This is a genomic window from Leptothrix cholodnii SP-6 (genome assembly GCF_000019785.1).
Classification (GTDB): domain Bacteria; phylum Pseudomonadota; class Gammaproteobacteria; order Burkholderiales; family Burkholderiaceae_C; genus Sphaerotilus; species Sphaerotilus cholodnii.
On record NC_010524.1, the window covers coordinates 836,982 to 948,558 of the forward strand.

A 111,577-nucleotide genomic window follows, 5' to 3' on the forward strand; every position below is an offset into this window, starting at 1 on the left:
TGATCTGTGCCTCCGGCACGCCTTGATCCAGACTGGCCAAGACATGGGCTCGATTCACTTCGCGCGTTTGATGCAGTCCCTTCGTTCGGATGCTGCTGATCACCGCGCGATCCTCTTCGGACAAATGCAGTTCCGTCTGGCGCATGACTACACCTCCAGGCCCCTTCATGGGCGACAGAAGAAGTGTATTCATGTTCCGTTACTTGCGCGTCGATGTACTAGTTTCGAATGCGGTCATCTAGAACACAAGGGTGCGCGTCCTGACCGACCCGGTCACACTTTATGTCTTGACAACACGGGTCACCGAACTGATGCATAGATATGCATAGAACCGTGTGCGGCGCAGAATAGCTACGTGTTGATTCTTGCCGGATGACCGAAACCGACTTTTGAGTCTTGGAAGATGGCGCAAGCGTCTCGCATGGCCCGACCTCAAGGCTGCCGGTCGGGGGTGTCCGCCACTGGCCGGGACCGAGCTTCCCTGAGGGTCACCGCAAGCTGACTTTCGCCGCGCTGGCTCGGTCGGCCAAAGTCAGCTTCGTGGCGCGATTGCGAATTGGAAGTCTCGGCCAAGAGCGGTCTCCTATTGACTGGCGCCAATGTCCGGTGAAGGCTGAAACCGGCCGCCGGCCCGGCGCCGTCGCTGGTGTCTCAACGACCGCAATGCGTCCGAGACCGTAAGTTCACGGTCCGGCGGCGACCGACCGGAGACGCTGCTTATGGAAAGCTCTCCATAAGCAGTGTTATGCACAGTCCTTGGTTATGCACAGTTGGCCCGGCAGCGCGGCGTCGCCGCCCTCGCAAGAGGACGGCTGTCGCGTCTTTGAACTGCACGTAATTACAAGGTCTTGAGGAACTTCAACAGATCGTCGTCTGCCCGGAACCGATGTGGGATGACGTTGGGATCCTGAAGCCTGGCCAGCGCCTTTTCCTTCATGGCGAGATCGGCCTCGACGTATTGGTGCGTCGTCGCCGGACTCTCGTGCCCGAGCCACAGGGCGATCACGCTGATGTCCACGCCCGACTGCAGAAGGTGCATAGCCGTCGAGTGCCGCAGGCAGTGCGGAGAGATCGTTCTCCCGGCCAAGCTCGGCGTCGTGAGCGCCGCGGCCTTGACGGCCAACGCCAGGCGCTGCGTCACGTTGGATCGCGTCATCGCTTGTCCGCTGCGGTTGGGCAGCAGGGCCGACGTCGGAGTCAGTTCCGGGTTGAACCTCAGCCAGGCGCGGATCACCTTGACCGTCGATCGCCAGAGCGGCACCGACCGCTGCTTGCGACCCTTGCCATGCAGATGCACGCAGGCCGCCGGGGCTAGCACGACGTCGCCCACCTTCACGCCGATCACCTCCGACACGCGGGCACCAGTGTTGTACAGCAGGGCCAGCAACAGCTTGTCTCGCTGGCTCACCCAATCCGCTCCCGGCGCGCCGATCACGGCCAGCATCTCCTCGCGTGTTAGGAACTCGAACATCGGCCGCTCGAAGCGCTTCATTGGCACGCCCAGCGCATGCTCGACGACCTGAAGTGCCGTCACGTCTCGGCGAGCCGCGAACTTCAGGAACGAGCGCAGCGCGGCCAGTCGCGCATTGCGGCTGCGGACGGTGTTGTGCCGATCGCGTTCCAGATGATCGAGGAAGTCCAGGATCAGCGCGGGCGTCAGGTCGGCGAGCGACAGCGTCGTGGGCGTCTTGTGCAGTCGCGCCTGGGCGAAGTCCAGGAACAGGACGAACGCGTCCCGGTAGGCCGCAACGGTCTGCGGGCTCAACGCGCGCTGCTGCGTCAGGTGTTCGGCGAAGAAGGACTGGACCAGCGTCGCGAAGCTCGGCGGGGCCGGCTTGCGGTGGTCAGCGCTACTCATCGTCGCTCTCCGCGATATCGGCGAAGCGTTCGAATCGAGCCCCGGCCAGCGCCATCAACTCCGGCACGCCGCTCAGGTACCAGTAGGTGCTGGAGATGTTGATGTGGCCCATGTACGTGGACAGGGCCAGCATGCGTTGGTCGAGGTTCGCTCCCTGCTGGTGCCACAGGATCATCCGCCTCACGGCGAAGCTGTGGCGCAGGTCATGCACCCGGGGTCGGCCATGGCCGCCGCGGTCGATCCAGCCCAACTGCTCGCGAAGCTGGCAGAACATCCGATGCACCTGCCGGTCTCCCAACGGCTTGCCGCGGCGCACGCCGCGCGAGCCGACGAAGAAAGTCATCTGTGGCCTCGGTTGCACGTGCTGGCGGCGCAGGGCTCGGTAGGCGGCCAGCGGGCCAATCACGCTGGGGTGCAGTGGCACCATGCGCGACTTGCCAAACTTGGTCTGCTGGATGGTCAGGACACGGCCCTCCAGATCCGCATCCGAGTCGGCCAGGTTGATCGCTTCGGAGACTCGAAGTCCGGCCGATGCGATCAGGCCGAACAGCGTCGCGTAGGTGGCGGCACGAAGGCCATCCGAAGGACCGAGTCGGCGAGCCGCGACGATTAGCGCAGCGATCTCGGCTTCGCTGTAGATATGCGGCGCCACGCGGCGCGGGATCGGGCCGAAGCTGGAGTCGTCCGGCACTTCGACGGTCGGATCGAACTGCTGCAGCCAACGCATGAAGGGGCGCAGCGTTGCCAGTCGGCGCGCTGCGGTGTCGACATTGGCCTGGCCGTCCACGAGATACCGGGGCTGCACTTGGCGCGCCCACCGGACCATCACGTCCACCGTCAACGCGCCGCGCTGATCCTCGCTGGCCATGAAGCGGGTGAAATGGCGCACGGCGAGATCGGAAGAGCACGGCTTGAACCCGAGGCGCCGGCGTTCAGCCAGGTATTGCTCGACCTTGGCGGTGAGGTCGATGCTCGCCGACGACGCGGCGCTCATGATGCGCTCCCAGGCCAAGGCAGAGCGACCTCGGCAAGCAGTTGCAGGTCGAGCTTGGCATAGATCAGCGAGGTGTCCAGCGATCGATGCCGAAGCACATCGGCAACCTCCTTGATCGAACTGCCGCTGTTGACCAGGCGACAGGCCAGCGTGTGGCGCAACGAGTGGCAACTGCGTGAGATGCCGGCACCTCGCAGGGCGCGCCCGATTGCTTGGCTCACTGTGTCGACGCCGATGGGTCTGTCATGTGGTGCCACCCGACGGACGAACAGCGACGGCAGCGTGGTTGCAGGCCGCTCGTGCCTCATGTACTCCGACAGCGCTTGCCCGGTGACCGCCGGCAGCGGCAGCACATCCTGGCGCTGGGACTTCGTTCTCTTCAGGGTCACCGTGCCGGCGCGCCAGTCGAAGTCGGTGATCTCAAGCTTGGCGATCTCGCCCACGCGCAGTCCGAGATCCAAGGCCAGGCGCACCATGGCCAGCAGCCGCAGCGGGGCCCGCTTGGCTTGTGCGCAATGCGCTTCGAGCCGCTGGACTTCCTCGGCCGTCAGCGCACGCGGCAACGACGCCTGGCTCCATCGCACCGGCGAAGAGATGGCGCCGAGCAGGCCATTCACTGCGTCACCGCAGGTCCCTCGGTATCGGAAGTAGGCGCGCAGCGCCGCCGTGACCGCGCTGGCATGCGACGCGCTGCTGACCCGCGTGAGCTCGGTTGCCATGAAGCCGCGAACGTCTTCCGGCTGCAACGCGCCGATGGCGATGGCCTTGCCCGCGACTTTGCATTGCAACAGCAGACTGATGCACGCGAGCCGATCCCCTCGGGTGCCAATCGCCAGCCCCCGGGCGTCGCGCATATGGACGTTGTAGCGGGTCAGTTCCTCCGCCACGGGACCGCTCGGCCCAGGCAACTCCACGATGACATGCTGCTCCCGCAGCAAGGCCAGCAAATGCCCGAGACTGGCGCTCACGTCGCCGCGTGTGCGCAGCGCTGCGGGATGGCAGTCGCAGCGCGGCAGATGCGAATCCAGGAACTGCCCGACGAGGGCCTCGTCGATCTGCTCGGCCGACAGCTGGCACTTCGTCATCCAGTGGGCAAAGTGCGACCAGCCACGCAAGGCCGCCACTGAGCTGCCTTCGGCATACCGACCTCGCTCCAGCAACGCCTGGAATGCATCAACGAACGAGGACAGCGGGCCGTCGAGCAGCCAAGCCCTGGCCAACGGGTGCATTGAGTGGATCAAGTCCATGGCGATCTCCAGTTGTGAGATCGCCATCCATGCGCCGGCCGCGAACTTATGTCCAGTTCAACGGCACCTCTCCTGGCAGCCCGCCCAGGAAGATCGCGGCCTGCGGCCGAATCAAGCCCCGGAACTGTGTCATGGTCTAATTTTCCCGGACACCTCGATAGGTGGAATCCACCTGGACGAGGAACATGAGCAAGAGAGAACGAAGGACATTCAACGCGGAATTCAAGCTGCAAGTGGTGCAGATGATTCGCGAGCAGGGCTTGAGCGTGGGCGACGTCTGCCGCGACATGAAGCTCGGCGAGACGGCCGTGCGGCGATGGCTGGCGCAAGCCGATGAAGAGGCTGCAGGCCGCCCCGGCATTGGCAAACCGCTCACCGCCGAGCAGCAACGCATCCGCCAGCTTGAGGCCGAGAACAAGCAACTGCGCGGCGACGTCGACATCTTAAAAAAAGCATCGGCCTTCTTTGCCCGCGAGCTTCGATGAGCTACCAGTTCGTCGAGCAACTGCACAAGAAGGCCGTCACCGTCGAGCGTCTATGCCGCGTGCTGGGCGTCAGCCGTTCGGGCTACTACGGTGCCCGTCAGCGCGCCAAGCTCGCGCCCAAGGCCTGCTTGGTCAGCACGCAATTGAAGGCCGAGTTCGCCGCCAGCGGCCGCGTCTATGGCAGCCGTCGCCTGTGCGCAGTGCTGCGCGCTCGGGGGCTGGGCATCGGGCGCCACCGGGTGCGACGTTTGATGCGCGAGAACAGGTTGCGGGCCCTGTGGCGACGCAAGTTCATGCACACCACCGACAGCGGTCATGCGCTGCCCGTCTCTGACAACCTGCTGGCACGGCGCTTCAATCCGAGCCGCCCCAACCAGGCCTGGGTGAGCGACATCACCTACATCCGCACGCGCAGCGGCTGGCTGTACCTGGCCGTGGTGCTGGACCTGTACGCCCGCAAGGTCGTGGGCTGGGCGATGGCGCCGACGATGCATGCCGAGTTGGTGTGCGCAGCGCTGCAACTGGCCATTGCGCAGCGCCAACCCGCGCCAGGGCTGATTGTTCATTCCGACCGAGGCAGCCAGTACGCCAGCGCGTTGCATCAGGCGCTGCTGGCGCGCCACGGCCTGGTCGGCAGCATGAGCCGCAAGGGCAACTGCTGGGACAACGCGGTGATGGAACGCTTCTTCCTGAGCCTCAAGACCGAGCGGGTCTGGCAGCGCGACTACGCCAACCATGCCGAGGCCATGACCGACATCGCCGACTACATCGTGGGCTTCTACAACAGCGTGCGGCTGCACTCCAAACTGGGCAACCTGCCACCCAATGCCTTCGAGCAGCAATCGGCAATCAAACAACCTATCGTGGTGTCCGAAAAAACTTGACCAGCACACTGTTCATAACTGCGTGCTGTGCATAACGCTGCACAGCAGCCCGTTCCCCTTCCTCCCTCCGGCTCCCCCTCGCTCCGCTCGGTCGGGCTGTTGCGCTGCGCGTCGAGCCTCCGGTCCATGACCAGAGTCTCGCCCCTGTCGGGCTTCCATCCCTGACGCGATCCGTCCAGGCCGGCGGTGCCGGCGGCATGTCGAACGCGGCCCGTTCCCGTGCCCGGGGACACGCGGGCCCGAACGCAAAGAGAGCCTGAGCGTCTGCGCCGCCCAGGCCGGCCCGCTGGCCGAACAGCCGGTCGGTGCGCTTCGCTTGCCTCGCGGCTGATCGACCTCCCCAGTCACCCGCCACGCCCGATGCCGGGCCGCGCGAACTCCAGCCCCAACAGCCGATCCGGCTCACGCCGGCTCGACCGCCGCGCCAGTCGCGCCCGTGCGGTCGCTTGGTGGCACGTCGGCCGCAGGGACGCCGTCGTTCGGGTCCTGGCGGGCGGCTCCGCCGTGTCCCAGGCCACGCTGCGCCGCCCGCTGATGGTGGCAGCCCTGCGCCAGACCGGCCCACCGCGCTCCCCCCACAAGCCCCCGTCCTGTGGGCGAGGGGGACTTGTGGGGGGATCTTTCAGCGGTGGGCCAGGAGACTGGCGCACCGCGTCGGCTGCTGGGGCCCTGCCCACCCCCCGCCCGCCCGTGGGCGGGAGCGAGGAAGGTCCAAGCGAGAGGATCGGTTTCCAGGGCAGCCCGGATCGGGCCCCGGCCGACGTCTCGTGCAAGGAGAAGGGTCATGGCCCACGTCCACGTCACCCAGCGTCACGCCCACCTGGCCGGCGCCGTCAAGCTCGACACCGTCAACGGCCGCGAAGGCCCGATCGCCCGCGCGGTGCTCACCGCCATCAGCAACAACCGCCGCGGCACTGGCGACAGCCGCAACGAAGAAGCCACCGCGATCCAGTGGACGCTGTGGGGCGCCCAGGCCGAGAACGCCGCGCGCTACCTCGGCAAGGGCTCGCACGTCAACATCATCGGTCGGGTGCGCAACCACCGCTACGAGAAGGACGGTGAGACCATGCACACGATGGCCTTCACGGCCGACGAGATCGACTACCTCGACAGCCGCGCCGAGGCCGAGGCCCGCCGCGAGCGCGAAGGCAGCCCGGACGAGACCGAAGCGCGCACGCCAGCCACCGCCGCCAGCGCCCACCCGAGCCGCGCCCCGCGCGCCGCGCACAAGCCCCGCAGCGACCGCCAGCCTGCCCAGGCCGCCGCCTGACCCCCTGACACCAGCCCGACCGGGTCGGATCCACACCGGCCCGGTCCCTGCACCGCACACCGAAGGAATCACCATGTTCACGACCACCGCCGTCCACACCCACGCCCACACCCCGCAGCTCGCGACCCGCTTTGCCCGCAATACCCGTGTTCATCGCAGTGACACGCCGCTCGACGACGAGCAGATGCGCCACGCCGCGCCGTCGATCTTTGCCGAAGGCAAGCACGCCAGCCGCTCCGAGCGCTACACCTACATCCCGACCATCGACGTGCTGCGCGGCCTCAGGCGCGAAGGCTTCGAGCCCTTCATGGTCGCGCAGAGCCAGAGCCGCATCGAAGGCAAGACCGCGTACACCAAGCACCTGATCCGCATGCGCCACGCCGGCCAGGTCCAGGCCCGGGGTCGAGACACGGAGGCCCACGAGATCATCCTGATCAACAGCCACGACGGCGCCAGCGCCTACCAGATGCTCGCGGGTGTCTTCCGCTTCGTCTGCTGCAACGGCCTGGTGGTCGGCCAGACTGCGCACGACATCCGCATCCCGCACAAGGGCAACGTCCAGCACGACGTGATCGAGGGCGCCTACCGCGTGCTCGACGAGTTCGGTGCCGTCAGCGAGTCCACCACCGCCATGAAGGCGCTCACGCTCGACGGTGACGAGGAACAGGCCTTCGCCACCGCCGCCTTGGCGCTGCGTTTCGGCGAGCGCGTCGATGGGCAGAGCCCGGCGCCCGTCACCGCCGAACAGCTCACGCGGCCGCGCCGCATCGAGGACATCGGGTCCAGCTTGTGGAGCACCTTCCAGCGCGTGCAGGAGAACGCGCTGAGAGGCGGCCTGCCCGGCCGCAGTGCCCAGGGCCGCCGCATCGAGACCCGGCCGGTCGGCAGCATCGACCGCAGTGTCAGCATCAACCGCGCGTTGTGGATCCTGGCCGAGGAGATGCGCAAGCTGAAGGCCTGATCGATACCCCCGGCGATGGATCGGCCCCCAGATTCATCGCGCACAAGGACGCGCGTCGGCTCAACGATGGAGCCGGCGCGCGTTCGTCGTTTGTGGGCGCAGGGCAGGGTGCCAAAACGGCTCGCCGGCCGCGCGGCGGCCGGCTCGCGAGGCCCGGCAGCGACCCGTCGAGGGCCAGCCGCCGGCCAGCCTCCGTGCCCTGCATCCGACTCGACTTCGGGCACGCGTTCAGCGCCGGGTCGGTTCATCCTGCTGGCCCGGTTTCATCCCCTGAAGCTGGAGAGCTCCCATGAAGACCGTGGTCCTGTGCAACCAGAAGGGCGGTGTCGGCAAGAGCGCCGTCGCGACCCTGCTCGCCCACCACCTGGCCCAGCGTGGCCGACGCGTCCTGGCGATCGACCTCGATCACCAGGGCAACTTCACGCGACCCCTGCGCGCCAGCGGCCGGGCCGAACCCTCGGCCTGCACCGCCGATGCGCTGCTGACCGGCCCGGTGCCGCCGATGCCCCTGAGTCCTTTCGTGGTCGTGCCGGCCGATCGGGCGCTGCTGAACCTGGAACGTCAGCCCGACCAGCACACGCCGTTCGCGCGACGCTTTCGCAGCTTCCTGGCCAGCGTCGACGCGGCCTTCGACGTCTGCGTGGTCGACACCCACCCCAACCCGGACATCCGCGTCATTGCCGCACTGGTCTCGGCCGACTTCGCGCTGTCGCCGATCCAGCTCAACCAGGAGGCGCTCGATGGCGTCACCGGCCTGCTCAACCACGAGCGGGTGGGCTTGCGCAAGATCAAGGCGGTGCTCAACCCCAAGCTGACCCTGCTCGGCCTGCTGCCGACGCTGGTCGAGCCCACGCCCTTCCAGAAGGCCAATTTCCAGCAGGTGGTGATGTGCTACCACCCGCTGATGATCCGCGTCGGCGAGCGGCCGGGTGACTTCGCGGCCATCCCCAAGCGCTCGTGCATCGCCGAGGCCCAGGCGGCTGGCGAGGTGCTGTGGGAAATGAAGAAGACCGCCGCGCGCGACGCCTGGCGCGAGATCGAGCCCAGCCTGAGCCGCATCGCCGACCTGTTGGATGGCACCGATCGCGGCATCACTCCACACGCTCAGGAGGCGAGCCATGGCCCTGCAGCTTGAGGACCTGGTGGCGCTCGATGCACCGACGGCCGACGCCAGCGGCACGCCGCTGATGCTGGCGCTCGACGCCATCGACGAGGATCCGGAACAGCCACGCCGGGAATTCGACGAGTCCTCGTTGCAGGCGCTCGCCGACACGATTCGCGAGCGGGGCGTGCGCCAGCCGATCTCGGTGCGGCCGCACCCGGCTCAGCCGGGGCGATGGCTGCTGAACTTCGGGGCCCGGCGACTGCGCGCAGCACGCATGGCCGGGCATGCGCAGATTCCCGTCTTCGTCGATACCACGGCCGACCGCTACGACCAGGTGATCGAGAACGAGCAGCGCGAGGGCCTGCGGCCGCTCGAACTGGCGTTGTTCGTGCAGAAGCGCTTGGCACTCGGCGAGAGCCAGGCAGAGATCGCGCGCAAGCTGGGCAAGAGCCGGCAGTGGGTGTCGTTGGTGACCGCGATGATCGATCCGCCGGACTGGCTGATGCAGGCCTACCGGGAGGGCCGGTGTCGGGGGCTCAAGGAACTGCACGAATTGCGCAAGCTCCACGAGGGCCACCCGCAGCAGGTCGAGGCCTGGCAAAAGGATCAATCGGACATCACGCGCAGCAGCGTGCAGGCGTTGCGGGCAGACCTGGCCGTTGTCGCAGCAGACCCGCCGCCGATCGCTGTCGTCGTCACGACATCTCCAGAGCCATCAACTCCACGTGGTCTCAGTGCATCCGTCCAGGCCGTCACGACGACACCGACCCAGGCGGTGATCCAGCCCGACCCGATGCCCGTACAGAGCCGCGGACCGTTGAAGCTGCAGGTCGAGATGAATGAGCAGCGCTGCGAGCTGCTGGTGACGCTGCCGCCGGCTCAACTGGGACACGTCTACGTGAAGCGGCTCGATGGCGGTGAGGTCGTGCTGGCGCCGGCAGGGGCCCTGAAGCTGCTGGGGTTCATGTCTGACTGATGCGCGACGTCATCGAGGATGGGGCGCCGTTCGTGGCGCCCCTTTTTGATTGGCGCAGCGGGTGTGTCGTCAAACGGTTTGACAACGACGCGAGGTCAGCGAGCCGTGGCGACCCTTCGAGGGGCATGCGTCTGGCTTGCTGTCGATGAATCTGCCCCCGAAGTCATCGCTCCGAAGGACTCGAATCGAGTCCAGACTTCATGCAGAGGTGAGTGCAGAGATAGGCGCACTGGCGCCAGTTGTCGGACAGGGCCGACCTGCTCACCGAAAGTCTGGAGGTTCGGACATGGCCACATCCTCACGCGATCGGATCAGCGTGGATCTGCAAGGGCTCAAGGCCGCGCTGCTGGCGCGGGCCGAGGCGATGCACGTGTCGCCGTCGGAGGTCGTGCGGCAGGTGCTGTCGGAAGCGCTGCAGGCTCAGCCGTTGAGCCATCGAGAGTCGACGGGACGGCGTACACGCCGGTCCGTCACCGGCACGCAGCGTCTGTCCCTGCGCATGGACCACATGCATGTGCTGGCCCTGAACGACGCCGCACGGCGCTCCGGACTCAGCCTTGGCGAACACGTGGCCGGCTTGCTCGATGGCATCGCCGCATTGGGCGGGGAGGGCGATCGTGTTGGCAGCCTGACCGCCCTCGTCGCCTCGAACGCGGAGTTGTCGACCCTGAGCCGCGACATCCGCCATCTGACCCGTTTACTGGGGCGTGGTGAGGTGCAGGCGGCCCGGGTCTATCGCGAGCGGCTCGACAGCGTCGGCGACGAGGTGCGCGCTCACCTGCGGTTGGCATCGCAGGCATTGGCCGATCTGCGTCCACAGCGGGCGGCTGGCGGATCGGTCCGCTCGATTCGTTCGTGAACGACAGGAGCAGGGCATGACATTGCCTTCGAACATCGACGGCGTCCTCGTGCTGTGGGGCGACCGGCTCTTCTATCCCGGCAACCGGATCGTGCGCGGCGCAACGCCGAAGCTGTCGGCCGAGGCCCCCCGGCAGCGGGCGCGCGAGATACGGGCACGCATCGAGGCGACCGTGGTCCGACGCGCACCACAGGTGATGGTCAAGGTGACCGGCGGGGGGCGGGGCATGCGTGCGATCGCAGCGCACTTGCGCTACATCAGCAAGAACGGCCGGCTCGACATCGAGGACGAACTCGGGGATGTCCAGCGCGGCCAAGGGGCGCTGCACGACCGGGTCGACGACTGGCGCTACGGCGGCTCGTACATCGCAGACGAGGCGCCGCCGGGCCAGCGGCGCGAGGCCTTCAACATCATGCTGTCGATGCCGCGAGGCACCGACCCGCTGGCCGTGCAGCGCGCGGCCAGGGCCTTCGCGAAGGAGGAGCTCGGCGACCACAAGTACGTGATGGTGCTGCATGACCATCAGGCCAATCCCCATGTGCACGTTAGCGTGCGGGCGGAGTCGAGACACGGCAAGCGGTTGAACCCGCGCAAGGCGGACTTGGCGCGCTGGCGCGAGACTTTCGCCGAGAAACTGCGCGAGCTGGGCATCGATGCCGAGGCCAGCCGGCAGGCGACGCGGGGGAGCATGCGGACATCGGAGGCGCTGTGGCGCATCAAGGCACGAGAGGACGGCCGGCTGCATTCCGACAGTCGTCGGAGCGTCAAGTCGAGTCCGCGTGGCACGCGGGCCGAAGCGACCGAAGCCTGGATGCAGGTGGGCCGAGCCCTGGCCATGTCGGCCGACCCGACCGACCGCGACTTGGCGCGATCGATCACCGCGTTCATCCGCGAGATGCCGGCACGCCCACACGCCGAGCCGAGCCGCACGTCCGAGGTCAAGCCCGTGTCCAGGGCCATCGACATCGAACGTCTCCGGTGACCCGATGCTTGGGTGCACAACGACGTCACCCGGATCGGCCACAAGAGTGGTCGTCCCGGCGCAGGGCCATCAACACCTTTGTGGGCCTGGATGGGTGCATTGGGTGTGACGCGGCACACCGGCATCGTCAGCCCCGCACGCGTCAACCACCTCGTCGTGGAGTTGGCCCGCAGCCGGGCGCTCCACCTTGGCCACGGCAACCCCCGCCTCCAAGGCTGCGGCGACGCCCTTTCCCCTAAGGTGCCGTGTCACACGGCCAGAACATCAACGTCTCGCTGGCGTCGAGGTCACCCAGCGCGCGGCACCCCGTTGCCAATGTCTCCCGGTCCACGCCCAGGAACGCCAGTGGGTAGTGCAGCCGGTTGTCGATCTTCACCGCGAAGACTTCGCCCCTGTCTTCTGCCGGAGCAAGGTACTGACGCGTCAGTTCACAGTCCTGCGCGAGTCGTTCTCCGGGCACGACGAGGCTGTCCTTGACCCCGTGCACTCGTGCCGTCTCGCCAAGCGCGACGGCACCGGCCTTGCCGTCGGAAACCAGCGCCTGTGCGAAGGGCGAGGAAGACGACTTGGCAGGTGCCGCGGGGGTGGGGCGAACGCCTCGCGTTCCCGGTGCCCGCCGTCCTTGCATCACGCCGGCCAAGTGCGCGTCCTGAACGCCTCGACGAGGAAGTCGATCAGCATGTGCACCTTGGGTGTCACGTGCTTGCGCGTCGGGTAGACGGCGTAGACGTCCAGCTCCATCGAACGGAACTGCGGCAGCACCTCGACCAACGCGCCCGACATCAGCTCGGCGCCCACCAGAAATGTCGGCTGCAGCACGATGCCGCCGTGCGCCAGGGCGATGCTGCGGCAGGTGTCGCCGCTGTTGCTGCGCAGGCGTGGCGTGGCGTGATCTTCACCGTCACCGGCCCCTGCGGCCCGTCGAAGGCCCAGTTCTCGCCCAGCGACAGCAGGCTGTAGGCCATCACCGTGTGCGCGGCCAGCTCCGACGGATGGCTCGGTGTGCCGTGCCGGCGCAGGTAGTCGGGCGAGGCACACAGCACCAGCCGCGTCGACGTGAGCTTGCGGCTGACCAGCGACGAGGCCGGCAGCCGCGCGATGCGCACCGCGAGGTCGTAGCCCTCGTCGACCAGGTCGGCCACGCGGTCCGACAAGGTCACGTCGAGCGTCACCTTGGGATGCTGCGCCATGAACGCGGCCCACAGCGGCGCCAGGTGCAGCAGGCCGAAACTCACCGGCACGTTGACCTTGAGCTGCCCGACCGCCTCGCCGGCGTGCGACGTGATCTCGGCCTCGGCCTCCTCGAAGCCGGCGAGCAGCTCGCGGGCGCGGGCCAGGAAGACCTCGCCCTCCACGGTCAGCGACAGCCGGCGGGTGGTGCGGTTCATCAGCCGCACGCCCAGGTGCGATTCCAGATCGCCGACATGGCGCGAGATGGCCGCCTTCGACACCCCGAGGGCCTCGGCACCCGCGACGAAGCTGCCGGCGTCGATCACGGCCACGAAGGCCTGCAGGGCTTGGTATCGGTCCATGGCGGCAATTGTCTCGAATGACGAGACAGTTCATCTCATGAGGGGCAGTTTATCGATCGAAACGATGCTTCTAAAGTTCATCCATCGCAGCCATCCCGCTGCATCAACTGAAGGAAACGTCATGAAGATCACCGTTCTCGGCGCCGGCAACATGGGCTCAGCATTCGTCCAGCAACTCACCCGCGCCGGTCACCAAGTCAGCGTCACGGCGCGTGATGGCGCCAAGGCGGCGGCCGTCGCCGCGAAGTTTCCCGGCGCGATGGCCGTGCCGACCGCCGGCGCTGCAGTCGGTGCCGATGCAGTCGTGCTGGCCACCGGCTACGGCGACGCCGTGGCGGCGCTCACGTCGCTGGGCGATCTGACGGGCAAGGTCATCATCGACATCACCAACCCGCTGACGGCCGACTACATGGGCCTGACGATCGGCCACGACACCTCGGCCGCCGAGCAGATTGCCGCAGCCGTGCCGGGCGCACAGGTCGTCAAGGGCTTCAACACCGTGTTCGCGCAGGTGCTCACCGAAGGGCCGGACTTCGGCAACGGCCGCAAGGCCAGCGTCTTCGTCGCCAGCGACAGTGCACAGGCCAAGCAGACCGCGGCCGCCATCGCCGAGAGCCTCGGCTTCGAGGTCGTCGATGCCGGCGGCCTGAAGAACGCGCGCTACCTGGAGCCGCTGGCCGGCCTGAACATCTACCTCGGCTACGGCGCCGGGCTGGGCACGGCGATTGCGCCGACCTGGCTGCGCAAGGCCTGAATCGACCCGGACTGCGTCTTCCTGGATCCTCTCCATGAGCCAGACCGCCATCCGGGCCAACTGACATCTCCACGGAGTCCGACATGCAAGAGGCCCTGATCCTCCATCGCCCCGCCACGGCGGCCACTCAGCTGGTCCTGCTCTTTCACGGCGTGGGTTCCAGCCCCGAGAATCTGGGCCCCCTGGGCCAGGCCTTGGCGGTGCATCGGCCGCAGGCCTGCATCGTCAGCGTGCGCTCTCCCGATGCATCTGACTTCGGCTCGGGCTGGCAGTGGTTCTCGGTGCAGGGCGTGACCGAGGCCAACCGCCCGGACCGCGTCGCCGCGACGATGTCGCGCTTCGTCGCCACGGTGCAGCACTGGCAGCAGGAGACCGGCTTGAGCGCGGCCGCCACGACGTTGCTGGGCTTCTCGCAGGGCGCGATCATGGCGCTGGAGTCCACCCAACAACCGACGCCGCTCGCCGCGCGCATCGTGGCGATCGCCGGCCGCTACGCCCAGCCGCCGCGGGTCGCGCCTGCGTCCACGCAGGTTCACCTGATGCACGGTGACGCTGACCCCGTGATGCCCGTGCGCTTGAGCGTCGACGCGCTGGCGCAGTTGCAGGGGCTGGGTGCCCAGGCCACGCTCGACCGCTTCCCCGGCCTCGGTCATGGCATCGACACCCGCGTGCTGGACAAGATCGTCGAGCGGCTTCGCGATTAGGGCCTGTCTGACGGACAGATCACCCGATCTCGACGAAGAAGGACGCGAGAAGGATGCCTTGGCGTTCCAGGTCGTCAGACGCCGAGGTATTGGTGGACGATGTCGGGCTGCGCCCGCAGGGCATCGGAGTCCCCATGCCACACGACACGGCCCTTCTCGAGCACATAGTGCCGGTCCGCCAGGCCGAGCAATCGCCTCACGTTCTTGTCGATGACGATCTGGGCCAGGCCCGTGCGTTTCAGCTCGGCCAGCGTGCGCCAGATTTCCTCCCGGATCACTGGGGCCAGGCCTTCGGTTGCCTCGTCGAGAACCAGCAGTCGGGGATTGGTCATCAAGGCCCGGCCGATGGCGAGCATCTGCTGCTCTCCGCCCGAGAGTTGCCAGCCGAGGTTGTTTCGACGCTCCTTCAGCCTGGGCCAGAAGGTGTAGACCCGATCGAGCGTCCAGGCGTTCGTACCACTGTCTGAACGAGAGGGCCTTGCAGTGGCAATCAGGTTTTCCTCGACCGTGAGGTCGGTGAAGATTTGACGCCCCTCCGGTACCAGCGCGAGCCCTCTGCGAGCGATTCGATGAGAAGGCTGTCCGATGGTCTGCAGTCCGTCGACTTCAATCGCCCCGCCGGTGGCGGGCAGCATGCCGAACAGGCACTTGATGGTGGTCGAGCGACCCATGCCATTGCGACCCAGCAGCGTGATGACTTGTCCAGGAAAGACATCGAACGACACGTCGAAGAGCACTTGCGCGCGGCCATAACTGGCCTGCAAGCCACGCACGCAGAGGTAGGGTTGATTCATGGTTGGGCCTTCAGTCGGCTTCTTCGCCGAGATAGACGGCGCGAACCTCGGGATGTGCACGGATCTCGGCAGGCGTGCCGGTGAACAGCACGCGGCCGTAGACCAGCACGGTGATTCGATCGGCCAGTGAGAAGACCGCATCCATGTCGTGCTCGACCAGCAGGATCGTGTACCGGCGCTTCAGGCTGTGCAGCAAGGCGATGACGGCAGCCGATTCCTGCACGCTCATGCCGGCCATCGGTTCGTCGAGCAGCAGGAACTTCGGCTGCGCTGCGAGTGCCATCGCCAGTTCAAGCTGGCGTCGCTGACCATAGGCCAGCTCTCCCGCAGGGATGTCGGCCTGCGCGGTCAGACCCGCCGCGGCGATCGCCTCGTCAGCAGCCGAGCGAACCGCCGCATCGGCGAGCATCGGCCGCCAGAATCGCCAGGCGTTTCGCTTGGCGCCCAGGGTTGCGAGCGTCGCGTTCTCGCGCACCGAGAACTCGTCGAAGATCGACGTGATCTGGTACGAACGCAGCAGGCCGGCGCGGGCCCGCTGAGCGACCGACAGGGCGCCGATGTCGTGTCCGTCGAGGCGGATGCGCCCTTCGCTGGGCTGGAGTTCGCCGCTCAACTGGTTGATCAGCGTCGTCTTGCCGGCGCCATTCGGGCCGATCACCGCGTGGAGTTCACCGGGACGGATGTCGAGCGACACATGATCCGTCACCAGCAGCGCCCCGAAGCGCTTGACCAATCCTTCTGTCTGCAGCGCCACCATCACGCACCTCCATCGGCAATGACAGGTGCCGCCGACTCGGCGTGTCCTGCGGTCGAACGCTTCCAATTGCCGAGGCTCTCCAGCAGGCCGACAGCGCCGCGCCGCCCGACCAGCGCCATCAGCACGATCAGTGGACCGAAGATTGCCATCCAGTGTTCGGTGAGACCCTTGAGCACCTCTTCCAGGCCGAGGAAGAGCAAGGCACCGACCAGCGGACCGAACACCGTTCCGATGCCACCCAGCACCACCATCACGATCAGCTCGCCGGAGACGGTCCAGGCCATCGAACTGGGCGATGCATACGCGTTCAGGTTGGCGAGCAGCAGACCCGCCACACCACTGATGGCGCCGGAGATGATGAAGGCAACCAGCTGCAGCTTCTGCGCCTGCAGTCCGATCGCGTTGATGCGCCGCGCGTTCTGGCGTGCGCCCCGAAGGGCCATGCCGAACGGCGCCGATCGAAGGCGTGCCATCCACCATGTGACCATGGCGAGAACGGCCCATGCCGCGGCGTACAGCACGTGTGACGAGCCGAGGTTCACCGAGCCGAACGCGCTGGTGGTCGAGACGGCAAGTCCATCGTCCCCACCGTACTGCTTGAGGCTAACGAGCAGGAAGTAGCCCATCTGTGCAAATGCGAGCGTGATCATGATGAAAGCCATTCCGGATGTCCGCAGACTGATCGCACCGATCACCAGTGCCCCCACGCTGCAGACCACCAGACACAGTGCCAGGTGCACCCACCCGCTTTCAATGCCGTGGAAGGCCGGCAACGCGACGGCGTAGCTGCCCAGGCCGAGAAAGAGCGCGTGCCCGAAGCTGACGAGCCCGCCGTAGCCCAGCGCCAGGTTGAGCGCCGTCGCGGCGATGGCGTAGATGACGATGCGCGCGAAGAACGAGGTCCAGAAGGGTTGTTCCAGCGCACTGGCGATGAACGGCACGGTCGCGAGGCCGATGAAGAGCAGCAGCGGGATCGCCGTGGCCGGACGAGTCAGGTTGAGTGTCATGTGCGACTCCTGTCAGCTGCGACGGGCGGGAAAGAGACCCTGAGGGCGCAGTGCGAGGACCAGCGCCATCAGCAGGTAGATGCTCATCGAGGCCAGTGCCGGGCCGGCCGCGTCGGCGATCGAGCGTTCGGCGACCTGCCGCAGCAGCAGGGGCAGGAACACCCGTCCGAGCGTATCCACCAGGCCGACGATGAGTGCGGCGTAAAGCGCGCCGCTGACAGAACCGATGCCGCCGATCACGATCACCACCAGCGTGGTGATCAGTACCGGTTCGCCCATGCCCGATTGCACCGACAGCACGGGACCGGCCATCGCCCCTGCCAGGCCGGCGAGCATGGCGCCCACACCGAAGAGCATGGCATTGAGCAGGCCGATGTTCACGCCGAGGGCACCGACCAGTTGCGGGTTCTGAGCGCCAGCGCGGATCAGCATGCCGATGCGCGTCTTGTTGATGAGCAGATGTGAGCCCACCGCGACCAGCAATCCGGTGAAGATGATGGCGAAGCGATAGGACGGGTAGCTGAACCCGACGATATCGACCGTCCCGCTCAGCACCTCCGGCACCTGGACAAACAGGGGTTGTGGTCCCCACACCATCCGCACCATCTCGTTGAAGAACATCACGAGTCCGAAGGTCGCGAGCACATGGTCGAGGTGATCTCGCCGATACAGGCGCGAGACGATCGACACCTCCAGCACCAGGCCGATCAGCAAGGCTGTGCCCATGGCCGCCAGAATCGCCAGCACGAAGGAGCCCGTGGCGTCATAGGCAATCGCTGCCGCATAGGCGCCCAGCATGTACAGAGAGCCATGGGCCAGGTTCACGAAGCTCATGATCCCGAACACCAGCGTCAGGCCCGCCGCCAGCAGGAACAGCAGGACGCCGTACTGCAGGCCGTTGAGCAGCTGAGCCAACAGCAGCGTTGCACTCATCTCGATCCCCTCAGGGCAGCGTGCACTGCGTGGCGTACGGATCGGCGTGAGCCGCCAGCGGCGTGCCGATCAGCCTGGTGGCGAGCTTGCCGCCGGTGCGCGTGGTCTCGAAAGCGTAGTAGTCCTGGATCGGCATGTTGTTCTTGCCGAAGCGGAACGGACCCCGCACGGACTTGAACTCGGCTCCGGCGGCCTTCACCGCCGCGGCGAGCTTCTTGCTGTCGCCACCGGCCTTGCGCAACGCGACATCCAGCAGCGTGGCCGCATCGAAACCGGTCGCGGCATACAGACTGGGCGTGCGTTTGTACTTGCTCTCGAAGGCAGCCACGAACTTGCGGTTCTCGGCTGTGTCGAGGGCTGCGTCATACATCGCGCCACTGATCGTCCCGACTGCTGCCTCGCGCAGTGACGGCAGTGTCGTGCCGTCGACCGTGAAGACGGAGTACAGCGGCACCTTGCCGGTCATGCCGGCCTGGCCCATCTGCTTCACGAAGTTGATGCCCATGCCGCCCGGGTAGAAGACGAACACGGCGTCGGGCTTGGCGGCCTGAAGCTGCGCCAGCTCGGCCGAATAGTCGGGCTGGTTGACCTGCGTGTAGACCTCGTCGACGACCTCTCCCTTGTAGAACCGCTTGAATCCGGCCAGCATGTCCTTGCCGGCCTGGTAGTTCGGCGCCATCAGGTAGATGCGCTTGATGCCTCGATCCTGGGCGAACTTGCCCATCGATTCGGCCGCACCATCGTTCTGCCAGGCCAGAGAAAACACATTGGCCTTGCACTGGGCGCCGGCAAGAGGCGACGGCCCGGCATTGGTGGTGATGGCGACCACGCCCGACTCGGCCAGCCGCGGCAGGCTGGCCATCAGCACGTTCGAGAACGACAGCCCGACGATCGCGTCGACCTTGTCCTTGTCGATCAGCTTGCGCACGATCTGCTGGCCGATTTCAGGCTTGAGCTGATCGTCCTCCTTCAGCACGGTGGTCGGTTGACCGCCGAGTTTGCCGCCGAACTGTTCGACAGCGAGCATGAAGCCGTCGATCTGGTCCTGGCCGACGAGCGCCTGCGGTCCGGACAATGGGGCCATGAAGCCGATGGTTGCCGCGTTTGCAGCCGCCATGAAGGCGGTGCAGGCGGTGGCAATCACGGCACAGCGAGCAGTGCGAAAAGTCATCTCTGTCTCCTTGTACGGGCGAACGAATCCCCGGTGCCGTCTGGATCGGCACCGGATGGAAAGAGTCGGGGGAATTCAGTCGAGCTGCAGGTACACGCGCTGACCCTCGATCTTCACGGGGTAGCTGCGCAATGCATCGGTCACCGGTGCACAGGTCGGCTTGCCATCACGCACGTCGAACTTGCCCTGGTGCAGCGGGCACTCGATCTCGTGGCCTTCGAGGAAGCCGTCGCACAGGCGCGCCTGCCCGTGCGTGCAGATGTTGTCGGTGGCGTAGACCTCGTCACCCACGGTGTAGACCGCGATGTCGCGGCCGGCGACGACGACGCCGATGACGTCGTCGGCAGGCAGATCATCGGCCGACAGTGCGTCGACCCAGTTGGTGTTGCTCATCGTCGGCCTCAGATGGGATAGATGATCGAATTGGGGATCATCTCGGTGTCGTAGATGCATACACGTGATGCGAACTTCAATCCGGCCTGGGTGCGCACCACCGTGTCCAGGTAGCGGCCGACGTTGAACACGGTCGAGGGCTCCGACAGCTTGGTGCGGAACACCGCGTAGTTCGACTCGCAGCTGATGCGGCCTTCGGCCACGCTGCGGATCACCGGCAGGCCGACCACGTGGCGCTGGTAATAGGGATCGTGGAACAGCGTCTCCCGGATGCCGTAGATGCGGTCTTTCAGCATGCCCTTGCTGCTGAACGACAGCGTGGCCAGCGGGAAGCCGCGCTCGTGGTTCTCGCGCGGCTGCAGTCGGTAGATGCAGTCGTCGGCGAAGAACTCGGGCCACAGGTCCCAGTTGCCGGAATCGACCGCGCTGGCGTAGTCGGCGTGCAGCTGGGTCAATGCGAGCCAGTCTTCGAAGGGGATGTTCGTGCTCATGGCTCAGGCCTCCATCACGTCGCGCCAGTAGCGGTACATGCCGCGGATCAGCGTCTCGGTCACCATGTGTTCGGTGTTCTCGACCGTGTGCCCGCCCAGTTCGGCGACGGCGCGGTGGAAGGGCTTGCTCTCGAAGGCCTGCTGCGAGAACTCGATCACCTCGCCGTCGTCGGCCGAGACGAAGCCGGCCGGGCCGAACAGGTTGGCCTGGGTCAGCCGGCGCTGCGTCATCTCTTCGCTGTCGTCCTCGAAGCCGAAATGCGTCCAGACGAAGTCGAAGCTGCCGTGGCCGTCGGGCTGGATGTGGCGGGTGCTGACGCTGTTGACCTGCTGCTGCAGGATCACGCTCGGGAAGATCGTCGTCATCACCGCCGTCGGCCCGCCCCACCAGGGCTCGGGCACGATGTCGATGAAGCTCGGGTCGTTGAGCTTCATCTCTTCCTTGAAGCTCGACACCTGCGTCACCTGCCCGGCCTTGCCGCCCTGGCCGCGCGTCGAGATCATCGCCGCATGGCGGTGCTTGTCGTCCATCCTCAGTTGCGACTTGTTGTCGGCGCGCCAGAGGCCGAAGGTGACGAACCAGGTGTGCAGCAGGCCCGGGTGATACGGGTCCTTGATGTTCTCCTGCATCAGCTTCCAGTTGCCCGGGATGCGCTGGCGGTTGTAGCCCAGGATCTTGAGCTTGCGGCCGTTGAAGAGGCGATCGAAGTAGCCGAGGATGGTCGGGCCGAGGTAGTCCTCCAGAGACTCGACCTCATGGTCGAAGGACGCGAACACGACCCCGCCGCGGCTGGCGACCTTCAGCTTGGTCAAGCCGTGATCGGTGGTCTTGAAATCTGCCGGCATGCCGCCGTGCACCTGGCCGTCCTGCTTGACGCCGCGGCGAAACGGCACGCCCTGCAGATCGCCCTTGAGCGTGTAGTTCCACTGGTGATACGGGCAGACGAATTCCTTGCTGTTGCCGTGACGCTCGCGGCAGAAGCGCATGCCGCGGTGCGCGCAGACGTTCTCGACCACGTTGATCGCGCCGTCGGCATCGCGCACCAGGATCACCGAACGTTCGCCGATCACCGTGCGCTTGTAGTCGCCCGGATTCGGCACCTCGGCCTCCAGGCCGACGTAGCACCAATGGCTGTTGTAGAAGAAGCGTTCGAGCTCCTTCTTGTAGATCTCGTCGCTGGTGTAAGCCACGAATGGGATGCGGTGCGTGCCGTCGCCCTCCCAGTGCGCCTCGGTCGGAAAGACCGTCGATGTCTCGCTCATGCTTGTCTCCGTTTTAGATGGAAAGGTCGATCAGGCGTCGACCCGGACTTCGATCTCGCCCATGCCGGCAATGCCGCCGCGCAGGGTGTCCCCGGCCACGACCGCATTCACGCCCTCGGGCGTCCCGGTCATGATGATGTCGCCCGGCTCGAGTGCCTCGTACTCCGACAGGTAGGCGATGCATTCGGCCACCGACCAGATCAGCTTGTCGATGTCGGACGACTGTCGTGGCTGGCCGTTGACGGTCAAGGTGATCGCGGCTGAGCTCGGATGCCCGATGTCCTGGGCGCGGTGCAACGCCCCGATCGGTGCCGATTTGGTAAAGGACTTGCCGAACTCCCACGGCCGGCCCTTGTCGCGCGCTTCGAGCTGCAGGTCACGCCGGGTCATGTCCAGGCCTACGGCATAACCGTAGACATGCTCGAGCGCTGTGGCGATGCCGATGTCCCGGCCGCCCTTGCCGATCGCAATCACCAGTTCGATCTCGTGGTGGTAGTTCCGGGTCTTGGGCGGGTACGGCACGCTGGCAGGGCGCGCCGCATCGACCGCAGCCGCTGCCGGCTTCATGAAGAAGAACGGCGGGTCGCGATCCGGATCCTTGCCCATTTCTCGGGCATGGGCGGCGTAGTTGCGGCCGACGCAGAAGATCCGGTTCACCGGAAAGCGCTCGTCGCGCCCGGCGACGGTCAGTGTGTAGAGCGGAGGAGCCTCGACGGCGAGCTGCATGATCGATCCTTCAGTCGTGAGAGTCACAGGCGCTGTTCGCGCCACAAGCCGAGTGCCTGTTGCACCGGGCGGTCAGAGAAACTGAACAGCAATGCATCCCGGTCGGCACGCAGTTGCAGCGTGTGCCATGAGGGCACGACGAAGACGTCGTTTTCCTGGAAGCGCCAGGTCTGGTCGCCTACCTTCGCCTCACCGCCTCCTTCCAGGCACACGTGAACAGTGCCGTCGGTGCAGCGGTAGGGGCGGGTCTCGAACCCCGCTGGCAACCATTGCGCGAATGCGCCGATCGTCGGCATCGGCGAAGCGCCGGTTGCCGGATTCACGTACCGCAGCTTGAAACCTTGGTGGGAGTCCGGTGTCCCCTTCGCGATCCCCCGCAGCGAAGAGCGCGTGCGATCGAAGGGGTAGACGAAGACGCGGGTCGGATCGGCCGGCTTGGGCTGGTAGTCCATCGGGACCATGTTGGAACCGTAGCGGGCCAGCGCATCCCCTTCAGGCCTCAGAGTCTGCTGAGACGACTGCTCGCTCTTTTCGGCGAAGCCGGCATCGAGGAATCGGACGGTGGGAATGTCGAGACCGTCGAGCCACACGACCGGCTGGTCGCCCAGGTTGCCGTGGTCGTGCCAGGTCCAGGCTGGCGTGATGATGAAATCACCTCGGCGCATGGTCGTGCGCTCGCCGTCGACGGCTGTGTATGCCCCTTCACCGTCCAGCACCAGGCGCAGGGCCGACTGAGTGTGCCGATGCGCCGGGGCCACCTCGCCGGGCATGATCAACTGCAGGCCGGCATAGAGCGACTGCGTGATGCACGACTGGCCGCGCAGCGCCGGGTTTTCCAGTATCAGGACCCGGCGCTCGGCCTCTTCGGCCGTGATCAGGCGGCCGGCCTCCATCACCTGATCACGCAATTCGGCGTAGCGCCACAGCGCCGCCTGTGCGGGTGAATGCGGCTGGGGCGGTACCAGCGCACCGAGTACCTCCCACAGAGGCGTCATGTTGCGGTTGCCGATGCGCTCGTAGTAGGCGGTGCGCGCGCGTAGCGCGTCGTCAGTCAGGGTTGCGGCGTGCATGAAGATGCTCCTCAGGTGCCTTGGGTGTAGAACGCGTCGGCGTAGACGTGCTCGGGGGCGATGCCCTTGCGCCTGGCCACCAGCATCGTCGACTCCACCATCGGCGGCGAGCCGCACAGGTAAGCGCGCCAATCGGTGAGGTCGCCGAGGTCCTGCTCGATCGCTTCGGTGACCAGGCCGCAGCGCTGGGTGGCCGGGTCGCCGCCGGAGCTCACCACCACGTGGACCTTCAGCGCCGGATGCGCCTGCGCCAGATGCGCCAGCCAGTCCAGCCCGTAGACGTCACGCGGCGACCGCACGCCGAAGTACAAGTGGATCGGATTGCGCATGCCGTCGGAGATGGCGCCGCGAAGGATCGACAGGATCGGCGCAAGCCCGGTGCCGCCGGCGACGCACAGCATCGGCCCCTCGTGCTTGCGGCGCAGGTAGGCCGAGCCGAGCGGGCCGCTGACCCGCACCGGATCGCCGAGCTTCAGATCATTGGCGATGTAGCCGGTGACCCGGCCATCGGGCACGAGTCGCACGTGGAATTCGAACTCGCCGTCATCGCATACGCCCGCCATCGAATAGGGCCGCACGTGTTCGGGCGTGAACTGCAACTGCACGTACTGGCCGGGCGAAAACGCCACCGGCTTGGCCGGCTTGAGCCGCAGGCGCTTGATGTCGTGCGTCAGGTCCTTGATCGAGGTCACCGTCGCTTTGACGATGCGTGCGGGGTGGACGACGATCTCGTCGGGCTCCTGGATCTCGATGGTGCACGGTTCGGTGATGTAGGTGCGGCAAGCGAGCACGTAGCCCTCGTCACCATCGAGCGGGCGTTGCTGCTCGCGCGCGCCGTCGAGCACCTCGCCGTCCAGGATCTTGCACCGGCAGGTGCCGCAGCGCCCGGCCATGCACGAGTACGACATCGGCACCTGCGCGGCCTGCAGGGCCTCGAGCAGATTGGCGCCCGGTTCGACCTGGATGACGCGGTTCAAGGGTTGGATCAGGACTTCCATGGGCAGACCACATGCGGTCGAATTCGGATGAGCGAATGGTGGCCGCCTCTAATGAATCAGCCAATAGAATGGATTGAATGTTCAACATCACAGGCAGTGATGAAGAGGGGTGGTCATGGAGCTCAGCGAGATCGATCTGAACCAGCTGGTGCTGTTCCAGCAGTTGATGGTCGAGCGCCGCGTCTCGAAGGTGGCCGAGAACCTGGGGCTGACGCAGCCGGCTGTCAGCAACACGCTGGCCAAGTTGCGGCGCCTGTTCGGCGACGACCTGTTCCTGCGCACGCCCTCCGGCATGGTGCCCACGCCGTTTGCCGAGCAGCTCGCGGAACCCGTGGGCTACGCCCTGGCGATGATCCACAGCGGCCTGAACCAGCAGGTCCGTTTCGATCCTGCCAGCGTCAAGCGTTCAGTGACGATCGGCATGACCGACATCGGCGAGATCGTCTTCCTGCCCAAGCTGGTGGAGCGGCTCAGCCGCGAAGCGCCGGGCATCACGCTCAACACCGTGCGCAACACGGCGGTCAACCTGCGTGACGACATGGAGTCCGGCAAAGTCGATCTGGCCATCGGGCTGCTGCCGCAGTTGAAGGCCGGGTTCTTCCAGCGGCGGCTGTTCCGGCAGCGGTATGTCTGCCTGTTCCGTCGCGGGCATGCGGTCGACAAGAAGAAGCTGAGCCTGGCCGACTTCCGCGCCGCGGAACACCTGGTGGTGGTGTCGGCGGGCACCGGCCACGGCAAGGTCGACGAACTGCTGCAGCGCGCCGGCGTCGAGCGGGTCGTGCGGCTCACGGTGCCGCACTTCGTCGGCGTCGGCCACATCCTGCAGGGCACCGACCTGGTCGCCACGGTGCCCGAGCGGCTGGCGCAGCGGCTGGCCGATCCGTTCGGCCTGGCCTGGCTGCCACACCCGGTCAAGCTGCCCGAGGTCGCGATCAACGTCTTCTGGCATGCCAAGGTGCACCGCTCGCCGGCCAACCAGTGGCTGCGCAGCCTGGTCTTCGACCTCTTCACGGACGGCAGCAGCGAGCCCGAGGCCACAGCCTGATTCCGGGCCGCTCGATGCGCGGCACATTGCGCGGCACATCACGCCGCGTGATGGCGCACATTCGTTGCACCCCATAGCCGACAGCCGCGCTCTGGGGGACCATCGGCCCGACCGAGGTACCTTGTCGATGACGCAACTCCCGACCCTCCCGTTCTATTCAACGCAGGCCGAGCGTGTCGAGAGGGCACGTCGACGTTATTTCGACGAAGGCCTGCCACCGTCAGGCATCGTCAGTGATGCCGTCTTCCAGTCGTGGGCGCGATGCCAGCGGCTGCATGCCCAGCCGTCTGCCAAGGTGGTGTTCCAGCCGGTGACGGCGAGTCGCACCCATCTGGCCCTGCAGAGAAACCGGGCCCTGCACGAGGCCTGGCTGGAAGAACTGCCGCAACTGCGGGCCATTCTGGGGACGACCTCTTGCGCCGCGATGCTGACCGACGCCACCGGCGTGATGATCGGCGCCAGCTGCGCCGGCCGCGCGCACGAGCAGCTGATGCCGGTGGCCACGCGCATCGGGGTCAACCTGTCCGAAGAGGCCGTCGGCACCACGGCGCCGGGTGTCGTGGCGCGCACCGGTCAGCCGGTCTGCGTGCAGGGCGCTGAACACTTCTTCGACGGTGTCCGGGCGATGCACTGCGCGGCCGCGCCCATCCGCGATGTGCAAGGGCGCCTCGCGGGTGTGCTCGACATCTCCAGCGAATCGATTCCCTTCAGCTTCGACGTCGCCTCGGTGGTCGGCCTGTATGCCGGCGCGATCGAAAACCGCCTGCTGATCGCGCAGGCCGGCGAGCACCTGATCCTGCGGCTGCAGGTGGCACCGTCGCTGCTGGATTCGCCCATGGCGGGGCTGATCGGCATCGACACCGCGGGGCGACTGGTCTGGCGCAACGCGGTGGCGTCGCGCCTGCTGGGCCTGCCCCCGGCGCAGCAGCACGACGTCTGCGCGTCGGTCGAGACCGCGCTCGGCGCGCGCATCTCGGAGCTGGCCTCGCTGCCCCGATCGGAAGCGGCGGCCCTCAAGCTGCCCAACGGGCTGATGGTCTGGGCCCGCTCCGAAATGAGGGCGCCCGACGGTCATCGCCAGGTGGTTCCGGCCTTCCCCATGGCCCCACCGATTACGCCGGTTTCGGAGCCCGCCATCGAGCCGGTCCCGGCCGAAGCAGAAGCGGCGGCCGATCCGTCACCGTCCAAGGCCATGGCGCGGGCAGAAGGCTTGACCACGTTGCGCGACTCGGACCGCGACCTCGTCGCCCGTGCGCTGGCGGATTGCGGCGGCAATGTCTCCAAGGCGGCCAAGAAGCTGGGGGTTTCGCGCGGTCTGATCTATCGGCGACTGCAAGGCCAGGCGCGCTCGTCGACCGCCATCGGCGCGCCGAGTGTTCTCAATCGGAACAACTCGGACGCCCTGGGATAACCCGATGTATCGGTGACTGGACCGGTCCTCGTACCGTTCGCCGCGATGTTGTCCCGGGCCCTGACCGAGAGACGACAGGAGACAAGCCCATCCGCCCACTCGCAGGTAGAACGCACGATGTACACGAATTCCAGCGCCCGACACGCGCCCGATCCCGACACCCTCCTGGAGCGCCTCGAGCACGCCCTGATCGCCGGTCGCCTCAACCGGCGCGGCTTCATCAAGGCGGTCACCGCTGCCGGTCTGGTCAGCACCGGCCTGCCGGCGCTGGCCGACGAACTCGACGCCATCCGCGCCAACCAGAACGAGCGCGCCGCAGCGCTGCTGCCGGCCTACGACTACGTCGTCATCGGCACCGGCAGCGCCGGCTCCGCCCTGGTGGGCCGCCTGGCCGCCCAGCGCAACGCCAGCATCCTGGTGATCGAGGCCGGCGACTGGGACACTGCGCCGTCGGTGCTAGACCCCGGTGTCTGGTTCACTAACCTCGGCTCCGAGCGCGATTGGCAGGACGTGGCGATCCCGTCTGCCGGCACCAACAACCGTGCCATTCCCGAGCACATGGGCAAGGTCGTCGGCGGCGGCAGCAGCATCAACGCGACGATCTGGGCGCGCCCCTTCAAGAGCGACCTCGAGCACTGGGCGCAGGTGAGCGGTGACGCCGCCTGGGGCTATGAACATGGTCTGTCGATCTATCGCCGCATGGAGAACTGGCAGGGCAAGCCGGACGCGCGCTATCGCGGCCAGGGCGGCCCGGTGTGGTGCCAGCCCGCACACAACCCGCATCCCGCAGCGACCGCGATGCTGGCCGCCTGCCGCAGCCTCGGCCTGCCGGTGCTCGACGACCAGAACGGCGCACGCGAGGAAGGCGCCGGCGGCTTCGCGCTGATGAACCAGATCATCCGCGACGGCCGCCGCCAGAGCATCGCGCGGTCCTACCTGTATCCCGTGCTGGCGCAGAAGAACGTCACGCTGCTGGTCAAGACTCATGTCGATCGGCTGACCTTCTCGGGCACCCGCGCCACCGGCGTCGAGATCAGCCTCGCAGGGGCAACGCGCCGCATCGAGGCGAAGTCCGAGGTGATCGTCTGCTCGGGCGGCATCAACACGCCCAAGCTGCTGATGCTCAGCGGCATCGGCAACGAGGCCGACCTGCGTGCCCACGGCATCAAGACCCTGGTGAACGCACCCGAGGTCGGCCAGAACTTCCAGGATCACCTGCTGCACGGCGGCTGCATCTGGGAGCCGAAAGAACACATTCCCCACCGCAACAGCGCGGCCAACGCGGCGGGTTTCATCAAGAGCGATGCCCGCCTGGCCACGCCCGACCTCAACCTGGTACAGATCGAATTGCCCTATGCCAGCGATGTCGTCGGCAAGCAGTATTCGCCGCCGAACACCAGCTGGGCCCTGTGCGCCGGCCTGGTGGCGCCGAAGAGCCGCGGCGCGATCAAGCTGCGCTCGGCCAACCCGACGGATCGGCCGATCGTCGACGCACGTTTCCTGAGCCATCCCGACGACGTCAAGGCGCTGGCCCACGGCATCGAGGTCTGCCGCGAGATCGGCAACTCCGCCGCGATGCGCGACTTCGTCAAGCGTGAAGTCGCCCCGGGCCAGAAGCTCACCGGCCAGCCGATGGAAGACTTCGTGCGCAACGGCGCCACGACCTATTTCCACCAGGCCGGCACCTGCCGCATGGGCCGCGACGCCCAGGCCGTGGTCGACGCCCAGCTGCGCGTGAACGGCGTGCAGAACCTGCGCATTGCCGACAGCTCGATCATGCCGCGCATCCCCGGCGTGGCCACGATGGCCACCTGCGCGCTCATCGGTGAGCGCATGGCTCAAATCCTGGGCAAGAGTGCCTGACAGCGCCACCCGCACCCATCACACACAAGGCAAACGACATGGACACCCAACTTCTGATCGACAACCTGGCGCGCAGCGCCAAGGACGGCGCCACCTTCGAACGCCGCCACCCCACCAGCGGCAGCGTCGTGACCACGGCCGCAGCCGGCAGCGTCGACGACGCGATCGCGGCGGTCGACTCGGCGAGCACCGCCTACAAGAGCTGGCGGCGCTCGGCGCCCAGCGAGCGCCGTCGCATCCTGCTCAAGGCCGCCGATGCGCTCGAAGCACGCACGCCGGCATTCATCGAAGCCATGGCGGCGGAGGTCGGTGCCTCCGCGCTGTGGGCCGGCTTCAACGTCTACCTGGCGGCCAACCTGTTCCGCGAGGCGGCTTCATTGGCCACGCAGATCCAGGGCGAGACCATCCCGACCGACAAGCCCGGTGCGCTGTCGATGACGGTGCGCCAGCCGGTCGGCGTGGTGCTCAGCATCGTGCCGTGGAACGGCCCGGTGGTGCTGGCCGCACGTGCCATCGCCTATCCGATCGTCTGTGGCAACACGGTCGTGTTCCGTGCCTCGGAATCGAGCCCGAAGACCCACATGCTGGTCGCCGAGGCACTGGTCGAGGCCGGCCTGCCCGCCGGCGTGCTGAACGTGCTGACCAACGCGCCGCAGGACGCGCCCGAGGTCATCGACGCGCTGATCGCACACAAGGCGGTGCGCCGCATCAACTTCACCGGCTCGACGCGGGTCGGCCGCATCATTGCCCAGAAGGCGGCGACGCATCTCAAGCGCTGCCTGCTCGAACTCGGCGGCAAGTCGCCGCTGGTGGTGCTCGACGACGCCAACGTCGACGAGGCGGTCAAGGCCGCCGTGTTCGGCTCGTTCCTGTACCAGGGGCAGATCTGCATGTCGACCGAGCGCATCGTGGTCGACGAATCGATCGCGGACGAGTTCGTCGCCAAGTTCGCCGCCCGTGCCCGCGAGCTGCCCTGTGGCGACCCGATCAAGGAGCCGGGCTGCGTGATCGGCCCGATGATCGTCAAGGAGTCGGGTGCCCGCCTGAACGCGATGATCGACGACGCCCTCGGCAAGGGCGCCCAGCTCGCCTGCGGCGGCTACGCCGACGGCGCGCGCATGCCCGCGACCATCGTCGACCATGTCAAGCCGGGCATGAAGATCTACGACGAGGAGACCTTCGGCCCGATCACCACGGTGGTCCGCGTGCAAGGCGTCGACCAAGCGATCGCGACGGCCAACGACACCCCCTACGGACTGTCGTCGGGCGTGTTCGGCCGCGATGTCACGCGTGCGCTGGCGGTGGCGATGGAGCTCGAATACGGCTCGGTGCACGTCAACGGCGCCACCGTGCAGAACGAGGCCCAGGCTCCGTACGGCGGCACCAAGGACAGCGGTTACGGCCGCTTCGACGGCCGCGCGGTGATCGACGAGTTCACCGAACTGAAGTGGCTGACGATCGAGCCCTCGGTCCAGCAGTACCCGGTCTGATCGAGACCTGACCCGTGCATGGCGGCATCACCACCCGTCCATGCACACCACCGGGCGCAGAGTGCCCTGGGCGAAGTTCACCAGCCTGGGGCTCTGGCGATCGAGTCCCTGACGACGATGTTGCACGCGAGGGTCTTGACGGCCCGCCGACAACGGCCTTCGAGCGCGTCGATGACCTGCAGGGCAGCCGCCTCGCCCATGTCCTCGGCCGGCAGGCCGGCGGTGGTGAGGGCCGGCGTGATCTTGCGGGCCAGGCCGAAGTTGTCGAAACCGGCGATCGACAGGCCGTCGGGCAGGGAGATCTTCAGCCGGTTGGCCGCCGCGATCACGCCCGCGGCGATGTCGTCGGTCAGGCACTGCACGGCGGTCGGACGATCCGGGCGCGAGAGCACCTGCAGCCCCATCTCGTAGCCATCGTCGAAGAAGGCGTTGCAGTCGTGTACCGCATGTTCGATGCGGCCGCGATCGGGATGACTGGCAATCGCTTCGAGGAAGCCGGCCTGGCGTTCCAGCGTCGCGCGGTGCCTTGTCGTGCCGCCGATGAAGGCGATGCGCCGATGCCCGAGCTCAATCATCTTGCCGGTCAGCGTGCGTGTCGCGCTGCGCTCGTCGGCGACCACGGCGAGATCCGCATGGGTCGGATCGAACGCGCTGATGGCCGAGAAGGCCAGGTCGTGTTCCTTGAGCGTCTTGAGCAGGTCGAGGTACTCGGACGCCGGTGCCGGCACGATGTAGCCGCCCACTTGTCGCGCAAGCACCTTGCGGACCAGCAGGTTCACGTCGTGGACATCGCGCGTCTCGATGATGTTGACCGCGAAGTCGTGTGACTTGCAGACGTTCAGCGCACCGATGAGCAGCGCGTATTCGTACTCGTAGCCGTGGCGGAACTCGCGGAAGTCGTTCGCATCCGGGATCACGATGCCGATCGTGCGGGAGTAGGCGCCCGACAGGTTGCGTGCCGAGGACAGCGGCTCGTATTCCAGCTCGCTGATGACCTTCAGGACAAGAGCTCGGGTTTCCGGCGCGATCTTTCCCTGGTTGCGCATGACGCGCGAGACCGTCATCGCCGAGACGCCGGCCTTCTCCGCGACGTCCTTGATCGTGACCTTGCTGTGAGGGCTGTTTTCTTGCATGGAAAGGCGTGTGCTTGGCGCCCGCCGGCGGGCGCCGGACAGACGAAGTGCGCGAGCATAGACGGTCTGCCGGACCGCCTTGCCGTCGTCGCGCCCCCGCGCGTTCAGCGCACCTTGCGGATCGGAATGATCGTGACCGCGCCGAGCACGGCGTACACCGCAGCGGCCGTGAAGAGCACGCTGTAGTCCGGCGTGGTCTGTCCACCGGCGAACAGGAACAGCGGGGCAATGGCGGGTGCCAGTGTCTGCGGCAGGGTTCCCGCCACGTTCATGACGCCGAGATCCTTGGCCGCGTTGTTCTTCGCGTCCGGCAGGACTTCGGTGACCAGCGCGACGTCCACCGCGAAGTACACGCCGAAGGACAGGCTCATGACGCAGGCGCCCAGCAGGAAGGCGTCGTAGTTCGTCGCCCGGGCGATGATCAGCAGGCCGACACCGTAGAGCACCGCCGAGGTCCAGATGAAGATCTTGCGCCGGCCGATGATGTCCGACAGCCAGCCGGACAGGAAACTGCTCGCGATCTGGATGGCCGAGGCGATCAGGTTGACCTTCACCATGATGCCGGGCACTTCAGCGGCGCTGTAGCCCAGGCGGTCCATCAGGAAAAACACCTGATAACCCAGGAAAGTCGCCAACGCGAAGAAGAAGAACAGGCGGCTCAGGAAAGCCCAGGTGAAGTCGGGAAAGGCCATCGGGTTGAACGCGAAATCCCGCAGCATCTGGCCCAGGCTGAAGGGCGCGACGGTTGCCGGATCGGTGACCTTGTCGGTATAGGACATGCACAGCATCGCGATCGTCACCAGCAGGATGGCCGGCGCGAGCAGGAACATCAGCTGCGCATGGCCCTGCGCCGCGTTGACGAGGGCGAAGCCGGAAATGATGCCCGCTGGCACGCACATGCCGATCGCGCCGCTGACCATGCCGCGCTGACCTTCGGGGATCTGGTCGGGCAGCAGGGCCATCAGGGCGGCGGCCACGGCGTTCATGCCGAGCTGAGTCAGGCACCAGCCGACGATCATCGTGTTGACCCCGCCGATGGAGATCAGCCACAGGCCGAAGAAGCCGATCAGGCCGCCGGCGACCATCCAGGACTTGCGCCGGCCGAATCGGGTCACGGTGCGATCGCTGAAATAGCCGGCGACCGGGTTGGCGAAGATCGCCACGATCGCGCCGATGCCCAGCAGCAGGCCCAGGGTGCTTTCCTTGTTCTGCGGCGCGATCTCGGCGACCCGCAGCGCGATGGTCATCATCGGCGGCGTCAGCAGGGCCATCGTCAGGGCCCAGTAGGCCAGCACGATGGTGAAGATCAGCGCCCAGGAGGCATGAGGCGAGCTGGCGTGGGCGGGCGAGGTGAGGGTCGTCATGGATGTCTTTCAGAAGTGCGCGTCAGCCAGGCCGCAGAACGCGTCGACCGGACTCTTGCCCGTGAAACGGCTGCGTCCCAGCAACTTGTCGACGACGGCCCGCTGGATGTCGGGCGTCGGCGTGTAGGCGTTGATCAGGCAGGGAACCCGCGGCGCGTCGTACAGGTAGTACGGATGCCCGAAGGAGATGAAGACGGTGGGCGTGTCCCACCAGAGCCGTGACATGCCGGGCATCGTGCCGCCGTGCAGCCGGGCCCAGTCGATGAAGAGCCTCGACTTCATGAGCTGCGATTCCTGCGCGAACACGTAGAGGATCAGGTCGTGTGCCTTGCAGATGCTCAGGTCGTCGGTCTGCGGGTCGAAGACATGGACCTCGAAACCTTCGGCCGCGAGAAGCCGATCCAGCTGGATGCGGAACGATTCATCGCCGCCCAGCGGATGGACGTTTTCCTCCTTGAACATCAGGATCTTGCGGACCTTGTGGTCCAGCGGCACGATGCCGTGCACGTCCTTGACGAGGGTGGGCGACAGGTCCGACAGACGCGCCATCACCGCCTTGTGGGCCGGCGAGCCGATCAGGCCGGCGTCGACTGGCGCTGCGGCCTCGGCACGGTGCAGGTTCATGCGGGCCTTGAGTCCCAGCACGCGCGCCAGTGCCGCGTCGATGCGCTGCTGGCTGAGCGCGCCGCTGCCGGCGGCTTCCAGCAAGGTCTCGATGTCGGTGTCGACCGACGGCGAGAACAGGATCATGTCGCAGCCGTTCTCGATCACCTCGGGCAACCATTGCCGGCGGCTGCCCCAGCTTTCGAGGCCGCCCATCAGCGTGGCGTCGGAGACGATCAGACCGTTGAACTGCAGCTGCTCGCGCAGCAGCGTCTGGTTCAGGTGCCGCGAGATCGAGGCCGGTCGATAGAGCTCGATCGACGACAGACCGGCGCGACGCAGATAGTCCGGAAACGCGATGTGCGCCGACATGACCGACAGCACGCCCGCGTCGATGGCGCGGGCATACAACTGCCCGAACACCGCCGTCCATTCCTCGACCGTCATCGGGTTGATGGTCGTGACGAGGTGCTGGTCCCGGTCGTCGAAACCCTCGCCGGGCCAGTGCTTGGCGGTGGTGGCGATGCCGTGGTCCTGGAAGACCTGGATGTGCAGTCCGGCCAACTGCGCGATCAGGTCCGGATTGCTGCCGTAGGAGCGGGTTCCGACGATCGCGCTCTGGAATTTCTGGTTGACGTCCAGGACCGGCGAGAAGGTCCAGTTCACGCCCAGCGAGGCGAGTTCCGCCGACAGCATCCGCAGAGCCTCGCCATAGGTATCCAGGCAGGCGGCGGCGGCACAGCCGAGCTGATTCGGGAACGTGGTCGTCAAGTGCCCGCTGGTGACGCCGCCTTCGAGGTCGGCCGATACCAGCGGACGGATGCGCGAGGCCTTGCGTGCCGCGTCGATGACGCTGCGACAGGCATCGGGATCCGAGAAATTGATGACGGTGACCGCGCCGAGCTGGTGCCGCTCGACCAGCTCGATCGCCTCTTCGTCACCGGGCAGGATCTGGAGGTTGATCAGCTGCCCGATCTTCTCTCGCAGCGTCAGGCCGTCGATGGTGTTGCAGACCCACTCGACCTGTTCCTCGTCCAGATCGAATGGCGCCTGGCGCAGGATGTCTTTCATATTGTTTGGTTCGATCACCAGGTGGGCGGACGAGGACGGGGCCTGGCGAACCAGGCCCCGTCCGGCGTGCGTCAGAAGCGGAACGTGGCGCGGGCGCCCAGCGTGCGCGGCTCGCTCATGTAGCCGTAGTTCGCACCGAAGAACGCCACCGAGCCCATCAGCTGCGACTTGTTCTCGATGTTGCGCACGTAGAACTGGACGTCCATGGAATCGTCCTCGGCGGCCCAGGTCAGCGAAGCGCTCGACTTCGTGTACGCCTTCTGCGTGAACTGGGTCGGAGCGACAGCAACGTCACCGGTATCGGTCGTCACGTAGGACGCCGAGTACTTGGTGCCCAGGTAGCCGGTCAGGCGTGCGCCCGATTCGAGGTTCCAGTTGTGCGTGTATCCGACGTTCAGCGTGACCGTGGGCGTCTTGTCGAGCTTCTTGCCCGCATAGTCGGTGCCGTTCGGCGTGGTGTAGTTCTTGTACTTCGCCTCGAGCAGTCCCAGGGCGGTGTCGATCCGGCCCGCGCTGCTCACTCGGTAGCGCGCGGAGACCTCGACGCCGTCCACAGTCGCCTTGCCGGTGTTGGTCGTCTTGCTCTGTCCGTTGACGATGCCCGACTTCTGCATGTCGCTGTAGTCGTAATGGAAGACCGATGACGTGAGTTGCAGGGCGTTGTCGAAGAACTTGCCATTGAGACCCGCTTCATAGGCGGTGATCTTCTCCGGCGCGTAGATCAGGCTGGGATCGGCGCGGGTATCGCCGTCGTTGAAGCCGCCCGACTTGAAACCGGTCGAGATGCTGGTGTAGAGCATCTTCGTGGCCGAGATGTCGAGTTCATAGCCCAGCTTGTAGGTTGAGCTGCGCCACGAGGCATCGCCAAAGAGGGGCGTCGCCGCGTTGCCCGGCGTCGCCGTGTTGTAGTCGACGCCGCTGAACGACAGCACCTGCTGGCTGTTGCGGGATTTTTCGTCGGCCGTGTGGCGGGCGCCGACGATCACGCGGGAGGTATCGTTCAGGCTGTAGGTCGCTTGGCCGAACAACGCCTTGGAATCGTTCTGGATCAGGTAATCCTGGAACTGCAGGCCGGGATAACAGGCAGCAAAACCACCGCACTGGTCAGGACCGAACGGGGCCGGTCCGGGGGCGGGGCCGAAGAGGTAGAACGGTGCGTTGCCGTCGAGCTGGCCGTCCTTGCCGGTTTCCTTGTACTGGAAGTAGCCGGCCACCCACTGCAGGGGTGAGGCGGTGTCGTTCGAGGACAGTCGGATCTCGTGCGAATTCTGTTCGAAAGTGAACTTGGTCAGCAGGATCAGCGGTCCGGTTGCGTAGTCTTCCTTGTTCTTGGTGTTGCGCTGGCCGTAGATGTAGGTCAGGTTGGCAAAACCAAGGTCGGATTTCAGCTCGGTCTTGAAACCGCTGGCCTTGTCGTTGAACTTGCCCTGGATCAGGACGCCCGTATCAACCAGCTTGTCGGGAATGCCGGCGGTCAGGTTGTAATAGTTCGGGCCGGTGGTCTTGTTGGTGCTCTGGTCGTACGAGACATTCAGACTGGTCTGCGGCGAGATTTTCAGCAAACCCTGCAGTCGGAACGAATCGGTGTGGACGCTGTCCTGGTTTTGGGTGAAACCGTTGGTGGCGGTCTTCGTTTCAGAATAACCATCCCGGCGGTTGGTCGAAAATGCCGCGCGCAGTGCCAGCGAATCATTGACCGGCAGGTTATAGGCACCGTCGACACGTTTCTGGCCGAGATTACCCACGTCGACCGAGACGAAACCTTCGCGCTTGTTGGTCGGGGCCTTGGTGATGACGTTGACGACGCCGGCATTGGCGTTGCGGCCATACAGCGTGCCCTGTGGGCCGCGCAGAACCTCGACGCGTTCGATGTCGAAGAACGCGGAACCCGCGCCCGACATTCTTCCCAGATAGATGCCGTCGATGTGAAAGGCCGCAGCCGGCTCGCCCAGGGCGGTGGTGTTGGTGTTCTCGATGCCGCGGATGTTGACCACCACGCTGCTGTTGCCGGCCTGGCTGATCTGCGTGTTGGGCATCAGGTCCGTCAGCGCCTTGGCGTCGGTCACGCCCTTTTCACGGATGTCGTCGGAACTCACCGCCGAAAGGGATGCGCCAACCTTCAGTGCAGATTGGGTGACCTTGTTGGCGGTCACCACGACTTCGGCATCCTGGGTCGAGGCATCGGTATTCTGGGCATTCGCGACAAAAGACGCCTGGGCCGCCAGAGCACCCAGCACCGCGACCACCAACGGTCGCTTCTGGAAAATCATCATCGTTGTCTCCATATGGGTCAGAAATTATTCATGACATGTCACGTCAACCAATATGTTAACGATAACATGTGATTATGCTAGGACACCCAAAAGGTCCTGGCATTGGTGTTATCCCGGGCGCGGCAGAATGTTTTGTGGCCGTTTTGCACGGCCTCGGGAAAACGAGCGGATAATTACCCTGAAGTGGCAAAAAAGAACTTTTCCAGCAACGGGTTGAAAATCTCGGCCTGCTCGATCTGCGGGGCATGTCCACATTCATCGAAAATCTCCAGGGTGGCGCCCGCGATGCGTTCCTTGAAGACCTCGGCGTGGCTCACTGGCAGGAACAGATCCTGGCGACCCCAGACGATCAGGGTCCGGCAGCGGATGGCCCGGGTCTTTCTCTCCAGGGATTCGAGGTCGGCCTTGCGGAAACCCCAGATGTTCATCATGGCCAGGACCGTCTGGCGGTGGCTGCGCTGGGCTTGCGGCGATTGCGCATCAGCGAACTTCTGTCGCACGCGATCCTCGGTGAGTTTCCCGGAATCGTGGAACGCGGCCTGCCAGCCTTGCCGGAACTCCTCGTAGGTCGGCTTGCGCATGAATCGCCAGAGCAGTGGCAAGGTGCTGATCCGCATGGGCTTGGGGGCCTCGCGACCCGCGCCCGCCGAATCGACCAGCGTCAGCGTCTTGATGCGATGCGCGGCCAGGTCGGTCAGTTCGATGGCGACCTTGCCGCCAAACGAGTTGCCCGCGACGTGAAAGCCATCGATGTGCAGCCCGTCCATCAAGGCGAGCAGTTGCCGGGCCTGGCTGCGCGCGGTGTAGTCGAAGTCCGTCGGCTTGTCGCTGCTGCCGAATCCGACCAGGTCGACCGCGATGACCGTCATCCGGCGAGCCAATGGCTCGATGTTCTCGGACCATTCCAGCGACGAGCAGCCCAGCCCGTGGATCAGCAGAAGGGTCTCGTCGCCGCGGCCGGCCTTCACGTAGCGCAAGGTGCAGCGGCCGGTCCTGAATTCGTTCATAGTTGGGGCGAAGCTCATGGTTCAGATTCCGGAATCGAGCCAGGCCACATACAGCGACAGCCATTGGTCGGAGGTCGTGCCTTGCTGCCGATTGCCGAAACCGTGGCCGCCCGCCTTGAACAGATGGAATTCAAGCGGTCGACCGGCGTCTTGCCATGTCTGCAGCAGCCCGAATCCGCTGCGTGAGAACAAGGGGTCATCATTGGCCATCACCGAAAACAGCGGCGGCAGGTGCGACGTGGTCAGCCGGGGATCGTCCAGGCTGAAATAGATCAGTCCTGCCGAAGCCAGGGCCGGGCGGTACTCGAACCGGTCCAGTGCATCGATGCAGACCTTGGCGCCCGCGGAGAAACCGACGACGTGGACCTTGCCGGTGGACGGTGCCTCGTGCGCGCGGATCCAGTCGACCGCGGCGATCAGGTCATCGACGGCGGGGCCGGTCTCCAGATGGGCCTCGGCCTTGCCGAAGCCGCGCGACATCTTGTCCTGATAGAAGGCCTGGCACTCCTGCGCGAACCCTTCGGCATCCGGTCGGGTCGGCTGGACGCGGTACTTCAGGACATAGGCCCGATAGCCCAGGCTCGCGAGGTGGCGGGCCACGTCAAACCCTTCATGTGCCATGGCCAGCACCAGCATGCCGCCGCCCGGCGCCACGATCACCGCCTCACCGCGCGCGGCCACGCCAGCGGGGGGATGGAAGGCGATCAAGGTGGCTTGCCGGACATTGCGGACGACCCGGTCGCCACCGAATTCGGTCCACTGGTCGACGGGTGCGTCGGGCACGTTGCCCAGTCGCACTTCATCGATCGCGGGATAGGGGTTGTCCACGTTGGTGGCGGTGAAGTCCATGGGTGTTCCGGGCGGTGGGTCGTGCGGTTCAGTTCGGCGTGGTCCACAGACCGCCGAGCTCGCGTGCGGTGCTTCCGGGCTTGATCGACGCCAGGGCTTCGCGGGCCTCCTGGGGCCGGCCCGACAGGGCGAGTGACACGACCAGGTGCAGGCGCAACTCGTCTTCCCGGCGCAGACCGGTGCCCTGCAAGGCCTGCCGGTACAGCGGCACGGCGGCGGCATGGTCGCCCTTCGAGTGGAGGATCTCGGCCAGCTCGGCCCGCTGTGGTGCCGAGGTCGCGGCTTCGAGCGCCTTGATCTGCGCCGCGTCCTCGGCCACCTTGTTCTGGACCGTCTGGCGCAGCTTGTCGAGGGTCAGCCGATCGGCTGCCGAGACGAAGGCCCGGGCCGCCTCACCGGCATCGAGCGCGCGTGCGGCCTCCAGCGGATAGCCGGCCTTCAGCGCAAGCTGCGCGTGCTGGACATGGGCCTCGGCGCCGCTCAGCAGCTGGCGGTGTGCCATCAGCCGGACGACGTCGAGTTCATGGCGCGGGTCGAAGGCGGGCTGTTCCCTTAACTGCGCCAGCAGTTCGCGCCAGTAGTCCTTGTTGGCCGGTGCGCTGATCACCAGACGCTTGAGCGCGTCGTAATAACCGGCGTTGTTGCCGAGCGATTGTTGCGCCACGGCCAGGGCGGTGGCCTCGGGTTCCGACAGCGTGACGTTTCGATCGTCGGCCAGCAGGGGCTTGAGGTAATCGACGATGTCTGCGTGCCGCTTCTGGGCGGACAGCGCTTGCAGGTAGAGCGCGCGCGTGCCGGCCTTGCGGCCACCCTGGTCGAGGTAGAGGCGGGTGGTGCGTGTCAGACCGGCCAGATCGCCCTGGGCGCGCTGCAGGCCGATGAGGATTTCCTGGAACGTCAGCCGTTCGGCCGCCGGCACGGACGCATCGACCGACAGGTAGCCGAGCGCCTCGATGGCGCTGGCGTTGTCCTTGGCATGAAGTGCGGCGGTCGCTGCGACACGCTCGACCGTGGCGCGTTCGAGCTCGCTGAGGTTGGCAATGTTGCGCGCCGCTGCAGCCTGCGCCAGCGCGCCCGACGGATTGCCTGACTTGATCAGCTCCTGGGCCGCCTGCAGGGGCTTGGCCACTTCGGCGCGCAGTGCAACCTGCGCATGCGTCGGCAATGTGGTCCACAGGACGGCCGCGACGGCGACCGCCTGGATGAGTGCACGCGCGTGATTCATGCGAATGGCTCAGTTGGCGAATTGCTCGGTGCCGACGATGCCCAACTTGTTCAGGCCGTTGCGCTGGGCCGAAGCGAGCACGGTGGCGACTGCCTCGTACTTGGCCTTGCCCTTGGAGCGGATGTGAAGCTCGGGCTGCGGCTGCATCCGCGCCGACTCGGACAGCTTCAATTCGAGCGCGTTGCGGTCGGGCAGTGGTTCGCCGTTCCAGGAGATCACGCTCGATTCGTCGACGTCGATGCGCACGACGAAGGGTTCCACCGTCTTGGGCGCATTCGTGGGCAATGGAATGTCGAGGTTGACGGCGTGCAGCTGCGCCGGAATCGTGATGATCAGCATGATCAACAGCACGAGCATGACGTCGATGAGCGGCGTCGTGTTCATGTCTGCGATCACTTCTAGCTCACCGCTCTGGTGACTGCCGATGTTCATGGCCATGTGCGTGCCTTCAGCTCGGTTCGGTGATGAAACTGACCTTGACGATGCCGGTGCGCTGTATCGCGTACATCACGCGTCCGACCGACTCGAAGTCGCTCTTGAGGTCGCCGCGGATCTGGACTTCGGGTTGCGGTTTCATGGCCGCAAACTTCTTCATCCGTTCCTGCAACTCGTTGCCGTTCTTGATCGGCGTGTCGTACAGGAAGATCCGGCCCTGGCTGTCGACCGACACGATCACGTTTTCCGGCTTGGTTTCCCGGATCGTGTTGCGTTCCTTCGGCAGGTCGACCTTCACCGACGTCGTCACGACGGGAATGGTGATCAGGAAGATGATCAGGAGGACCAGCATGACGTCGACCAGCGGCGTCGTGTTGATCGTGCCTATCATCTCGTCGTCGGCTTCGCCGATGTTCATGGCCATCTTGTGTTCCCCAGCAGTCCAGCGCATCCGGACGCCGCTCGTGCGGCATCCGACCGAGGTTTGATCACTTCTTCGCCTGACCCAACAAGACGGCGTGCAGGTCGGAGCCGAAGGCGTTGACCTCTTCCATGACGGCCTTGTTGCGACGCACCAGCCAGTTGTAGCCCAGCACCGCCGGCACGGCGACGGCCAAGCCGATGGCGGTCATGATCAGCGACTCGCCGACGGGGCCGGCCACCTTGTCGATCGACGCCTGACCGGACATGCCGATCTTCACCAGCGCGTGGTAGATGCCCCAGACCGTGCCGAACAGGCCGACGAAGGGGGCCGTCGAGCCGACGGTCGCGAGCACGGCCAGACCGTCCTGCATCCGGCTCTGGACATTGTTGATGGCCCGCTGGAGGCTCATCGTCACCCATTCATTGAAGTCGACCGCGCCGAGAAGACCGGTGTGCTTGGAGGCGCCATCTAGCCCCTTCTCAGCGATGTATCGGAAGGCGCTGCCGGCGGCGAGTTTGTCCTTCCCGATTTCGACCGTATCGGCCTCCCAAAAGTTGCTCCGGGCGGCGGCGGCCTGCTTGTTGAGTTTCGATTGTTCGACCAGCTTGGTGAATATCACATACCAGGAGGCCATGCTCATGACCACCAGGATCAGCAGGGTTGTCTTGGCTACGAAATCACCTTGGGCCCAGAGCGCGCTGAGGCCGTAGGGGTTTTCTTCGGAAACTGCCACGGCGGCGCCGGTGGCGGCGCTGGCTGCGTTGATGGCGGTTTCCTGGGCAGTTGCGGCGATGCTGGTCAGGCCGGCGCAGGCGAGCGCCAGCCAGTTTCTGGCGGCCGAGCCGATGTTATTGATGGTCATGATGTGTAGCTCCATTCGAGATTGAACGAAATTATTCGGATATTTTCGACGAGACAGGTCGGCGCGCCATGACGCGCCGGAACGGCTTATTCGAGTCGCCAGGTGTATTTCATGTTTGCCCAACCCTGTTCGGGTTTGCCGTCGACGGTGGCAGACTTGAAGGTGCAGCGAGACAGACCTGATCTGGCCGCTTCATCGAGCCGCTTGAATCCGGAACTCTTCTCGACCTCGGCCTGGATGACCTTGCCGTCGACGCCGACCAGGAATCGCAAACTCACGGTGCCTTCTTCCTCGAGACGGCGCGAGGCGCTCGGATATTCCGGCTTCTCGCAACCCGACGCGTTCACCACGGCAGGCGTGCGTACCGGTTCAGCCGGCGGAGGGGCCGGCGGCGGCGGCGGGGCGGGCGGAGGTGGCGGGGCCGGCGGCGGCTCGACCTTCGGCGGCGCGCTCGTGACCGCGGCAATCGCGTTGGCAGCCGGTGCCTGCGTCACCTGGACCTCGACCGGTGGAACATAGGCCGGTGGTGGCGGCGGAGGTGGCGCATTCTTCGGCGGCGGTGGTGGCGGCGGCGGCGGGGGTATGTCCGGTTTTGCCTCCTCAAGCATGACGGCTTCCACCGGGCCCTTGATCTTCTTGACAAAAGCCCTGGCCAATCCCGAATTGATCGCCCAGAGCAGGGCGACATGCAATACCACCACCAGTCCAAGACCGATCAGGTGCTTGGTCGGCTTTCTTTGCCGGCTGGCGTAGTCTTCCATACGAACTTTCAACGTTCAGATAATGAAATAGCGTCAGACATCAACATGCTTTCATGGTTGCTGTCGTCTGAATGTTATCGATAACATTTTGATGTTAGGGGCTCCCGTGGTGACTGAAAACGGTGTTAACCCTAAGGGTTGACGAGAGAGAATCCGGGCGTAGGCGGGACTATGAGCGACAGACCCTGAGAGATTTTTCAATCTGGGTGCAATAGAACGACCGTTCGAATCAGTGAGATATCCAGGCGATCACCGGAACGCGATCGACGCTCGGCCAGAAAAAGGCGACAGATAACCCGGCGGCCCGTTGTGGGGCCGTCAACGTGTCGTCGTCGGATGGCTCGGTCTCGATGCCGCTGTGCGTCTTATCCGCAGAAAGTGCTCTACGCCGGCAGCGGGCCGGTGACGGCGGCGAGCAGCTACGGCTGCCAGTAGGCAGGCGCCGGTCGCGCAGGTTGCGAGTGGAGCAGCGCCAGGAACGCCATCGTTCAGCGCCCGGCGCCCTTGGCCGAGCGCCGCTGGACGCTCTCGCGCTCGGTGGCATTCAGTCCGCTGGACGACACCATGCCGCCCACCCGCTTGGACAGGTTGCGAGCCGCCGCGCCGAGTGCGTCGGTCACTTCGGGAATCGACTTGCGCTGGGTCTGGTCCATGCGTTCGGCGTAGGGCACCGTCAGCGCGGCGATGGCGCGGCCCTGGGTGTCCAGGATCGGGAAGCTCACCGCCCACAGCCCGCGCACCTGCACGCTGGGGATCGACTCGAAGCCTGCGACCCGGATCTTGTCCAGGATGCTCTCGATCTGCAGGTCGGCCTGTTCGGGACGTCGTTGCAGCGATTCCTCGATGCGCAGCTTGCGCGTCTCCTCATCCTGGAATGCGAGCAGCACGCGCCCGGAGGCCGAGATCAGCACGTCGAGCTCCGCACCCGCACGCACCGCAAAGCCCATGCCGCTGGGCGTGTCGACCTTGCACAGCACCACCTGCTTGCCTTGGCCGTACACGGTCAGGTGGCAAGACTGGTCGAGTTCGCTGGCCAGCCGCTGCATGACCGGCGCGGCCTCGAACAGCAGGCGATGAGTCGGCGGGTTGACATGGGACAGCTCGAACAGCTTGGTCGTGATGCCGTAGTTGTTCTCGTCGACCAGGGTGACGTAGTTCCGATTCACCAAGCAGGCCATCATCCGGTAAATCTCGCCCACGCTGCGGCCTAGCACCTGCGCAATGTCCTTCTGCGACATCGGGTGCTCGCTGCGGCACAGGGTCTCGAGGATGTCCAGGCCCTTCTCCAGCGCGGGCGCCGAGTAGGCCCGGCTTTCGGCATCCACCACGGGCGTCGTTTCGTTCAAGTCCAAGTTCATCTCAACGCTCCAACCGAGCTGCCACCCGCCGACGATGGCGGGCACTTCGCTACGGGTGAATTATGTTGGGGCACGACGGGCTCAGGCCGGCAGCCCGCCGTCGATCATGAAGGTCGCCCCCGTGACGTAGGACGCTTCGTCCGAGGCGAGCCAGAGCATCGGATAGGCCAGCTCTGCGGGCTCGGCCCACCGCTTCATGACGCATGGGGGAACCAGTTCCTCGACGGCCGCGGCGCCGAGCCGCTTGACGTGGAAGGGCGTGCGCGTGAAGCCCGGGCAGATCGCGTTGGCGCGCACGCCATGCGCGCCTTCCTCGAAGGCGAGCGTGCGCGTCAGAGCCAGCACGCCGGCCTTGGTGGCGTCGTAGGCGCCCATGCCCTTGCGGCCGTACACGGCATAGGTCGACGAGGTGTTGACGATGCTGCCGCGGCCCGACTTGCGCAGGTGGGGCAGGGCTGCCCGCGTCATCGAGACGAAGCTGAGCAAGTTGACGCGGATGATCGCGTCCCACGCCTCCCACGGCGCATCGGCCACGGCCTCGTAGCGCCGGATGCCGACGTTGTTCACCAGGACGTCCACCGCGCCCAGGCGCGCGACCACCTCGCCGATCACGCGGTCGGCTTCGGCCTCCACGCCCAGGTCTGCCACGAAGCCGTGAACCTCCGCGCCGGGGATGGCTTGCCGTATGTCATGCACGGCGCTCATGACCGCGTCTTCGCTCTGATCAACCAGGGCCACGCGTGCGCCCTCCGCACAGAAGATCCTTCCGGCGGCCGAACCGATGCCCCCGCCACCGCCCGTGATGACAGCGACTTTTCCTGCCAGTCTCGTACCCATGAATGTCTCCTTGTGGTGATGCCGTTGTGGCTTGGTCAGAAGGTGTTCCGATGTCGTTTCGCGGGATCTGAAGCGCGGCGGATGCCTGCCCGTTGCGGGCCCGCAATGCGCATCTCAGCCGCCCGCAGCGGGTGGCGTGGGCGGGGCGGGAACGAGCGCCGCCCCCGTCGAGAGCAGCGTCTCGATCTGGTCGGCCGCATAGCCCAGCTCGCCGAGCACGGCGAGCGTGTCCAGGCCACGGGGCCGGGCCGGCTCACCCAGCGGCGGGTAGGCCTCGTCGAAGCGGACCGTGGAGCGGATGGCGGCCGTCCGGCCCTCGGTCGGGTGCGCCTCGTAGCGGATCAGCCCCACCGCTTGCAGGTGGGGATCGCGCGGAAGCGTCTCCAGCGTGTGGCAATGCTGGGCGGCGATGTCCGCCGCACGCAGGATCTCCAGCCATTCGGCGGTGGTTCGATTCGGCAGCGGTGCGCCGCGGATCTCGAACCACTGGGCCACGTTGCGGGCTCGTGCTGCAACGGTCGCGAAGCGGGCGTCGTCGAGCAGGTGCTGGCGGTCGGTGGCGATCAGGAGGGCCCGGACTTGCGGGTCGGTGTTGACCGTGAAGGCGATCCAGCCGTCCGCAGTCTTGACCGGCTTGTTGTGCGGGTTCAGCAGCCGCAGGTCGCCCGGCGGGCCGACCGGCGGATCGAAGCTGTGCTGCGCAAGGTGCTCCTGCAGGACGAAGGCGGCCATCGTCTCGAACATCGGGATCTCGATGGCGCATCCTTGGCCGTTCGCCTGTCGCTGCAGAACGGCCGCGAGAACCGCTCCTGCCGCGATCTCGCCAGACACGTGGTCGCAGACCAGCATCGGGACATACCGCGGCTCGCCGTCGCGGGCGATCGTCAGTCCGGCCATCCCGGCGGCGGCCTGCACCACGCTGTCGTACGTCGGCTGGCCGGCGTAGGGGCCGTCGGTGCCGTAGCCAGTGATCAGGCAGTAGATCTTGTCGGGGTGGCGTGCTCGGACGGTGGCCGAGTCGATGCCCAGGCGTTCCAGCGCCTGCGGGCGCATGTTGGCGACGATCACGTCGGCCGATGCAATCAGGCGATCCAGCGCCTGCCGGGCGTCGGCCTTCTTCAGGTCGAGGCAGATGTTGCGCTTGCCGCGGTTGAAATGCAGGTAGGTGCCGGAGTGCTGCCCGGTCGGCGACAGGCCGCCGAGCCCGCGCATCAGGTCGCCCTCCGGGCTTTCCAGCTTCACGATCTCGGCGCCGTATTGGCTCAGACGCCAGGTACAGACCGGGCCGACCACGACACTGGTCAGATCGAGGACGCGAACGCCCTTCAACGGTTCGAAGGCCATCAGACTTTCACCTCCAGTTCGACGGCCAGCCGATGCTGATCGTCATGGGCCTTCAGGAGCCACCGCCCGTCAACCGGGTCGGCGCTCAGCGTGACGGGTCGATGGCAGTAGAGCGGCGCGACATGGCGTGCCGACAGGGAGACCGGTGTCACGCCCAGGTCCTGGCGCAGGAACTCCGTGAGCAGCAGCGTCGACAGCCCGCCGTTGACCACCAGGTCCGGGAAGCCTTCGACCTGGCGCGCGTGCTCGCGGTCGACGTGGATGCGGTGCGAGTTGAAGCCCAGGGCCGAGTACTGGAACAGCAGCGTGTCGTCGGGCACGACCGTCTTCATGTGTGTCGCCTGGATCGGCGCGGCCGGCGCCACTGCCGGCGATGGTGCGCCGCTGCCCGCCGCGCGGGCAGGCAGCAGCAGATAGGTCTGTGTCTCGACGATCGCCGGCTCCGGTTGCGCGTCGATGCGCAACTCATGGACCAGCGTCACCACCGCCATCGGCCCGGACGCCGTCGTCTTGTTCACGATGCTGCGCACGGCGCTGCTGCGCATCACGCGTGCGCCGATCGGGATGTCCTGGTGGAACGAGACCGTGCGGCCGCCCAGCATCAGCCGGGGCAGGCCCAGGTCCGGCATGGGCACGCCCAGCCCCGGAAAACCGTCGCTGCGCAGGCTCGATCGCCGCGTGTCGGCCGCCAGGAGCATGAAGTGCCAGCCCCGTGGCAGGGCCTGCCCAAGCGACAGGTCGTCGGGCTCCAGGTCGAGCATGGCGGCGACCCGGCGCACGGTGGCCAACGAGCAGGCTTCCTCCCGCACCACGGGGGACGTGACGCCGGTGATGTCGGGGTTGGACTGCGCCTCGGCAATGAGTTCGCTTTTGCTCATAGGTAAATCCTTTGTTGCACCAATGAAGTCTATTCCGCCAGATCGTCACATGGAATAGCAAAAATGACCTCTACTGGTTTTCACTGGTGCATTCTTTATTTCACGTATGCATCATTCGCATCGTCACTTCCAGTCAATGAGTCTCTGCACCGTCCCCTGTGTGCATCGCTGTCGCCGTTACTTGACCCACGGCCACCCTTTGCTCTCGTCACCTTCCTTCACCCACCAAGGATCAGCATGAACTTCAAGTTTCATCACATGAATCTCTGCACGGACAACTTGCCCAGGCTGACCAAGTTCTACAAGACCTTGTTCGAGCTCGGCACGATCAGCGACAAGGAGCACACGGTCGTGAGCGGGGTTCGGCAGGATCGCGCCTACACCGGCAATGTCGACTTCCTGACCGACGGTGCCATCGAGTTCCATTGGGCCGAACGCGACCTCGACACCGGCTTCAAGATGAAGCAGTTCGTCAATCCGATGGGCCACGGTCACTTCTGCTTCCGCACCGATGACATCAAGGGATTCATGCGCAAGTGCGATCAGCTGGGCATCCGCTATTCGGACTACGGCTGCTGGGCCATTCCCGGCTGGTATCAGGTCTTTCTGCAGGACCCGGATGGCCAGGTGATCGAAGTGCACCAGCCCGGCGTGTTCTGAACACGCGTCAACGACACAAGAGGAGACAAGCCATGCAAGATTCCCAGACCACTCACGCGAACGCGGCGCCAGCCGATGGAAGCCGCCGACGTGATGTCCTCAAGAAGCTGGCGGCCGTGGCTGCAAGCACGCTCGCTCCGGGCGCGGTACTCGCCCAGGCCGCCGGCAAGTTCCACCTGAAGATTGCCATCTCGCTCCCCGAGAGTCACCCGACCAGCGCGGCGCTGAAGGCCGCCTGCGCCGATATCCTGAAGGAGAGCGGCGGGCGCCTGACGATCGACGTCTATCCCAACGGCCAGCTCGGCAGCGACACCGACACGGTCTCGCAGGTGCGCTCCGGTGCGATCGATTTCGTCTGCACCGCCGGCACGATCTGGGGCAACCTGGTGCCGGTCACCTCGATCAACACGATCGCGTTCGCCTTCCCCGACTACGCGACGGTCTGGAAGGCGATGGACGGCGACCTCGGCGCCCACATCCGCACTGCGTTCGACAAGATCAACCTCGTGCCGGTGGGCAAGGTGTTCGACCACGGTTTCCGCCAGACCACGACGGCGTCCAAGCCCATCGTCGAGCCGAAGGATCTGGTCGGCATGAAGATCCGGGTGCCGGCCAGCCAGATCCTGACATCCTTGTTCAAGGGCCTGGACGCCTCACCGGCCACCGTGCCGATCGGCGAGCTCTACACCGCCCTGCAGACCAAGGTCGTGGACGGCCAGGAAAATTCGCTGCCGACCATCGACGCGAGCAAGCTCTACGAGGTGCAGAAGTACTGCTCGTACACCTCGCACATGTGGGACTGCTTCACCCTGGTCGGCAACAAGCGCATCTGGAACGCGATGCCCGAGGACCTGCGGGCACTGGCCACGCGCAACTTCGACGCCCACGCGCTCAAGCAGCGCGCGGCTCACGATGCGCTGACGGTCTCGCTGGAGACCAAACTCAAGGGCTTGGGCATGCAGTTCAACAAGGTCGACGTCAGGCCCTTCCGCCAGGTGCTGGCGAAGTCCGGCTTCTACGTCGAGTGGCAGAAGAAGTTCGGCCCGGAAGCCTGGGCCCTGCTCGAGAAGTACAGCGGCAAGTTGGTCTGATCTTCCACACGCCACCCAGCACGCCGCCATGTCGCACGCCCTCTCCAGTACCCCGGTCGATCCCGACGAGACCGCGGCCCCGCCGCCTGGCGTGGCGGCGTTCAACCGTGCGCTTGCCCGCTGGATCGCGCCGATCGAACTTGTCACTGCGCTGCTGATGGCGGCCATCGTCGCGATGCTGTTTGGCGGCGTGGTGGCCCGCTACGCATTCGGGCGACCGATCACCTGGATCGACGAGATCGTCTCGTTCGCGTTCATCTGGGTGGCGATGCTGGGCGCCGTGCTGGCCATGCATCGCAACGAGCACCTTCGCCTGTCGATGTTCGTGGACCGGATGTCACCTCGGCTGAGGGAGTATGTACACGCCTTCGCCCTGGTCGCGATGGCCACGTTCCTGATGGGACTGATCGGACCGGCCATCGAGCATGTGGAGGTCGAGTGGATCGTGGAAACGCCGGCACTCGGCATTCCGGGTGGCTTGCGTGTGGCGGCGATTGCCGTCGGACTCGTGCTGATGCTGGCCGTCGTCGCCATCTACTCGGTCCGCACGGTCCCCAAGGCAGCGCTCGCGACGGCCATCCTGGGGGTCGGTGCCTTCGTCGGCCTGTGCCTTTGGTTGTCGCCGCAGTTCATGCAACTGGGCCTGTTCAACATCGTCATTTTCCTGACCGGCGTGGTCGCGCTGTGCCTGTTCGCCGGGGTACCCATCGCCTTCTGCTTCGGCTGCGGCGTGATGAGCTTCCTCGCTTTCTCCAGCAACGTGCCGCTGATCGTCATCGTCGGGCGCATCGACGAGGGCATGGCCAACATGGTGCTCGTCTCGGTGCCGATCTTCGTGCTGCTGGGCTGCGTGCTCGATGCCACCGGCATGGGCAAGGCAATCGTCGATCTGCTGGCGTCGCTGATCGGACACGTCAAGGCCGGCATGTCCTACGTGCTGCTGGGTTCGCTGTTCATCGTCTCGGGCATCTCGGGTTCCAAGGTCTCCGACATGGCGACCGTCGCTCCGGCGCTGTTCCCGGAGATGCGCCGGCGCGGCAACAAGCAACCCGAGATGGTGGCGCTGCTCGCCACAGGTGCGGCGATGGCCGACACCGTGCCGCCGAGCATCGTGCTGATCGTGCTCGGCTCGGTCGCTGGCGTGTCGATCGCCGGCCTGTTCGAGAGCGGCTTCGTCGTCGCGATGGTGCTGCTGCTGTCGCTGCTCCTGCTGGCGCGCTGGAAGGCCCGTCACGAAGACACCAGCAGCGTGCGCCGCCCGCCGCTGAAGGCGATCGGCAAACTGGCGCTGGTGGCCGCTCCCGCGCTGGTCTTGCCCTTCCTGATCCGCAGTGCAGTGGGCGGGGGCATCGCGACCGCTACCGAGGTGTCGACGATCGCGGTCCTCTACGCGATGCTGATCGGCCAGGTGCTCTACGGCGGGCTGGGCTGGAAGCGCGTCTATTCGATGCTGGTCGAGACGGCCGCGCTCAGTGGCGCGATTCTCCTGATCCTCGGCACGGCGTCCGCCATGGCCTGGGCCATCACCCAGAGCGGCTTGGTCCAGCAGATGTCGCAGGTGCTCACCACCTTGCCCGGCGGCTGGATCGCCTTCATGGGCGTCACGGTCCTGGTCTTCCTGGTGCTCGGTTGCCTGCTCGAAGGCCTGCCCGCCGTGCTGCTGCTCGCGCCGATCATGTTCCCGATCGCCAAGAAGCTCGGCATCCACGAGATCCACTACTCCATGGTGATCGTCTGCGCCATGAACGTGGGTTTGATGATGCCGCCGATCGGCGTCGGCTTCTATGTCGCCTGCCGCATCGGCGACGCCAAGCCCGACGACGCCATGGTCGCGATCTGGCCCTACATCGCAGCGCTGCTGGGTGGTGTGATCGTGATCGCGATGTTCCCCTGGTTCTCCACCTTCATGCTCTGACAGTGCGCCCCATCTACCCGAGAGTGCCATGAACCTCTTCATCACCGGCGCCGGCGGCTACATCGGCGGCTCCCTCTCGACCGCCTTGCTGGCCGCCGGCCACCACGTGCGGGGCCTGACGCGCGACGCGGAGACCGCCCGGCGACTGGCCGCATCCGGCATCGAGCCCGTGATGGGCTCGATGGACGATGCCGTTCTGCTCGCCCGCGAGGCCGCGGGCGCCGACGGCGTGATCAACACGGCCAGCGCCGACCATCCGGCTGCGGTGCAGGCCTTCATCGCAGGGCTGGCCGGATCGGGCAAGCCGCTCCTGCACACCAGCGGCTCCAGCGTGATCGGCGACGACGCACGCGGCGCACGCCTGTCGGCGCAAGTGTTCGACGAGGACACGCCTCTGGCCGTGCATCCGATGAAGCAGGCGCGTCGCGACATCGACCTCATGGTGCTCGGGGCGGCGGAGCGGGGCGTGCGTTCGGCGGTGATCTGTCCCAGCAACATCTACGGCGTCGGCCGGGGACTCAAGCGCGACAGCGTGCAGATTCCATTTCTTGCCACGAACGCCCGCCAGCAAGGCGTGGTGCAGATCGTCGGCGCGGGTCTGAACGTCTGGTCGAACGTGCACATCGATGACGTCGTCGACCTCTACCTGCTGGCGCTCGAGAAGTCACCAGCCGGCGCCTTCTACTTTGCCGAGAACGGCGAGGCCTCCTTCGGCGACATCGGTGCGGCCATCGCTCGGCGGCTCGGACTGCCGGGCATCGAATCCCTGCCGGCCGAACTGGCCGCCCAGCGCTGGGGTGAGGCGCGGGCCTGGTTCTCGCTCGGCAGCAACAGCCGCGTGCGTTCGGCGCGTGCCCGCCGCGAGCTTGGCTGGGTGCCTCGCCATGCCTCGGTGATCGACTGGATCGAGCGCGAGATGCCGCTCGCTGAACCCACTTCCCCATCTTCTTGAACGAGGCGCAAATGCTATTGAAGGACAAGGTGTGCGTGATTGCAGGTGCAGCCTCGCTGCGCAGCATCGGCTACGCCACGGCTGAACTGTTTGTCGAACACGGTGCGAAGGTCGTGGTCACCGATCTCATGATGGACGAGCAGGTGCTCGCCGGCATCCGGTCGTCGATCGAGAGCCAGCTCAAGCGCCCTGTGGAGATCCACGGGTTGCGCTGTGACGTCAGCAAGGCCGATGACTGCGATCAACTGGTCCGCCAGGTGCTCGATCTGCACGGCACCATCGACTGCCTCGTCAACTCGGCAGGCATCGTCAAGTCGACCCCGCTGCTGGACATCGGCGCCCAGGAGCTGGACCTGATGTTCGACGTCAACCTCAAGGGCGCCTTCTTCCTGTGCCAGAGCGTGCTGCGGGTGTTCGTCGAACGCCGCGCGGGCACCATCGTCAACGTCGCATCGCTCGCGGCGCAGCGCGGTGGCGGACTTGTCGGCGGCCCTCACTACGCGGCATCCAAGGGCGGCATGCTGAGCCTGACGAGAAGCATCGCGCGCGAGTTCGGCCCTATGGGCATTCGCGCCAATGCCATCTGCCCCGCGATGATCGACACGCCCATGCTCGACGGCCTGCCGGCGGATCGGCTGAGCGGCATCATCGACGCGATCCCCCTGAAGCGCACCGGCACACGGCGGGAAGCGGCCGGCGCCTGTCTCTTCCTGGCCTGCGAGCTGTCCGGCTTCGTCACCGGTGCCACCCTCGACGTCAATGGCGGTACCCACATCCATTGAACGCGGTTCACTCGCCGACCACGCTTGAACACGAGGGCCTCATGAGCAAGCAAGCGCATTTCCTTCCATTCGCCTCCTTGCCCGAGATCGCGCGTGGCAACGGCATCGTCAACTACCTCATCGCGAGCAAGAAGGTGGGGGCACGCGCCATGCACACCGGCATCACGATGCTGCCGGTGGGTGTGCCGGCACCGAGACATTCCCACAACGCCGAAGAGCAGGTCACCGTTCTGGAAGGCCGGGTGAAGATCGTGCTGGAAGACCGCGAGCAAGTCTGCAGCCGCTTCGATTCCACCTTCATCTCGGCCGGTGTCGTACACGAACTCGTCAACGTGGGCGATGCGCCGGCCTACGTGCTGGTGGTCTACGGTTCGCCGGACGTGGACCGCACCTTCGCGGCAACCGGCGAGACCGTCGCCATTGGCTCGGACGGCGATCGATTCGTCCGCTGAGCTTCATCTCACCTTCCATGCAGGGACGCACCATGATTCTCGAGATCGCCGATATCCGCATCCAGCCTGGCCGCCAGGCCGACTTCGAACGCGCCGTGAAGCAGGGCTTCGACGTGGTCTTCCCGCAGGCCAAGGGCTTCCTCGGGCATGAGGTCCGACATGGCATCGAATCGCCGGAGCGCTACGTGCTGCTGCTGCACTGGGCCACGCTCGAGGACCACACGGTCGCCTTCCGGGGTTCGCCCTTGTATGCCCAATGGCGCGGCTTGGTAGGCGAATTCTTCGCGCAGCCACCGCTGGTCGAGCACTTCGACCTGATCGGCCGGTCCGGCGCGCCTGATGGAACTGCACGATGAGCGCAGGCCAGATCCCCGCCGGTCATGAACCGGTCCAGTCCTTCGCCGATTGCCACACCGGTATCGTGCAGGTGCTCAATGGCCTCGGAGAACTGCCGGCCTTGCTCGCATCGGCGCATAAGGCGCAGGCTGTCGCGGGCCAGGTCGATACATTTTTCCAGCAAGTCATCGTCCTGCACCACCGCGAAGAGGAAGATGATCTCTTTCCGGCGGTGCTTGCCAGCGCGACGGCCGGGGAGGAGCGGGACGAGGTCGAGCGACTGATCGCACGGCTGACCTCCGAGCATCGTCAACTGGAGGCCAGTTTCCACCGACTCCTGCCTGCCATCGAGATGATCCGCCACGGTGCCCTGGCTCCGCTCGATCGTGCTGATGTGGCCGGCCTGGTGCGCGAGTACCTGGCTCATGCGAGTTTCGAGGAGGCGATCTTCCTGCCCAAGGCACACGCCATCCTGGGCCGCAACAGCGACCACATGGCGGCGCTGGGCCTGTCGCTGCACATCCGGCATGCGTCCGAGGATGTGCGGCGTCGCTTCGGGAGCGTCTGACGCCAGCACGGCTTTTCGAGCCACGCATTCAATCCAATCGGCCCTTCGCCGCGTAGGCGACGAGTTGGTCGACCACATAGCGCACGCGAGGGCTCAAATGCCGTTGCCGGGGCCATACGGCATGCACTTCCACACCCACAGCCGAGTGCGCCGGCAAGATCGACCTCAGAGACCCATCCGCGAGCGGTTCACGTACCAGCGAGATCGGCAACTGCACGATCCCGAGCCCTCCGATCGCAGCATCCATCATCGCCTCGCCATCGCTCAAACGATGCGTGGCGGGCGGCGTGAATCGCTCCACCGCGCCGCCGTCGCTGACGAACCAGACGAGTGGGGGGCCCTTCAAGCTACCCACGATGCAACGATGCGCACGGACGTCGGCCAGTGTCATGGGTTCGCCGTGCATCCGCAGGTATTCGGGTGAAGCGCAGATCACGCGCTCCTGTGTCACGAGACGACGTGCAACCAGATCACTGCTGTCCGTCAGCGCGCCGAAGCGTATCGCCAGGTCGACATCTTCTTGAAGCAGATCACTCGTGGCGTCCGTGAAGGTCAAGGTCAGGCTCAAGTCCGGATGAGGTCGAGTGATCTCGATCAGCACAGGCAGCAGCACGCGCCTTCCGAAGGCCACCGGCATGTCGATGTGCAATCGTCCGCTCAAGATCTGGTTGCGCGACGACAGTGCGGCCTGGGCTGCGGCCACTTCCTCGATGGCCGCGGTGCACGCCGACAGATACGCCTCGCCATCCGCAGTGAGCCGCATGAGACGGGTCGTGCGGTGGAACAACTTGAAACCCAGTCGTTCTTCCAGGCGAGCAACTGTCTTGCCGACAGCCGACTTCGTCAGGCCCAGTCGCTCTGCCGCATCGGTGAACGTACGGGAGCGTGCTGCCGCCACGAAAACGGCCACCCCGGCAAGAGGATCGCGATCCATCGATGTATCCATTCACTCTACACAGAGTGTATAAATCGGCTAATTATCTCTCTATGTTCCCCATTAGGATCAAGTTTCCACAGCCGGAAGGGCATCACGCTGATGCTGATCTCCGGCTTCAACCATTGAAAAGGAGCACGAGATGCCTGTCGTTCGAGTGAGTTGGTTTGAAGGCAAGGACCATGCGCAAAAGGAGAAGGTTGCCGCGGAGATCACCGATAGCATCGTTCGTCACACGGCGACCGACCCCAACTACATCTACGTGATCTTCGAGGATGTGAAGGCGTCGGACTGGGCCGGTGCCGGCAAACTCTTCGGGAAGAGCCCGGAGGCTGGCGAAGGCTGACCCTGAAACGGCGGTCAGACGGACGCCGGACCTTGCCGGAACTGCTGGATGTCCGGTTGGTGAACCCACGATTGAGCGGATTCACACCACAAGGACATCGTGGGCTTGACCCACGATGTGTCCTTCAATGTTCCCGCTTTCAGCCAGATCAGGCCAGGACGTGAGACCACGTCCGAAAAAATGGGGGAGCCGCAGTTTGGACAGAAATGGCGATAGACCGCCTGCCCACTGCTCCCCCTATCGGCAAATACCTGGGTCTGACCCGTCTCGAACTTCAAGGAACCTTTGGGTATCCCGACATTGACCGAGAAAGCCCCGCCCGACTGCTTCTGGCAATGCGTGCAATTGCACAGCGCAACCACCAGGGGCTCGGCCATCGAGGCGTATTGAACTTGGCCGCAGAGACAACTGCCTTCAATTTTTGCCATGGCTGAAAGAACCTGCGTCGGATGGCGTGTTGACGTGGGTCGACCCGTTTGGTCATACCCTCTCGATGATCAGCGCGATGCCCTGCCCGACGCCGATGCACATCGTGCACAGCGCGTAGCGGCCCTGGATGCGGTGCAGCTGATTGATCGCCGTGGTCACCAGCCGCGCGCCGCTCGCGCCCAGCGGATGGCCCAGCGCGATCGCGCCGCCGTTCGGGTTGACGCGCGCATCGTCATCGGCCAGGCCGAGGTCGCGCAGCACTGCCAGGCCTTGTGCAGCGAAGGCCTCGTTCAGTTCGATCACGTCCATCTGAGCCAGCGTCAGGCCGGTCAGTGCCAGCACGCGGCGCGTGGCCGGCGACGGGCCGAAGCCCATGATGCGCGGCGCCACACCGGCGGTGGCCATGCCGACCACGCGGGCGCGTGGCGTCAGGCCGTTCATCGCCGCGACGGTCTCGCTGGCCAGCAGCAGCGCGCAGGCGCCGTCGTTGACGCCGGACGCATTGCCGGCCGTCACCGTGCCGTCCGGGCGCACGACGCCCTTCAACTTGGCGAGCGACTCGATCGAGGTCTCGCGCGGGTGTTCGTCCTTCGACACGACGACCGGATCGCCCTTCTTCTGCGCGATCGTCACCGGCGTGATCTCGGCGTCGAAGTAGCCCGACTTCTGCGCCGCCACCGCCTTCAGCTGCGAGGCCAGCGCCATGCGGTCCTGCGAGGCGCGGTCGATGCCGAAATCGGTGGCGACGTTCTCGGCCGTCTCGGGCATCGAGTCGACGCCGTATTGCGCCTTCATGAGCTTGTTGACGAAGCGCCAGCCGATCGTGGTGTCGTAGACCGCGTTGCTGCGGCTGAACGCGCTCTCGGCCTTGGGCATCACGAACGGTGCGCGGCTCATGCTCTCGACGCCGCCGGCGATCATCAGGCCGGCCTCGCCGGCCTTGATGGCGCGGGCGGCCGTGCCCACGGCATCCATGCCCGAGCCGCACAGGCGGTTGATGGTCGAGCCCGGCACGTCCAGCGGCAGGCCGGCCAGCAGCGCGGACATGCGCGCGACGTTGCGGTTGTCCTCGCCGGCCTGATTCGCGCAGCCGTAGAGCACGTCGGTGACCTGGGCCCAGTCGACGCCGGGGTTGCGCGCCATCAGCGCGGCGATCGGGATGGCACCGAGGTCGTCGGCTCGCACCGATGACAGCGCGCCGCCGTAGCGGCCGAAGGGGGTGCGGATGGCGTCGCAGATGTAGGCGTGGGTCATGGGATCAATGCTTGGTATCGAGTTGAAGCAGTGCTGCCCCGGTTAGCGCCTGGAGCGCGTCGAGTTCGACACCCGGCGCAAGGTCGATCACGACGAGTCCTTGGGCGGTGACATCGAGCACCGCGAGGTCGGTGTAGATCCGGCTGACGCAGCCCACGCCGGTCAGCGGGTAGGTGCAGGCGGCAACGATCTTGGCCTCGCCCGACTTGGTGGTGTGCTCCATCATCACGAAGGTCTTCTTGGCGCCGACGGCCAGATCCATGGCGCCGCCGACGGCCGGAATCGCGTCCGCTGCGCCGGTGTGCCAGTTGGCGAGGTCGCCCGTGGCGGACACCTGGAAGGCACCGAGCACGCAGATGTCGAGGTGGCCGCCGCGCATCATCGCGAAGCTGTCGGCATGGTGGAAGAAGCAGCCGCCGGGCAGCAGCGTGACCGGCTGCTTGCCGGCGTTGATCAGGTCGTAGTCCTCCTCGCCTTCGGCCGGCGCGGGGCCCATGCCGATGACGCCGTTCTCGCTGTGCATCATCACTTCGCGGTCGGCCGGCAGGTGGTTGGCCACCCGCGTGGGCAGGCCGATGCCGAGGTTGACGACCGCGCCGTCGGGGATGTCGCGTGCCACGCGCAGCGCCATCTCGTCGCGGTTCCAGCGCTTGGGGGTTGTGCTCATGTGATGCTCCTCACGCGGCGGTCTTGAAACCGCCGGCAGTGGTGATGGCCCGCTCAATCTGAACCACCCGCTGCACGTAGAGGCCAGGGGTGACGATGCTTTCGGGGTCGAGGCTGCCGAGTTCGACGAACTCGTGCACGCTGGCGATCGTGGTGCTAGCCGCTGCGGCCATGATCGGCCCGAAGTTGCGCGCGGTCATCCGGTAGGTCAGGTTGCCCCAGCGGTCGCCGCGCTCGGCCTTGATCAGCGCGACGTCGGCGTGGATGGGTTGCTCCAGCACGTAGCCGCGGCCGTCGATGACGCGGGTCTCCTTGCCCTCAGCCAGCAGCGTGCCGTAGCCCGTGGCGGTGAAGAAGCCGGCGATGCCGGCGCCCGCGGCGCGGATGCGTTCGGCCAGGTTGCCCTGCGGCACCAGCTCCAGCTCGATGCGGCCTTCGCGGTACAGGCGGTCGAAGTGCCACGAATCGGCCTGGCGCGGAAAGCTGCAGATGATCTTGCGCACCCGCCCGGTCGCCAACAAGGCGGCCAGACCGGTGTCACCGTTGCCGGCGTTGTTGTTGACGATCGTCAGGTCACGCGCGCCTTGTTCGATCAATGCGTCGATCAGCTCGTTGGGCAGCCCGGCCGTGCCGAAGCCACCGATCATCACCGTGGCGCCGTCACGCAGGTCGGCCAGCGCCGCCTGCGTCGAGGGATACAGCTTGTCGATCATGCTCAGGCCTCCCGCTTGGCGGGGTTGAGCACGAAGTCGTAGTTCAAGGTGTAGTACGGCCGATCGAGCGCGGTGCCGTCGGGCGCGGTTCCGGCCTCGTGCCGGACCCAGTCGGAGATCAGTGTCGAGCGCACGCCGAAGACCGCATCGGAGTCGAGGTAGCGGTCCTGATCCCGGAAGACATGCGTGATCAGGCGCTCATGGCCCGGTGCGCTCAGCATGAAATGCAGGTGCGCCGGCCGCCAGGGATGCCGGCCCAGCGCGTCGAGCATCTTGCCGACCGGGCCGTCGTGCGGGATCGGATAGGGCTGCGCCAGGATCGAGCGGAAGTGGTAGCCGCCCTGCGCATCGGTACGGATGCGTCCGCGGGCCCGGTGCGTGTGCGGCTGATCCGTGGTCGGCGGTTTCTGCACGTCGTAGAAGCCGTCCTCGTCCGATTGCCAGACGTCCATCAGCACGCCGGCCAGCGGCTGGCCGTCGATGCCGGTGACACGGCCGCTGACGAAACACGGCTCGCCGCGCGCGCCGTTCGAGATGTCGGCGCCGAGCGGATAGTCGGGGGCGTTCTCGACGAAGAACGGTCCGAACACGGTGGCCTCGGTGCAGCCAGTGGGCTTGACGTTGTTCTGCGCGGTCACCAGCGTCGACAGGCCCAGCACGTCGGACAACAGGATGAATTCCTGGCGGACATCGTCGGTGATGTGGCCGACCGCGGTCAGGAACTGGATCGCCTGGAACCACTCCGCCTCGGTCAGCTTGACCTCGCGGGCGAAGGAATGCAGGTGCTGGACCAGGCTGGTCATGACCGTGCGCAGGCGCGCATCACGGCATTGATCCATGGCGGCCAGTACCGCCTGGGTGATGGTGTCTTCGTTGATGTTGCGCACGGGTCTTGTCTCCTGTTGGTGTGCTGAGCTCGCAAGAGCCGTCACCTTAAGCCGACAGCGAGTGGAAAGAAATGCGCTGTGGTGAAATCAGTTTTCCGATAAATGGATGAATCAATCATGGATCGTTGGTCGCAGATCGAGTTCTTCGTTCAGGTGGCCGAACTCGGCAGCCTGTCGCGTGCCGCCGAGAAGCTCGACATGTCGAACGCTGCGGCCAGCCGCACCCTGGTGGCCCTGGAGGAGCGGCTGGGCGCGCGACTGGTCGAGCGCACCACCCGGCGGTTGTGGCTCACCGAGGCGGGCCAGGCGTTCCACCGGCGGTGCGTCGCCATGCTGGCCGAGATGGCCGAGGCCGAGGCCGCCGTGCTCGAAACCACCTTGCAGCCGACCGGCCTGCTGCGCGTCACCAGTTCGGTGTCCTTCGCGATGCTGCACATCGCGCCTGGACTGCCCGAGTTCAGCCGCCGCTATCCGAAGCTGAACGTGCAGATCGTCGCGGCCAACCGCTACCCCGACTTCATCGAGGCCGGCATCGACGTGGCGATCCGCACCCGCGAGGTCGAGGGCGACTCGGGCATCACCGTGCGACGGCTCGCGCACACCCGACGCGTGCTGGCCGGCGCGCCCGGCTACTTCGCCGTTCACGGCACGCCCAGGACGCCCGACGACCTCAAGCAGCACCGCCTGCTGGTCTACAACCTGGCCAAGGATCCGAACGTGCTGCACTTCAGCCGTGGCGACGAGCGCTGCGACACCTCGATCACCAGCATGCTGGACTCCAACGAGGGCCAGGTGATCTGCTCGGCCGGGCTTGCGGGTCTGGGCATCGTGATCCAGCCGCTCTACATCATTCACGACGAGATCGTGGCCGGGCGGCTGGTGCCGGTGCTGACCGACTGGGAGCTGCCGCCGCTGACCATCAACCTGGCCTACCAGAGCCGGCGTCACCAGCCGGCCAAGATCCGGGTGTTCAACGATTTCCTGGTCGAGCGCTTCGAAGCGCTCGAACTTGAAAAGAAATGGGCCGCGCCGCTGCGCTGAGTCACACGATCGATGTCGAGGGGCCAGCTTCACAGCTGGTGGAAACCCCCATGATTCTTCCGTTTATCGGCAAAGACATTTCCCGCTCCGTCATTTTTTGCCGCGCCGCGTGAATCTACAGTTCATCCATTGCAGGAAAGCAGAGGGTCACTTCGGGATCGCTGCCCATACATAGGTGAACGGATGATCAAGCACATCGTCATGTGGAAGGTACGCGGAGAGACGGCAGACGAGCGTCTGGCGAGCGCCGAGTTCGTCAAGACCCGTTTCGAAGGTCTGGTCGGCCGCATTCCGGGCCTGCTGCGGATGGAGATCGGTCTGGACTTCAGTCGCGTCGACTATGCCTGCGACATGGTGCTCTACAGCGAATTCGACAGCGTCGCGTCCCTGGAAGGGTATGGCGCCCATCCCGAGCATCTGCGCGTACGCCAGGAACTCGGCGATGTGCGCATCGCCCGGTTCCAGGTCGACTACATCCCTGGGGTTGCGTGACCATGCAGACGACACATGATTTCATCTTCACGGCACAGCCGGCCCGGGTGGTGTTCGCTCGTGGCAGCCTGAGCCGCTTGCCGCAAGAGGTCGAGGCCCTGGGCGCGCACCGGGTGCTGGTGCTGTGCACGCCGCAGCAGCGCGACCAGGCCGAGGCGGCCGCCAAGTTGCTGGGCGCCCTGAGCGTCGGGGTCTACGACGGCGCGCAGATGCATGTGCCGATCGAAGGGGCCCGGCAGGCGCGTGAACATGCCCGTGCGGTCGGTGCCGACTGCGCGGTGGCGATCGGCGGCGGCTCGACGATCGGCCTGGGCAAGGCCATCGCACTGGAATCGTCGCTGCCCATCATCGCTGTACCGACCACCTATGCCGGCTCGGAGATGACGCCGATCTACGGCATCACCGAAGCAGGCCTGAAGAAGACCGGCCGCGATGCCCGCGTGCTGCCGCGCACCGTGCTGTACGACCCGGACCTGTCGGTGGGGCTGCCGGTCGGGATGTCGGTCACCAGCGGCATCAACGCGATCGCCCATGCGGCCGAAGGCCTCTACGCCCGCGACGGCAACCCCGTGATGTCGCTGATGGCCGAGGAGGGCATCCGTGCCCTGGCGATCGGCCTGCGGGGTGTCGTCCGCAGTCCGTCGGACCTGGCCGCTCGCGGCGATTGCCTCTACGGCGCCTGGTTGTGCGGCACGGTGCTGGGTCATGTCGGCATGGCGCTGCACCACAAGCTGTGCCACACGCTGGGCGGCAGCTTCAACCTGCCGCATGCCGAGACACACACCATCGTGCTGCCTCACGCGCTCGCCTACAACGCGTCCGCGGCACCCATCGCAATGATGCGGATCGCTCATGCATTGAAAGTGCCGAGTGCAGCTTCCGGGGTCTACGACCTGGCCAAGCAACTCGGTGCACCCATGGCGCTGCGCGACATCGGCATGCCCGAGTCCGAACTCGACCGCGCGGTGGACATCGCGCTGGCCAACCCGTACTGGAACCCCCGGCCGATCGAAGCCCAGGCCATCCGCGAGCTGCTGCGCAATGCCTGGGAAGGTCGGCGCCCCCGAGACTGATCCAACATGCCGTTACCTGCGATCTGCCAACAAATCGAACCCTGAATGCACCTGACAGGAGACAAGCCATGACCACCCACACCGCACGCAAGCCACTCGGCAACGACACCACCTTGGGCGTGGCGTGCCTGGGCATCACCCACCCGCACACCTCCGGTCGGGTCCGGGCCCTGCAGCGCCTGCCCAACGCCCGCATGCTCGGCGCCGCCGACGACAGCCCGCTGCTGCAGCCCTTCTGCGACGCGCTCGGCCTGACGCCGCGGACCAAGCAGGAGATCCTCGACGATCCCGACGTGCACGTGGTCTACGTGCACTCCAAGAGCTACGCAATGGCCGATCTGTCCATTGAAGCACTCGAAGCCGGCAAGGCCGTGCTGTGCGAAAAGCCGGCCGGCCGCAATGCGGCCGATGTACGCCGCATCGTCGACGCGGTCGAGCGCACCGGCGGCATCCTGCAGGTCGGCTACTGCTGGCGCTACTCGCCGTCGGTCGACAAGATGCAGGAAGTGCTCAAGAGCGGGCGCCTGGGCAAGGTGCTGCAGGTGCGCGCGCACGGCGGCTGCTCGCACGACGAGGCCGACACCAATCACATGAAGCAGCCCGGCGACATCGGCGGGGCGATGTTCGTCATCTCCTGCCACCTGTTCGACCGCGTGATCCACCACTTCGGCATGCCGCGTTCGGTCAACGCCCGCATCACCAAGTTCCCCGGCGCGATGGGCCCGACCTCGCGTGAGGACGCGGCCGGCGCGGTGCTGAACTACGACGACAAGATCGTCGTGGTCGACTTCTTCTCGTGGGACTCGCTGCCCTGGCTCGAAGCGTGGGACATCACAGCCTACGGCACGGCCGGGATGATGAGTTCACGCCCGTCGCCGTCGAGCTACAAGATCTTCGACAACGGCACGGTCGACGGCCACCGCGAAGGCTGGACCGAGTGGAGCGAGACCGGCTTCCCGATCAACTGGGCGTCGAAGAAGACGGTCTATTCGCCCGAGCTGGCCGAGATCGGCAACCCGGTCTTCTTCGACCGTGAACTGAGCCACTTCAGCAAGTCGGTGCGCGAAGGCGCGCCGGTGGTCATCCCCGCGACGCAGGCACTCAACATCAGCACGCTGATCGAGGCCCTGTTCGCTTCTTCTGCACAAGCAGGTTCCGAGGTTTTCCTGTGAGCAATCAAAAAGTTGAGCTGCTGGCCGCGTACTGGACGCTGGCCGGTGATGTCTATCCCGGTGCCCCCACCGAGGTCAGCCCCTACAGCCTGGAAGATCGCGCCGCCGCGGCGGCCCAGGTCGGCTACACCGGCATGGGCCTGGTGCACGCCGATCTGATGGCCAACCGCGACCGCCTGGGCTGGGCCGGCGTGCGCCAGGTGCTGGCCGACAACGGCATCCGCCACATCGACGTCGAGTTCCTGGGCGACTGGTTCTGCGACGCGGCCGACCCGCGCCGCAAGGCCTCCGACCAGATGCGCCGCGAACTGTTCGAAGCGGCGGCCGAACTCGGTGCGCGCAACTTCAAGGTCTCGCCCGAGCTGTTCTCCGAGCAAGCGCCCGACATTGCCCACCTGCGCGACGAGTTCGCCCTGCTGTGCGAGCAGGCGCGCCCGGTCGGCACCAACGTCATCATGGAAATGATGCCGTTCACCAACGTCAACAAGATCGACACCGCGATGGCCATCATCGCCGGTGCCGACCAGCCTAACGGCGGCATCCTGCTCGACATCTGGCACGTCGCGCGCGGCGGCATGAGCTACGACGAGATCGCCAAGATCCCGGCGCGCTTCCTCAAGGGCGTCGAGCTCGACGACGCCGATCCGCAGATCGTCGGCACGCTGTTCGAGGACACCCGCTTCAGCCGCCGCCTGTGCGGCGAGGGCTGCTTCAACGTGCCCGCGTTCATCGATGCGGTCTTGGCGGCCGGCTTCGATGCGCCTTATTACGGCGTCGAGATCATCTCGAAGAGCTTCCGACTGCAGCCGCTGGACGTGATGGCGCGCAGTTCCTACGAGTCGGCGATGCGCCAGTTCGCGCACCGCTCGGCCTGAAACCCCACAAGGAGACATCCATGATTCGAGTCGCTGTTCTGGGCGCCGGCCGCATTGGCCAGATCCACGCCGCTAATGTTGCCGCCAACCCGCTCGCCAAGCTGGTCGCCGTGGTCGATCCGATCGACGCATCGGCCCGCAAGCTGGCCGACAAGCTCGGCTGTGAAGCGTCGACCGATGCCGAAGCCACCATTGCCCGCGCCGACATCGACGCGGTCGTCATCGGCACGCCGTCGGACACGCACGCCTACCTGATGCTGCTGGCCGCCCGCGCCGGCAAGGCCGTGCTGTGCGAGAAGCCGGTCGACAACGACCTGGCCAAGGCCGACGCCGCCGTGGCCGAACTGAAGGAACTGGGCGCCAAGGTCATGATGGCCTTCAACCGCCGCTTCGACCCCAGCAACATCGAGCTGCGCCGTGCCATCGACGCCGGCGACATCGGCGAGGTGCGCCAGGTCATCATCTCCAGCCGCGACCCCGGCCTGCCCCCGCGCGACTACGTGGCGCACTCGGGCGGCATCTTCCGCGACATGGCCATCCACGACTTCGACATGGCGCGCTTCCTGTTGGGCGAAGAGCCGGTCGAGGTCTACGCCAAGGCCAGCCGCGTGGTCGATCCGGCGCTGATGGAAGAGTTCGACGACTACGACACCCTGATGGTCATCATGCAGACCGCCTCGGGCAAGCAGTGCCACATCAACTGCTGCCGCGAAGCGAGCTACGGCTACGACCAGCGCTTCGAGATCCTCGGCGCCAAGGGCATGCTGATGAACGACAACCTGCGGCCCAGCACCGTGCGCCGCTACAACGCCCACGAAACCGAAGCGCTGCCGCCGCTGCTGAACTTCTTCCTGCAGCGCTACACCGACGCCTACCGCAACGAGCTCGACGCCTTCCTGAAGGCGCTCGACGCCGGCACCGCCATGCCCACCAGCCCGTGGGATGGCCGTCAGGCGCTGCGCCTGGCCGAGGCCGCGATCGAGTCGGTCAAGACCGGCCGCGCCGTGGCCGTCTAAGCCACTTCCCGCTCCCTTCCGCTTCTCTTTCCCTTCCAAACCCCGGGGGCCGGCCCGGGGTTCAGGTCGACTCGTGCCTGCTCCGTCCAAGTGCGCACCCCATACCTCTGGAGACAACCATGAAACAGCACATCCTTGGCGCCCTCGCCGCATCGATCCTCGCCAGCACGGCCACCTCGGCCATGGCCGAAGACAAGGTCTTCTTCCTGCTGCCCAACGCCACCACCATCCGCTTCGAAAGCCGCGACGCACCCTTCTTCATCGACGCGCTGAAGAAGAAGGCCCCGCAGGCCAAGGTGATCGTGCAGAACGCCCAGGGCGATCCGTCGCGCCAGCAGCGCCTGGTCGAAGATGCGATCTCACAGGGCGCCAAGGTGATCGTCTACACGTCGGCCGACGCCAACCTGTCGGCGGGCAGCCTGGCTGCCGCCGCTGCCGCCAAGGTGCCGGTCGTGCTGTACGACCACGACGCCGTCGGCGGCAAGGCCGATGCCCACGTGGTGTTCGATTCGCTGTCGGTGGGCCAGGCCCAGGGCAAGCGTGCGGCCGAGCTGATCAGCAAGATCAACAAGCCGGTCGTCAAGGTGGCGCGCATCAAGGGCAACCAGGGCGAATACGGCACCGGCCAGTACGAAGCCGGCCAGAACGAGTTCCTGAAGCCGCTGATCGCGTCGGGCAAGGTCAAGGTGGTCTGCGAGCAGTACACCGAGAACTGGGACCCGGTGAAGGCCCAGTCGTTTGCCGAAGACTGCCTGACCCGCAACAAGGGTGATGTCGACGTCTTCCTCGGCATGAACGACGGCACCACCGGCGGCTCGGTCGCGGCCCTGATCAGCCAGGGCTACAAGCCCGGCCAGAAGCTGGTGACCGGCGGCCAGGACGCCACGGTCGAGGCGCTGCGCTACATCGCCATGGGCTGGCAGGACAACTCGGTCCTGAAAGACCTGAAGGTCGAGGCCACCTACGCCGCCGACGTCGTTGCCTCGCTGCTGGGCGGCAAGGGTGTGCCCAAGAACCTGATCAACGGCAAGGTGAACAACAAGTTCATGGACGTGCCGGCGGTCTTCCTGCCGGTGAGCAACATCACCGCCGCCAACCTGTCCGACGTGGTCAAGGCCGGTGTCTGGACCTGGCCGCAGATCTGCCAGGGCATCCAGAACACGCCGGTCTGCCAGGCCAACAAGTAAGACCTGGGCGAGCAGCCCAAGGGGTGGCAGTCTCGCCGCCCCAATTTTTTCCGAGAGGTCCATCATGACTGAGAAGATTGCAGACTCCGCCGGCGCCGGCTCTGCCAAAGGCAGCAAGGGCACGCCGCTGATTTCAATGCGGAACATCACGAAGTCGTTCGGCTCCGTCAGGGCGCTGCGTGGCGCATCGGTCGAGGTTCACGCGGGCGAAGTGGTCGCCCTGGTCGGTGACAACGGCGCGGGCAAGTCGACTTTCGTCAAGGTCATGGCGGGCGTGCACGGGTTCGATACGGGCGACTACGAGATCGACGGCAAACCCGCCAAGATCAACAGCCCGTCGGATGCGACCGGCTACGGCATCCAGACGGTCTACCAGGACCTGTCCCTCTGCAACAACCTCGATGCGGTGCAGAACCTGTTCCTGGGGCGCGAGCTGACCGGGTCCGGTTGGTTCGGCCGGCGCATCAATCGTGCCGAATGCGAAATCCGGGCGCGCGAGGTCATGACCCGCATGCGACTGGGAAACCTCTCCCTGAGCCGCCCGGTGGGCGCGATGTCGGGTGGGCAACGGCAGAACATCGCCATCGCCCGGTCGATCCTGTGGACCCCCAAGCTGCTGATCCTCGACGAGCCGACCGCGGCGCTGAGTCACTCGGCCGCCGAGCAGGTGTCCAAGCTGATCCGCACGCTGGCCGACGAAGGCCTGGGGATCGTGGTGGTCAGCCACGACATCCACCACTTCGTCGTCAAGTCCACCGACCGCATCGAAGTCATGCGACTCGGTGCCAACACGGCCAGCTTCAAGTCCAGTGAAGTCACTGGCGAGCAAGTCGTGAACGCCATGGTCGGCGGCAACGAGAGCGTGAATCTGGCGGGCTGAGGCTCGTGCAATCCAAGGAGATACAAATGGCACAAGTTCTGTCTGCCCCGATCGATTCCGGCACCTTCCCGCCGCCGCCCAAGCGCCGTACCTTCGGCGAACTCCTGGCCACCGATCTGCGCGCATTGCCCGTGGTCATCGGCCTCGTCGCGCTGTGGATCTTCTTCGCGATCCAGAGCGACGTCTTCCTGTCGCCCCAGAACCTGTCCAACCTGCTGCTGCAGAGCACGGTGGTCGGCATCATGGCCCTGGGCCTGATGTTCGTGCTGCTGGTCAAGGAAATCGACCTGTCGGTGGCCGCCATCAACGGCGTCACCGCCGTGCTGATGGCCAAGCTGATCGTCGAGTTCGGCTTCTCGCCGTGGACCGCGGTGGCAGCGGCCGTCGCAGCCGGCGCCGTGATCGGCTGCCTGTCGGCGCGCTGGATGACCTATGTCGGCGTGCCGTCGTTCGTCGTCACACTCGGCCTGGGCCTGGCGCTCAATGGCGCTCAACTGCTGCTGCTGCCGCCGACGGCGCGTTATGGCCTGATGGGTTCGGGCATCGAGCAGATCGCGCAGACCCGCATCGAAGGCGTCTGGGCCTGGGCCCTGCTGGTCGCCGGACTGCTGATCTACGTCGGCATCACCGTCTCGAATGCCTGGCGGCGCCGACGCGTCGGCCTGCCGGTGTCGATGCTGTCGGGACTGGTTGCTCCGCTGCTGGGCGGAACCCTGCTGGGTGTGGGCGTCATCGCCGTGCTCAACGCGCACCAGGGCGTGCCCCTGCTGGTGCTGATCTTCGCGGCGATGCTGGGCCTGGGCGGCTACGTGCTCAAGGAGACCCAGTTCGGTCTCTACCTCTACGCGGTCGGCAACAACGACGAAGCGGCCCGCCGCACCGGCGTCAATGTCGGCCGGATCAAGATGGCGGCCTTCGGGATTGCCGGTGCCGTGGCAGCGATCGCCGGTGTGCTGGCTGCTTCACGCACCCTGGGCGTGGGCGTGTTCTCGGGTGGTGGCATCGGCGGCGGCACGCTGCTGCTGGAGTCGATCGCTGCGGCCGTGATCGGTGGTGTCAGCCTGTTCGGCGGGCGCGGCTCGGTGCATGCTGCGCTGCTGGGCGCGCTGGTCATCGGCACGGTCCAGAACGGCCTGAACCTGATGGGCGTGGAAAACGAGATCCGCTTGATCGTCACCGGCATGCTGCTGGTGCTGGCGGTCTCGATCGACAAGCTGATCGAGAAGGCCACGGGGCAACAGGCCTTCTGACGTCCCCCTGGGCCTGAGCTCAGACGCGCTCGACGATCAGCGCGATGCCTTGGCCGACGCCGATGCACATCGTGCACAGCGCGTAGCGCCCGCCGATGCGGTGCAGCTGGTTGATCGCCGTGGTCACCAGCCGCGCGCCGCTGGCGCCCAGCGGATGGCCGAGCGCGATCGCGCCGCCGTTCGGATTGACGCGTGCATCGTCGTCGGCCAGGCCGAGGTCACGCAGCACCGCCAGGCCTTGCGCGGCGAAGGCTTCGTTCAACTCGATGACGTCCATCTGGTCGAGCCGCAGGCCGGTCAGCGCCAGCACCTTGCGGGTGGCCGGTGCCGGGCCGAAACCCATGATGCGCGGGGCTACGCCGGCGGTGGCCATGCCGACCACGCGGGCGCGTGGCGTCAGGCCGTTCAACGCCGCGGCGGTGTCGCTGGCCAGCAGCAGCGCGCAGGCGCCGTCGTTGACGCCGCTGGCGTTGCCGGCTGTCACGCTGCCGTCGGGGCGCACGACGCCCTTGAGCTTGGCGAGCGATTCGAGGCTGGTCTCGCGTGGGTGTTCGTCCTTGGAGACGACGATCGGATCGCCCTTCTTCTGCGGAATCGTCACCGGGCAGATCTCGGCGTCGAAGAACCCGGACTTCTGCGCCGCCACCGCTTTCAACTGCGAGGCCAGCGCCATGCGGTCCTGCGAGGCGCGGTCGATGCCGAAATCGGTCGCCACGTTCTCGGCCGTCTCGGGCATCGAGTCGACGCCGTATTGCGCCTTCATCAGCTTGTTGACGAAGCGCCAGCCGATGGTGGTGTCGTAGACCGCGTTGCTGCGGCTGAAGGCCGATTCGGCCTTGGGCATCACGAACGGCGCGCGGCTCATGCTCTCGACGCCGCCGGCGATCATCAGCCCCGCCTCGCCGGCCTTGATGGCGCGTGCGGCCGAGCCGATCGCGTCCATGCCCGAGCCGCACAGGCGATTGATGGTCGAACCCGGCACGTCCAGCGGCAGGCCGGCCAGCAGCGCGGACATGCGCGCGACGTTGCGGTTGTCCTCGCCGGCCTGATTCGCGCAGCCGTAGAGCACGTCGGTGATCTGGGCCCAGTCGACGCCGGGGTTGCGCGCCATCAGCGCGGCGATCGGGATCGCGCCGAGGTCGTCGGCGCGCACCGACGACAGCGCGCCGCCGTAGCGGCCGAAGGGGGTGCGGATGGCGTCGCAGATGTAGGCGTGGGTCATGTCGGGGAAAGGGTCCGTCGTGTGGCAGGGTGGCGCACCGCGGGTGCGCCGGTCGGTTCAGTCCAGCAGTCGCGCCAGCATCGTGTCATCGGCCAGGCGCATGCCGTGGCCGCCGGCCTCGACGAGGCAGCGCAGGTCGGCGCCCAGGCGCTCGCGGTCCTGCTGTCGAGCCCAGAACACGGGGCCGCCCTGCCAGCGCGGGAAGCCGTAGCCCTGCACCAGCACGACGTCGATGTCGCTCGGCCGGGTCGCCACGCCATCGGCGTACAGGCAGGCCGCCTCGTTGACCATCGCGAGCAGGGCGCGGCGCTGGATCTCTTGCGGGGCCAGCGTGCGGCGCTGGATGCCGCGTGCGGCGCTCGCCTGCACGATCAGGTCATGCACGGTGTCGTCAGTCGTCTGCGCGCGTTTGCCATCGGCGTAGCGGTAATAGCCCGCGCCGCTTTTCTGGCCGAGCCGGCCCTGTTCGCAGAGCTGTTCGAGCACCGGCACATGGCGCTCGCGTGGATCGCGCGTGGCCGCCTGTGCGCGGCGCATGCGCCAGGCAATGTCGAGGCCCGACAGGTCGGCGACCGCGAAAGGGCCCATCGCGAAGCCGAAGTCCGTCAGGGCCTGATCGACCTCTTCGGGCCAGGCGCCGTCTTCGAGCATGAACTCGCATTGCCGCCGGTAGGCGTTGTAGATGCGGTTGCCGATGAAGCCGAAGGCGTTGCCGCACAGCACCGGCACCTTGCGCAGCGTGCGGCCGAGTGTCATCGCGGTGGCCATGGCGTCCGGGCTCGTGTGTGCGCCACGGATCACCTCCAGCAGCTTCATGACCTGGGCCGGGCTGAAGAAGTGCAGACCCAGCACGTCCTGCGGGCGTGATGTGACAGCGGCGATCGCGTCGATGTCGAGGTAGGACGTGTTGGTGGCCAGCACGGCGCCCGGGCGCGCGACGGCATCGAGGCGGCGGAAGACATCCTGCTTGACCGACAGTTCCTCGAACACAGCCTCGATCACGACATCGGCGCGTGCCAGCGCCTGCCAGTCGCAGGTGCCGGTCAGCCGGGCCTGCGCCGCGTCGGCAACTGCCGCGCCGAGCTTGCCAGCGGCGACACGGCCGGCGTAGTGGTCGGCGATACGCTGGCGTCCGCGCGCGAGCGCGGTTTCATCCTGTTCGAGCAGGATCACGTCGAGCGTGGCATCAAGAGCGCAGATCGCGATGCCGGCCCCCATCGTGCCAGCACCGATCACCGCCACGGTGGCCACCTTGCGCGGCTCGACCTGCAGTGTGTCGGGCAGGCGATGGCTGTCGCGTTCGGCCTTGAACTGGTAGCGCAGCGCCTGCGCCTCGGTCGTGCCGATCAGGCCGAGAAAGCGCGCGCGTTCCAGCGCCAGGCCCGCGTCGATCGGGCCTGCCGACGCGCCGATGGCATCGAGCAGGGCGCCGTAGGCCGGCTGCAGGCGTTGCCGCGCGTTGAGGCGTTGCCGGGCCAGCGACACCTTCGTGGCGACGTATTCGGCATCGAGGTTCAGCCGGTCGGCGTGCGGCCAGGGTGCGCCGGCATCTGCCAACTGGCGGGCCACATCGGCGGCCGCTTCGATCAGGCCGTCGTCGACGACCCGGTCGAACAGGCTGGTGCTGGCGAGCTGTGCCGCAGCCATCGGCGCGCCACCCTGCATCAGCGTCAGCGCGAGGTCGATGCCGGCCAGGCGCGGCAGGCGCTGGGTGCCGCCCGAGCCCGGGATCAGGCCCAGCGTGATCTCCGGCAGGCCGACCCGGGCCTGGCCGAGCGCGACGCGGGCATGGCAGGCCAGGGCCAGCTCCAGCCCACCGCCCAGCGCCACGCCGTCGAGCGCGGCGACGACGGGTTTGGTGCAGATGCGGATGCGTTCGAGCACGCTGCGCAAGATCGGCTCGGCCATCTGTCGCGGCGTGCCGAACTCGCTCACATCAGCGCCGGCCGAGAAGGCGCGGGGGCTGCCGGTGAGCACGATGGCGCGCACGGCGGGGTCGACCTCGGCAACCTCGATCGCTGCGACGATGCGCGAGCGCAGCACGTGGCCGAGGCTGTTGAGCGGTGGGTTGTCGAGGGTGATGACGGTGACGCCGCCCTCTGCGTGATCCTGGAATTTCATGTCGGGGATGCTCAAGATGGCGCTGGCTTCAGATGATGGATCTTGCCTTCAGGCCGTCGAGATCGGCGTCCGTCTGCGACGCCAGTTCCTTCAGGACTTCGGCGGTGTGCTCGCCCAGCAGCGGCGGCGCACGTCGATAGCTCACCGGCGTGGCCGAGAGCTTGAGCGCGCTGGCCGGCACGCTGACCTGGCCGGCGGTCGGATGTGGCATGTCCAGCCGCATCTGCCGCGCGATGACCTGCGGATCGGCGAAGACGTCGGCCAGATCGTTGATCGGCCCGCACGGCACGCCGACCTCTTCGAGCGTCGCGATCCAGGCATCGCGGGAGCGCGTCAACATCATGGGTTCCAGCAATGCCACCAGTTGCTCGCGATGGCGCACCCGCGCAGGGTTGGTGGCGAAGCGCGGGTCGGTGGCCAGTTCGGGGCGCTGGCCCGCGTCGACGAGCTTGCCGAACTGGTGGTCGTTGCCGCAGGCCACGATGACCCAGCCGTCGGCCACCTTGAACACCTGGTACGGGACGATGTTGGGATGGGCGTTGCCCCAGCGCACGGGCGCCCGGTCGGTGGCGAGGTAGTTGCTCGCCATGTTCGCCATCAGCGACACCTGAACGTCGAGCAAGCCGATGTCGAGGTATTGACCTTCGCCGGTGCGGTCGCGGTGACGCAGGGCCGCCAGGATCGCGATCACGGCATGGGCGCCGGTGGCCAGGTCGGCAATCGCGACGCCGGCCTTCTGCGGCCCGCCACCGGGCGCGCCGTCGCGTTCGCCGGTCACGCTCATGAAGCCGCCCATGCCCTGCACGATGAAGTCGTAGCCGGGGCGCGGTGCGTAAGGCCCTGTCTGGCCGAAGCCGGTGATCGAGCAGTAGACGAGGCCCGGATGCAGGGCGCTCAGGCTGTCGTAATCCAGCCCGTAGCGTGCCATGTCGCCGACCTTGTAGTTCTCGACCAGCACGTCGCACTGCGGCACCAGGCGCCGGATCAGCGCTTGCCCCGCCTCGCTCGCGATGTCGAGTGTGACCGAGCGCTTGTTTCGGTTCACGGCGAGGAAGTAGGCGGCTTCGTGCGTGTCGTGGCCGGCTTCGTCCTTCGCATAGGGCGGGCCCCAGTGACGGGTGTCGTCGCCGGCGCCGGGGCGCTCGATCTTGATGACGTCCGCGCCCAGGTCGGCCAGGGTCTGCGTGCACCAGGGGCCGGCGAGCACGCGGGTGAGGTCGAGGATGCGCAGCCCGCCGAGCGCGCCGCCTGGGGTCGATGCGGGGGAGTTCGACATGTCGGTTCAGGCCTGTCGCATCAGGTGCTTGCCGATGATGAGCTGCTGGATCTGGCTGGTGCCTTCGTACAGGCGCAGCAGGCGCACGTCGCGGTAGAAGCGCTCGACCTTGTACTCGTTGATGTAGCCCGCGCCGCCGTGGATCTGCACGCCGCGATCGGCCACCCGGCCGACCATCTCGGTCGTGAAGAGCTTGGTGCACGAGGCCTGCATGCCGACGTCCGGGTCGGTGCGACCGGCGGCTCGTTCGTCGTAGCGGCGCGCGGTGGCCTGGACCATCGCCCAGCCTGCCAGCAGTTCCGCCTGGCTGTCGGCCAGCATGGCCTGGATCAGCTGGAAGTCGCCGATGCGCTGGCCGAACTGGCGGCGCTGCTGCGCATAGGCGATGCTCTCCTGCAGGATGCGCTGCGCCATGCCGCAGGCCAGGGCAGACACGTGCAGCCGGCCGCGATCGAGCACCTTCATCGCGGTCTTGAAGCCCCGGCCCGGCACGCCGCCGATGATGTTGGCGGCCGGCACCCGCACGTTGTCGAGGTTGACGTCGCAGGTCTTGGTGCCGCGCTGGCCCATCTTCTTGTCGGGCTTGCCCAGGCTCAGGCCCGCGGCATCGGCCGGCACGATGAAGGCCGAGATGCCGGCGGTGCCCGGCCCGTCGGTGCGCGCCATCAGCGTGAAGGCGCCCGCGCGGGTTGCGTTGGTGATGTAGCGCTTGGTGCCGTCGAGCAGGTAGTCGTCGCCGTCGATGACTCCGCGGGTCTTGAGCGCACCGGCGTCGGATCCGGCGTCGGGCTCGGTGAGCGCGAACGAGACGATCAGGTCGCCGCTGGCGATGCGCGGCAGGTAGGTCTCCTTCTGCGCGGCCGTGCCATCCATCAGGATGCCCTGCGAGCCGATGCCGATGTTGGTGCCCACGACGGAGCGGAACGCCAGCGCGGTCTGGCCCAGCTCGTAGGCGACTTCGCATTCCTGTGCCATCGACAAGCCGATGCCGCCATATTCCTCCGGGATGGAGATGCCGAAGAGGCCCAGCTCCTTCATGTCGGCAATGATGTCGGCGGGTACCTCGTCGTGCTCCTCGACATGGTTCTCGGCCGGCACCAGCCGATCGCGGATGAAGCGTTGAACGCTGTCCTTGAGCAGGGTGAACGTCTGTTCGTCCAATGACATCGATGCATTCCTTCAGAAAACGGTGAGGCTAGCGCAGCTGCAGCAGATAGGCCTGCAGATCGAGCAGCAGCCGGTCGTCGATCGGCGCGGGATACAGGCGTGGCATCGAGCCGCGCGGTGATTTGAGCTGCCGGGTGATCTCGTCAGCCGACAGCCGGGTGGCAAGGCCCTGCATCGGCGGGCCCAGACCACCCTCGCCGCGCGGGCCGTGGCAGACCGCGCAGTTGCGCTGATAGGCGCGCCGACCCTTGGCCAGGTCGGGCTCGCCAGCGATGGCCGGCACCGCACCTGTGGCGGCGGCCGCATCGCTGTCCTGCGCCCGGGCCGGGCTGCCAAGGCCGATCGCCGCCAACAGGCCAACGGCGATCAGATGGGGGTGAAACAAGCCGCTCACTGCCCGCTCACAAGCCGAAGACCACCAGGCTCGGATTGCCGTCGCCACCGAAGGTCAGGCGCGAGATGTTGCCCGTGGTGATGGCGACGAACTGGCTGCCCTTCTGCGAGTAGGTGATGATGCCGCCGCCGAGCGCGCCGTCCATCTTCTTGCTCATCAGCACCTTGCCCGAGGCGCTGTCCAGCGCCAGGAAGGTGCCGCCGGTGTCGCCGGCAAAGGTCACGCCGCCGGCGGTGGGCGTCACGGCCGCGACCACCGGGGCCTCGGTGTGGTGCTTCCACTTCACCGCGCCCGTGTCGGCATCGACCGCGGTGACCCAGCCGCTGGCCTTGTCGCCGGGCACCGGCGTGGTCTTGCCGCCGAAGCGCAACTGGCCGCGCACGTAGTCGGGGCCGGTCTTGGTGGAGATGAAGCACCAGTCGACCGCACCGACGGTCAGCTGATGCTGGGCCACGTCGTAGGCCGGGCCGTTCCATTCGACGCCGCCGATGTTGCCGGGGCAGTGCTTCGAGCCGGCCGTGGTGGGCGCCTTGTCCTGCTTGAACTGCGTCGTCACGGCGGTCTTGAAGATGCGCTTGCGCGTCAGGCGATCCACACCGTGGATGTAGCCATCCTTGCCGGCGACGGCGACCAGGTCGCGATAACCCTTCTTCGACTGGTACAGCACGGCGGCCGATGCGAGGTCGTAATCCCAGGGGTCGTTCTTGACCGCCTGATACCACCACTTGATGCCGCCGGTGCGGGCGTCCAGCACCACCAGCGAGTTGGTGAAGAGGTTGTCACCCGGGCGGGTGTCGGGCAAAAAGTCCTGTGCCGGATTGCCGACGCTGACGAACAGCTCGCCGTCGCGCACGTCGAGCGAAAACGCACCCCAGACGCCGCCGCCGCCGATCAGCGCGGAGGACTTGTTCTTCCAGGTCTCGGCGCCGACGTCGTTGCCGCGCGGGATGGTGTTGAAGCGCCACAGCTCGCGGCCGGTCTTGGCGTCGATGGCGAGCACGCGTCCGCGCATGCCCCAGTCGCTGCCGGCCACGCCCATGTAGACCACGCCCTGCCAGGCCAGCGGCGCGGCCGACGCAAATTCGCCGTAGCTGGTGTCGGTGATCTGGTGGTCCCAGACCTGCGCGCCGGTCTTGGCGTCGAGCGCGATCAGGTGGCCGTCGGGCGTGCCGCGGATGATCATGCCGTCGGCGTAGGTGGCGCCGCGGTTGACCACGAACGGCATGTGTGCAACCGGCTTGCGCGTGTTCTTCCAGACCTGCTTGCAGCTGGTCGGATCGATCGCAAAGGTGTCGAGCGCGGTCGTGATGTAGATCGTGCCATCGACCAGGATCGGGCCGCTCTGCAGCGAGCCGCCGTCGGACAGCTCGATGCGGCAGATCTCCTTGAGCTTGTCGACGTTCTTGGTGTCGATCTGCTTGAGCGTCGAGTAGCGCTGGCCGGCGTAGTCCTGGTTGTAGGACGGCCAGGCGGTGTCGTTCTGCTCCGGGTCTTCGGCCAGGCCGTTGGCCGCATGTACGGCCGTCAGCGGGCTGGCGCCCAGCACGGTGGCTAGGGCAGCCAGGCGCAGGGCATTCAACTTGAATGGGTTCATGTGCTTTCTCATGTGTCGTCAGGGCGCCGGCTGGCGCGACAGGTGCTGGATGTAGGCCACCAGCTCCCAGATCTGTTCGGACGAAAACGTGCTGCCCCAGGGCGGCATGATGTCGATGCCACGGCGTCCTTCGGTGATGGTCCTGAAGGCGTCTTCGGGTGTCAGCTGCGTGTTGCCCTTGAAGGCCGGTGCGCGGCCACCGGCCCCCTCCGAACCGTGGCAGTAGGCCGCGCAGGTGCTGCCGAAGCGGCGCTTGCCGGCGTCGATGCGCGACGGTTCGCCGAGATCGAAGGGCGCGGCGGCCTGGGCCGCCTGCGCCACCGTTCCCAGTGCCATCAGGCTCAGCAGCGCGCCGGTCCGCAATGACCTGTTTCGCATCGTTCAGTCCACCGAAAAGACCATCAGCGCCGAGCCGCCGGGCAGGTCGCGGATCTGCGGGAAGGCACCGGTCAGGAAGCCCGGTGCGTGCGAGCCCAGGCCGGTCGGGATGGCGATGTACTGCTTGCCGTTGACCGAGTAGCTGATCGGGCCGCCACGTGCACCGGAGCCGGCGTTGAAGCGCCACAGCTCCCGGCCGTTGTCGGCGTCAAAGGCGTAGAGCACGCCGCGCATGTCACCCGTGATGACCAGGCCGCCGCCGGTGGCCAGCACCGAGCTCAGCGGTGGCATCTCGAAGCGTACCTTCCAGGCCTGCTTGCCCGTGATCGGATCGAAAGCCCCGAGCCAGCCGTCGGCCTTCTTGCCGGGCGGGTCGGTCAGGCGGATGTCTGACAGGCCCAGCGTCAGCGAGCTGATGCCCATCACCGGCTCCTGCTTGGCGCTGGTCACGTGGTTGCAGACCTCCATGCCGTGCGAGTACCAGAGCTTGGTGCCGGGGTTGTAGGCGCCGTGGTTCCAGCTGCGGGCGCCGAGCAGGTTCGGGCAATGCAGCTTGGTCTTGCCGGTTTCCGGGTAGTTGGGCTCGATCGGCAGACCGGTCTTCGGATCGACGCCCTTGGCCCAGTTCATGTTCTCGGTGTACTGCCACGCGTTCAACATCGAACCGTTGTCCTTGTCCATCACGTAGACAAAGCCGTTCTTGTTGAGGTGGACGAGCGCCGACTTGCCGTCGGTGCTGGGAACGAGCAGAGACTCGTACGCGGCATCGAAGTCCCAGGTGTCGTTGGGCACCTCCTGTCGGTGCCACTTGACCTTGCCGGACTTGGCATCGAGCGCCAGCACCGTCGCGGTGTAGAGGTTGTCGCCCATGCGATCGTCGCGGTTGAAGTCGGGCGATGCGTTGCTGGTGCCGATGTAGATCGTGTCGGAAGTCGGGTCGTAGGTGCCCGGCAGCCAGGCCGAGCCGCCGCCGCGCTTGCGGCTGTCGCCGGGCCAGCTCTTGGGGTCGTCGCGCGGGATCTCGAAGGTCCAGGTGCGCTCGCCGGTGTCGGCGTTGACGGCGTAGATCTTGCCGATGATCGGCTGGTCGCCACCGGTGGTGCCGCCGAACAGGGTGTTGCCCGCGAGCTGGGGCGGCGACGAGAACAGGGCGCCGCCTTCGGCGCGCATGTTGGTGAGCTGGGTGCTCCACAGCTCCTTGCCGGTCTTCTGGTCCAGCGCGATGAAGCGGCCGTCGAGCGAGCCGATGTAGACCTTGCCGCGGCCCACGGTCACGCCGCGGCTGGCCGAGCCGTAAAAGACCTCGCGCACGACCGGATCGAGCTTGGGCGTGTAGCGCCACAGCACCGCGCCGGTCGCCGCGTTCAGCGCGAAGACGTTGTTGTCGGCGGCGATCGAATACATCACGCCGTCGATCACGATCGGCGTGGCCTGCAGGCCATGCGTGACCGCGCCGGGCTGATGGATCCAGGCCACGTGCATGCGCTTGACGTTGGCCTTGTTGATCTGGTCGAGCGGGCTGAAGCGCCAGGCGTTGTAGCTGCGGTGGTATTGCGGCCAGTTGGTCGGATCGTCGTAGCCCGGGCCGGTGGCGGCCGAGACCATCGTGCCGATCGTCGTGACGGCCAATGCCGCCATCACGCCGATCGCACGGGCGAACTTCATTTTTCGTACTTGCATGACACGTGTCTCCTGCTGGACGGCTCACGCGCGTCCATTAGTGTTGTGTCAGGGTCACGTCGATTCCGACGTGCCCTGTTCTTCGGCTTTTCTTCTGTCTCGGGGCGTGTCAGCGGCCCAGTGCCTCACGCACCTTGGGCATCACTTCGCGCGCCAGCAGCGTCATGCTTTCCCATTCGCGAGCGCGGTTGGCACCCGAGCCGTCCATCGATGCCATCAGCAGCGCGCCGAACGGGCCGGTGCGCTCGCGGAATGACAGCAGCTTCTCGGTCACGGTCTTGGGTGAGCCGTAGATCACCATGCTGTCGATCAGCTGCTCGACCGTGACCTCGGCGTCGGGCTGCTTCGGATCGGCCTTCATCACCGCGGTGTAGTTGACCGCCAGCAGCACCTTCCACAGGTACTCGAAGTAGTAGTAGTTGCTACCCGACGGATCCATCACGCGGTCACGCGCTTCCGAGTCGCTGCGTGCGATCACGATGTTGCGAGCCACGCGCCAGTTGTCGCCGTTGGCCTTGCGGCCGGCGAGTTCACAGCCTTCCTGATATTTCTTCCAGTGGCTGGCGATCACATACTCGGGGCAGAAGTTCGCACTCATCGGGCTCCAGCCTCGCTGGCCGGCGGTCTTGACGCTGTCGGAGAACGGCGACATCGCCGTCATCATGATCGGCGGGTGCGGCAGCTGGAACGGCTTGGGGATGAAGCCCACGCCCAGCTCCGGCATCACGGTCTGCGACAGCTTGATGTTCCAGTGTTTGCCCTCGATGTTGTAGGGCGGGTCCTGACGCCACATCTGCAGAATGGTGTCGATCGACTCCATCATGCGGTCGGTGCGGTAGGCGCCGTCGAGCACATTGAACAGTTCCATGTCGCTGGCCAGGCCGCCTGGGCCGATGCCGAACATCAGGCGTCCGCGGCTCATGTGGTCGAACTGCGCCACTTCGGCGGCAACCACCGCCGGATGGTGATTGGGCAGGGCGATGACGCCGGTGCCGAATCGGATGTTCTTGGTGCGATGGAGCAACGCCGCCATGAACATCAGCGGGGCCGCGATCGGTTCCGTCGTGCACGACATGTGTTCGCCGAACCAGACCTCGTCGAAGCCCAGTTCATCTGCGTGGATCACCTTGTCGGCGTCCTCCTCGTAGGTCTCCGCCGCAGGACGGGTGGGCGGGTGCAGCGGCATGCCGAACAGGCCAAGTTTCATGGTCAGTCTCCTCTTGGGGGTGGATGCGCCTGCTGGCGCGGGTGAAGGAAGCGAAGAGTGAAAGGACGGGCGCCGCTCAGATGGGCGAGACGAGTCGGGCGCGTTGGCCAGCCAGCCAGACGAGAGGCTGCGGCGCGGTGGTGCCGGTCGAGGATTCGGCCGACGCGCAGCGCACGTTCACGACGCGACCGACGAACAGCGTGTGGGTGCCGTAGTCCATGAACTGGTCGACCTCGCACTCGATCGCGGCGGGTGCGCCATCGAGCCAGGGCAGCGGGCCGTCGGCGGGCGACCAGGCGTCGCGCCAGTCATCGGAGCGGAAGCGCTGATCGCGCAGTGCGGTCTGCGAAAACGGCTTGAGCAGCAGGTGCTGGTCGTCGGCCAGCAGGTTGATGCAATAGCGACCCGAGCGCTGCAGCACCGGGTGCAGACCAGCGTCGCGGTTGACCGCCACCAGCATCGACGGCGGATCCATCGACACCGGGATCACGGCCGACGCCGCCATGCCGTGCGGCTGGCCGTCCTGATCGCGGCTGGTGATGATGGCCACCGAACTCGCGAGGCGGCGCATCGCTTCTTTCAGGTTGGCGGACAGGCTGAGCTGTCTCTCTTCCAGGGCTGGCATGGCACTCATCTCTGATGTCTCCTTGAATGCCCCGATCTCTGACCGGATGGACGATCGGGCATCTCTGTCTGACACAGTGCCAATACCGTGCCATGCGAGGAAAACAAGCAGAATCAAATACTTGCCGCAGGCAGTGGTGTCGCATCTCCGATGGGTTGCGACACTCGACTGTCGCAAGGGCTGAGCCTGCAACACTGACCGTCCACCAAGGTCGCGCAGTTCACGTGTTGCGGCCCGATGCGAGCCTCCCGGAAATGAACGTGCATCAAGCTTCAGCGCGGGTTCTCACCATGGCCAGGCCTAGGTATCTGCCCTTAGATTCAGGTGCTTATCGTGGGAGAGCCGAGAGTGGCAAACGACAGTCACGCGCATTTCGTCATGGCCGCACTGGAAGGCAAGCGGCCGATCCAGATGCCCAACGTCAATGCGGGTCTGCTTGCATCGTGGATGCGCAGCGTCACCGAACATGGACTGGAACCGGATCGGATCCAGGAGCCCGATGTCCTCACGCACGCCGAGCTGCTCGAGCGACGTGCGCCGATCGAGGAGATGAGCGCATTCTCGTCGCCCGAGATCGATCGGCTCTATCAGCACCTGAGCGACCACGCCCAGGTGGTCATGCTGTCCGATGCTCAGGGTGTCGTGATCCACTTCCGCAGCAACTCGACGGTGGTCGACACCTGTTCGGCTCTGCGGGTGCTGCCGGGCTCGATCTGGAGCGAGGACAAGCAGGGCACGACGGGCGTCGGGCTGTGCCTGCGCGAGCAGAAGCCACTGTCGATCGTGATGGCCGAACACTTCGCGACCAAGCTGGCCGGCCTGAGTTGCACCGTCGCGCCGATCTTCGGCGCTGAAGGCCGCCTTGTCGGCGTGCTGAACGTGACGGCCATGCGCAGCACCGACCACGCCTTGCAAGGTGTCGTGCGCGAGATGGTCGCGAACTCCGCCCGGCGCATCGAGAACGTGTTCTTCGACCGCCGTCATGCGCGTGCGCGCATCCTGCGTCTGTCACGTCACGATGACTTCTGCGACGCGGCTGCCGAGGCCCGGCTGGCGCTCGACGACAACGGTCGCATCATCGATGCGACGCCGCCCGCTCTGCGCCTGCTGACGGGCAGCACCCTGAACGACAGGCCTGACGTCCTGATCGGCCGCAAGCTGAGTTCGATCGTCGATGTCGGCAACGTCGAACGTCTGTTGCAGGAAGCTGCGCCGACGATCAACGGCAAGCAGGGCTGCATCCACGTCCGCGTCACCGAGCCGCCACGCCGAGCGGCGTCGAGGGCCCCGCAGATCGACATGCTCTCTCGTGCTTCACGACTCGCCGCCAGCACCTTGAGCACTTCGGGAACACGGGCCTCGGTGGCTCCTACCCTCGAAGAGATTGTTGGCAGCGACACCGCCATGCTGGACCGCCTGCGCATCGCGCAACGCTTGCACGCGCGATGTCTGCCGCTGCTGCTGCAAGGTGAGAGCGGCTGCGGCAAGACGCAATTGGCACGCGCACTGCACGAGGACGGCCCACATCGCAGCGGTGGTTTTGTCGCCATCAATTGCGCGGCCATCCCGCAGGAACTGATCGAGAGCGAGTTGTTCGGACACCGGTCCGGCGCCTTCACGGGTGCGGCCAAGCAGGGCGCGCCAGGACGACTGCTCGGCGCCAACGATGGCACGCTGTTCCTCGACGAGATCGGCGACATGCCGCTGGGCCTGCAGGGGCGGCTGCTGCAGGTGTTGTCGGAGGGCGAATTCGTCCCGGTCGGTGCGACGCAGCCGGTCAAGGTCCGGTTCGCCCTGATCTCGGCCACCTTGCGCGACCTGAAGTCGCTGGTGCAGGAAGGCCGCTTCCGTGAAGACCTCTATTACCGCCTGAGCGGGGCCACGCTGGCCCTGCCGCCGCTGCGCGAGCGGACCGACCTGGGGCAGCTGATCGAGCGCGCCTTCGCGCGGGCGGCGCTGGAGGCCGGCATCGAGGAAAGCCGGCTGTCGCAGGCCGCGCGCGATGTGCTGCTGCGGCACCGCTGGCCGGGCAACATCCGGGAACTGCAGCATGTCGCCAAATTCACGGCGGCCATCAACGACAGCGAGGTGATCGGCCTCGATGCCCTGCCAGCTTCACTGATCGAGCAGGCCGATGCGCGCCATCCTGCCGGCCAGACACGGCCGGCGGCTACCCGCACGGTGTCAGATGCCGAGTCGCTGCTCGACCTGATGGAGCAGTCGCACTGGAATGTCTCGGCCGCTGCGGCACGGCTGGGCATTTCTCGGGCCACGCTGCACCGGCGGCTCAACGAATTCGACGTGCACCGTCCGCGCAAGCCGCACTGAGCGGCCGGCGACTGTCGCAGGCGCTGTCCGCTGCGACACCCCGGTGTCGCAAATGGCCGCGGCACAGCCCGCCACTCGGCTGCAAGTGCTTGATTTTTCTCGCCATCGCCATTGGCACGACATTGGCTATCTCCTGGGTCAGAAGGCCGCGACAGGCCGGATCAACCCAGGAGACAGGCAATGACCTTGCATCGAATCGAAGACGCGCTCGCCGCGCTGGCACGTGGCGAGATGGTGGTGGTGGTCGATGACGAAGACCGCGAGAACGAAGGCGATCTCATCCTCGCCGCAGAACACGCGACACCCGCATCCATCGCCTTCATGGTTCGCCACACCAGCGGCATGCTCTGCGTGGGCTTGCCCGGTGAGCGCCTGGATCACCTCGAACTGCCGCTCATGGTGGAGCGCAACACCGACTCGATGCGCACGGCCTACACCGTCACCGTCGACTACCGGCACGGCACCACGACGGGCATCTCCGCGGCTGATCGTGCCACCACCATCCGCGCGCTGGTCGACCCTTCGGTCGAGCCGTCGGACTTCAACCGGCCCGGCCACGTGTTCCCGCTGCGTGCCGCACCGGGCGGCGTGCTGCACCGCACCGGTCACACCGAAGCTTCGGTCGACCTGACCCGGCTGGCGGGCCTGCGCCCCGGCGGCGTGCTGGCCGAGGTGGTCAACGACGACGGCACGATGGCACGCCGCCCGCAGCTCGAAGCCTTTGCCCGCGAGCACGACCTCGTGATGGTCTCGATCGCCGACCTGGTCGCCTACCGTCGCCAGCGCATCAAGGTGCGCTGCGAATCCGAGGCGCGCCTGCCGACCCGGCATGGCATGTTCAAGGCCTGCGTCTACCGCTCGCAAGGCGGCGAGCACGAACACCTGGCCATGGTCATGGGCGACCTCGCGGGCGCCGAGAACGTGCTCGTCCGTGTCCATTCGGAGTGCCTCACGGGCGACACCTTCGGCTCGCTGCGCTGCGATTGCCAGCAGCAGCTCGAGGCCTCGCTGGCCGCCGTCGGCCGAGCCGGAAGCGGCGTCGTGCTCTACCTGCGCGGCCATGAGGGACGCGGTATCGGCCTGACCCACAAGCTGCGCGCCTATGCTCTGCAGGACGAGGGCCTCGACACCGTCGAGGCCAACCTCGAACTGGGCCTGTCGGTCGATGCGCGCGACTACAGCGTCGGCGCCCTGATCCTGCAGGACATCGGGATCACGAGCATCCGCCTGCTGAGCAACAACCCGGCGAAGTACCGAGGCATCGCGGAATTCGGTCTGCAGATCAGCGAACGCGTGCCGCTGCACACGCCCCCGACCGCCGAGAACGAAGCCTACCTGCGGACCAAGCAACGGCGGATGGGCCACACGCTCGGACTGCCGGCCGAGGCCACATCGTGATGACCTCGATGAACACGATGCAAACGACGACCAGGACCTGCCCGTGAGCGACCACGACATCCAGCACTTCATCCTCGGCCAATGGCGTGACGGCGCCGCCGGGCGCTCGCTGCCGGTACTCGATCCGGCCGATGGGCAGATCATCGGCCGGGTCGCCCGCGCCGAACGCTCCGACCTCGACGACGCGGTCGCCGCCGCGCAGTCCGGCTTCGACACCTGGCGCAACATGACCGCGCTCGAACGAGCCCGGATCATGCGCAAGGCGGCCTCGCTGCTGCGCGAGCGGGCCGAGCATGTCGCCTCGCTGATGACGCGCGAGCAGGGCAAGCCCCTCGCCGAGGCGCGGGCCGAGACGGCTGCCGCGGCCGACATCATCGACTGGTTCGCTGACGAAGGCATGCGTGTCTACGGCCGCCTGGTTCCGTCGCGCCACAACCTGGCGATCCGCCAGATGGTCGTCAAGGACCCGGTCGGACCGGTGGCCGCGTTCACGCCGTGGAACTTCCCGATCAACCAGGTGGTGCGCAAGGTGAGCGCCGGCCTCGCGGCGGGATGCTCGATGCTCGTGAAGGGCCCCGAAGAGACGCCGGCCAGTCCGGCCGCATTAATCCGCGCGTTTGCCGACGCGGGCCTGCCGCCGGGCGTGCTGGGCCTCGTCTACGGCGACCCGGCGGAGATCTCCAGCTACCTGATCGCGCATCCGGTGATCCGCAAGATCACCTTCACCGGCTCGACTGCCATCGGTAAGCAGTTGGCTGCCCTGGCCGGCCAGCACATGAAGCGCACGACGATGGAACTGGGTGGTCACGCGCCGGTGATCGTCTGTGACGACGCCGATCTCGAACTCGCGGTGAAGACCTCCGTGACGAGCAAGTTCCGCAATGCCGGACAGGTCTGCATCTCGCCGACACGATTTCTGGTCCACCGTCGCATCGCCGAAGAATTCGCGGTCGAGTTCGCACGGCGGACCCATGATCTGCGCGTCGGCAACGGCCTGGCGGAAGGCACGCAGATGGGCCCGCTGGCCAACGCCCGTCGCGTTGCCGCGATGGACGACCTGACCCGCGATGCGGTGTCACGGGGTGCGCGGTTGCTGGCCGGTGGCGAGCGCATCGGCCAGGCCGGTAACTTCTGGCGTCCGACCGTGCTGGCCGACGTCCCGCTCGATGCCCGCGCACTGAACGAGGAACCCTTCGGTCCGATGGCACTGGTGCGCCCCTTCGATACGCTGGAAGAGGCCATCACCGAGGCCAATCGGCTGCCCTATGGCCTGGCCGGTTATGCCTTCACGCGCGGCCTGAAGAACGCCGACCTGCTGACGCGACACGTCGAGGTCGGCATGCTGTGGGTCAACATGGGCGCACTGGCATCGGCCGAGATGCCCTTCGGCGGCATCAAGGAATCGGGCCATGGCACGGAGGGTGGCAGCGAGGCACTCGAGGCCTATCTGAACACGCGGTCCGTGGCGATCATGAATGCCTGAGCCGGTCGATTCCGCTCTCCCCATCGTTCAAACCGAACTCACGACATCAGCATGAAAGCACTTGTCCCCGTCAAGCGGGTGGTCGACTACAACGTCAAGGTGCGCGTCAAGAGCGACGGCACCGGCGTGGACCTCGCCAACGTCAAGATGAGCATGAACCCGTTCGACGAGATCGCCATCGAAGAGGCGGTGCGCTTGAAGGAGAAGGGCGTGCTCACCGAAGTGATCGCCGTCTCCTGCGGGCTCACGCAGTGCCAGGAGACTCTGCGTACCGCGCTGGCCATCGGCGCCGATCGCGCCATCCTGGTCGAGACCGATGCAGAGTTGCAGCCACTGGCCGTGGCCAAGCTGCTCAAGGCGTTGGTCGAGCGCGAGCAGCCGGGCCTGATCATCCTCGGCAAACAGGCGATCGACGACGATTGCAACCAGACCGGCCAGATGCTGGCGGCGCTGGCCAAGCTGCCGCAAGCCACCTTCGCCTCGAAGGTCGAGGTCGCCGACGGCAAGGCCACGGTCACGCGCGAGATCGACGGTGGCCTGGAGACGTTGAGCCTGACGCTGCCGGCGGTCATCACGACCGACCTGCGGTTGAACGAGCCGCGTTATGTCACGTTGCCCAACATCATGAAGGCCAAGAAGAAGCCGCTGGACAAGGTCACGCCGGCCGACCTGGGCGTGGACGTGACGCCGCGCCTGAGGACTCTGAGTGTGGCCGAACCAGCCGGTCGCAAGGCCGGCATCAAGGTGGCCGACGTGGCCGCGCTGGTCGACAAGCTGAAGAACGAAGCCAAGGTGATCTGAACATGACCGTCCTCGTCATTGCCGAACACGACAACACGACCTTGAAACCCGCGACTCTCAACGTCGTCAGTGCGGGCACGAAGCTGGGCGATGTGCACATCCTCGTCGCCGGCCACGATGCGGCTGCCGTGGCTCGGCAGGCGAGCCAGGTGGCTGGCGTCACGAAGGTGATCCACGCCGACGGCGCGAGCCTCGCGCAGGGCCTGGCGGAGACGTTGGCGCCGCAGGTCGTGGGCCTGGCCGGTGGCTACAGCCACCTGCTGTTCCCCTCGACCGCAGGCGGCAAGAACACCGCGCCGCGCGTGGCTGGGCTGCTCGATGTTGCGCAGATCAGCGACATCACGGCCGTCGTGAACGCCGACACCTTCGAGCGCCCGATCTACGCCGGCAATGCGATCGCGACGGTGCAAAGTACCGACGCAGTCAAGGTGATCACGGTGCGTGGTACGGCCTTCGATGCCGCCGCCGCGACCGGAGGCAGCGCCGCGATCGAGTCGGTCGCGCCGGTTGTCGACGCCGGTGGCAGTCGCTATCAAGGCAGTGAGATCGCCAGGAGCGACCGGCCCGAGCTGACTGCGGCCAAGGTCATCGTCTCGGGTGGCCGGGCGCTGGGCAGCAGCGACAAGTTCAATGAAGTGCTGACGCCGCTGGCCGACAAGCTCGGTGCCGCGCTGGGGGCGAGCCGCGCCGCCGTCGATGCGGGCTATGCCCCCAACGACTGGCAGGTCGGCCAGACCGGCAAGATCGTCGCGCCGCAACTCTACATCGCAGCCGGCATCAGCGGCGCGATCCAGCACCTGGCCGGCATGAAGGACGCCAAGGTGATCGTCGCGATCAACAAGGATCCGGAGGCACCGATCTTCAGCGTGGCCGACTATGGGCTGGAGGCGGATCTGTTCGCGGCCGTGCCCGAGCTGACGGGGGCGATCTGATCGCGCTTGCGTGATGTGCAGTCTGTGAACTGAACGGATCGGCGCTGCCGTTCGACGAGTCGAGGTGGACCATGCCAGGCATTCTGACGATCGAGGAACTGCGCCAGGAGCTGGCGCAACGTGCGTCCGTCAGCGTGCTCGAGACGCTGGATGTCGAGACCGGCGCACGGACCGTCCTGAAAGAATTCGACGTGGTGATCGAGGCACCGAACTGGACCCGTGACGGCCGCCGCCTGATCTTCAACAGCCTGGGCGGCATGTTTGCCTACGAGTTGTCGAGCGGCGAGGTGACGCGCATCGACACCGGCTTTGCCGTGGACTGCAACAACGACCACGTGCTGTCGCCCGATGGCGCCCGACTGGCCATCAGCCACTTCGCCCACGAGGACGTCTCGTCGCGCATCTACATCGTGCCCTTGGGCGGCGGCGTCCCGGTGCGTGTGACCGACCTGGGCCCCAACTACCTGCACGGCTGGTCACCCGATGGTCAGCGCCTGGCTTATTGCGCCGAGCGTGACGGCCAGTACGACGTCTACACCATCCCGGTCCACGGTGGACCCGAGACGCGGCTCACGGATACCCCGGGCCTGGACGACGGTCCGGAATATTCGCCCGACGGCCGGCACATCTGGTTCAACTCCACCCGCAGCGGTCTGATGCAGGTCTGGCGCATGGACATCCATGGCCGGAACCAGACGCATGTCATCAAGGACGACGCCAACTGCTGGTTCCCGCATGTCTCGCCCGACGGCCAGCGGGTCGTCTACGTGGCCTACGACAAGGACAACGTGGCGCCCGGTGACCATCCGCCCGATAAGCCGGTGGAGATCCGCCTCGTGTCGGCCGAAGGCGGCAAGCCCCGGACGATCGCGCAGCTGTTCGGCGGACAGGGCACCCTGAACGTCAATTCATGGGCGCCTGACAATCGCCATATCGCGTTCGTGTCGTATCGACCGGCGTGAAGGATGTGCTCGGCCTATGGAAGAAATCTGACTATTCGACGCCTGCGCCCTTCGATTTGCATTCCGAGACGACCTCGTGGCAGATCGGAACCTATCGAACGGGGTGCGCGCGTTCTCGGGGCCGTTGTGCCTCTGGCGTCGCCACCGACACGGGCCTCTGCACGGATGCTGAGCGGTCGTAGATCTTGACGACCGGTGCTTTGCCGCTTCGCAGGCGTTGTGCCAGATTCTCTGACACTGCCGTCATGACGGCCTCACGCTTCTTGTCCGGGACTCCCTTCGCGATCAGCATCGCGTCAATGGCCGCCAGCACAGCCTTCCGTCCTCCACCGCCGCGACCCGAAGGTTTTTCGTTCACGGCTGAGTCGACCCCTGGCGCCGCTTCGATGCGATTCACCTGTCGAGCTTCCCGCTCCCGGCGCAGCACCTCGAGGTCGGCCGGATTCGGCTCATAGCCCATGGCCTTGATACCCCGCACTGACGCTTCGAGCCACACCATGCGCTTGAAGTCCTCATGACCCGAGACTCGCAAGGCAGACCATTTGCGAGTCTGGGCGACGTCCACCATCGACCGCGCCACCGACGGGCTGTTGGTCTCCGTGGCCAGGCGGAAGGTCGATTCGGTGAAGGCCACCCGTGACGAGTCGCCGCGGAACCGGTACTCGGTCCGGCCGATCGAGACATCGCCGAGGTTCACGGGTGCCCGCTTGATGATGTAGCGCTCCTGCAGGGCGGTTTCCAGCTGCGCGAGTCTTGTTGCGCGCTCGGCTTCGGCGATTGACCGGGCGTTGACCTTGGTATCGTCCCGACTTGGTTTCACCGTTGTCGCCTGCTCTGTGCGAGATGGCTCGGACACCGTGGCTGTTTCGCGAGCTGCTGCACCGTCTTGCTCGGACGCCTTGGTCTGCGACATGACGGGTCGACGTTGCCACTCGCCGCCGTTCTGCTCCACGAACGACCGCTGCCCGTTCGCATCGATGGCAACGAATCGTTGAGCGCCCAGCTGCTCGGCCTTGCTGACCATCTCGTCCAGCGTGCGGGCGTTGTAGGTCACTTCCGCGAAGGGATCCCTCAGCTCGAAGCGCTCGCTTGTTTCGATCCTTGGCGATGGGGTCTTGACCTTGTCCGCCGCCGCTCGCTGGGTCGGCTCCACGGTGCCGCCAGAGACGGGTGTGCTTCGATCAAGGGGCACAGATGTGTCGTCCATGCAGGTCTCCGTGAGAGTCAGGAAGATGCCGAGACAGGGTCAAGGCTGACCGGTGGTCAATGCAGGAGCCACAGTCGGCAGTGCCGCATACACCTCGATCTCGACCCGCCGGTTGCGTGCCTGCCCGTCGGGCGTGCCGTTGTCAGCCGCATGGTCCCCGGTGGGCTGCCAGGTGGTGCGGATCCGGTTCGGGTCCAGCCCGGCGGCCACCAGATGGGACTTCACGGCTTGCGCCCGTTCGCGCGCGATGCGCCCCTCGGCGGCCACGTCCTGGGTGCCGTCGGTGCGACCGCGCAGCACCACCAGCGGCGCGGTGCGGGCCTGGTCCAGCACCGCGCGCAAGAACGTCGGCGCCAGATTCACGCGGCTGCTGCCGTAGTCGAACTGCACCGTGTAAATGCTGTTCGCCAAAGGCTGCATGACCTCGCGGATGGAGGTTGGAGACGCGATCGCGACAGATGCGGGACTGGACGGCTTGATCAGCTCGATGGCCTGCTGCAACGCCACCATCCGGTCGGCGGTGGCCATCGCGAAGTCCGCGCGGCGCGCGGATTCGGCGGCATCGATGCGGGTGTTGGCCAGCTCGGATCGGCAGCTCTGCAGGTCGACCACCCAGGCCGAGTTGGCCGGGCGCCGGGTCGTTTCATTGACGGCCGGCGGCTTGGGCGGCGCATCGCACGCGCCGAGCAGCAGCGCTGCGGCCAGGGACAGGGCGAGGGTCGGGACACGCATGGTCACCTCCTGGGTGGTTCAGGCATCGGGTGTAGGGGCCGCTTCTCGGGCGACGTCGTTCGAGATCAGGACGCCTTCCTCGTCGGCCGCGGCTTCGACGGTGCCGCCGCTGGGCTGAGCTTCTTTTTCCGAGAAGAAGTCCAGGCAGGCGTCGGCCATCTGCTGTGCCGACAGCTCCGTGAAGTGGTCCGGCAACTGGTTGATGTCGTGGGCCAACCGCTCGATGGACACCGTCTCGTCCGGCGCCAGGTCCCCCTCGACCAAGCGCCAGCGTTGCTGCACACGCGCCAGGTGCAGGTCCATGTCCAGCGCCGGCACCTCGGGCGGCGGCAGCAGCCGGCTGGTGAACGCCGGGTCGCGGTGGTAGCGGATCTTCTCGCCCAGGACGGGCTTGCAGTTCTCGGCGATCACTACCAGGCGCTCGCTGCCGAGTTCCTTGAACTCCTGAGGCAGCAACAGCGCACGGCGCTGCTCGCTCTCGTTGACGCTGACCGATCGACTGCCATTCGGCCCCAACGACCGGCTGTGCCCACGCGAGGTGCCCCGCTCGGTGAAGTGCCCCAGCATCGCGCTGTACTCGTCGGCGTCACGCTGCTCGCGTGGCGCGAACAGGATCTGCAGCCCGTGATTGGTCGCGAAGGTGCGGGCCTCCTTGTCGCCGTAGACCGCGTCCAGCTGCGACATCGCCTGCACCACCGTCAGCAGCCTCAGGTTGTAGCCCGCGAGGAAGGCCGCCGACATCGTGATCACTCCGACCCGGCCCATGGTCGTGAACTCGTCGTTGACCAGCAGGCACTGCACCGTCAGGCTGGGGTCGTGCTCGGGTAGCTGCTGGGTGTTGAGGCTGACCAGCTGCGAGAAGAACAGGTTGAGCAGCGGGCGCGCGCTCGTCAGCCGGTTCGGCGGGATGTGCACGTAGATCGACAGGCGCTGGCGCCGCACGTCCTCGAACCGGAAGTCGTCGGCGCTGGTCGTCGCATCGACCACCGCGTCCGCGAAGATCGTCAGCGGTGCGTTGAAGGTCGCGACGATGCTGGACAGCGTGTTCTCCGAGTTCGACAGCAGGCGCTGCAGCGCGTCGATGCACTCGTCGGACAGGGCGGGGCCCAGTTCCTTGCTGTCGATCCGCCGGCCCCGGATCTGGTCGGCCAGGTGGTCGCGTAGTGCACGGCCCTTGCCCGAGGACTGCCGCAGCAGCTCTCCGATCGTGCGAGGCAAGGCAGGGGTCTCCAGCAACAGCAGGCCCAGCCCGAGGAAGAGGTTGCGCGCCTGGTCGTTGAAGAAGGCTTCCGACGAGGTGCCGCTGCCGTCGTTGGGATAGAACACCTGGCCGATCGCGAGCAGGTCGCCGACCCGGTGCATCGGGCTCGTGCGCACCGCCGTCAGCGGATTCCAGCGGTGGCTGCGGGCCTGGTCGTCGAAGGGCGCGAAGGCATAGACCCGCTGGCCGCTCTTCGCCCGGAAGCCCGCCGTGACCGCGTGGTTCTCGCCCTTGATGTCCAGCACCACCACCGAGTCGGGCCAGTTCAGCAGGTTGGGGATCACCACCCCGACGCCCTTGCCGCTGCGGGTCGGGGCCGACAGCATCACCGAGAGCTGGCCGCTCAGGCTGATGAACTGCCCCCGGTGCCGGCCGATCAGGATGCCGGGCCGGCCATCGGTCGAACCCCCCAGCAGGCCGGCACGCGTGATCTCGGCCGTGGTCGCGAAGCGGGCATCGCCGTGCAGCCGACGGCGTGGTTGCGCCGCCACCAGCAGCGCACCGGGCAGCACCAACAGCAGGCCGATGCCCGAGGCCGTCATCGAGGCCAACAAGCGCTTGCGCTGCGCCGGGTCCGGGCTGTAGACCGCCCAGTAGGTCCACAGGCTGGTCAACTCGACCCGGCGTGGATCGACCTTGTTCAGCAGCAGGAACAGGGCGGCCGAGAGGTAGATCGCCGCGACCGACAGCACCACGAATGCGGCCAGTCCGAACCCGATCCCTGCCGCTCGGCGCGGGGTCAGCCAGGCAGGCCAATGACCAGCAGGAATCCAGGCGTGGACGTTGCTCATGACGGGCTGCCTGCACGGTGCGCCTGTGCCGACCGCTGTGCGCGTGGCGTGTACGCGATCTCCGAGATGAAGCGCCCGTGCTCGTCGCGATCGAACTGCACGATCACGTCGACCACCATCGCCAGCAGCGACTTGATCTCGTCCATGCGCAGCCCGCCGCCGGCGCCGCACTCGCGGATCATCAGCGACATCTGCTCCAGCGCCAGGGCGCAGCTGCCCGCGTGCAGGCTGGTGATGCTGCCCGGGTGGCCCGAGGCGGCCAGCCGCACGAAATGGAAACACTCGTCGCCGCGCACCTCGGCCAGGAAGATCCGATCCGGCTTCATGCGCAGGCAGGCTTCGAGCAGCGACTTGGCCGTCACGCGTGCCGTGCCCTGCGCGTCCTTGCTGTAGAACAGGTGCACGACGTTGGGGTGGTGCGGCAGCGTCAGCTCGGCGGTGTCCTGGATCGTGATCAGGCGCTCGTGCCGGGGCACCTCCTCGACCAGGCCTTTCATGAAGGTGGTCTTGCCCGAGCCGGTCCGACCGCTGACGACGATGGTCTGGTGCTGGCGCACCGCCAGGCGCAGGAAGTCGGCGTAGCGGCCGGCGTCCTTCAGGGCCACCAGATTGCGTTCGAAGGGCTCGAACGCCGGCCCATCGCGGTCTTGCAGCCGCGTCGCATCGGCGGTGCGCTCGAACAGGCCCTCGTGCTCGAAGTCGTCCAGCCGCTTGACCAACTGCGAGGGTTTGCGCACCGTGATCGACACGGTGCCGCGGGGCACGGCCGGCGGGATCACGAACTGGATGCGCTCGCCGCTGGGCAGCGTGGCCGACAGCAGCGGGCGTTCCTGGTTGATCTGCTGGTCGCAGAAGGTGGCCACCGCGGTGGCCAGCGACAGGCAGCGCTCCTGGGTCATCTCGGGTGCGGCGACCGCCTGCCAGCCGCTCACCGACTCGATCTGCAGTTCGCCGGGCTGGTTCAGGCAGACCTCCAGCACGCCGGGTCGGTCGAGGTGCTCGCGCAGCGGCCGCAGGAACTCCACCACCGAGGTGGCGTCGCCGGACCAGGCCTGCGCGTCCGACCCATCGACCAAGAGGTCCGTGTTCATCGGGGTTCTCATGACCAGGTGCTCCTGATGCATCAGCGCGCGGCGTCGCCCGAGACCGGTCGCAGCTCGTAGACCGACGAGAAGTCGACGTCGCGCCCGACGTAGATGCCGACTACGCCGCCCTGGTTCTGGTAGATCAGCGGTGGGATGTTGATCGTGCTCTCCAGCACCTTCTCGGCCAGCTTGCTGGTCTGCGCGGTGGTCGAGGGCAGTACGACGGTATTGCCGCCATTGCCGCCGTTGCCCGCACCGTCGCCGGACTGCTGCTGGATCACCAGCTTGACCGAGTCGTCGATCAGCGACAGCAGCATCGCCGCACCGAGGCGTTCGCTCCAGCGGTTGTCGACGTGGCCGTCGATGCCGGACTCGCCCAGCGGGCCGGTGCCGGGCGACTCGATGTCCACCGTCACGCCCAGCGGCGTGCGGATGCGGGTCCACAGCACGGGGATGCGCACCGTGCCCGGCTTGACCGACGCGATGCGGTACTCGCCGTCCAGGTGCGAGCCGCGTTCGATCAGCAGCACCCGGCCGTTGTCGCTGTAGACGTTGCGCTGGACCTGGCAACCGACCAGACCCGAGTTCGCGCTGATGACCCGGGTCTTGAGGGCACAGGTGAAGGCCGTGCCCTTGGGCAGCGTTAGGCTGCGGTCGCCCAGCATCGTGGCGCTGACGCGGGGTGTGGCCGAGCCCTGTAACTGGCCGCCGAACAAGCCACCGGACGCCGGGCTGCTGCTGGTCGATCCCGGCGCGTTGATCGGGGCCGGTCGGTTCGGCGGCATCGTGGCGGCGGGCTCCTCGTTGCGCGACGTGGCCGCGATGGCTGTCCGGCTCAGCGTGTCCATCAGGCCCTGAAGCTGCGACTGGTAGGCCTGCAGGTTGCGCTGTGTGGCCGCGAGCGGGTCGGCCTTGCCGTCGGGTTCTGAGGGAGTTGTCGTCGCCGGCGCTGCGGTCGCCACGGCGCCGGGACGACTGGAGGCCAGCAGCACAGGCGCGTCTTCCGGCGGCGGCAGTTTCGTGGCGGGCGAGCTGCCGGATGCCGGAGTCGTGCGCCGCACGCCGATGGGCTCGGCTCGATCGTCAGCGGTGGTCGTGATGGCGGGGATGCGCGGACCGGAGGCCAATGGGGCGGCTGAACTCGTGGCACTCGCCGCGCCGGGCCCTGGTGGCAGACCGGTCAGGTCGAGCTGGCGTGGCGCGCTCACCGTCGCAGCGGGGCGGTCGCGATTGGGCTTGGCCTCTTTGCGCTCCTCCAGCTTGCCGGTCGAGAACGAGCGTTGCAACGCCATCGCCGACACCACCGCGATCGATAGCACCAGCATCGCGAGCGCGATCTGGCCCTTGCGTGAACGCTGGGCCCGCGCCTGCGCGGCGACGTCGGGGATGCCGGCTTCGCCGGGCAGGGGTTCGATCTGGTTCGGATGTCCTGGGCCTGGAGCCGGTGCCATGCTTGCTTCGACGCGGGTGCGTTCTGCAGGGGCTTCGTCGTCCGATGTCTTCGTGGGCTCAGTCATGTCCAGTTCCTCCACGTTTGCGGTTCGAGCGGTTCGGGGTGCCTTCAGCCTTCAACGCACGAGACACGCCGGGCACCGTGGTGCCGCTGCCGGATGACGGGCTGTCGAGGTCGAAGCCCTCGTTCCAGAGCCCGACCACGGCCGAGCCCGCGCGCAGCACGAAGCGCCGAGCGACCCGGTCGATGACCATCAGGTCGCCTTCCATGCGGGTGTTGACCAGCGCTTCGCTGCCATCGCCCAGCACCTGGAAGGCGGCCGGCACCTCGCGCTGACCGGGGAACTTCAGGTAGGTGAAGCGCCCGTCGTCGAACACCAGCGTCGGCACGATGTCCTGCGCGTGCTCGCCCTCGGCCAGCGTGTAGTCGGTGTTGCGCACCTGCGGCTGGGCCTGCAGGCGGGCGAGCACGAGCTCCTCGGGCGCCGGCAGCGGTGGCAGGTCCGGCAAGGCCGGCAGCGCGGGGATCTCCGCCACCGAGGGCCTGGGCGGCGGTGCCGCCTTCACCGACAACCGGTAGACCGGCGCTCTCGCATCACCCGGCCCCAGCACGACGAACTCGAATGCATGCGTGCGCCGGGTCGTCAGCACGGCCAGGTTGTTGGGCGCCGAGGCGCTGCTGCGGGCCTTCACGAAGAAGCTGCGCCCGCCGGCTTGGGCGACCACGCACCAGGCCGATTCCGGCCGGGTGCAGTCACCGCCCAGGCCGGCAGCGACCTCGGTGATGGCCTCGTCGGCATCGAGCTGCACATGGGTCACGACCCCGCGCCGCACCGGCACGGTGACGACGGCCTGCGGGTCGTAGATAACCTCGCGCAGGCGCGGATCACTGGGTGCGGGTTCGGTGGCCTGCGCATCCGATGCCGACGCGGACAGGGCCGCCAGCAGGGCGAAGGCCCACGCCACACCGACCCACCATGACCCGGGATGAAGTCGCTGTCTCATGGCTTGGCTCCCGATGCGGCGGTGTTGATCTCGGGGTCGGACCGGTAGGCGGTCACGACGAAACCGAAGGGGTTCTCCAGGCGGTCGGCTTCCTTGCTCAGCGCCTGGGGCTGGTACTGGAAGACGACGCTGGCGACGTGGCGGGTCACGACCTCGGCCAGGTTGCGGTCGGTCTGCCGCACGGCCTTGTCGTAGGTGACGGTGGCGTCACCGCGGTTGCCCTTGCGGCCGGTCGGCGAGAGCCGCACGCCGACGATGCGGATGCGCCAGTCCTCGCTGGCGCCGAGCTTCTTCTGCAGTGCCGCGTCGCCTTCGAACAGCCGCGCGTAGTCCCCGAACACCGGCTGCGCCGCCATGCGCGCAACCTGGTCGAAGTCGCGCTGCAGGAACATCCAGCTGTAGCCCTCGCGGGCCCGCACGAAGGCGGCGAGGTTGTGCTTGTCCAGCGCCTCCATCGTCGGAATGGTCTCGACGTCCAGGCGCTGCTGGATCGTAGTCTCGCCGGTGACGCGGTCGACCACGATGGGGATCTCGACGATGCGGCGCAGCGGCCCCTGCACGAACACCGCTGTGATGCCGGTCAGCGCGAGCAGGCCGGCCGCGACGGCCACCTGCCAGGCGCGGCGTTCGGAGCGTTCGAGCAGCTGGGCGCGGTCGATCTCCCAGGTCTGATTGCCTTGGTAAGCGAGGTCTTCGATGGGCGGCGGTGGTGGTGGCTGTGCTGGCAGTGAGGATGGGGCCGATGGCGCCGAGTGCGCCGGTTCCGATTCGACCGCGTCGACCGGATCGCGCGCCAGATCCGACTGACGCAGGGCCTGCCAGTCGCTGTCGAAGAAGTCGTCCCTGACGTCATTCGTGGTCCGAGTCATGGCGTCCTACCGGCATCAGGGCAGGAAGTCCGAGACCTTGCCCGTGCGTCCCAGCATCTCGTACTGATGTTCCCGGTCGCGGGCCCGGGCGATGCGCTCCTCGCTGTCGGCCATGCCCTGCAGCATCTGCAGCTGCGACATCTCGTGAGACAGCAGCGCGTTCTCGGCGCCGATGCGAGCCTGGACCTCCTGCACCGACTTCTGGTCGGTGGTCGCGTTGACCTGGCCCATCAGGGCCTGGATCTGCGAGAGTCGGCCGGCGGCCGACTGCATCGCGTCCTGCAGCAGGCCCTTGTGCTGATAGGGCTGTGACAAGGTGGTCTGGCAGCGCGCCTTGGCGTCGCCGCCCAGGTCCAGGCAGTTGTAGACCATGCCGGCGTCGCGCAGCGACTTGGCGGTGCGGCTGAGCGCGGCATAGCCCGACAGGTCGATCGCGTTGAGCTGGGTGTAGACCTCGGCCGGCACGTAGTTGCCCAGCAGCGGGTTGTCGAAGATGGCACCGAGGCTGCGAATCCCGTTGATGCTGTTGAGCTGGCTCTGCAGCTGCATGATCTGCTGGACCTGGTTGCCGATCGCGGTGATGTCGTTGACCACCTGCTGGACGGTCTGGACCAGGTTGGCGACGTCGATCACCGGGATGCCCTGGGCCTGGCTGGGGGTGACCCCGAAGGCGCCGAGGGCACCCAGTGCGGCGGCAACGATCTGGCGACGGATCTGGCAATGAAAGCGCATGACGATCTCCTGGTCTGGCCGACGGGAGGCGATGAACAGGCGTGACAGGTCCGGCGGCAGCCCGTCCTGCCGCCCGCACGTCGAGGAATTCAGGTGCGTCCGCGCAGCGCGGCGAGGCGGTAGGCGGGACGGCTGGTGGTCGCTGCCTGGGTCATGGCCGATCCCACGGCGCGGCCCAGGGCGAAGGGAATGCCCGTGCCAGCGCGCACGACACCGCCAGCGACGGTCCCGCCGGCCCCCCGGGACGATCCAGCACGCAGGCCCGCGACCATCAGGGTGTTCTGGATCATCTGGATGCCCTGCTGGACGGCGGCGCCACCGGTCAGGGCCGAGGCCAGGCTGGGGGCCTGGAAGCACAGGATGGCCATCAGGATCATCAGCACGCAGTAGCGCATGGCCTCGCCCAGCACGTTGAAGGTGCCGCCGAGGAAGCCGCCGCCATCCTGGATGGCCTTGAAGATCGCGGTGCCGATGGCGATGCTCAGGCCCAGCGCGAAGAAGGCGAACCAGGTCAGCACGACCGCGTTGAGCAGCATCGACAGCCAGCTGTCGAAGAAGCGCGCGGTGGGTCGCCAGGCCAAGCAGAGGATGAACAGCGGGCCCACCGCGATCACGAAGGTCAGGAGGACCTTGGCCAGCGTGACGACGAACAAGCCGATGACCAGGAAGATGACCGAGCCGGTCGAGAAGACCCCGGCGGCCACCAGCAGGTCGAGCCGGAACGGGCTGGCCTCCTTCATCAGGTCGCCGGCCTGGTCGCTGGCGGCGTCGTTGAAGTGGTCCAGCAGCGTGTACGGCGTGGTCAGCGTCGCCGGGTCGACGCCAGCGGGCAGGAAGGTCGATGCCACCCCCATCGCCAGCGCATTGGCGCTGTCGGCCACATGGGTGATGTAGACGCCCGACTGCAGCGCGAAGGCCAGCACCAGGCCGATCTTGAAGACCTTCCACAGGAAGGTCGTGATCGACTCCGACACCTCGTGGCGCAGCACCGCCCAGCCGTAGAGCATGACCCACAGCGTCATCGCCGACAGCGCGACCGGCGTGAGTGCGGCCATCAGCGCGGTGATCACGTCGATCACGTAGCTGTTGAGGATGGCGTCGAAACGGGAACCGACCCAGCTGTACATGGCAAGCCTCCTACTGGACGGCGTCGAACGGCAGGTTGGCCGGTGGCCTGGCGAACACCGGCACGCAGCGGCTGGCAAGGTCCGGGTACTGGCACTGCAGCCAGACGCCACGTGCCTTGACGACCCACAGGCGCGACCGCTTTGTGACGCCGTAGGTCGATGCCCGGCAGGTGCCGGGACGGGCCTGTACCTCGGTGCACTCCATCAGGCCCGGGGCGGTCTCGACCATGTGCCACGGCCCCGGGTGGCAGCCGACGTCCGCGCGGCAGAGCGGTCGAGCCGGGCCGGTCGAGGGCATCGGTGGGGTGTCGACCTGGCGTGTGCCATTGGCAAGGACAAGCACGGCCTCGTTGCCGGGCACGGCCTGGGCGGACACCGCCGAGGCGATCACGAGCGCAAGGCCGACCGCCATCGATGACTTCGGCTTCATGACTGACTCCCGGCCGCACGCGCCTTGCGCGCCCGCACGGCGCGCTGCAGCAGCGGAATCCAGGCCTTCGGATCGTGGCTGACCTGGCTGCGCAGCTCGTCGAGCAGCGCGACGTTGTCGGTGGTGGCCGACAGCACGGTGATGAAGTCTTCCAGCCCCGACAGGTCCAGCTCGCAGATCGCGCTGGTGGCTCCCTGCTTGACCAGGAAGCGCCGGCCACCCTGGGCACTCAGGCTGCGCACCGTCTCGTACTCTGCCTCGCTGAGCCCGAAGCCGTCGACGTACTCGTCGTGCACCGCCTCCGGGTTGGCCAGGAAGATCTTGGTGACGCTCTGCTCGATCATGGTCCGACCGATCGGGTGGCGCAGCACGTCCGACGGGCTCTGGGTGTCGAAGATGCCCAGCCCGTTCTGCTTGCGGATGGTCTTCTGCTTCTGCTTGGCGAAGTCGCTGAAGACCGCGTGGTCCAGCGCCTTCCAGAACTCCGAGATCACGTAGATCAGGCGCTCGCCGTTCACCCACTCGTCCATCATCTGCAGCAGCACCATCATCACCGGCGTGCGCACCTCGGGCAGGTCCAGGAACTCGGTGGTGTCGAAGCCCACCACGCGGGTGGCCGACAGCAGTCCGAGCTGATCCGGCGCCTGATCGAACACCCAGCCCAGCGCGCCGCCATCGCACCAGCGCCCCAGGCGCTCGTACAAGCTGTTCTCGCCGGTCTTGGGCAGGTTCTGGCGCACGGTCGAGAAGCGCCGCAGGTGGGCCGGCATCATCGCCACCGCCCGCACCGCATCGGCGATGGCACGCTCGTCGGACGGCAGCAGCGGCAGGGCCGTGGTGGCCACGCAGGTGCGGATCAGCTGCTCCCAGAACTGCAGCCGCTCGGGCGTCGGCTCGCGCTGCAGCGGGTTGCAGCCGGTGGGCCGGCCGGCCTCGAAGGCCAGGTACTCGCCGCCGAGCGCGCGCACCGCGATCTCGCAGCCACGGTCCAGGTCGAACAGCACCAGCCGGGGCGCGGGCTGCCACTTGCGCGTCAGCACCAGCAGGAACATCTCCAGCGTGGTCTTGCCGACGCCGGTCGAGCCGATGATGAGGGTGTTGCCCGGCAGCTTCTTGTCGGCCGAATCCTCGCCCTCCGGGCTGCTGTGCAGGTTCAGGTAGAAGGGCTGGCCAGACGGCGTTCGCAGCAGGGCCAGGGCCTCGCCCCAGGGGTTGCCGTCGCGCTTGCCACGCGGGAAGTTGTGGCCACAGGCCAGCGCCGCGAAGGCGCGCGAGGACAGCTTGGCATCGCGTGGACGCCACGACCAGTTGCCCGGCATCTGCGCGAACCAGGCCGCGTCGGCGACCAGGTCGACCGGGGCCATCTGCAGGCTCGACGCCTCGCCGACCGCGCCGATGGCCTGTGACGCGCGCCGGCCGGCGTCGGCCACGTCGTCGCCGAACACCACCAGGCTGTAGTGGTACTCACCCATGCAGAACTGGCCGTCGCCGAGTTCGTTGAGCGCCACGTCCATCTCGGCGACCTGGCTGCTGACCACGTCGTCGCTGGCGATCAGCTGGTCGCGCTGCAGCTCCAAGGCCCGCATCGCGTCCCTGCGCGGCAGGATCGAGAAGCTCTGCGTCTCGATGAACTCGCTGGCCTCGTAGAGCAGGGTGTCGAGGATGCCGGGCTCGACCGCGTCGGCGTATTCCTTGATGTCGACCAGCGCGGCATACCGACGCTGATCGCCGTGGCGCAGCTCCAGCTTGTCGCCACCGAAGCTCAGGCGGGTGGTGGGCAGCACGCGGTACAGCGGCCCTGTCCTGGCCGGGATCGGGCGCGAGCGGCCGTTGACCAGGTAGGACAGGAACTCGGCCACCTCGGACCAGCGCTGGTCGCGGTCTTCGCGCACACCCAGCAGCTGCGGTCCGAAGCCGCGCAGCACGCGGTCGACCAGCGCGCTGCGTTCTTCCATCACCCGCAGGGCCTCGGCCTGAGCCTCGGCAATCGCCTGGCGGGAACGGTGCTTCGACTGCAGCGCCCGGCTGATGCGCGACACGTTCGGCCGATAGACCAGCGTCAGGTAGAGCTCGTTGCTCATCATCGGCTGGCTGGCCAGCCGGCGTTGGTAAGCCTGCGACAGCTCGCGCGCAAAACCCGGCTCGCGCGGATCTGTGAGCGCATCGTGGGTGCGCCGATGCAGCCGGTGCGTCCAGACCGCCCACTGGCCGCCGGCCAGGCTGCGCAGCAGGCTGCACAGGGCCTCATGGCGTTCGGCGATCAGGTGCTCGTCGGCGCACTCGAAGGGCACGCCGTCCAGGCGCCAGACCCGCAGGTAATCGCCGCCGCGCGAGATGACGTCGTGCGGGCTGACCAGCGAAGAGAAGGGCACGAAGCGCGCGAGCGGGTTCTCGCGATGAGCCTGGGCCCAGTAGTGGGGCTGCAGCGCCATCTGGCCTGACAGGTCGGCTGTGCCGACCTTCCCGACCTTCCTAGACATGCCAAGCATCGCGTGCTCCTGCGTAAAGGGTGGGTGAGTAGCTGCGCGCGCACCAGAACGCGTGGTTGCGGTCGTGCAGCTTGAGCTTGGTGGCGATCGCCATCTGGCGGAAACGCTGCTCATCCCGGGCGGTGACCCAGCTCATCCACAGCAAGGCCGGCACGAGGGCCAGCAGGACGGCCAGCGACAACCACCAGCTCAGCAGCGTGCCGCCCCAGACGATCAGCAGCATCCCGCCACCGAACAGCACGACCAGCGGCACCAGCGGGATGCCCAGCTTCATCGCCGGGCGGGTCGCGCCCTTGTAGATCGCCTCGGCCAGCATGGCGGTCACCGAGGGTGGTCAGGCCACGATGAAGCTGGCGAAGGCCGCCGCGCCACCGATCAGCGTGCCGCCGATCAGCACGTTGGCGACATCGGTCAGGCGCGCGCCCTGGAAGATCATCTTGAAGCCGGCCCAGATGATCGCGATTGTCACGACCGCCACCGAGACCGTGACCAGGATGGCGTTGACGTTGGTGACCGTGGTGTTGATCTTGTCGAAGCCCTGGGCCTGCGCAAGCACCGGGCCGAGGGCCAGGGCGAGCGCGAAGAGTGGCAGGGCAGGACGGCGGACATCGAGGTGCGAGAGCATGGTGGATCTCCTTTCGGTGACTCAGGGGCGGTGGCGAACAGGGAGGGGAATGGCCGATGGCATGCGGCGTGCGGCGTCGAGCACCCGCTGCACATAGCCGTGCCGGAAGCCAGTCTCGAAATTGCCGCTGTAGTAGCAGGACAGGGCCTGCCGCAGCCGGTGCTGGTCGCGTGCCGGGCCGGTGCTGCCAAGCACCGTCGATCGCGCGTAGCAGTCGCCCAGGATCGTCTGCATAGCCCGCAGGTTGGTGCAAGGTTCGAAGGCATCTTCCAGGCGCAGGCCCATGCGGCGCACGTTGCGCACGTTGATCTGGGCCAGCCCGACACTGAAGTTCCAGCCCTGGGCCTGCAGCGAGCGGGCCGTGACCAGTGCCTCCTGGCGGTAGCGAGGCTGGCGCACCAGCACCCCGCCGACCACGCCGATCGCATGCGGATTGAGGCTGCTCTCGACCGTGGCCAGTGCATGGGTGGTGCGGCTGTCTACCTGGGGCGCACAAGCCATTGCGAGGGCCAGGAAGGGGCTGGCGTCCATCTTGATGTCCTCGTTCAAGGTATCGAGGGCGCGACCGGCACGGAAGCCTGCGCACCGGTCCAGGCCTGGTACTCGTCGTCGTAGCGCGTGTCCCAGCTGCCCATTTGTGCCTTGGCCGCCGGGCTGAACTCGGTGACTGTGTCACCGGCCATGTTCCACCAGGTCCTGGCAAACGCGGCGCCTTCGACCACGACCGAGATCGCACCTGTGTAGTCGCAGGTGTAGGACGAGCCGGTGTCGGTCTCGACCAGGCGGGTGTACTGCGGCGGGCAGTTGGTCGGCGCCGCAGCCCAGTTGTGCTGGGCCGAGTTGCCTGCACCGCTCATCGCGCAGGTCGGGAAGGCGCGGCCGCGCGCGAGGTCGCGCAGCACCTGCCGGATCGGTGGCACGCACTGCGGCACCTTGCGCCAGTTGGGGGCAGCGAAGCACAGCAGCACCTGGCAGCCATCGACGGCATGCGCCGGTGCGGGTGCGCCGGCCATCGCGGCGACGGCGAGACACGGCAGGGCGAAGGCACGCCACAGTGCGTGTGCCGGCATGCGGCGGGCGATGGATGCAGAACGATGGGTCGTCATGGTGATCCTCTCCAAGGTTGATCCGGGCCATCGGACGTCGGGACTGGTGGTCGGCGCCCGTGGATTCACTCTAGGCACGCAAGGCTCGCTTGTGCGCGATGACTTTGGGTACAGATTCATCGCTCGACGGGAGGCGGGGCCCTTGATGCGCCCGAAGACGACCCGGTCGAGACGCCCGTGTTGATCGGCTCTATCTGCATCGGGCCCAGGGCCCGGCGGCTGTTGAATGACGGCAGGATCAGACCGCAGTCCACCAGCAGGCGGGCAGCTTGGCGCCGGTTGAGCACCCCCAACTTGGCGTGCAGGCGTTGGAAGCGGGAGTCGATTGACGCGGGGCTCACGTGCAGTTCAGATGCGATGCGTTTGCTGCTGTGGCCGGCGCATTGGTGCCGCACCAGCGACAGCTCGGTTGGCGTCAGCTGGGCCGCCTCGACCAATTCGCGGCGGATACGGGCGCTCCACCACTCGTGCAGTTCCGCCGCCAGCGCGCGGGCAAGGATCCGGTGACCCGCCGAATCACGTCGCTCGAAGTGGTCCACCGTCTCCGAGCCCAGGCACAGCAGGCTGGTGCGTGCCTGGCTCAGGCCTGAATGCGCCGGGACCAGCAGGGTCGAGACAAAGCCCCCTTCGTGGATCAATGCAACAACCTGGCGGTGCTCGGTCGCGACCACGTCGAGGGCACTGGCGGCCGTCGGCTCGGAGTGGTGGGTGGCGTAGACCAGCCAGGGGTCGTGGTTCTGGCATCCCGCCGCGAGGTAGCGCCGGCACCAGCGGGCATCGCAGGCCAGCATGAATCGGCAGATCACGAGGTCATGGTCATCGCGCACGAAGGTGACGAAGTAGGCCTGGTCCGCGTCGAGTAGGCCGATGCAGGCCTGCATCAGCGCCTGGATGCGCGCCGGTGACTCGGCGTTGCGGATCCGCTCGATGAGCTCGGTGGCGCGACCGATCGAATCAACGCAAGGCAGTTCGCTCGCAAGGCCCTGGCTCGGGGTCCCAGCGTTCCAGGCCGGTGCGCTGGAGCCGCTCGTGCAGCAGGGGGTGCTCGAACAGGACGGGGTCCTCGTCGCACCATCGCAGGAACTCGTCCCGTTCGGCAAACAACAGGGACTGGATGGTTCGCACGCCGTGGGTCGGGCACTCGTCTCGTTCGACATACAGGCCTCCGGGTGTGCCTTGGAGGAGGAACTGGATCGTGCCCTTGTGGCCGTGGGCTTGCAGCACCGGGCCCGACAACGGATCCCGGCTGCACCCCAGGCTGGCCACTGCCAACCGGTCTGCAGCCTTGCGCACGGTGCGGCTCATGGCTGAGCCTCCGGGAAGAGTCTGGGCCGCTGCGAACCCGCTCTCGACAGGATGCCCGATGGCATCGGTGTTCGCTCGCAAGGCAGGGCTTCGTCGACACGGTGCATGGCAACTCCCGGGTCGGTGTCGAGCCGTGGCTCGACGCGCAATGGCATCGAAGGGTCAGTACATGCCGAACGCGAGAACCAGCATGACGTCAGGTGTGCTCATGCGGCTCTGGTCAACAGGCCTTGTGCATCAAGGCGAGGATTTCTCGATCGGCTTGGGGTGAGCGTAGACAGGCTCGCATCCCGTCGTCAACGTGACGGGCGAGGTGAGGCTCATTTCTGCAGGAGGGTCAGTTGCGCTAAACAGTGTTTGGCGATGGCTCATGGACTGAGCCTGTCGCGATCCGCTGCAGCACCGCAAGAGCCTGCTGGGCCTGGGCCACCGGCACGAGGATGTGGTCGTGGTGGTAGGCCGCGATGGCGTTGCACGGGATGCCGGCGGCGGCCAGTTTCGAAGCGACCGTCGCCAGTAGGCCGATGGCTTCGAGCGAGGAGTGGACGGTCAGCGTGATGAGCCGGGCCTCGAACACGAATGGCACCCGCGCGGACTCGGCCTGCGTTCGTTCGACGATGGCCGTCAGTCCCTCGGCTTCCCGGAAGGTGCACAGCGGCTGCAGGCCGTCCGGCAGGCGGTGGTCTGCGAAGCTGCAGTAGACGTAGTGGTCTGCATGCAGCTTGGGCGCCAAGTGGCGCACCAGTCGCTCGAGGTCGCATTCGCCGCTCATCGTGGGGTGTCCTGTGGTGCGTGTCGTGCTGTCGTCTGACTTTCGCATTTCGAGCAAGGTTACCTGCATTCGCCGGTCGATCCAAGGTCTTGTGCGCCGCGATGGTGGCGGGATTCCTGACCCTTGACACTCCCCCGGATCGAGCAGGTTTAGGCCAAATGGCCCGACGGCAAAATTCCTAAACACTGTCGAGCGTCGCGCGTTGGCTGATACCTTGCAAGCCACCGTGACACCGCTTGGCACCGTCATGCACGACGAGCCATTGGTGCCCTCATCGCTGCTGCCTGCCGACTGGGAAGGAGACTTCGATGGCCACGCCTTCGGACATCACCTCGGACCTGGCTGCGCTGCGCGCGCAGTTGCACGAGAGCGGCTCGCCCCATCGGGCGCTGCTGCAACTCGACCCGTGGCGCTCGATCATCGACCTCCTGATCGATCTGGCCCTCGTCGGGTCCTCGGTGGTTGTGGTCATCGAATGGGGGCTCGGATGGGCCCCTCTGGCGATCCTGCTGTTGGGCAACCGGCAGCGCGCCTTGGGCAACCTCCTGCACGATGCCGGGCATCGCAACCTGTGCTCACGCCGATGGGTCAATGACGGGATCGCGCGCTGGCTGCTTGCCCCGTTGCTGTTTGCGAGCCTGAGCCTCTACCGGACGACGCACTTCCGGCATCACCAGTGGCTGGGTCGGGCCGATGCGGATCCGGACTTCCTGGTGCCCCCGGCGGCGATGCCGAAGCACTGGCTCTCGCGCTTCCTGGCATGCGCGGGCAGTGGCTCTGCGTGGCGGGGCTCCTTGTGGGGGCATCTGGTCCACGCGGAGGTTTCCGGAGCCGGTCGCTCGTACATCGTGGTCTGGTGGGCGGTGGCACTCGGTCTCATGGTCCTGGCGGCCGGTGCATCCTTCACGGCGCACTTCGTCGGCCTGTGGCTGGTGGCTCGGGCGACGACGTTCCACCTGATCACGACCTTTCGCGAGATGTGCGACCACCACGGACTGGTGCCGGGTGGGGTGTTCTCGTTCACGCGTGATGTGGCCTGCCATGGGCTGCTGCGGGCCTGCATCCATCCCCGCAACAACGGCTACCACCTGACTCACCACCTGCTGCCGGCCGTTCCCTACTACCGCTTGCCGCAGGCGCATCGGCTGCTGAATCGGTTGCCCATCGTGCATGCCCGAGGGCAGGTGTGCGATGCCTACTTCACCGGCCCGCGTGCGGTGGTTCACGCCTGGCAATCGGACACGAATCGATGAGCACACGCACGCTGGGCGGCCTGCAGGTCGCGACACTGCTGGTGTCGGCCAGCTACGGCATCGGCTTCCTGTTCGGGTCCGGTGAACTGGCGCTGTCGCACGGCATGGCCGGAGGCCTCTATGGCGTGGCCACAGCCGCCGGCATGCTCATCCTGGCCCTGCTTGCCAGGTCGCTGTGGTCACTGGGGGTGCCGATCTGGGACGTACTCGGGCAGGCCTACGGGCCGACGGTGATGAAGGGCATCGCGTTGCTGTCGGTGGTCTGGATGGCCGGTGTGCTGGCGGCGCAGATCCAGGGCGGCATCGCGGTCGCGCGGCTGATCAGACTGGACACGACCGTCGCACAGGTTGTGGTTCTTCTGCTGATCTTCGGTGCCGCGCGGCTCGATCTGGGCCTGGCGGCCCGGTTGTTCGCGAGTTGCCTGCTCCTCAGCGGGGTGGTGCTTGTCTGGGCACTGGTCCGCGCCGATGGTCTTGCGCTGTACCTGCACGCCTTGCCGGCCTTTGCATCTGATCTGCCGTCGTATGGCGTGGCCCGCCTGATCGCGGTGACGCTGGGCGTCGGGCTGATGGCCGTCGCCGGCAGCGACTACCACCAGTTCGTCCAGGCTGCACGCGATTCCACGTCGGCGAGCCGGGGCTGTGTGCTGGCGGCGGTGTTGCTGGTCGGCCTGGCCTTGCTGCCGCCAGCGGTGGTCGTGGCGATGGTCGGTGCTGTGCCGGCGCTCGGACCTGGCGAAGGGCAGCAGGTCGTGCCGCGACTGCTGGCGCGGGCGGCGCGGTCGTTGGGGTCAGGAGCGGAGACGATTCTTCTTGCCGCGCTGTCTACGGCAGCACTTGGCTCTGGGGCCGCGATCCTTCGTGCCATGTCGAGCGCCCTTGCGTCAGCGCTGCCACGGCGGCGCGGCACCTCGGTGCTGGCCCTGTTTCTGGGCGCAGTCATTGCCGGGCGAGGGCAGGCCATCGTCGACACCATGGTGTCGGTCAACATGGTCTACCTCGCGAGCGTGGCGGTCTGTGCAGGTGCCGTTTTCATCGGCAAGCCGCTGGCCCCAAGTCGTGCGCTGGCGACGATGGGCGCGGGCTTTGCCGCGTCGGCTTCGATCTACGCGGCGTCCTGGTGTGGCCTCGAATTCGGGGACGCCGATCTGGTGTCGCTGTCCGGAGGACTGGTCGGATCGGCGCTGGCTGCCGCGTCCTGGTCTCGGTCGTCTTCGACACGAGGGTCGAAGCTGCGGGCTGACTGATCGAGGTCGGTAATGCCACCGGGTGCCGGAGCCTGCTTCAGATGGGCTCGCGCGACCTCGACGATGCGCTAGGTGATGTCGTGGGCGAGCGTCGGCTCGAGCTCCCAGTGATGCCAGTAGAGCGCTACGTTGACCGCATGCTCCGGTGCCAGATCCTGCAGTTTCCCGTCAGCGATCAACGGCTCGCACTGCGCGTTGGGCACCAGCCCGTAGCCGGCACCGATGGTGATGGCGTCCAGCAGCGCTGCGGGTGAGGGCAGGTAGTGCTTCGCGTAGCGGTCGATCGCGAAACCGAACACGCTCGTGAGGAATCCATGGTGCAGCGAGTCCTTGCGGTTGAACAGCACCGCGGTGGCCATCAGCACGCCAGGGACGGTGATGCCGTTCGGGAAATGATCGGCCACGAAGGCCGGTGTTGCGCAGCACCGGTAGGTCATCGCTCCCAGAGGTTCCGCCAGGAAGCCGACCGCCGGTCGCTCGTCGGTCGAGATGCAACCGATCACCTCGCCGCGCGAGAGTCGGGATGCGGTGTGGTCCTGGTCGTCGCTGATCACTTCGATGGCGGTCTGGCGATTGAGCAGGATTTGCTGCAGCACCCGCGGGAACCAGGTGGCCAGCGAATCGGCATTGACTGCGATCGCCAATGCCACTGGGGCATGAGGCCGAGCTGTGGGCATCAGTTCATTCAAGGCGGCGCCTTCCATCATGCGCATGGCCTTGACGTGTCGCAGCAGGATCTCGCCGGCGGATGTGGGCGACACCGGTCGTTCGCGCACCAGCAGGACGGTCGCCAGCGATTCCTCCAGGGCCTTGATTCGCTGTGACACCGCGCCTCGGGTGATGTTGAGCTTCAACGCGGCTCGCTCGAAGCTCTGTTCCTCTGCCACGGTCGCAAAGGTTTCCAACTGGTCACGATCGAGCATCAATCTGGTTTCCTCGCCTGCCCTTCGGTAACTGGGGGTGGTTACCGCATTCGATTCAGAGGTATCGGGTCAATCTTCGTTGACCGCCTATCGCAGAGTCAGTGTCAGTTACGTTCGCGAGTTACGATTGGATGCAGCAAATCCACTGCGGCGACACGGTTGGATTTATCAATTTCTCGTTACATTGCGACCAAGCACGGACCGACGGCCTTGCCGCAGAATTGCCTAGATGCATAGTCGATGAATTTTGCTGTATTCATCAATTCATTCACTTCAGGTGTGAGTGCTGCTGCCATTGCCGTCGCATCGATTCTGCGTCGACGATGCCGCGCGTTGTTCGTCACATACTGTTTCCATGCGTGTTCTATTGCGCATTCGAGAATGGTTTACTGGTGATGGTGCACATCGGTCTATGCCTGTGGCGCTTTCGACTGCCTGGATGGAGAACGGACCATGTGGCTTCTAATATCTCGTCGGGTGCGCTCGGAGATGCCGTATTGGCCCGGCCGACGCTTGCTCGCGGCCATTGATGCGTTGGTCTGGCCCGCCGTCTGGTTGGTGGTGCTGATGCGTGTCGAGGTGCCGATGGGCGTGACGCGGTCCGTCTTCATGGCCGTGCTCGCCATGTGTGCCGTGTCGCGACTGTGGCGTGCTACGTTCGACAATTCGGACTACACCTTCACCACCTGGCGCTGGGGCAAGGTTCTGGGTGGACTGCTTCTGGTCAGCTGGTTCATCCAATTGACATTGGCCCGCACCTGACAGGCTGAGCTGACTTCTCGATTCAATGAGAGGCCGGCGGTCGTTCAGCACTCCACCGGTCGAGGTCGGCACGACGCCACGCGATCGCACGACTCGAGAGTCGCACCGGCGTCGGAAACTTGGCTTCGGCCATGAGGCGGTAGATTGTCGAACGGCCGAGACCAGTGAGCTTTGTGACGGCACCGATGCGCAGGAACACGGCGAATTCCGTGGCCTGAGCAATCGTCATCGAATTGGTGGCACCTCGCATGATGCGTCTCCAGTGCGTCGGGATGGATCGATTCTGTCGGTGAACACGACTGTATTGCGCGATGAATCGAGGGGCGGCCTCAAATCTGAAGTGCAACACCTTGCCTCCGGTAAGGTGCCCAGATGCAAGACAGATCGACGTACAGACAACTTCAACCCGAAGAGCGCATGACGCTGGCGAGCATGAAACAGCAGGGGTGCAGCATTCGCGCCATGGCGCGTGCGCTGGGGCGGCCGGCGAGCACGGTCAGTCGCGAACTGCGCCGCAACGTCAGCACTGCGGGCGGGTATGCGAGTGTGCCCGCGCAATCGATGCGCACCGCGCGCCGCCAGGCCAGTCGACCGATGGCCAAACTCGATCCGCGCAGTGTGATGTGGAGCGTCGTGCAGATCCTGCTGGGCTGGAAGTGGTCGCCCCAGCAGATCGCCGCTACGCTCGAGCGCGTGTTCCCCCAAGAGCCCGAACGTCGCGTGTCCCACGAAACCATCTACACGGCCATCTACGCGCAACCCCGCGGTGAGTTGCGTCGCCAACTCATCGCCTGCCTGCGCCAGGGCCACAGTACACGCCTGCCACGCACGCGGGGCCAGGATCGGCGCGGCCAGATCCCCGAGATGGTGAGCATCCACGTGCGTCCGCCTGAGGTCGAGGATCGACTCCTGCCCGGTCACTGGGAGGGCGACCTCATCAAGGGCGCGGGCAATCAGTCCTCGGTGGGCGTGCTCGTAGAGCGCACCAGCCGTCTGGTCTTGCTGGCCAAGATGGACGATGCGACGGCCGCTTCAGCGCTGGCGGGCTTTGCTGCCAAGCTCAATTCGATCACCGCGCCGATGCGCCAGAGTCTGACCTACGACCAGGGCCGGGAGATGAGCCGCCACCAGGCGTTGGCCGCCGCGACCGGCGTGAAGGTCTACTTCTGTGATCCGCACAGCCCCTGGCAGCGCGGCACCTGCGAGAACACCAACGGGCTGCTGCGCCAGTACCTGCCCAAGGGCACCGATCTGTCGGTCCATACGCAGGATGCGCTTGATGCCATTGCTGACAGCCTCAACAACCGGCCCCGCGCGACGCACAACTTCCATTCGCCCCTGGAGGTATTCGCAGCCGTGTTGAAAAAGCTCGATCAACCCGATTCTTCTATTCATTGACCCGGGTGTTGCACTTGGGACTTGAAACCGCCAGGTACTGATCTGTTGGGAGGCACCGGTGAGCGGCACCCGGCTCGATTCCGCGATGGCAGAGTCTGGGACGTCGGGTAGCACCGACGAAGATCTGTACGACCTGATCGCCGAGCACTACGAGCAGGCGATTCGGGTGCTCGCCAAGGCCTGAACGTTGTCACATAAAGTGCGTCAGAGCCAGTTTTCGGTCTGCGCCAACACGTGAGGTGCTGCTGGCGTGTCATCAGGAGCTTGACGTCAGTTCTTCAGACCATCCCCGGCTGCGCCCGGGATTGACCGCTGGCGAATCCATCGCCAAGGCCGCGCGAGCAAAACGACACAAGAAATCTATCGGACGTCAGTTGGCGCACCGAACGCGTTCCCACCCTTCGAACAAGCGCAGAAGCTCCGAATACATCGCTTCATAACGAGATTCCCAGTCCTTGTGAGGAAAGACCACGCTGGTGGCGCGCTGGACCGAATCTCGACGTCCTGGGTCGGATGCGGTCAAGGCGATGAGGGCAGCGCCCAGCGCCGTGAGCTCCGCTTCGTCTATCGTGTGCAGGGCCTCGCCCAGCACGCTGGCTCGGAGTTGGAGCAATGCTTTCGAGCGAGCCCAACCGCCGACGGCGTACAGGCGATTGCCTTCTGGCCCGACCGATCGTGCGCAAGCAAGCGTGCGGCGGGCGTAGAAGCAACTTGCCTCCAGTACCGTGCGCGTGTCCAGTTCCGGAGGGAACGCCTCGCCTGCTGGAGCCATGCCGAGAGCTCGTTCCAACGAACGAAGGATCGCCGAGATGGAGCCGGGGTGACCTGGAGCTTCCTGCGATGCGAGAAATTCCTTGAGTGCCACGCCCTGGTCCCGGGCGCGCAGGGGTTCGAGGGCGGCGCTGAACTCGAAAACGCCCAGGCAGGCGATGCCGGGGTTGCCCAGCGCTGGAACGGAGAAGGCGACGTAGGGATCTGTGCGCGGCTCGATGGCCACTGCCTCGCCGTAGACGAGGTTGGCGGTTCCGAGCGAATCGACCCAGGCGTCGGGGTCGATCCGGCGCACCACAGAGGCGGCTATCGGGTGATCGTGTCCGCCGCTCACGACCCGGGTGGACGTCGAGGCCGCACCGCTGTCGAGCAGGGGGCCTCGGACCACGTTGCCGATGACAGTGCCGGCCGGGACGACCGGAGGCAGTGCGGGTGCCCCAGTCATTTCGAGATGGCTTGGCAGCCAGCAGCGCTCGAACACGTCGTAGCAGCCGGTCCGGGCCGCCAGCGTCATGCTCATGAACGGCGACCGTGTCCACCAGGCCAGCGGGTAGTCGGTGAGTGCGATCCAGGTGGCGGCCCTTGTCATCACCTCTGGTCGATGTTGGCGCAGCCAGTGCCACTTGGCCGCCGTGCGGGTGCCGTCCAACGGCACGCCGGCCCGGACCTGCTGGTCCAGGTGACTGCGCAGCCAGCGGGCGTCGTCCTCGGCCCGACGGTCGAACCAAGGCAGGGCCAGATCGAGCGGCTGCAGGTCCGCACCGACCGGCAGGCCGTCCTCGCCGACGCCGGTCGAGGAGATCGCCGCGATGGGATCGGTGCTTCCCGTCGCACGCCAGCCCTCGATGATCAGCTGCTCGATCGTGCGGACGAGGCTGCCGGCATCGGTCGATGGTCGGCCGTCCTGCTCGACTCGCGGCACCGGGATGCTGCGACTCCAGCGCGTGCGCGCCTCGTCGTCGATCAGCAGGACCTTGACGTTGGTCGATCCGATGTCGATCCCGCAAGTCAGGCGTAGGCTCATCAGGTGGTCCTGGATCTGCGTGTCAGTCGAAGCGCAACTGGGTCTTGATGGCGGTACCGCCGGCCATCGCCTGCACCGCCGTCTTGAAGTCCCAGACGGAGTAGGTGTCGCCGATGAGCTTGGCAGCCTGGCCTGCCACGTCGTGCATCAGGTCGACGGCTGCCGGGAACTGGTTGGCCAGCGAGTTCGACCCGACGATGCGCAGCTCATGGTCGTAGATGGTGA

The 111,577-nt window shown here is 66.6% G+C and carries 112 protein-coding genes and 1 pseudogene (2 of these 113 only partly in view); 41 read left to right on the top strand and 72 right to left on the bottom strand.

From position 1 onward, the window contains the following. The 4 genes from LCHO_RS22615 to LCHO_RS03890 all read right to left on the bottom strand — a co-directional run. Nucleotides 1-145, bottom strand: the start of a protein-coding gene (locus LCHO_RS22615) for a helix-turn-helix domain-containing protein (protein ID WP_150105409.1). 299 nt of this gene lie to the left of the window's left edge; 145 of the gene's 444 nt are visible here — the first part of the coding sequence; the start codon lies at nt 143-145; its stop codon lies beyond the left edge, outside the window. A 693-nt stretch (nt 146-838) separates the two neighbouring features. Next, entirely contained in the window at nt 839-1,858 is a 1,020-nt protein-coding gene (locus LCHO_RS03880; RefSeq protein WP_012345810.1) for a tyrosine-type recombinase/integrase, read from the bottom strand. Continuing rightward, nucleotides 1,851-2,852: a tyrosine-type recombinase/integrase gene (locus LCHO_RS03885; RefSeq protein ID WP_012345811.1), complete on the bottom strand. Its 1,002-nt coding sequence runs from the start codon at nt 2,850-2,852 to the stop codon at nt 1,851-1,853. Before LCHO_RS03885 ends, LCHO_RS03880 begins: the two co-directional genes overlap by 8 nt. Continuing rightward, a complete protein-coding gene (locus LCHO_RS03890; protein ID WP_223210501.1) occupies nt 2,849-4,099 on the bottom strand; it encodes a tyrosine-type recombinase/integrase in 1,251 nt (416 codons plus the stop codon). Before LCHO_RS03890 ends, LCHO_RS03885 begins: the two co-directional genes overlap by 4 nt. Before the next feature lie 185 nt (nt 4,100-4,284). On the opposite strand from LCHO_RS03890, the gene LCHO_RS03900 reads away from it, so the two are divergent. From LCHO_RS03900 to LCHO_RS03930, 7 genes are all read left to right on the top strand, one after another. After that, a protein-coding gene (locus tag LCHO_RS03900; RefSeq protein WP_223210436.1) for an IS3 family transposase occupies nt 4,285-5,468 on the top strand; the annotation gives its coding sequence in 2 pieces (ribosomal slippage) (nt 4,285-4,555 and nt 4,555-5,468; 1,185 coding nt in all). A 784-nt stretch (nt 5,469-6,252) separates the two neighbouring features. Then, the gene (locus LCHO_RS03905; RefSeq protein WP_012345815.1) at nt 6,253-6,738 is read left to right on the top strand and encodes a single-stranded DNA-binding protein; all 486 of its coding nucleotides are present in this window, start codon (nt 6,253-6,255) and stop codon (nt 6,736-6,738) included. 73 nt (nt 6,739-6,811) lie between these two features. Beyond that, on the top strand, nt 6,812-7,699 hold the full coding sequence (locus LCHO_RS03910; protein ID WP_012345816.1) for a DUF932 domain-containing protein: 888 nt from the start codon (nt 6,812-6,814) through the stop codon (nt 7,697-7,699). Between the two features lie 289 nt (nt 7,700-7,988). Further along, on the top strand, nt 7,989-8,834 hold the full coding sequence (locus tag LCHO_RS03915; RefSeq protein WP_012345817.1) for a ParA family protein: 846 nt from the start codon (nt 7,989-7,991) through the stop codon (nt 8,832-8,834). After that, nucleotides 8,818-9,780: a ParB/RepB/Spo0J family partition protein gene (locus tag LCHO_RS03920; protein WP_012345818.1), complete on the top strand. Its 963-nt coding sequence runs from the start codon at nt 8,818-8,820 to the stop codon at nt 9,778-9,780. The genes LCHO_RS03915 and LCHO_RS03920 overlap by 17 nt, the downstream gene beginning before the upstream one ends. 286 nt (nt 9,781-10,066) lie before the next feature. After that, nucleotides 10,067-10,639 carry a hypothetical protein gene (locus LCHO_RS03925; RefSeq protein WP_012345819.1) on the top strand — a complete coding sequence of 191 codons (573 nt, stop codon included), beginning with the start codon at nt 10,067-10,069 and terminating at the stop codon, nt 10,637-10,639. A 16-nt stretch (nt 10,640-10,655) separates the two neighbouring features. Then, entirely contained in the window at nt 10,656-11,621 is a 966-nt protein-coding gene (locus LCHO_RS03930; RefSeq protein WP_012345820.1) for a relaxase/mobilization nuclease domain-containing protein, read from the top strand. A 235-nt stretch (nt 11,622-11,856) separates the two neighbouring features. Here LCHO_RS03930 and LCHO_RS23280 read toward each other — a convergent pair whose 3' ends face one another. The 3 genes from LCHO_RS23280 to LCHO_RS03940 are packed head-to-tail and all read right to left on the bottom strand — an operon-like array spanning nt 11,857 to nt 13,153. Beyond that, nucleotides 11,857-12,261: a hypothetical protein gene (locus LCHO_RS23280; RefSeq protein ID WP_150105410.1), complete on the bottom strand. Its 405-nt coding sequence runs from the start codon at nt 12,259-12,261 to the stop codon at nt 11,857-11,859. Continuing rightward, nucleotides 12,249-12,497 carry a LysR substrate-binding domain-containing protein gene (locus LCHO_RS24235; protein ID WP_338033670.1) on the bottom strand — a complete coding sequence of 83 codons (249 nt, stop codon included), beginning with the start codon at nt 12,495-12,497 and terminating at the stop codon, nt 12,249-12,251. The genes LCHO_RS23280 and LCHO_RS24235 overlap by 13 nt, the downstream gene beginning before the upstream one ends. Further along, on the bottom strand, nt 12,404-13,153 hold the full coding sequence (locus LCHO_RS03940; RefSeq protein ID WP_338033654.1) for a LysR family transcriptional regulator: 750 nt from the start codon (nt 13,151-13,153) through the stop codon (nt 12,404-12,406). Before LCHO_RS03940 ends, LCHO_RS24235 begins: the two co-directional genes overlap by 94 nt. 121 nt (nt 13,154-13,274) lie before the next feature. Here LCHO_RS03940 and LCHO_RS03945 point away from each other — a divergent pair, with 121 nt between their 5' ends. Beyond that, on the top strand, nt 13,275-13,907 hold the full coding sequence (locus tag LCHO_RS03945; RefSeq protein ID WP_012345822.1) for an NADPH-dependent F420 reductase: 633 nt from the start codon (nt 13,275-13,277) through the stop codon (nt 13,905-13,907). Between the two features lie 83 nt (nt 13,908-13,990). After that, nucleotides 13,991-14,611 carry an esterase gene (gene ypfH, locus LCHO_RS03950; protein WP_012345823.1) on the top strand — a complete coding sequence of 207 codons (621 nt, stop codon included), beginning with the start codon at nt 13,991-13,993 and terminating at the stop codon, nt 14,609-14,611. A 74-nt stretch (nt 14,612-14,685) separates the two neighbouring features. Here the strand turns inward: ypfH and LCHO_RS03955 are convergent, their stop codons facing one another. From LCHO_RS03955 to LCHO_RS04005, 12 genes and pseudogenes are all read right to left on the bottom strand, one after another. Next, on the bottom strand, nt 14,686-15,405 hold the full coding sequence (locus LCHO_RS03955) for an ABC transporter ATP-binding protein (RefSeq protein ID WP_012345824.1): 720 nt from the start codon (nt 15,403-15,405) through the stop codon (nt 14,686-14,688). Between the two features lie 10 nt (nt 15,406-15,415). Continuing rightward, entirely contained in the window at nt 15,416-15,643 is a 228-nt protein-coding gene (locus tag LCHO_RS24275; protein ID WP_420805703.1) for an ABC transporter ATP-binding protein C-terminal domain-containing protein, read from the bottom strand. Between the two features lie 6 nt (nt 15,644-15,649). Continuing rightward, nucleotides 15,650-16,096 (bottom strand): annotated as a pseudogene (locus tag LCHO_RS24280) (ATP-binding cassette domain-containing protein); the annotation flags it as partial. Between the two features lie 65 nt (nt 16,097-16,161). Continuing rightward, nucleotides 16,162-17,169, bottom strand: a complete 1,008-nt coding sequence (locus LCHO_RS03965; RefSeq protein WP_012345826.1) for a branched-chain amino acid ABC transporter permease — start codon at nt 17,167-17,169, stop codon at nt 16,162-16,164. A 12-nt stretch (nt 17,170-17,181) separates the two neighbouring features. Further along, a complete protein-coding gene (locus LCHO_RS03970) occupies nt 17,182-18,102 on the bottom strand; it encodes a branched-chain amino acid ABC transporter permease (RefSeq protein ID WP_012345827.1) in 921 nt (306 codons plus the stop codon). A 10-nt stretch (nt 18,103-18,112) separates the two neighbouring features. Beyond that, a complete protein-coding gene (locus LCHO_RS03975) occupies nt 18,113-19,273 on the bottom strand; it encodes an ABC transporter substrate-binding protein (protein WP_012345828.1) in 1,161 nt (386 codons plus the stop codon). Between the two features lie 75 nt (nt 19,274-19,348). Continuing rightward, nucleotides 19,349-19,666, bottom strand: a complete 318-nt coding sequence (locus LCHO_RS03980; RefSeq protein ID WP_012345829.1) for a non-heme iron oxygenase ferredoxin subunit — start codon at nt 19,664-19,666, stop codon at nt 19,349-19,351. Between the two features lie 8 nt (nt 19,667-19,674). Then, nucleotides 19,675-20,157 carry an aromatic-ring-hydroxylating dioxygenase subunit beta gene (locus LCHO_RS03985; protein WP_012345830.1) on the bottom strand — a complete coding sequence of 161 codons (483 nt, stop codon included), beginning with the start codon at nt 20,155-20,157 and terminating at the stop codon, nt 19,675-19,677. 3 nt (nt 20,158-20,160) lie between these two features. Further along, complete coding sequence (locus LCHO_RS03990) at nt 20,161-21,420, bottom strand: aromatic ring-hydroxylating dioxygenase subunit alpha (RefSeq protein ID WP_012345831.1); 1,260 nt, start codon at nt 21,418-21,420, stop codon at nt 20,161-20,163. A gap of 30 nt (nt 21,421-21,450) precedes the next feature. Next, on the bottom strand, nt 21,451-22,146 hold the full coding sequence (locus LCHO_RS03995) for a fumarylacetoacetate hydrolase family protein (RefSeq protein ID WP_012345832.1): 696 nt from the start codon (nt 22,144-22,146) through the stop codon (nt 21,451-21,453). Between the two features lie 23 nt (nt 22,147-22,169). Next, nucleotides 22,170-23,216, bottom strand: a complete 1,047-nt coding sequence (gene gtdA / locus LCHO_RS04000; RefSeq protein WP_012345833.1) for a gentisate 1,2-dioxygenase — start codon at nt 23,214-23,216, stop codon at nt 22,170-22,172. A gap of 11 nt (nt 23,217-23,227) precedes the next feature. Next, entirely contained in the window at nt 23,228-24,214 is a 987-nt protein-coding gene (locus tag LCHO_RS04005) for a 2Fe-2S iron-sulfur cluster-binding protein (protein ID WP_012345834.1), read from the bottom strand. 115 nt (nt 24,215-24,329) lie between these two features. Between LCHO_RS04005 and LCHO_RS04010 the strand changes: the two genes are divergently transcribed. From LCHO_RS04010 to LCHO_RS04025, 4 genes are all read left to right on the top strand, one after another. Further along, on the top strand, nt 24,330-25,259 hold the full coding sequence (locus tag LCHO_RS04010) for a LysR family transcriptional regulator (RefSeq protein WP_012345835.1): 930 nt from the start codon (nt 24,330-24,332) through the stop codon (nt 25,257-25,259). Nucleotides 25,260-25,386: 127 nt separating this feature from the next. Next, nucleotides 25,387-26,670, top strand: coding sequence for a GAF domain-containing protein (locus LCHO_RS04015; RefSeq protein WP_012345836.1), 1,284 nt, complete (start codon nt 25,387-25,389; stop codon nt 26,668-26,670). Nucleotides 26,671-26,787: 117 nt separating this feature from the next. Further along, entirely contained in the window at nt 26,788-28,533 is a 1,746-nt protein-coding gene (locus LCHO_RS04020) for a GMC family oxidoreductase (RefSeq protein ID WP_012345837.1), read from the top strand. 38 nt (nt 28,534-28,571) lie between these two features. Further along, entirely contained in the window at nt 28,572-30,023 is a 1,452-nt protein-coding gene (locus LCHO_RS04025; RefSeq protein ID WP_012345838.1) for an aldehyde dehydrogenase, read from the top strand. Between the two features lie 77 nt (nt 30,024-30,100). Here the strand turns inward: LCHO_RS04025 and LCHO_RS04030 are convergent, their stop codons facing one another. The 15 genes from LCHO_RS04030 to LCHO_RS04100 all read right to left on the bottom strand — a co-directional run bounded on the left by LCHO_RS04030 (nt 30,101) and on the right by LCHO_RS04100 (nt 46,447). Further along, nucleotides 30,101-31,156 carry a LacI family DNA-binding transcriptional regulator gene (locus tag LCHO_RS04030; protein ID WP_012345839.1) on the bottom strand — a complete coding sequence of 352 codons (1,056 nt, stop codon included), beginning with the start codon at nt 31,154-31,156 and terminating at the stop codon, nt 30,101-30,103. A 104-nt stretch (nt 31,157-31,260) separates the two neighbouring features. Next, nucleotides 31,261-32,520, bottom strand: coding sequence for an MFS transporter (locus LCHO_RS04035; RefSeq protein WP_012345840.1), 1,260 nt, complete (start codon nt 32,518-32,520; stop codon nt 31,261-31,263). A gap of 9 nt (nt 32,521-32,529) precedes the next feature. Further along, a complete protein-coding gene (locus LCHO_RS04040; RefSeq protein WP_012345841.1) occupies nt 32,530-34,194 on the bottom strand; it encodes a glycoside hydrolase family 3 protein in 1,665 nt (554 codons plus the stop codon). A gap of 71 nt (nt 34,195-34,265) precedes the next feature. Further along, entirely contained in the window at nt 34,266-36,467 is a 2,202-nt protein-coding gene (locus LCHO_RS04045) for a TonB-dependent receptor (protein ID WP_012345842.1), read from the bottom strand. 173 nt (nt 36,468-36,640) lie between these two features. Next, on the bottom strand, nt 36,641-37,492 hold the full coding sequence (locus tag LCHO_RS04050; protein WP_012345843.1) for an alpha/beta fold hydrolase: 852 nt from the start codon (nt 37,490-37,492) through the stop codon (nt 36,641-36,643). Nucleotides 37,493-37,495: 3 nt separating this feature from the next. Then, a complete protein-coding gene (locus LCHO_RS04055) occupies nt 37,496-38,323 on the bottom strand; it encodes an alpha/beta hydrolase (protein ID WP_012345844.1) in 828 nt (275 codons plus the stop codon). Nucleotides 38,324-38,351: 28 nt separating this feature from the next. After that, the gene (locus LCHO_RS23610) at nt 38,352-39,548 is read right to left on the bottom strand and encodes a tetratricopeptide repeat protein (protein ID WP_012345845.1); all 1,197 of its coding nucleotides are present in this window, start codon (nt 39,546-39,548) and stop codon (nt 38,352-38,354) included. A 9-nt stretch (nt 39,549-39,557) separates the two neighbouring features. Beyond that, the gene (locus tag LCHO_RS04065) at nt 39,558-39,986 is read right to left on the bottom strand and encodes an ExbD/TolR family protein (protein WP_012345846.1); all 429 of its coding nucleotides are present in this window, start codon (nt 39,984-39,986) and stop codon (nt 39,558-39,560) included. Between the two features lie 10 nt (nt 39,987-39,996). Further along, the gene (locus tag LCHO_RS04070; RefSeq protein WP_012345847.1) at nt 39,997-40,407 is read right to left on the bottom strand and encodes an ExbD/TolR family protein; all 411 of its coding nucleotides are present in this window, start codon (nt 40,405-40,407) and stop codon (nt 39,997-39,999) included. A 64-nt stretch (nt 40,408-40,471) separates the two neighbouring features. Next, the gene (locus LCHO_RS04075; RefSeq protein WP_012345848.1) at nt 40,472-41,269 is read right to left on the bottom strand and encodes a MotA/TolQ/ExbB proton channel family protein; all 798 of its coding nucleotides are present in this window, start codon (nt 41,267-41,269) and stop codon (nt 40,472-40,474) included. 86 nt (nt 41,270-41,355) lie between these two features. Next, nucleotides 41,356-42,030, bottom strand: coding sequence for an energy transducer TonB (locus LCHO_RS04080; RefSeq protein ID WP_012345849.1), 675 nt, complete (start codon nt 42,028-42,030; stop codon nt 41,356-41,358). Between the two features lie 488 nt (nt 42,031-42,518). After that, entirely contained in the window at nt 42,519-43,388 is an 870-nt protein-coding gene (locus tag LCHO_RS04085) for an IclR family transcriptional regulator (RefSeq protein ID WP_012345850.1), read from the bottom strand. A gap of 81 nt (nt 43,389-43,469) precedes the next feature. Further along, nucleotides 43,470-44,225 (bottom strand): SDR family NAD(P)-dependent oxidoreductase, encoded by a 756-nt coding sequence (locus LCHO_RS04090; protein ID WP_012345851.1) that lies wholly within the window; start codon nt 44,223-44,225, stop codon nt 43,470-43,472. 114 nt (nt 44,226-44,339) lie between these two features. Then, on the bottom strand, nt 44,340-45,569 hold the full coding sequence (locus LCHO_RS04095; protein ID WP_012345852.1) for a CaiB/BaiF CoA transferase family protein: 1,230 nt from the start codon (nt 45,567-45,569) through the stop codon (nt 44,340-44,342). Continuing rightward, nucleotides 45,569-46,447, bottom strand: a complete 879-nt coding sequence (locus LCHO_RS04100; RefSeq protein WP_012345853.1) for an HTD2 family dehydratase — start codon at nt 46,445-46,447, stop codon at nt 45,569-45,571. The genes LCHO_RS04095 and LCHO_RS04100 overlap by 1 nt, the downstream gene beginning before the upstream one ends. A gap of 258 nt (nt 46,448-46,705) precedes the next feature. On the opposite strand from LCHO_RS04100, the gene LCHO_RS04105 reads away from it, so the two are divergent. The 8 genes from LCHO_RS04105 to LCHO_RS04140 are packed head-to-tail and all read left to right on the top strand — an operon-like array spanning nt 46,706 to nt 53,203. Then, nucleotides 46,706-47,107, top strand: a complete 402-nt coding sequence (locus tag LCHO_RS04105) for a VOC family protein (RefSeq protein ID WP_223210502.1) — start codon at nt 46,706-46,708, stop codon at nt 47,105-47,107. Nucleotides 47,108-47,139: 32 nt separating this feature from the next. Continuing rightward, nucleotides 47,140-48,198 carry a TRAP transporter substrate-binding protein gene (locus tag LCHO_RS04110; protein ID WP_012345855.1) on the top strand — a complete coding sequence of 353 codons (1,059 nt, stop codon included), beginning with the start codon at nt 47,140-47,142 and terminating at the stop codon, nt 48,196-48,198. 28 nt (nt 48,199-48,226) lie between these two features. Further along, a complete protein-coding gene (locus tag LCHO_RS04115) occupies nt 48,227-50,113 on the top strand; it encodes a TRAP transporter large permease (protein ID WP_012345856.1) in 1,887 nt (628 codons plus the stop codon). Nucleotides 50,114-50,141: 28 nt separating this feature from the next. After that, nucleotides 50,142-51,065 (top strand): NAD-dependent epimerase/dehydratase family protein, encoded by a 924-nt coding sequence (locus tag LCHO_RS04120; RefSeq protein ID WP_012345857.1) that lies wholly within the window; start codon nt 50,142-50,144, stop codon nt 51,063-51,065. Further along, on the top strand, nt 51,062-51,847 hold the full coding sequence (locus LCHO_RS04125; protein WP_223210503.1) for an SDR family NAD(P)-dependent oxidoreductase: 786 nt from the start codon (nt 51,062-51,064) through the stop codon (nt 51,845-51,847). The genes LCHO_RS04120 and LCHO_RS04125 overlap by 4 nt, the downstream gene beginning before the upstream one ends. A 41-nt stretch (nt 51,848-51,888) precedes the next feature. Beyond that, a complete protein-coding gene (locus tag LCHO_RS04130) occupies nt 51,889-52,299 on the top strand; it encodes a cupin domain-containing protein (protein ID WP_012345859.1) in 411 nt (136 codons plus the stop codon). Nucleotides 52,300-52,331: 32 nt separating this feature from the next. Beyond that, nucleotides 52,332-52,655: an antibiotic biosynthesis monooxygenase family protein gene (locus LCHO_RS04135; RefSeq protein ID WP_012345860.1), complete on the top strand. Its 324-nt coding sequence runs from the start codon at nt 52,332-52,334 to the stop codon at nt 52,653-52,655. Beyond that, complete coding sequence (locus tag LCHO_RS04140; RefSeq protein WP_012345861.1) at nt 52,652-53,203, top strand: hemerythrin domain-containing protein; 552 nt, start codon at nt 52,652-52,654, stop codon at nt 53,201-53,203. Before LCHO_RS04135 ends, LCHO_RS04140 begins: the two co-directional genes overlap by 4 nt. 28 nt (nt 53,204-53,231) lie before the next feature. Here LCHO_RS04140 and LCHO_RS04145 read toward each other — a convergent pair whose 3' ends face one another. Next, nucleotides 53,232-54,137: a LysR family transcriptional regulator gene (locus LCHO_RS04145; protein WP_012345862.1), complete on the bottom strand. Its 906-nt coding sequence runs from the start codon at nt 54,135-54,137 to the stop codon at nt 53,232-53,234. Nucleotides 54,138-54,279: 142 nt separating this feature from the next. On the opposite strand from LCHO_RS04145, the gene LCHO_RS04150 reads away from it, so the two are divergent. Then, entirely contained in the window at nt 54,280-54,483 is a 204-nt protein-coding gene (locus tag LCHO_RS04150) for a tautomerase family protein (RefSeq protein ID WP_012345863.1), read from the top strand. Nucleotides 54,484-54,497: 14 nt separating this feature from the next. Here LCHO_RS04150 and LCHO_RS22620 read toward each other — a convergent pair whose 3' ends face one another. Genes LCHO_RS22620 through LCHO_RS04170 form a run of 5 tightly spaced genes read right to left on the bottom strand, consistent with a single transcriptional unit; the run spans nt 54,498 to nt 58,432 of the window. Beyond that, nucleotides 54,498-54,911, bottom strand: coding sequence for a GFA family protein (locus LCHO_RS22620; protein ID WP_012345864.1), 414 nt, complete (start codon nt 54,909-54,911; stop codon nt 54,498-54,500). 52 nt (nt 54,912-54,963) lie between these two features. Continuing rightward, complete coding sequence (gene pcaF / locus LCHO_RS04155; RefSeq protein WP_012345865.1) at nt 54,964-56,166, bottom strand: 3-oxoadipyl-CoA thiolase; 1,203 nt, start codon at nt 56,164-56,166, stop codon at nt 54,964-54,966. A 4-nt stretch (nt 56,167-56,170) separates the two neighbouring features. Further along, on the bottom strand, nt 56,171-56,833 hold the full coding sequence (locus LCHO_RS04160) for a 3-oxoacid CoA-transferase subunit B (protein WP_012345866.1): 663 nt from the start codon (nt 56,831-56,833) through the stop codon (nt 56,171-56,173). Nucleotides 56,834-56,843: 10 nt separating this feature from the next. Continuing rightward, complete coding sequence (locus LCHO_RS04165; protein ID WP_012345867.1) at nt 56,844-57,545, bottom strand: 3-oxoacid CoA-transferase subunit A; 702 nt, start codon at nt 57,543-57,545, stop codon at nt 56,844-56,846. 2 nt (nt 57,546-57,547) lie between these two features. Next, nucleotides 57,548-58,432 (bottom strand): intradiol ring-cleavage dioxygenase, encoded by an 885-nt coding sequence (locus tag LCHO_RS04170; RefSeq protein WP_012345868.1) that lies wholly within the window; start codon nt 58,430-58,432, stop codon nt 57,548-57,550. A gap of 117 nt (nt 58,433-58,549) precedes the next feature. Here LCHO_RS04170 and LCHO_RS04175 point away from each other — a divergent pair, with 117 nt between their 5' ends. The 9 genes from LCHO_RS04175 to LCHO_RS04215 all read left to right on the top strand — a co-directional run bounded on the left by LCHO_RS04175 (nt 58,550) and on the right by LCHO_RS04215 (nt 67,418). Then, nucleotides 58,550-59,473 carry a LysR family transcriptional regulator gene (locus LCHO_RS04175; RefSeq protein ID WP_012345869.1) on the top strand — a complete coding sequence of 308 codons (924 nt, stop codon included), beginning with the start codon at nt 58,550-58,552 and terminating at the stop codon, nt 59,471-59,473. Nucleotides 59,474-59,656: 183 nt separating this feature from the next. Next, nucleotides 59,657-59,965, top strand: a complete 309-nt coding sequence (locus LCHO_RS04180) for a Dabb family protein (protein WP_012345870.1) — start codon at nt 59,657-59,659, stop codon at nt 59,963-59,965. Between the two features lie 2 nt (nt 59,966-59,967). Next, nucleotides 59,968-61,038, top strand: coding sequence for a maleylacetate reductase (locus LCHO_RS04185; protein WP_012345871.1), 1,071 nt, complete (start codon nt 59,968-59,970; stop codon nt 61,036-61,038). Between the two features lie 68 nt (nt 61,039-61,106). Then, nucleotides 61,107-62,210 carry a Gfo/Idh/MocA family protein gene (locus tag LCHO_RS04190; RefSeq protein WP_012345872.1) on the top strand — a complete coding sequence of 368 codons (1,104 nt, stop codon included), beginning with the start codon at nt 61,107-61,109 and terminating at the stop codon, nt 62,208-62,210. Beyond that, nucleotides 62,207-63,085, top strand: coding sequence for a sugar phosphate isomerase/epimerase family protein (locus tag LCHO_RS04195; protein ID WP_012345873.1), 879 nt, complete (start codon nt 62,207-62,209; stop codon nt 63,083-63,085). Before LCHO_RS04190 ends, LCHO_RS04195 begins: the two co-directional genes overlap by 4 nt. Before the next feature lie 20 nt (nt 63,086-63,105). Next, nucleotides 63,106-64,101 (top strand): inositol 2-dehydrogenase, encoded by a 996-nt coding sequence (gene iolG / locus LCHO_RS04200; protein WP_012345874.1) that lies wholly within the window; start codon nt 63,106-63,108, stop codon nt 64,099-64,101. 119 nt (nt 64,102-64,220) lie between these two features. Beyond that, nucleotides 64,221-65,288, top strand: coding sequence for an ABC transporter substrate-binding protein (locus LCHO_RS04205; protein ID WP_012345875.1), 1,068 nt, complete (start codon nt 64,221-64,223; stop codon nt 65,286-65,288). A 64-nt stretch (nt 65,289-65,352) separates the two neighbouring features. Further along, the gene (locus LCHO_RS04210; RefSeq protein ID WP_012345876.1) at nt 65,353-66,168 is read left to right on the top strand and encodes an ATP-binding cassette domain-containing protein; all 816 of its coding nucleotides are present in this window, start codon (nt 65,353-65,355) and stop codon (nt 66,166-66,168) included. A gap of 26 nt (nt 66,169-66,194) precedes the next feature. Beyond that, a complete protein-coding gene (locus LCHO_RS04215; RefSeq protein WP_012345877.1) occupies nt 66,195-67,418 on the top strand; it encodes a sugar ABC transporter permease in 1,224 nt (407 codons plus the stop codon). Nucleotides 67,419-67,437: 19 nt separating this feature from the next. Here the strand turns inward: LCHO_RS04215 and pcaF (LCHO_RS04220) are convergent, their stop codons facing one another. The 10 genes from pcaF (LCHO_RS04220) to LCHO_RS04265 form a co-directional block, all read right to left on the bottom strand. Further along, complete coding sequence (pcaF, locus tag LCHO_RS04220) at nt 67,438-68,640, bottom strand: 3-oxoadipyl-CoA thiolase (protein ID WP_012345878.1); 1,203 nt, start codon at nt 68,638-68,640, stop codon at nt 67,438-67,440. A 57-nt stretch (nt 68,641-68,697) separates the two neighbouring features. Then, nucleotides 68,698-70,761: a 3-hydroxyacyl-CoA dehydrogenase NAD-binding domain-containing protein gene (locus LCHO_RS04225; protein ID WP_012345879.1), complete on the bottom strand. Its 2,064-nt coding sequence runs from the start codon at nt 70,759-70,761 to the stop codon at nt 68,698-68,700. Between the two features lie 28 nt (nt 70,762-70,789). Continuing rightward, nucleotides 70,790-72,037: a CaiB/BaiF CoA transferase family protein gene (locus LCHO_RS04230; protein ID WP_012345880.1), complete on the bottom strand. Its 1,248-nt coding sequence runs from the start codon at nt 72,035-72,037 to the stop codon at nt 70,790-70,792. 6 nt (nt 72,038-72,043) lie between these two features. Next, complete coding sequence (locus LCHO_RS04235; protein WP_012345881.1) at nt 72,044-73,204, bottom strand: acyl-CoA dehydrogenase family protein; 1,161 nt, start codon at nt 73,202-73,204, stop codon at nt 72,044-72,046. A gap of 28 nt (nt 73,205-73,232) precedes the next feature. Continuing rightward, nucleotides 73,233-73,589: a c-type cytochrome gene (locus LCHO_RS21930; protein ID WP_190274833.1), complete on the bottom strand. Its 357-nt coding sequence runs from the start codon at nt 73,587-73,589 to the stop codon at nt 73,233-73,235. 16 nt (nt 73,590-73,605) lie between these two features. Continuing rightward, a complete protein-coding gene (locus tag LCHO_RS04245; RefSeq protein WP_012345883.1) occupies nt 73,606-75,192 on the bottom strand; it encodes a pyrroloquinoline quinone-dependent dehydrogenase in 1,587 nt (528 codons plus the stop codon). Between the two features lie 18 nt (nt 75,193-75,210). Continuing rightward, a complete protein-coding gene (locus LCHO_RS04250) occupies nt 75,211-75,570 on the bottom strand; it encodes a c-type cytochrome (RefSeq protein WP_012345884.1) in 360 nt (119 codons plus the stop codon). 3 nt (nt 75,571-75,573) lie between these two features. Then, on the bottom strand, nt 75,574-77,250 hold the full coding sequence (locus LCHO_RS04255; protein WP_012345885.1) for a pyrroloquinoline quinone-dependent dehydrogenase: 1,677 nt from the start codon (nt 77,248-77,250) through the stop codon (nt 75,574-75,576). Nucleotides 77,251-77,359: 109 nt separating this feature from the next. Then, nucleotides 77,360-78,457, bottom strand: coding sequence for an LLM class flavin-dependent oxidoreductase (locus LCHO_RS04260; RefSeq protein ID WP_012345886.1), 1,098 nt, complete (start codon nt 78,455-78,457; stop codon nt 77,360-77,362). Between the two features lie 76 nt (nt 78,458-78,533). Then, complete coding sequence (locus LCHO_RS04265) at nt 78,534-79,091, bottom strand: flavin reductase family protein (RefSeq protein WP_012345887.1); 558 nt, start codon at nt 79,089-79,091, stop codon at nt 78,534-78,536. Between the two features lie 369 nt (nt 79,092-79,460). Here LCHO_RS04265 and LCHO_RS04270 point away from each other — a divergent pair, with 369 nt between their 5' ends. The 6 genes from LCHO_RS04270 (at nt 79,461) to LCHO_RS04295 (ending at nt 86,986) form a co-directional block, all read left to right on the top strand. Then, nucleotides 79,461-81,410, top strand: a complete 1,950-nt coding sequence (locus tag LCHO_RS04270; protein WP_050757285.1) for a sigma-54-dependent Fis family transcriptional regulator — start codon at nt 79,461-79,463, stop codon at nt 81,408-81,410. Between the two features lie 180 nt (nt 81,411-81,590). Beyond that, nucleotides 81,591-82,808, top strand: a complete 1,218-nt coding sequence (locus LCHO_RS04275) for a bifunctional 3,4-dihydroxy-2-butanone-4-phosphate synthase/GTP cyclohydrolase II (protein ID WP_012345889.1) — start codon at nt 81,591-81,593, stop codon at nt 82,806-82,808. 43 nt (nt 82,809-82,851) lie between these two features. After that, nucleotides 82,852-84,291, top strand: coding sequence for an NAD-dependent succinate-semialdehyde dehydrogenase (locus LCHO_RS04280; protein WP_012345890.1), 1,440 nt, complete (start codon nt 82,852-82,854; stop codon nt 84,289-84,291). Nucleotides 84,292-84,342: 51 nt separating this feature from the next. Next, nucleotides 84,343-85,092, top strand: coding sequence for an electron transfer flavoprotein subunit beta/FixA family protein (locus tag LCHO_RS04285; protein ID WP_012345891.1), 750 nt, complete (start codon nt 84,343-84,345; stop codon nt 85,090-85,092). 2 nt (nt 85,093-85,094) lie between these two features. Then, a complete protein-coding gene (locus LCHO_RS04290) occupies nt 85,095-86,024 on the top strand; it encodes an electron transfer flavoprotein subunit alpha/FixB family protein (RefSeq protein WP_012345892.1) in 930 nt (309 codons plus the stop codon). A 71-nt stretch (nt 86,025-86,095) separates the two neighbouring features. After that, nucleotides 86,096-86,986: a TolB family protein gene (locus LCHO_RS04295; RefSeq protein WP_012345893.1), complete on the top strand. Its 891-nt coding sequence runs from the start codon at nt 86,096-86,098 to the stop codon at nt 86,984-86,986. A 91-nt stretch (nt 86,987-87,077) separates the two neighbouring features. On the opposite strand, the gene LCHO_RS04300 is transcribed toward LCHO_RS04295, so the two are convergent. The 18 genes from LCHO_RS04300 to LCHO_RS04390 form a co-directional block, all read right to left on the bottom strand. Continuing rightward, nucleotides 87,078-88,193, bottom strand: a complete 1,116-nt coding sequence (locus LCHO_RS04300) for an LPD7 domain-containing protein (protein WP_012345894.1) — start codon at nt 88,191-88,193, stop codon at nt 87,078-87,080. A 39-nt stretch (nt 88,194-88,232) separates the two neighbouring features. After that, nucleotides 88,233-88,925, bottom strand: coding sequence for an OmpA family protein (locus tag LCHO_RS04305; protein ID WP_012345895.1), 693 nt, complete (start codon nt 88,923-88,925; stop codon nt 88,233-88,235). 18 nt (nt 88,926-88,943) lie between these two features. Then, nucleotides 88,944-90,977, bottom strand: coding sequence for a type IV secretory system conjugative DNA transfer family protein (locus LCHO_RS04310; RefSeq protein WP_012345896.1), 2,034 nt, complete (start codon nt 90,975-90,977; stop codon nt 88,944-88,946). Continuing rightward, the gene (virB11, locus tag LCHO_RS04315; RefSeq protein WP_050757286.1) at nt 90,974-92,068 is read right to left on the bottom strand and encodes a P-type DNA transfer ATPase VirB11; all 1,095 of its coding nucleotides are present in this window, start codon (nt 92,066-92,068) and stop codon (nt 90,974-90,976) included. Before virB11 ends, LCHO_RS04310 begins: the two co-directional genes overlap by 4 nt. Nucleotides 92,069-92,100: 32 nt before the next feature. Continuing rightward, nucleotides 92,101-93,579: a type IV secretion system protein VirB10 gene (gene virB10, locus LCHO_RS04320; protein ID WP_012345898.1), complete on the bottom strand. Its 1,479-nt coding sequence runs from the start codon at nt 93,577-93,579 to the stop codon at nt 92,101-92,103. Beyond that, nucleotides 93,572-94,519 (bottom strand): TrbG/VirB9 family P-type conjugative transfer protein, encoded by a 948-nt coding sequence (locus LCHO_RS04325; protein WP_012345899.1) that lies wholly within the window; start codon nt 94,517-94,519, stop codon nt 93,572-93,574. Before LCHO_RS04325 ends, virB10 begins: the two co-directional genes overlap by 8 nt. After that, a complete protein-coding gene (locus LCHO_RS04330; protein ID WP_012345900.1) occupies nt 94,516-95,388 on the bottom strand; it encodes a VirB8 family type IV secretion system protein in 873 nt (290 codons plus the stop codon). The genes LCHO_RS04325 and LCHO_RS04330 overlap by 4 nt, the downstream gene beginning before the upstream one ends. A gap of 15 nt (nt 95,389-95,403) precedes the next feature. After that, complete coding sequence (locus LCHO_RS04335; protein ID WP_012345901.1) at nt 95,404-96,120, bottom strand: TrbJ/VirB5 family protein; 717 nt, start codon at nt 96,118-96,120, stop codon at nt 95,404-95,406. A gap of 89 nt (nt 96,121-96,209) precedes the next feature. Continuing rightward, nucleotides 96,210-97,247, bottom strand: a complete 1,038-nt coding sequence (locus LCHO_RS04340; protein WP_012345902.1) for a TrbL/VirB6 family protein — start codon at nt 97,245-97,247, stop codon at nt 96,210-96,212. A 10-nt stretch (nt 97,248-97,257) separates the two neighbouring features. Beyond that, nucleotides 97,258-97,677 (bottom strand): hypothetical protein, encoded by a 420-nt coding sequence (locus LCHO_RS04345; protein ID WP_012345903.1) that lies wholly within the window; start codon nt 97,675-97,677, stop codon nt 97,258-97,260. Next, a complete protein-coding gene (locus LCHO_RS04350; RefSeq protein ID WP_012345904.1) occupies nt 97,674-100,166 on the bottom strand; it encodes a VirB4 family type IV secretion/conjugal transfer ATPase in 2,493 nt (830 codons plus the stop codon). The genes LCHO_RS04345 and LCHO_RS04350 overlap by 4 nt, the downstream gene beginning before the upstream one ends. Continuing rightward, nucleotides 100,150-100,482 (bottom strand): VirB3 family type IV secretion system protein, encoded by a 333-nt coding sequence (locus tag LCHO_RS04355; RefSeq protein ID WP_012345905.1) that lies wholly within the window; start codon nt 100,480-100,482, stop codon nt 100,150-100,152. Before LCHO_RS04355 ends, LCHO_RS04350 begins: the two co-directional genes overlap by 17 nt. Nucleotides 100,483-100,500: 18 nt before the next feature. Further along, the gene (locus tag LCHO_RS04360; protein ID WP_012345906.1) at nt 100,501-100,791 is read right to left on the bottom strand and encodes a TrbC/VirB2 family protein; all 291 of its coding nucleotides are present in this window, start codon (nt 100,789-100,791) and stop codon (nt 100,501-100,503) included. Between the two features lie 21 nt (nt 100,792-100,812). Further along, nucleotides 100,813-101,322 carry a lytic transglycosylase domain-containing protein gene (locus LCHO_RS04365; protein WP_012345907.1) on the bottom strand — a complete coding sequence of 170 codons (510 nt, stop codon included), beginning with the start codon at nt 101,320-101,322 and terminating at the stop codon, nt 100,813-100,815. Nucleotides 101,323-101,336: 14 nt separating this feature from the next. Then, nucleotides 101,337-101,897 carry a hypothetical protein gene (locus LCHO_RS04370; RefSeq protein WP_012345908.1) on the bottom strand — a complete coding sequence of 187 codons (561 nt, stop codon included), beginning with the start codon at nt 101,895-101,897 and terminating at the stop codon, nt 101,337-101,339. 116 nt (nt 101,898-102,013) lie between these two features. Then, nucleotides 102,014-102,778 carry a helix-turn-helix transcriptional regulator gene (locus tag LCHO_RS21935; protein WP_012345909.1) on the bottom strand — a complete coding sequence of 255 codons (765 nt, stop codon included), beginning with the start codon at nt 102,776-102,778 and terminating at the stop codon, nt 102,014-102,016. Between the two features lie 73 nt (nt 102,779-102,851). Beyond that, nucleotides 102,852-103,202: a hypothetical protein gene (locus tag LCHO_RS23615; RefSeq protein WP_012345910.1), complete on the bottom strand. Its 351-nt coding sequence runs from the start codon at nt 103,200-103,202 to the stop codon at nt 102,852-102,854. A 346-nt stretch (nt 103,203-103,548) separates the two neighbouring features. Further along, complete coding sequence (locus LCHO_RS04390; protein WP_012345911.1) at nt 103,549-103,974, bottom strand: ACT domain-containing protein; 426 nt, start codon at nt 103,972-103,974, stop codon at nt 103,549-103,551. 308 nt (nt 103,975-104,282) lie between these two features. Between LCHO_RS04390 and LCHO_RS04395 the strand changes: the two genes are divergently transcribed. Together LCHO_RS04395 and LCHO_RS04400 are read left to right on the top strand one after the other, a co-directional pair. Then, nucleotides 104,283-105,227 carry a fatty acid desaturase family protein gene (locus tag LCHO_RS04395; protein WP_012345912.1) on the top strand — a complete coding sequence of 315 codons (945 nt, stop codon included), beginning with the start codon at nt 104,283-104,285 and terminating at the stop codon, nt 105,225-105,227. After that, the gene (locus LCHO_RS04400) at nt 105,224-106,474 is read left to right on the top strand and encodes an SLC5/6 family protein (RefSeq protein ID WP_012345913.1); all 1,251 of its coding nucleotides are present in this window, start codon (nt 105,224-105,226) and stop codon (nt 106,472-106,474) included. Before LCHO_RS04395 ends, LCHO_RS04400 begins: the two co-directional genes overlap by 4 nt. A 68-nt stretch (nt 106,475-106,542) precedes the next feature. On the opposite strand, the gene LCHO_RS04405 is transcribed toward LCHO_RS04400, so the two are convergent. Beyond that, nucleotides 106,543-107,397 (bottom strand): HTH-type transcriptional regulator ArgP, encoded by an 855-nt coding sequence (locus tag LCHO_RS04405; RefSeq protein WP_012345914.1) that lies wholly within the window; start codon nt 107,395-107,397, stop codon nt 106,543-106,545. A 489-nt stretch (nt 107,398-107,886) separates the two neighbouring features. Between LCHO_RS04405 and LCHO_RS04410 the strand changes: the two genes are divergently transcribed. After that, entirely contained in the window at nt 107,887-108,159 is a 273-nt protein-coding gene (locus LCHO_RS04410; protein ID WP_190274834.1) for a hypothetical protein, read from the top strand. 22 nt (nt 108,160-108,181) lie between these two features. Here LCHO_RS04410 and LCHO_RS22625 read toward each other — a convergent pair whose 3' ends face one another. Further along, on the bottom strand, nt 108,182-108,409 hold the full coding sequence (locus LCHO_RS22625) for a helix-turn-helix transcriptional regulator (RefSeq protein ID WP_012345916.1): 228 nt from the start codon (nt 108,407-108,409) through the stop codon (nt 108,182-108,184). A 122-nt stretch (nt 108,410-108,531) separates the two neighbouring features. Here LCHO_RS22625 and LCHO_RS04420 point away from each other — a divergent pair, with 122 nt between their 5' ends. Continuing rightward, complete coding sequence (locus tag LCHO_RS04420; RefSeq protein WP_043703846.1) at nt 108,532-109,557, top strand: IS30 family transposase; 1,026 nt, start codon at nt 108,532-108,534, stop codon at nt 109,555-109,557. A gap of 370 nt (nt 109,558-109,927) precedes the next feature. Here LCHO_RS04420 and LCHO_RS04425 read toward each other — a convergent pair whose 3' ends face one another. Together LCHO_RS04425 and LCHO_RS04430 are read right to left on the bottom strand one after the other, a co-directional pair. Continuing rightward, nucleotides 109,928-111,352, bottom strand: a complete 1,425-nt coding sequence (locus tag LCHO_RS04425; protein WP_012345918.1) for an FGGY-family carbohydrate kinase — start codon at nt 111,350-111,352, stop codon at nt 109,928-109,930. A 22-nt stretch (nt 111,353-111,374) separates the two neighbouring features. Continuing rightward, on the bottom strand, nt 111,375-111,577 hold the final stretch of the coding sequence (locus LCHO_RS04430) for a zinc-dependent alcohol dehydrogenase (RefSeq protein ID WP_012345919.1). It continues 799 nt past the right edge of the window; 203 of the gene's 1,002 nt are visible here — the last part of the coding sequence; the start codon falls outside the window, past its right edge; its stop codon occupies nt 111,375-111,377.

Bases quoted from the DNA above. Each gene is read 5' to 3' on its own strand.
- LCHO_RS03880 (WP_012345810.1), bottom strand. From the start codon at position 1,858: ATGAGTAGCGCTGACCACCGCAAGCCGGCCCCGCCGAGCTTCGCGACG.
- LCHO_RS03885 (WP_012345811.1), bottom strand. From the start codon at position 2,852: ATGAGCGCCGCGTCGTCGGCGAGCATCGACCTCACCGCCAAGGTCGAG.
- LCHO_RS03890 (WP_223210501.1), bottom strand. From the start codon at position 4,099: ATGGACTTGATCCACTCAATGCACCCGTTGGCCAGGGCTTGGCTGCTC.
- LCHO_RS03905 (WP_012345815.1), top strand. From the start codon at position 6,253: ATGGCCCACGTCCACGTCACCCAGCGTCACGCCCACCTGGCCGGCGCC.
- LCHO_RS03910 (WP_012345816.1), top strand. From the start codon at position 6,812: ATGTTCACGACCACCGCCGTCCACACCCACGCCCACACCCCGCAGCTC.
- LCHO_RS03915 (WP_012345817.1), top strand. From the start codon at position 7,989: ATGAAGACCGTGGTCCTGTGCAACCAGAAGGGCGGTGTCGGCAAGAGC.
- LCHO_RS03920 (WP_012345818.1), top strand. From the start codon at position 8,818: ATGGCCCTGCAGCTTGAGGACCTGGTGGCGCTCGATGCACCGACGGCC.
- LCHO_RS03925 (WP_012345819.1), top strand. From the start codon at position 10,067: ATGGCCACATCCTCACGCGATCGGATCAGCGTGGATCTGCAAGGGCTC.
- LCHO_RS03930 (WP_012345820.1), top strand. From the start codon at position 10,656: ATGACATTGCCTTCGAACATCGACGGCGTCCTCGTGCTGTGGGGCGAC.
- LCHO_RS03940 (WP_338033654.1), bottom strand. From the start codon at position 13,153: ATGGACCGATACCAAGCCCTGCAGGCCTTCGTGGCCGTGATCGACGCC.
- LCHO_RS03945 (WP_012345822.1), top strand. From the start codon at position 13,275: ATGAAGATCACCGTTCTCGGCGCCGGCAACATGGGCTCAGCATTCGTC.
- ypfH (WP_012345823.1), top strand. From the start codon at position 13,991: ATGCAAGAGGCCCTGATCCTCCATCGCCCCGCCACGGCGGCCACTCAG.
- LCHO_RS03955 (WP_012345824.1), bottom strand. From the start codon at position 15,405: ATGAATCAACCCTACCTCTGCGTGCGTGGCTTGCAGGCCAGTTATGGC.
- LCHO_RS24275 (WP_420805703.1), bottom strand. From the start codon at position 15,643: ATGGCCGGCATGAGCGTGCAGGAATCGGCTGCCGTCATCGCCTTGCTG.
- LCHO_RS03965 (WP_012345826.1), bottom strand. From the start codon at position 17,169: ATGACACTCAACCTGACTCGTCCGGCCACGGCGATCCCGCTGCTGCTC.
- LCHO_RS03970 (WP_012345827.1), bottom strand. From the start codon at position 18,102: ATGAGTGCAACGCTGCTGTTGGCTCAGCTGCTCAACGGCCTGCAGTAC.
- LCHO_RS03975 (WP_012345828.1), bottom strand. From the start codon at position 19,273: ATGACTTTTCGCACTGCTCGCTGTGCCGTGATTGCCACCGCCTGCACC.
- LCHO_RS03980 (WP_012345829.1), bottom strand. From the start codon at position 19,666: ATGAGCAACACCAACTGGGTCGACGCACTGTCGGCCGATGATCTGCCT.
- LCHO_RS03985 (WP_012345830.1), bottom strand. From the start codon at position 20,157: ATGAGCACGAACATCCCCTTCGAAGACTGGCTCGCATTGACCCAGCTG.
- LCHO_RS03990 (WP_012345831.1), bottom strand. From the start codon at position 21,420: ATGAGCGAGACATCGACGGTCTTTCCGACCGAGGCGCACTGGGAGGGC.
- LCHO_RS03995 (WP_012345832.1), bottom strand. From the start codon at position 22,146: ATGCAGCTCGCCGTCGAGGCTCCTCCGCTCTACACACTGACCGTCGCC.
- gtdA (WP_012345833.1), bottom strand. From the start codon at position 23,216: ATGCACGCCGCAACCCTGACTGACGACGCGCTACGCGCGCGCACCGCC.
- LCHO_RS04005 (WP_012345834.1), bottom strand. From the start codon at position 24,214: ATGGAAGTCCTGATCCAACCCTTGAACCGCGTCATCCAGGTCGAACCG.
- LCHO_RS04010 (WP_012345835.1), top strand. From the start codon at position 24,330: ATGGAGCTCAGCGAGATCGATCTGAACCAGCTGGTGCTGTTCCAGCAG.
- LCHO_RS04015 (WP_012345836.1), top strand. From the start codon at position 25,387: ATGACGCAACTCCCGACCCTCCCGTTCTATTCAACGCAGGCCGAGCGT.
- LCHO_RS04020 (WP_012345837.1), top strand. From the start codon at position 26,788: ATGTACACGAATTCCAGCGCCCGACACGCGCCCGATCCCGACACCCTC.
- LCHO_RS04025 (WP_012345838.1), top strand. From the start codon at position 28,572: ATGGACACCCAACTTCTGATCGACAACCTGGCGCGCAGCGCCAAGGAC.
- LCHO_RS04030 (WP_012345839.1), bottom strand. From the start codon at position 31,156: ATGCAAGAAAACAGCCCTCACAGCAAGGTCACGATCAAGGACGTCGCG.
- LCHO_RS04035 (WP_012345840.1), bottom strand. From the start codon at position 32,520: ATGACGACCCTCACCTCGCCCGCCCACGCCAGCTCGCCTCATGCCTCC.
- LCHO_RS04040 (WP_012345841.1), bottom strand. From the start codon at position 34,194: ATGAAAGACATCCTGCGCCAGGCGCCATTCGATCTGGACGAGGAACAG.
- LCHO_RS04045 (WP_012345842.1), bottom strand. From the start codon at position 36,467: ATGATGATTTTCCAGAAGCGACCGTTGGTGGTCGCGGTGCTGGGTGCT.
- LCHO_RS04050 (WP_012345843.1), bottom strand. From the start codon at position 37,492: ATGAGCTTCGCCCCAACTATGAACGAATTCAGGACCGGCCGCTGCACC.
- LCHO_RS04055 (WP_012345844.1), bottom strand. From the start codon at position 38,323: ATGGACTTCACCGCCACCAACGTGGACAACCCCTATCCCGCGATCGAT.
- LCHO_RS23610 (WP_012345845.1), bottom strand. From the start codon at position 39,548: ATGAATCACGCGCGTGCACTCATCCAGGCGGTCGCCGTCGCGGCCGTC.
- LCHO_RS04065 (WP_012345846.1), bottom strand. From the start codon at position 39,986: ATGGCCATGAACATCGGCAGTCACCAGAGCGGTGAGCTAGAAGTGATC.
- LCHO_RS04070 (WP_012345847.1), bottom strand. From the start codon at position 40,407: ATGGCCATGAACATCGGCGAAGCCGACGACGAGATGATAGGCACGATC.
- LCHO_RS04075 (WP_012345848.1), bottom strand. From the start codon at position 41,269: ATGACCATCAATAACATCGGCTCGGCCGCCAGAAACTGGCTGGCGCTC.
- LCHO_RS04080 (WP_012345849.1), bottom strand. From the start codon at position 42,030: ATGGAAGACTACGCCAGCCGGCAAAGAAAGCCGACCAAGCACCTGATC.
- LCHO_RS04085 (WP_012345850.1), bottom strand. From the start codon at position 43,388: ATGAACTTGGACTTGAACGAAACGACGCCCGTGGTGGATGCCGAAAGC.
- LCHO_RS04090 (WP_012345851.1), bottom strand. From the start codon at position 44,225: ATGGGTACGAGACTGGCAGGAAAAGTCGCTGTCATCACGGGCGGTGGC.
- LCHO_RS04095 (WP_012345852.1), bottom strand. From the start codon at position 45,569: ATGGCCTTCGAACCGTTGAAGGGCGTTCGCGTCCTCGATCTGACCAGT.
- LCHO_RS04100 (WP_012345853.1), bottom strand. From the start codon at position 46,447: ATGAGCAAAAGCGAACTCATTGCCGAGGCGCAGTCCAACCCCGACATC.
- LCHO_RS04105 (WP_223210502.1), top strand. From the start codon at position 46,706: ATGAATCTCTGCACGGACAACTTGCCCAGGCTGACCAAGTTCTACAAG.
- LCHO_RS04110 (WP_012345855.1), top strand. From the start codon at position 47,140: ATGCAAGATTCCCAGACCACTCACGCGAACGCGGCGCCAGCCGATGGA.
- LCHO_RS04115 (WP_012345856.1), top strand. From the start codon at position 48,227: ATGTCGCACGCCCTCTCCAGTACCCCGGTCGATCCCGACGAGACCGCG.
- LCHO_RS04120 (WP_012345857.1), top strand. From the start codon at position 50,142: ATGAACCTCTTCATCACCGGCGCCGGCGGCTACATCGGCGGCTCCCTC.
- LCHO_RS04130 (WP_012345859.1), top strand. From the start codon at position 51,889: ATGAGCAAGCAAGCGCATTTCCTTCCATTCGCCTCCTTGCCCGAGATC.
- LCHO_RS04135 (WP_012345860.1), top strand. From the start codon at position 52,332: ATGATTCTCGAGATCGCCGATATCCGCATCCAGCCTGGCCGCCAGGCC.
- LCHO_RS04140 (WP_012345861.1), top strand. From the start codon at position 52,652: ATGAGCGCAGGCCAGATCCCCGCCGGTCATGAACCGGTCCAGTCCTTC.
- LCHO_RS04145 (WP_012345862.1), bottom strand. From the start codon at position 54,137: ATGGATCGCGATCCTCTTGCCGGGGTGGCCGTTTTCGTGGCGGCAGCA.
- LCHO_RS04150 (WP_012345863.1), top strand. From the start codon at position 54,280: ATGCCTGTCGTTCGAGTGAGTTGGTTTGAAGGCAAGGACCATGCGCAA.
- LCHO_RS22620 (WP_012345864.1), bottom strand. From the start codon at position 54,911: ATGGCAAAAATTGAAGGCAGTTGTCTCTGCGGCCAAGTTCAATACGCC.
- pcaF (WP_012345865.1), bottom strand. From the start codon at position 56,166: ATGACCCACGCCTACATCTGCGACGCCATCCGCACCCCCTTCGGCCGC.
- LCHO_RS04160 (WP_012345866.1), bottom strand. From the start codon at position 56,833: ATGAGCACAACCCCCAAGCGCTGGAACCGCGACGAGATGGCGCTGCGC.
- LCHO_RS04165 (WP_012345867.1), bottom strand. From the start codon at position 57,545: ATGATCGACAAGCTGTATCCCTCGACGCAGGCGGCGCTGGCCGACCTG.
- LCHO_RS04175 (WP_012345869.1), top strand. From the start codon at position 58,550: ATGGATCGTTGGTCGCAGATCGAGTTCTTCGTTCAGGTGGCCGAACTC.
- LCHO_RS04180 (WP_012345870.1), top strand. From the start codon at position 59,657: ATGATCAAGCACATCGTCATGTGGAAGGTACGCGGAGAGACGGCAGAC.
- LCHO_RS04185 (WP_012345871.1), top strand. From the start codon at position 59,968: ATGCAGACGACACATGATTTCATCTTCACGGCACAGCCGGCCCGGGTG.
- LCHO_RS04190 (WP_012345872.1), top strand. From the start codon at position 61,107: ATGACCACCCACACCGCACGCAAGCCACTCGGCAACGACACCACCTTG.
- iolG (WP_012345874.1), top strand. From the start codon at position 63,106: ATGATTCGAGTCGCTGTTCTGGGCGCCGGCCGCATTGGCCAGATCCAC.
- LCHO_RS04205 (WP_012345875.1), top strand. From the start codon at position 64,221: ATGAAACAGCACATCCTTGGCGCCCTCGCCGCATCGATCCTCGCCAGC.
- LCHO_RS04210 (WP_012345876.1), top strand. From the start codon at position 65,353: ATGACTGAGAAGATTGCAGACTCCGCCGGCGCCGGCTCTGCCAAAGGC.
- LCHO_RS04215 (WP_012345877.1), top strand. From the start codon at position 66,195: ATGGCACAAGTTCTGTCTGCCCCGATCGATTCCGGCACCTTCCCGCCG.
- pcaF (WP_012345878.1), bottom strand. From the start codon at position 68,640: ATGACCCACGCCTACATCTGCGACGCCATCCGCACCCCCTTCGGCCGC.
- LCHO_RS04225 (WP_012345879.1), bottom strand. From the start codon at position 70,761: ATGAAATTCCAGGATCACGCAGAGGGCGGCGTCACCGTCATCACCCTC.
- LCHO_RS04230 (WP_012345880.1), bottom strand. From the start codon at position 72,037: ATGTCGAACTCCCCCGCATCGACCCCAGGCGGCGCGCTCGGCGGGCTG.
- LCHO_RS04235 (WP_012345881.1), bottom strand. From the start codon at position 73,204: ATGTCATTGGACGAACAGACGTTCACCCTGCTCAAGGACAGCGTTCAA.
- LCHO_RS04245 (WP_012345883.1), bottom strand. From the start codon at position 75,192: ATGAACCCATTCAAGTTGAATGCCCTGCGCCTGGCTGCCCTAGCCACC.
- LCHO_RS04250 (WP_012345884.1), bottom strand. From the start codon at position 75,570: ATGCGAAACAGGTCATTGCGGACCGGCGCGCTGCTGAGCCTGATGGCA.
- LCHO_RS04255 (WP_012345885.1), bottom strand. From the start codon at position 77,250: ATGCAAGTACGAAAAATGAAGTTCGCCCGTGCGATCGGCGTGATGGCG.
- LCHO_RS04260 (WP_012345886.1), bottom strand. From the start codon at position 78,457: ATGAAACTTGGCCTGTTCGGCATGCCGCTGCACCCGCCCACCCGTCCT.
- LCHO_RS04265 (WP_012345887.1), bottom strand. From the start codon at position 79,091: ATGAGTGCCATGCCAGCCCTGGAAGAGAGACAGCTCAGCCTGTCCGCC.
- LCHO_RS04270 (WP_050757285.1), top strand. From the start codon at position 79,461: ATGGCCGCACTGGAAGGCAAGCGGCCGATCCAGATGCCCAACGTCAAT.
- LCHO_RS04275 (WP_012345889.1), top strand. From the start codon at position 81,591: ATGACCTTGCATCGAATCGAAGACGCGCTCGCCGCGCTGGCACGTGGC.
- LCHO_RS04285 (WP_012345891.1), top strand. From the start codon at position 84,343: ATGAAAGCACTTGTCCCCGTCAAGCGGGTGGTCGACTACAACGTCAAG.
- LCHO_RS04290 (WP_012345892.1), top strand. From the start codon at position 85,095: ATGACCGTCCTCGTCATTGCCGAACACGACAACACGACCTTGAAACCC.
- LCHO_RS04295 (WP_012345893.1), top strand. From the start codon at position 86,096: ATGCCAGGCATTCTGACGATCGAGGAACTGCGCCAGGAGCTGGCGCAA.
- LCHO_RS04300 (WP_012345894.1), bottom strand. From the start codon at position 88,193: ATGGACGACACATCTGTGCCCCTTGATCGAAGCACACCCGTCTCTGGC.
- LCHO_RS04305 (WP_012345895.1), bottom strand. From the start codon at position 88,925: ATGCGTGTCCCGACCCTCGCCCTGTCCCTGGCCGCAGCGCTGCTGCTC.
- LCHO_RS04310 (WP_012345896.1), bottom strand. From the start codon at position 90,977: ATGAGCAACGTCCACGCCTGGATTCCTGCTGGTCATTGGCCTGCCTGG.
- virB11 (WP_050757286.1), bottom strand. From the start codon at position 92,068: ATGAACACGGACCTCTTGGTCGATGGGTCGGACGCGCAGGCCTGGTCC.
- virB10 (WP_012345898.1), bottom strand. From the start codon at position 93,579: ATGACTGAGCCCACGAAGACATCGGACGACGAAGCCCCTGCAGAACGC.
- LCHO_RS04325 (WP_012345899.1), bottom strand. From the start codon at position 94,519: ATGAGACAGCGACTTCATCCCGGGTCATGGTGGGTCGGTGTGGCGTGG.
- LCHO_RS04330 (WP_012345900.1), bottom strand. From the start codon at position 95,388: ATGACTCGGACCACGAATGACGTCAGGGACGACTTCTTCGACAGCGAC.
- LCHO_RS04335 (WP_012345901.1), bottom strand. From the start codon at position 96,120: ATGCGCTTTCATTGCCAGATCCGTCGCCAGATCGTTGCCGCCGCACTG.
- LCHO_RS04340 (WP_012345902.1), bottom strand. From the start codon at position 97,247: ATGTACAGCTGGGTCGGTTCCCGTTTCGACGCCATCCTCAACAGCTAC.
- LCHO_RS04345 (WP_012345903.1), bottom strand. From the start codon at position 97,677: ATGAAGCCGAAGTCATCGATGGCGGTCGGCCTTGCGCTCGTGATCGCC.
- LCHO_RS04350 (WP_012345904.1), bottom strand. From the start codon at position 100,166: ATGCTTGGCATGTCTAGGAAGGTCGGGAAGGTCGGCACAGCCGACCTG.
- LCHO_RS04355 (WP_012345905.1), bottom strand. From the start codon at position 100,482: ATGCTGGCCGAGGCGATCTACAAGGGCGCGACCCGCCCGGCGATGAAG.
- LCHO_RS04360 (WP_012345906.1), bottom strand. From the start codon at position 100,791: ATGCTCTCGCACCTCGATGTCCGCCGTCCTGCCCTGCCACTCTTCGCG.
- LCHO_RS04365 (WP_012345907.1), bottom strand. From the start codon at position 101,322: ATGGACGCCAGCCCCTTCCTGGCCCTCGCAATGGCTTGTGCGCCCCAG.
- LCHO_RS04370 (WP_012345908.1), bottom strand. From the start codon at position 101,897: ATGACGACCCATCGTTCTGCATCCATCGCCCGCCGCATGCCGGCACAC.
- LCHO_RS21935 (WP_012345909.1), bottom strand. From the start codon at position 102,778: ATGCAGGCCTGCATCGGCCTACTCGACGCGGACCAGGCCTACTTCGTC.
- LCHO_RS23615 (WP_012345910.1), bottom strand. From the start codon at position 103,202: ATGAGCCGCACCGTGCGCAAGGCTGCAGACCGGTTGGCAGTGGCCAGC.
- LCHO_RS04390 (WP_012345911.1), bottom strand. From the start codon at position 103,974: ATGAGCGGCGAATGCGACCTCGAGCGACTGGTGCGCCACTTGGCGCCC.
- LCHO_RS04395 (WP_012345912.1), top strand. From the start codon at position 104,283: ATGGCCACGCCTTCGGACATCACCTCGGACCTGGCTGCGCTGCGCGCG.
- LCHO_RS04400 (WP_012345913.1), top strand. From the start codon at position 105,224: ATGAGCACACGCACGCTGGGCGGCCTGCAGGTCGCGACACTGCTGGTG.
- LCHO_RS04405 (WP_012345914.1), bottom strand. From the start codon at position 107,397: ATGCTCGATCGTGACCAGTTGGAAACCTTTGCGACCGTGGCAGAGGAA.
- LCHO_RS04410 (WP_190274834.1), top strand. From the start codon at position 107,887: ATGCCGTATTGGCCCGGCCGACGCTTGCTCGCGGCCATTGATGCGTTG.
- LCHO_RS22625 (WP_012345916.1), bottom strand. From the start codon at position 108,409: ATGCGAGGTGCCACCAATTCGATGACGATTGCTCAGGCCACGGAATTC.
- LCHO_RS04420 (WP_043703846.1), top strand. From the start codon at position 108,532: ATGCAAGACAGATCGACGTACAGACAACTTCAACCCGAAGAGCGCATG.
- LCHO_RS04425 (WP_012345918.1), bottom strand. From the start codon at position 111,352: ATGAGCCTACGCCTGACTTGCGGGATCGACATCGGATCGACCAACGTC.